88 protein-coding genes (1 of these 88 running past the window's edge) are annotated in these 115,343 nt (G+C 72.1%); 36 read left to right on the forward strand and 52 right to left on the reverse strand.

Annotation, left to right across the window (positions count from 1 at the left end; translation table 11 throughout):
• Positions 1–8 precede the first annotated feature (8 nt).
• Positions 9–1,496 (forward strand): cation acetate symporter, encoded by a 1,488-nt coding sequence (locus AB0H84_RS26120; protein WP_357609193.1) that lies wholly within the window; start codon positions 9–11, stop codon positions 1,494–1,496.
• An 11-nt stretch (positions 1,497–1,507) separates the two neighbouring features.
• On the opposite strand, the gene AB0H84_RS26125 is transcribed toward AB0H84_RS26120, so the two are convergent.
• The 5 genes from AB0H84_RS26125 to AB0H84_RS26145 all read right to left on the reverse strand — a co-directional run bounded on the left by AB0H84_RS26125 (position 1,508) and on the right by AB0H84_RS26145 (position 3,943).
• Positions 1,508–1,939 carry a protease inhibitor I42 family protein gene (locus AB0H84_RS26125; protein WP_357609195.1) on the reverse strand — a complete coding sequence of 144 codons (432 nt, stop codon included), beginning with the start codon at positions 1,937–1,939 and terminating at the stop codon, positions 1,508–1,510.
• Between the two features lie 32 nt (positions 1,940–1,971).
• Entirely contained in the window at positions 1,972–2,559 is a 588-nt protein-coding gene (locus AB0H84_RS26130) for a DUF3618 domain-containing protein (RefSeq protein ID WP_357609198.1), read from the reverse strand.
• Positions 2,556–2,936: a phage holin family protein gene (locus AB0H84_RS26135; protein ID WP_357609201.1), complete on the reverse strand. Its 381-nt coding sequence runs from the start codon at positions 2,934–2,936 to the stop codon at positions 2,556–2,558. Before AB0H84_RS26135 ends, AB0H84_RS26130 begins: the two co-directional genes overlap by 4 nt.
• Before the next feature lie 63 nt (positions 2,937–2,999).
• Complete coding sequence (locus tag AB0H84_RS26140) at positions 3,000–3,164, reverse strand: hypothetical protein (RefSeq protein ID WP_344993334.1); 165 nt, start codon at positions 3,162–3,164, stop codon at positions 3,000–3,002.
• Between the two features lie 17 nt (positions 3,165–3,181).
• Positions 3,182–3,943: a methyltransferase domain-containing protein gene (locus AB0H84_RS26145; protein ID WP_357609203.1), complete on the reverse strand. Its 762-nt coding sequence runs from the start codon at positions 3,941–3,943 to the stop codon at positions 3,182–3,184.
• A gap of 88 nt (positions 3,944–4,031) precedes the next feature.
• On the opposite strand from AB0H84_RS26145, the gene AB0H84_RS26150 reads away from it, so the two are divergent.
• Together AB0H84_RS26150 and AB0H84_RS26155 are read left to right on the forward strand one after the other, a co-directional pair.
• Positions 4,032–7,025 (forward strand): DEAD/DEAH box helicase, encoded by a 2,994-nt coding sequence (locus tag AB0H84_RS26150; RefSeq protein WP_357609206.1) that lies wholly within the window; start codon positions 4,032–4,034, stop codon positions 7,023–7,025.
• Between the two features lie 2 nt (positions 7,026–7,027).
• Entirely contained in the window at positions 7,028–7,804 is a 777-nt protein-coding gene (locus AB0H84_RS26155) for an SWIM zinc finger family protein (protein WP_357609209.1), read from the forward strand.
• A gap of 19 nt (positions 7,805–7,823) precedes the next feature.
• Here AB0H84_RS26155 and AB0H84_RS26160 read toward each other — a convergent pair whose 3' ends face one another.
• The 8 genes from AB0H84_RS26160 to ctaD form a co-directional block, all read right to left on the reverse strand.
• Entirely contained in the window at positions 7,824–8,762 is a 939-nt protein-coding gene (locus AB0H84_RS26160) for a diacylglycerol kinase family protein (RefSeq protein WP_357609213.1), read from the reverse strand.
• Positions 8,763–8,813: 51 nt separating this feature from the next.
• On the reverse strand, positions 8,814–11,570 hold the full coding sequence (locus AB0H84_RS26165; RefSeq protein WP_357609216.1) for an immune inhibitor A domain-containing protein: 2,757 nt from the start codon (positions 11,568–11,570) through the stop codon (positions 8,814–8,816).
• Positions 11,571–11,715: 145 nt separating this feature from the next.
• Positions 11,716–12,057, reverse strand: coding sequence for a fumarate reductase subunit FrdD (gene frdD / locus AB0H84_RS26170; RefSeq protein WP_357609218.1), 342 nt, complete (start codon positions 12,055–12,057; stop codon positions 11,716–11,718).
• Positions 12,054–12,437, reverse strand: a complete 384-nt coding sequence (locus tag AB0H84_RS26175; protein ID WP_357609221.1) for a hypothetical protein — start codon at positions 12,435–12,437, stop codon at positions 12,054–12,056. Before AB0H84_RS26175 ends, frdD begins: the two co-directional genes overlap by 4 nt.
• On the reverse strand, positions 12,434–13,180 hold the full coding sequence (gene sdhB / locus AB0H84_RS26180; protein ID WP_357609224.1) for a succinate dehydrogenase iron-sulfur subunit: 747 nt from the start codon (positions 13,178–13,180) through the stop codon (positions 12,434–12,436). Before sdhB ends, AB0H84_RS26175 begins: the two co-directional genes overlap by 4 nt.
• On the reverse strand, positions 13,173–14,918 hold the full coding sequence (frdA, locus tag AB0H84_RS26185) for a fumarate reductase (quinol) flavoprotein subunit (RefSeq protein ID WP_357609226.1): 1,746 nt from the start codon (positions 14,916–14,918) through the stop codon (positions 13,173–13,175). Before frdA ends, sdhB begins: the two co-directional genes overlap by 8 nt.
• A 5-nt stretch (positions 14,919–14,923) precedes the next feature.
• Complete coding sequence (locus AB0H84_RS26190) at positions 14,924–15,157, reverse strand: hypothetical protein (protein WP_357609229.1); 234 nt, start codon at positions 15,155–15,157, stop codon at positions 14,924–14,926.
• A gap of 32 nt (positions 15,158–15,189) precedes the next feature.
• The gene (gene ctaD / locus AB0H84_RS26195; RefSeq protein ID WP_357609232.1) at positions 15,190–16,902 is read right to left on the reverse strand and encodes a cytochrome c oxidase subunit I; all 1,713 of its coding nucleotides are present in this window, start codon (positions 16,900–16,902) and stop codon (positions 15,190–15,192) included.
• Positions 16,903–17,150: 248 nt separating this feature from the next.
• On the opposite strand from ctaD, the gene AB0H84_RS26200 reads away from it, so the two are divergent.
• Positions 17,151–18,356: an aminotransferase class I/II-fold pyridoxal phosphate-dependent enzyme gene (locus AB0H84_RS26200; protein ID WP_357609235.1), complete on the forward strand. Its 1,206-nt coding sequence runs from the start codon at positions 17,151–17,153 to the stop codon at positions 18,354–18,356.
• Here AB0H84_RS26200 and AB0H84_RS26205 read toward each other — a convergent pair whose 3' ends face one another.
• On the reverse strand, positions 18,357–18,911 hold the full coding sequence (locus tag AB0H84_RS26205; protein WP_357609238.1) for a hypothetical protein: 555 nt from the start codon (positions 18,909–18,911) through the stop codon (positions 18,357–18,359).
• Between the two features lie 108 nt (positions 18,912–19,019).
• On the opposite strand from AB0H84_RS26205, the gene AB0H84_RS26210 reads away from it, so the two are divergent.
• The 11 genes from AB0H84_RS26210 (at position 19,020) to AB0H84_RS26260 (ending at position 33,292) form a co-directional block, all read left to right on the forward strand.
• A complete protein-coding gene (locus AB0H84_RS26210; RefSeq protein ID WP_357609241.1) occupies positions 19,020–20,414 on the forward strand; it encodes an FAD-linked oxidase C-terminal domain-containing protein in 1,395 nt (464 codons plus the stop codon).
• A gap of 160 nt (positions 20,415–20,574) precedes the next feature.
• Positions 20,575–22,950 (forward strand): protein kinase, encoded by a 2,376-nt coding sequence (locus tag AB0H84_RS26215; protein WP_357609244.1) that lies wholly within the window; start codon positions 20,575–20,577, stop codon positions 22,948–22,950.
• Positions 22,951–23,079: 129 nt separating this feature from the next.
• Positions 23,080–24,612 (forward strand): carboxyl transferase domain-containing protein, encoded by a 1,533-nt coding sequence (locus AB0H84_RS26220; protein ID WP_357609595.1) that lies wholly within the window; start codon positions 23,080–23,082, stop codon positions 24,610–24,612.
• Positions 24,609–26,525 (forward strand): biotin carboxylase N-terminal domain-containing protein, encoded by a 1,917-nt coding sequence (locus AB0H84_RS26225; RefSeq protein ID WP_357609247.1) that lies wholly within the window; start codon positions 24,609–24,611, stop codon positions 26,523–26,525. Before AB0H84_RS26220 ends, AB0H84_RS26225 begins: the two co-directional genes overlap by 4 nt.
• The gene (locus AB0H84_RS26230; protein ID WP_357609250.1) at positions 26,522–27,280 is read left to right on the forward strand and encodes an enoyl-CoA hydratase-related protein; all 759 of its coding nucleotides are present in this window, start codon (positions 26,522–26,524) and stop codon (positions 27,278–27,280) included. Before AB0H84_RS26225 ends, AB0H84_RS26230 begins: the two co-directional genes overlap by 4 nt.
• Positions 27,280–28,992: an acyclic terpene utilization AtuA family protein gene (locus AB0H84_RS26235; RefSeq protein WP_357609253.1), complete on the forward strand. Its 1,713-nt coding sequence runs from the start codon at positions 27,280–27,282 to the stop codon at positions 28,990–28,992. Before AB0H84_RS26230 ends, AB0H84_RS26235 begins: the two co-directional genes overlap by 1 nt.
• A 323-nt stretch (positions 28,993–29,315) precedes the next feature.
• A complete protein-coding gene (locus tag AB0H84_RS26240) occupies positions 29,316–30,422 on the forward strand; it encodes an RNA-guided endonuclease TnpB family protein (RefSeq protein ID WP_357609255.1) in 1,107 nt (368 codons plus the stop codon).
• A gap of 272 nt (positions 30,423–30,694) precedes the next feature.
• Positions 30,695–31,708, forward strand: coding sequence for a phosphotransferase family protein (locus AB0H84_RS26245; RefSeq protein ID WP_357609258.1), 1,014 nt, complete (start codon positions 30,695–30,697; stop codon positions 31,706–31,708).
• Positions 31,709–31,787: 79 nt separating this feature from the next.
• The gene (locus AB0H84_RS26250; protein WP_357609260.1) at positions 31,788–32,048 is read left to right on the forward strand and encodes a hypothetical protein; all 261 of its coding nucleotides are present in this window, start codon (positions 31,788–31,790) and stop codon (positions 32,046–32,048) included.
• A gap of 57 nt (positions 32,049–32,105) precedes the next feature.
• Positions 32,106–32,957 (forward strand): helix-turn-helix transcriptional regulator, encoded by an 852-nt coding sequence (locus AB0H84_RS26255; RefSeq protein ID WP_357609263.1) that lies wholly within the window; start codon positions 32,106–32,108, stop codon positions 32,955–32,957.
• Between the two features lie 68 nt (positions 32,958–33,025).
• Complete coding sequence (locus AB0H84_RS26260; RefSeq protein ID WP_357609265.1) at positions 33,026–33,292, forward strand: hypothetical protein; 267 nt, start codon at positions 33,026–33,028, stop codon at positions 33,290–33,292.
• A gap of 40 nt (positions 33,293–33,332) precedes the next feature.
• On the opposite strand, the gene AB0H84_RS26265 is transcribed toward AB0H84_RS26260, so the two are convergent.
• Genes AB0H84_RS26265 through AB0H84_RS26280 form a run of 4 tightly spaced genes read right to left on the reverse strand, consistent with a single transcriptional unit; the run spans position 33,333 to position 38,475 of the window.
• On the reverse strand, positions 33,333–34,307 hold the full coding sequence (locus AB0H84_RS26265) for an ABC transporter substrate-binding protein (RefSeq protein ID WP_357609268.1): 975 nt from the start codon (positions 34,305–34,307) through the stop codon (positions 33,333–33,335).
• Between the two features lie 14 nt (positions 34,308–34,321).
• Complete coding sequence (locus tag AB0H84_RS26270; RefSeq protein ID WP_357609270.1) at positions 34,322–35,269, reverse strand: ABC transporter permease; 948 nt, start codon at positions 35,267–35,269, stop codon at positions 34,322–34,324.
• Positions 35,266–36,063, reverse strand: a complete 798-nt coding sequence (locus tag AB0H84_RS26275) for an ATP-binding cassette domain-containing protein (RefSeq protein ID WP_357609273.1) — start codon at positions 36,061–36,063, stop codon at positions 35,266–35,268. The genes AB0H84_RS26270 and AB0H84_RS26275 overlap by 4 nt, the downstream gene beginning before the upstream one ends.
• Before the next feature lie 45 nt (positions 36,064–36,108).
• Entirely contained in the window at positions 36,109–38,475 is a 2,367-nt protein-coding gene (locus tag AB0H84_RS26280) for a GMC oxidoreductase (protein WP_357609275.1), read from the reverse strand.
• Between the two features lie 133 nt (positions 38,476–38,608).
• Between AB0H84_RS26280 and AB0H84_RS26285 the strand changes: the two genes are divergently transcribed.
• From AB0H84_RS26285 to AB0H84_RS26295, 3 genes are read left to right on the forward strand one after another with little or no spacing between them, the layout of a single operon-like run.
• On the forward strand, positions 38,609–39,673 hold the full coding sequence (locus AB0H84_RS26285) for a hypothetical protein (protein WP_357609277.1): 1,065 nt from the start codon (positions 38,609–38,611) through the stop codon (positions 39,671–39,673).
• Positions 39,670–40,581 carry an acetoacetate decarboxylase family protein gene (locus tag AB0H84_RS26290; RefSeq protein ID WP_357609279.1) on the forward strand — a complete coding sequence of 304 codons (912 nt, stop codon included), beginning with the start codon at positions 39,670–39,672 and terminating at the stop codon, positions 40,579–40,581. Before AB0H84_RS26285 ends, AB0H84_RS26290 begins: the two co-directional genes overlap by 4 nt.
• A gap of 23 nt (positions 40,582–40,604) precedes the next feature.
• Complete coding sequence (locus tag AB0H84_RS26295; protein WP_357609282.1) at positions 40,605–42,527, forward strand: peroxidase family protein; 1,923 nt, start codon at positions 40,605–40,607, stop codon at positions 42,525–42,527.
• A 41-nt stretch (positions 42,528–42,568) separates the two neighbouring features.
• Here AB0H84_RS26295 and AB0H84_RS26300 read toward each other — a convergent pair whose 3' ends face one another.
• From AB0H84_RS26300 to AB0H84_RS26320, 5 genes are all read right to left on the reverse strand, one after another.
• Positions 42,569–44,581, reverse strand: a complete 2,013-nt coding sequence (locus tag AB0H84_RS26300) for a glycosyltransferase family 39 protein (protein ID WP_357609285.1) — start codon at positions 44,579–44,581, stop codon at positions 42,569–42,571.
• Positions 44,578–45,750 (reverse strand): bifunctional glycosyltransferase family 2/GtrA family protein, encoded by a 1,173-nt coding sequence (locus AB0H84_RS26305; protein WP_357609288.1) that lies wholly within the window; start codon positions 45,748–45,750, stop codon positions 44,578–44,580. The genes AB0H84_RS26300 and AB0H84_RS26305 overlap by 4 nt, the downstream gene beginning before the upstream one ends.
• Before the next feature lie 25 nt (positions 45,751–45,775).
• Entirely contained in the window at positions 45,776–47,137 is a 1,362-nt protein-coding gene (locus AB0H84_RS26310) for a HAMP domain-containing sensor histidine kinase (RefSeq protein WP_357609290.1), read from the reverse strand.
• Entirely contained in the window at positions 47,134–47,835 is a 702-nt protein-coding gene (locus AB0H84_RS26315; protein WP_357609292.1) for a response regulator transcription factor, read from the reverse strand. The genes AB0H84_RS26310 and AB0H84_RS26315 overlap by 4 nt, the downstream gene beginning before the upstream one ends.
• A 64-nt stretch (positions 47,836–47,899) precedes the next feature.
• On the reverse strand, positions 47,900–49,102 hold the full coding sequence (locus AB0H84_RS26320; protein ID WP_357609294.1) for a cytochrome P450: 1,203 nt from the start codon (positions 49,100–49,102) through the stop codon (positions 47,900–47,902).
• An 87-nt stretch (positions 49,103–49,189) separates the two neighbouring features.
• Between AB0H84_RS26320 and AB0H84_RS26325 the strand changes: the two genes are divergently transcribed.
• Positions 49,190–49,747 carry a helix-turn-helix domain-containing protein gene (locus tag AB0H84_RS26325; RefSeq protein WP_357609296.1) on the forward strand — a complete coding sequence of 186 codons (558 nt, stop codon included), beginning with the start codon at positions 49,190–49,192 and terminating at the stop codon, positions 49,745–49,747.
• Between the two features lie 12 nt (positions 49,748–49,759).
• Here the strand turns inward: AB0H84_RS26325 and AB0H84_RS26330 are convergent, their stop codons facing one another.
• Positions 49,760–51,268: an NAD(P)/FAD-dependent oxidoreductase gene (locus AB0H84_RS26330; RefSeq protein ID WP_357609298.1), complete on the reverse strand. Its 1,509-nt coding sequence runs from the start codon at positions 51,266–51,268 to the stop codon at positions 49,760–49,762.
• 310 nt (positions 51,269–51,578) lie between these two features.
• Here AB0H84_RS26330 and AB0H84_RS26335 point away from each other — a divergent pair, with 310 nt between their 5' ends.
• The 3 genes from AB0H84_RS26335 (at position 51,579) to AB0H84_RS26345 (ending at position 56,097) form a co-directional block, all read left to right on the forward strand.
• Positions 51,579–52,505: a pseudouridine-5'-phosphate glycosidase gene (locus AB0H84_RS26335; protein ID WP_357609300.1), complete on the forward strand. Its 927-nt coding sequence runs from the start codon at positions 51,579–51,581 to the stop codon at positions 52,503–52,505.
• Positions 52,502–53,431: a PfkB family carbohydrate kinase gene (locus tag AB0H84_RS26340; RefSeq protein WP_357609302.1), complete on the forward strand. Its 930-nt coding sequence runs from the start codon at positions 52,502–52,504 to the stop codon at positions 53,429–53,431. The genes AB0H84_RS26335 and AB0H84_RS26340 overlap by 4 nt, the downstream gene beginning before the upstream one ends.
• An 83-nt stretch (positions 53,432–53,514) precedes the next feature.
• A complete protein-coding gene (locus AB0H84_RS26345) occupies positions 53,515–56,097 on the forward strand; it encodes a hypothetical protein (protein WP_357609305.1) in 2,583 nt (860 codons plus the stop codon).
• 420 nt (positions 56,098–56,517) lie between these two features.
• Here AB0H84_RS26345 and AB0H84_RS26350 read toward each other — a convergent pair whose 3' ends face one another.
• The 6 genes from AB0H84_RS26350 to AB0H84_RS26375 all read right to left on the reverse strand — a co-directional run bounded on the left by AB0H84_RS26350 (position 56,518) and on the right by AB0H84_RS26375 (position 65,922).
• On the reverse strand, positions 56,518–59,649 hold the full coding sequence (locus tag AB0H84_RS26350; RefSeq protein ID WP_357609308.1) for an AAA family ATPase: 3,132 nt from the start codon (positions 59,647–59,649) through the stop codon (positions 56,518–56,520).
• A 94-nt stretch (positions 59,650–59,743) separates the two neighbouring features.
• Positions 59,744–60,178, reverse strand: a complete 435-nt coding sequence (locus AB0H84_RS26355) for a GNAT family N-acetyltransferase (RefSeq protein ID WP_357609311.1) — start codon at positions 60,176–60,178, stop codon at positions 59,744–59,746.
• A gap of 78 nt (positions 60,179–60,256) precedes the next feature.
• Positions 60,257–61,393: an acyl-CoA dehydrogenase family protein gene (locus tag AB0H84_RS26360; RefSeq protein WP_357609313.1), complete on the reverse strand. Its 1,137-nt coding sequence runs from the start codon at positions 61,391–61,393 to the stop codon at positions 60,257–60,259.
• Positions 61,394–61,395: 2 nt separating this feature from the next.
• Entirely contained in the window at positions 61,396–62,301 is a 906-nt protein-coding gene (locus tag AB0H84_RS26365) for a hydroxymethylglutaryl-CoA lyase (RefSeq protein WP_357609315.1), read from the reverse strand.
• Positions 62,301–64,349 (reverse strand): biotin carboxylase N-terminal domain-containing protein, encoded by a 2,049-nt coding sequence (locus AB0H84_RS26370; RefSeq protein WP_357609317.1) that lies wholly within the window; start codon positions 64,347–64,349, stop codon positions 62,301–62,303. The genes AB0H84_RS26365 and AB0H84_RS26370 overlap by 1 nt, the downstream gene beginning before the upstream one ends.
• Positions 64,350–64,353: 4 nt before the next feature.
• The gene (locus AB0H84_RS26375; RefSeq protein WP_357609319.1) at positions 64,354–65,922 is read right to left on the reverse strand and encodes a carboxyl transferase domain-containing protein; all 1,569 of its coding nucleotides are present in this window, start codon (positions 65,920–65,922) and stop codon (positions 64,354–64,356) included.
• Between the two features lie 62 nt (positions 65,923–65,984).
• Here AB0H84_RS26375 and AB0H84_RS26380 point away from each other — a divergent pair, with 62 nt between their 5' ends.
• The 4 genes from AB0H84_RS26380 to AB0H84_RS26395 all read left to right on the forward strand — a co-directional run bounded on the left by AB0H84_RS26380 (position 65,985) and on the right by AB0H84_RS26395 (position 69,097).
• Positions 65,985–66,578, forward strand: coding sequence for a helix-turn-helix domain-containing protein (locus tag AB0H84_RS26380; protein ID WP_357609322.1), 594 nt, complete (start codon positions 65,985–65,987; stop codon positions 66,576–66,578).
• Between the two features lie 84 nt (positions 66,579–66,662).
• On the forward strand, positions 66,663–67,262 hold the full coding sequence (locus AB0H84_RS26385; RefSeq protein ID WP_357609325.1) for a PadR family transcriptional regulator: 600 nt from the start codon (positions 66,663–66,665) through the stop codon (positions 67,260–67,262).
• A complete protein-coding gene (locus AB0H84_RS26390) occupies positions 67,263–68,240 on the forward strand; it encodes an ATP-binding cassette domain-containing protein (protein WP_357609327.1) in 978 nt (325 codons plus the stop codon).
• A complete protein-coding gene (locus AB0H84_RS26395; RefSeq protein ID WP_357609329.1) occupies positions 68,213–69,097 on the forward strand; it encodes an ABC transporter permease in 885 nt (294 codons plus the stop codon). The genes AB0H84_RS26390 and AB0H84_RS26395 overlap by 28 nt, the downstream gene beginning before the upstream one ends.
• A 59-nt stretch (positions 69,098–69,156) precedes the next feature.
• On the opposite strand, the gene AB0H84_RS26400 is transcribed toward AB0H84_RS26395, so the two are convergent.
• The gene (locus AB0H84_RS26400; RefSeq protein WP_357609332.1) at positions 69,157–70,500 is read right to left on the reverse strand and encodes a hypothetical protein; all 1,344 of its coding nucleotides are present in this window, start codon (positions 70,498–70,500) and stop codon (positions 69,157–69,159) included.
• A 196-nt stretch (positions 70,501–70,696) separates the two neighbouring features.
• Here AB0H84_RS26400 and AB0H84_RS26405 point away from each other — a divergent pair, with 196 nt between their 5' ends.
• On the forward strand, positions 70,697–72,919 hold the full coding sequence (locus AB0H84_RS26405; protein ID WP_357609335.1) for a thiamine pyrophosphate-dependent enzyme: 2,223 nt from the start codon (positions 70,697–70,699) through the stop codon (positions 72,917–72,919).
• Here AB0H84_RS26405 and AB0H84_RS26410 read toward each other — a convergent pair.
• Together AB0H84_RS26410 and AB0H84_RS26415 are read right to left on the reverse strand one after the other, a co-directional pair.
• Positions 72,908–74,614 (reverse strand): serine/threonine-protein kinase, encoded by a 1,707-nt coding sequence (locus tag AB0H84_RS26410; RefSeq protein ID WP_357609337.1) that lies wholly within the window; start codon positions 74,612–74,614, stop codon positions 72,908–72,910. The genes AB0H84_RS26405 and AB0H84_RS26410 overlap by 12 nt on opposite strands.
• A 45-nt stretch (positions 74,615–74,659) precedes the next feature.
• Positions 74,660–75,358, reverse strand: a complete 699-nt coding sequence (locus AB0H84_RS26415; RefSeq protein WP_357609340.1) for a M50 family metallopeptidase — start codon at positions 75,356–75,358, stop codon at positions 74,660–74,662.
• Positions 75,359–75,559: 201 nt separating this feature from the next.
• Here AB0H84_RS26415 and AB0H84_RS26420 point away from each other — a divergent pair, with 201 nt between their 5' ends.
• Together AB0H84_RS26420 and AB0H84_RS26425 are read left to right on the forward strand one after the other, a co-directional pair.
• Positions 75,560–76,027, forward strand: a complete 468-nt coding sequence (locus AB0H84_RS26420) for a nuclear transport factor 2 family protein (RefSeq protein ID WP_357609343.1) — start codon at positions 75,560–75,562, stop codon at positions 76,025–76,027.
• A 16-nt stretch (positions 76,028–76,043) separates the two neighbouring features.
• Positions 76,044–77,162: a magnesium and cobalt transport protein CorA gene (locus AB0H84_RS26425; RefSeq protein ID WP_357609345.1), complete on the forward strand. Its 1,119-nt coding sequence runs from the start codon at positions 76,044–76,046 to the stop codon at positions 77,160–77,162.
• A 99-nt stretch (positions 77,163–77,261) separates the two neighbouring features.
• On the opposite strand, the gene AB0H84_RS26430 is transcribed toward AB0H84_RS26425, so the two are convergent.
• The 9 genes from AB0H84_RS26430 to AB0H84_RS26470 form a co-directional block, all read right to left on the reverse strand.
• Complete coding sequence (locus AB0H84_RS26430; protein ID WP_357609348.1) at positions 77,262–78,011, reverse strand: Clp protease N-terminal domain-containing protein; 750 nt, start codon at positions 78,009–78,011, stop codon at positions 77,262–77,264.
• A gap of 29 nt (positions 78,012–78,040) precedes the next feature.
• Positions 78,041–79,594 carry a heparinase II/III family protein gene (locus tag AB0H84_RS26435; RefSeq protein ID WP_357609350.1) on the reverse strand — a complete coding sequence of 518 codons (1,554 nt, stop codon included), beginning with the start codon at positions 79,592–79,594 and terminating at the stop codon, positions 78,041–78,043.
• 75 nt (positions 79,595–79,669) lie between these two features.
• A complete protein-coding gene (locus AB0H84_RS26440; protein ID WP_357609353.1) occupies positions 79,670–80,440 on the reverse strand; it encodes a hypothetical protein in 771 nt (256 codons plus the stop codon).
• On the reverse strand, positions 80,433–81,005 hold the full coding sequence (locus AB0H84_RS26445; protein ID WP_357609356.1) for an RNA polymerase sigma factor: 573 nt from the start codon (positions 81,003–81,005) through the stop codon (positions 80,433–80,435). The genes AB0H84_RS26440 and AB0H84_RS26445 overlap by 8 nt, the downstream gene beginning before the upstream one ends.
• A 69-nt stretch (positions 81,006–81,074) precedes the next feature.
• On the reverse strand, positions 81,075–82,022 hold the full coding sequence (locus AB0H84_RS26450; RefSeq protein ID WP_357609358.1) for a winged helix DNA-binding domain-containing protein: 948 nt from the start codon (positions 82,020–82,022) through the stop codon (positions 81,075–81,077).
• 7 nt (positions 82,023–82,029) lie between these two features.
• A complete protein-coding gene (locus AB0H84_RS26455) occupies positions 82,030–84,219 on the reverse strand; it encodes a DUF3488 and transglutaminase-like domain-containing protein (protein ID WP_357609360.1) in 2,190 nt (729 codons plus the stop codon).
• Positions 84,220–84,446: 227 nt separating this feature from the next.
• The gene (locus tag AB0H84_RS26460; RefSeq protein WP_357609363.1) at positions 84,447–85,562 is read right to left on the reverse strand and encodes a DUF58 domain-containing protein; all 1,116 of its coding nucleotides are present in this window, start codon (positions 85,560–85,562) and stop codon (positions 84,447–84,449) included.
• The gene (locus tag AB0H84_RS26465; protein WP_357609366.1) at positions 85,562–86,662 is read right to left on the reverse strand and encodes a MoxR family ATPase; all 1,101 of its coding nucleotides are present in this window, start codon (positions 86,660–86,662) and stop codon (positions 85,562–85,564) included. Before AB0H84_RS26465 ends, AB0H84_RS26460 begins: the two co-directional genes overlap by 1 nt.
• A 13-nt stretch (positions 86,663–86,675) precedes the next feature.
• Entirely contained in the window at positions 86,676–88,805 is a 2,130-nt protein-coding gene (locus AB0H84_RS26470; RefSeq protein ID WP_357609369.1) for a hypothetical protein, read from the reverse strand.
• 164 nt (positions 88,806–88,969) lie between these two features.
• On the opposite strand from AB0H84_RS26470, the gene AB0H84_RS26475 reads away from it, so the two are divergent.
• The 3 genes from AB0H84_RS26475 (at position 88,970) to AB0H84_RS26485 (ending at position 95,610) form a co-directional block, all read left to right on the forward strand.
• A complete protein-coding gene (locus AB0H84_RS26475) occupies positions 88,970–90,166 on the forward strand; it encodes a hypothetical protein (RefSeq protein ID WP_357609372.1) in 1,197 nt (398 codons plus the stop codon).
• Positions 90,166–91,983, forward strand: a complete 1,818-nt coding sequence (locus AB0H84_RS26480) for a hypothetical protein (RefSeq protein WP_357609375.1) — start codon at positions 90,166–90,168, stop codon at positions 91,981–91,983. The genes AB0H84_RS26475 and AB0H84_RS26480 overlap by 1 nt, the downstream gene beginning before the upstream one ends.
• A gap of 69 nt (positions 91,984–92,052) precedes the next feature.
• The gene (locus AB0H84_RS26485) at positions 92,053–95,610 is read left to right on the forward strand and encodes a chromosome partitioning protein ParA (protein ID WP_357609378.1); all 3,558 of its coding nucleotides are present in this window, start codon (positions 92,053–92,055) and stop codon (positions 95,608–95,610) included.
• A gap of 66 nt (positions 95,611–95,676) precedes the next feature.
• Here AB0H84_RS26485 and AB0H84_RS26490 read toward each other — a convergent pair whose 3' ends face one another.
• Positions 95,677–96,534, reverse strand: coding sequence for an alpha/beta hydrolase (locus AB0H84_RS26490; RefSeq protein ID WP_357609381.1), 858 nt, complete (start codon positions 96,532–96,534; stop codon positions 95,677–95,679).
• Positions 96,535–96,610: 76 nt separating this feature from the next.
• On the opposite strand from AB0H84_RS26490, the gene AB0H84_RS26495 reads away from it, so the two are divergent.
• On the forward strand, positions 96,611–97,504 hold the full coding sequence (locus tag AB0H84_RS26495) for a helix-turn-helix domain-containing protein (RefSeq protein ID WP_357609384.1): 894 nt from the start codon (positions 96,611–96,613) through the stop codon (positions 97,502–97,504).
• Between the two features lie 60 nt (positions 97,505–97,564).
• Here AB0H84_RS26495 and AB0H84_RS26500 read toward each other — a convergent pair whose 3' ends face one another.
• Positions 97,565–98,797, reverse strand: coding sequence for a citrate synthase (locus tag AB0H84_RS26500; protein ID WP_357609387.1), 1,233 nt, complete (start codon positions 98,795–98,797; stop codon positions 97,565–97,567).
• Positions 98,798–98,850: 53 nt separating this feature from the next.
• On the opposite strand from AB0H84_RS26500, the gene AB0H84_RS26505 reads away from it, so the two are divergent.
• Entirely contained in the window at positions 98,851–100,071 is a 1,221-nt protein-coding gene (locus tag AB0H84_RS26505) for a hypothetical protein (RefSeq protein WP_357609390.1), read from the forward strand.
• On the opposite strand, the gene AB0H84_RS26510 is transcribed toward AB0H84_RS26505, so the two are convergent.
• Positions 100,068–101,354 (reverse strand): MFS transporter, encoded by a 1,287-nt coding sequence (locus tag AB0H84_RS26510; RefSeq protein WP_357609393.1) that lies wholly within the window; start codon positions 101,352–101,354, stop codon positions 100,068–100,070. The genes AB0H84_RS26505 and AB0H84_RS26510 overlap by 4 nt on opposite strands.
• Positions 101,355–101,440: 86 nt before the next feature.
• Between AB0H84_RS26510 and AB0H84_RS26515 the strand changes: the two genes are divergently transcribed.
• Positions 101,441–102,079 (forward strand): HAD family hydrolase, encoded by a 639-nt coding sequence (locus AB0H84_RS26515; protein WP_357609396.1) that lies wholly within the window; start codon positions 101,441–101,443, stop codon positions 102,077–102,079.
• Here AB0H84_RS26515 and AB0H84_RS26520 read toward each other — a convergent pair whose 3' ends face one another.
• The 3 genes from AB0H84_RS26520 to AB0H84_RS26530 all read right to left on the reverse strand — a co-directional run bounded on the left by AB0H84_RS26520 (position 102,080) and on the right by AB0H84_RS26530 (position 108,442).
• Positions 102,080–102,967, reverse strand: coding sequence for an NAD(P)-dependent oxidoreductase (locus tag AB0H84_RS26520; RefSeq protein ID WP_357609399.1), 888 nt, complete (start codon positions 102,965–102,967; stop codon positions 102,080–102,082).
• A gap of 72 nt (positions 102,968–103,039) precedes the next feature.
• Positions 103,040–107,329, reverse strand: coding sequence for an SMC family ATPase (locus AB0H84_RS26525; protein ID WP_357609402.1), 4,290 nt, complete (start codon positions 107,327–107,329; stop codon positions 103,040–103,042).
• A complete protein-coding gene (locus AB0H84_RS26530; protein ID WP_357609405.1) occupies positions 107,330–108,442 on the reverse strand; it encodes an exonuclease SbcCD subunit D in 1,113 nt (370 codons plus the stop codon).
• A 107-nt stretch (positions 108,443–108,549) separates the two neighbouring features.
• Here AB0H84_RS26530 and AB0H84_RS26535 point away from each other — a divergent pair, with 107 nt between their 5' ends.
• The gene (locus tag AB0H84_RS26535) at positions 108,550–110,043 is read left to right on the forward strand and encodes a prolyl oligopeptidase family serine peptidase (protein ID WP_357609407.1); all 1,494 of its coding nucleotides are present in this window, start codon (positions 108,550–108,552) and stop codon (positions 110,041–110,043) included.
• A gap of 68 nt (positions 110,044–110,111) precedes the next feature.
• Here the strand turns inward: AB0H84_RS26535 and AB0H84_RS26540 are convergent, their stop codons facing one another.
• The 4 genes from AB0H84_RS26540 to AB0H84_RS26555 form a co-directional block, all read right to left on the reverse strand.
• Positions 110,112–112,094, reverse strand: a complete 1,983-nt coding sequence (locus tag AB0H84_RS26540; protein ID WP_357609410.1) for a protein kinase — start codon at positions 112,092–112,094, stop codon at positions 110,112–110,114.
• A gap of 22 nt (positions 112,095–112,116) precedes the next feature.
• Positions 112,117–113,187, reverse strand: coding sequence for a hypothetical protein (locus AB0H84_RS26545; RefSeq protein WP_357609413.1), 1,071 nt, complete (start codon positions 113,185–113,187; stop codon positions 112,117–112,119).
• A 66-nt stretch (positions 113,188–113,253) separates the two neighbouring features.
• Complete coding sequence (locus AB0H84_RS26550; RefSeq protein WP_357609416.1) at positions 113,254–113,760, reverse strand: hypothetical protein; 507 nt, start codon at positions 113,758–113,760, stop codon at positions 113,254–113,256.
• A gap of 129 nt (positions 113,761–113,889) precedes the next feature.
• Positions 113,890–115,343, reverse strand: the 3' portion of a protein-coding gene (locus tag AB0H84_RS26555) for a BTAD domain-containing putative transcriptional regulator (protein ID WP_357609419.1). It continues 1,177 nt past the right edge of the window; the window shows 1,454 of its 2,631 coding nt (coding positions 1,178–2,631); the start codon falls outside the window, past its right edge; it ends in the stop codon at positions 113,890–113,892.

Consider the following 115,343-nt stretch of genomic DNA (forward strand, 5'->3'; position numbering starts at 1 on the left):
CCGGTCGCATGAGCCTCACAGCGGTTCTCGTGGTGATGGTGGCGGCCGTGCTCATCGGGGCGTTCGGGATCAGGTTCTCCCGTACCACCTCGGACTTCTACGTCGCCTCCCGCACGGTCAGCCCGCTCTGGAACGCCTCGGCCATCGGCGGCGAGTATCTGTCGGCCGCCTCGTTCCTGGGGATCGCCGGGCTCATCCTGTCGTTCGGCGTGGACATGCTCTGGCTGCCCGTCGGCTGGACCGGGGGGTACCTCGTGCTGCTGGTGCTGGTGTCGGCGCCGCTGCGGCGCTCCGGGGCGTACACGCTGCCGGACTTCGCCGAGGCCCGGCTCGAGTCGATGGCCGTGCGCCGCACCGCGAGCGTGCTCGTCGTGCTGATCGGCTGGCTCTACCTGATGCCGCAGTTCCAGAGCGCGGGCCTGGTGCTGCGTACGATCACCGGCGCGCCCGTGTGGGTCGGCGGGCTCCTGGTCGCGGTCGTCGTGGCGGTGAACGTGCTGTCCGGCGGCATGCGGTCGATCACGTTCGTGCAGGCGTTCCAGTACTGGCTCAAGCTGACGGCGCTGGCCGTGCCGCTGGTGTTCCTGATGATGGCGTGGAAGGCGGACGGGGCGCCCCCGGTGAGCGTCCAGGACGCGGCCACCTGGCAGGTGCCGCTGTCGGGCGGCAAGGAGTACGGGCTGTACTCGACGTACTCGCTGATCCTGGCCACGTTCCTGGGCACCATGGGTCTGCCGCACGTGCTGGTGCGGTTCTACACCAACCCGGACGGCCGGGCCGCGCGCCGCACCACGCTGGTCGTGCTCTCCCTGCTCGGGGCCTTCTACCTGCTGCCCGCCGTCTACGGCTGGCTCGGCCGGCTCTACGCGCCCGACGTGGCCGGCGCCGACACGGTGGTGCTGACGCTGCCCGCACGGATGGTCGGCGGCACGCTGGGCGACGTGCTGACGGCGCTGGTCACGGCGGGGGCGTTCGCCGCGTTCCTGTCCACCTCGTCGGGGCTGACCGTGTCCGTGGCGGGCGTGATCGCGCAGGACCTGCTCAAGGGCGGGGTGCGCTCGTTCAGGATCGCCACGCTGATGGCGGTGGCGGTGCCGCTGGCCCTGGCGCTGTGGGCGCGGGCCCTGCCGGTGGCGGACGTGGTGGGACTGGCGTTCGCGGTGGCGGCCTCGTCGTTCTGCCCGCTGCTCGTGCTGGGCATCTGGTGGCGTCGCCTCTCGACCACGGGGGCGCTGGCCGGGCTGTTCGTGGGCGGGGGGCTGGCGTGCGCGGCGGTGCTCGTCACGATCGTCGCCGGTCCCCACGCCGGGCCCGCGGGTGCCCTGCTCGCGCAGCCGGCGGCGTGGACGGTGCCGATCGCGTTCGCGGTGATGGTGTCGGTGTCGTTCCTGACGCCGCACCGGGTGCCGGCCGGGGTCGCCAGGACCATGGTCCGGTTGCACGCGCCGGAGAACCTCGACCTGGACCGCGGCGACTGGCGGCCCCGCTCGTCCTAGCGGGTGAGCGGCTACTTCACCGTGAGGTCGAAGACGGCCTCGCCCGACTGCCGCCTGCTCTCCTCGTCGGGCGGCGTCGTGGACCGGCCGCAGCGCCAGCAGTCGCGCAGCCTGATCTGCGTCGTGCCCGGGCGCTTGCTGTTGAACACGAAGTACGTCGTGCCGGCGGCTCCGACCCCCTCGCCCTTGCGCTCGCGCTCCTCGCTGATGAACGAGGCCACCTTCGGGTCAGGGACCGCGACCAGGTCCCAGTTGTCGCCCACCGACGGGTTGTCGGCGACGGCCAGCGAGAAGCGCTGCCCGGAGCGCAGCTCGACGCGTACGGTCGAGCCCTTGGCACCCTTGACGACGGTGCCGAGGTTGCTCACCGCTGAACCTCCGCCGCACCCCGCCACCAGCAGGGCGGCCAGCATGATGGCGGGGGCGCCCGTTCGACGAATCATTCCGGCAGGCTATCGGCCCGCGCCGGAGCCTCTTACCGGAACCTGCGGCGGCGGTCGCGCATCATGCTCCGGACGGCGAAGGCCACCGCGGCGCCTCCGGCGGCGATGAGCAGCACGGGCCGCTTCCTCGCCGCCTGTGCCGCCTCTCTGACCTGGTGCGGCGTGCTCTCGCGGACCTTGCCCGTCACCTTGCCCCTGACGGAACCGGCCGCCTGGCTCGCGCGGGCCTTCACGTCGGCCTTGGCGGCCAGCGCGCTGACGGTGTCGCCCAGCTCCCGCCGGGTCTCCTCGATGTCCTTGCGCAGGTCACGCTCCTGGTGGCGCACCCCGTGGAGCGGGGACGACTGGTCGTGGAGCGACCCGCGTGGCGTGGGGACCGATTCCTCCTCGGCCCGCTGGTTCTCGGCGGCCTCCTCCCGCTCGTCGCGGACGGGGGGTTCGGGAATGAATGTCTCGTGTTCCGTACGGGCCTCCTCCGCGTGCCGGGCGTTCTCCGCCGCGCCCGGCCTGGTCGGAGGCACGTTGATGGACTCGCGTTCGGTCGGTGTGCCCACGGTCGCCCTGCGGGCGCCGACGTTGCCTGCGTGTTGCTCGCTGTATCCGGGGTCGGTCTCGCTCATCGCCGTGCCCTCTCCTTGACCATGTCGATGTCGGCCTTGACGCTCGCGAGAGTCTCTGATGGGACGGGTGGGCCGACTCGTTTCACCTGGGTGCGGCCGGTCAGGCCGAGCATCGCGGCGATGAGGAACAGCGCTCCCGCCACGATGGCGGCGGCCGCCCAGCCGGGCAGCACCAGGGCGAGGAGCAGGATGACGGCGGTAACGAGCGCGGCACCGCCGAAGAACGCGGCCATCCCAGCCGCGCCGAACAGACCCGCACCGAACCCCGCGCGCTTGCCTTTTTCCGCCAGCTCCATCCTCGCCAGGCGGAATTCGTCTCTCACGAGCCTTGAGACCTGCTCGGAGAGGTCGTTGACCAGCTTGTGGGTGTCGTTCACGACGTTCGCCTCCTCCGTGAGGAAGGCGACTACCCAGCCAAGCGGCCTTCTATCACCTGGCCGTTACCGCTTGGCGACCTTGAGCAGGAACCCCAGCGCCGACAGCACGGGGTCTTTCTGCACCTCGCACCAGTTGTCGGGCTGCTTCGGCCTGCTCCACGGGGACGGGAGCTCGCAGGAGGGAGCCTGCGGCTTGGGCCTCTCGCACCACGATCCGGGAGGGTTCATACCAACATTCTACAACTTCAGGTATGGCTTATATAAGCCATCCCGCAGATGAGGTGGGTCAGCGCGGCCACGCCTCGGTAAGGGTCGGTCCGGCCCGCCCGATCCTCCGCCGCCAGCAGGTCGTCGATGTCGTCCGGGACGGGCGTGTCGTCGGGGACGGCGTCGCAGAACACCCGCACGCCGTACCACTCGCGTACCTCGAGTCCGTGTCCGGCCAGTCGCCGCATGAGATCGCCGAGCCGGTCGGCCCTGGCGGCGACGCCGAGCCTGTTGACGTAGCCGGTGCCCTCGAACGCCCGCAGCGCCCCCGTCCAGTCACCCATGAGCCCCGGCCGCATGGCGAGGCCGTCGCCGTTCCGTACGAGGAGCGAGAGGATGCCTCCGGGGGCGAGAAGGCGGGCCAGGTCGGCGAGGAGCGGGTCGGGGTCGTCGAAGTACATCAGCACGCCGTGGCAGAGGACGGCGTCGAAGCTGCCCGGCTCGAACAGCTCCCCCAGCCGCTCGGCCTCCGCCTGCACCGTGCGGACCGCCATGCCCGGCTGGATCCCGGCCTCCAGGAGGCGGAGGAGGTCACGGGAGGCGTCGAGCGCGACGACGTGATGGCCCCTCGCGGCCATCCTGAGCGCCTGCGTGCCCTGGCCCGACCCGACGTCGAGGACGTGGCAGGGGGCCTTGGGCAGGTGCTCGGCGAGCTGGCGGGTGACGAGGTCCTGCCTGATGACGTCGCGCAGCGTGCCCAGCTTCGCGCGCCACTTGTCCTCCGCTCCCGAAAACCTCATGGCAGGATCCTAAGCGGGCCCGATCTTCCTCCAGGCGACGCCGGGCGCACGGGATTCGATCTTCCGTTCCCGGCGGTAATCTGCCGAGGTGCTGGTACACGGGGTCTGGTCGGCCGAAGGGCTCGCCTTCTGGGCGGAGAGCGCCGACGCCGTGCCCGCAGCGAGCCGGCGGCGTCCCGCGCAGGCCGAGAGCGTCCCCCATCCCTTCGCCGCCGCCGCGGAGGGCGTCGCCGCCGTGCTGGGCCTCGACGAGCCGCCGTCGCGGACGCTGGAGCTGCTTCTGCCCGGCTCGGCCAGGGAGCCGCTGCCCTCGCCGGAGACCGGGCGGCTGGCCGAGGTGGCGCGCCCGCGGCTGCGCCTCTGGCAGGTTCCCGCCGTCGTCCCGCCGCTCTCGCAGGCGCTGCACGTCCTGGACGGGCACACCGGCACCGCGACCATGCGCCACTGGGCCGCCGTCGCCGCCTTCGCCCGCGACCTGGTACGCCGGGGCCGCGTCATCCCGCAGCTCATCCCCGGCGCGACGGCCCCCGAGCGGGAGCCCGAGCCGGAGCCCGGCGATTCCATGACCATGTGGGCGGTGCCGCGGGCCGGCGCGCGGGCCGGCTGGATGCCCGTGGTGACCGGGGCCGACGCCGGATACTTCCGGGAGCTGGCGCTGGCCATGCCGCCAGCCTGCCGTACCTCCCGCGTCGAACGGCCGTCCGCGGACGTCCTGCGGGAGGCGCTCGAGGCGATCACCGACACGCTCGTCCGGCAGGCGCTCACCGAGCCCCTGGTCGTCACGGCCAGAACGCCTCACGAGCGCTGGCTGGCCGCCCTGACCGGCGACGCGCCGGACTGCCCCGACGTCCCGGAGCTCCGCCGGGAGCTGGAGAAGTGGCGTGATTCGGTCGAGTCGGCCGAGGGCGCGACCAGGGTCTGCTTCCGCCTGCTGGAGCCCGCCGACGCCGACGACTGGCGGGTCGAGCTGGCGTTGCAGGCGGCCGACGACCCCAGCCTCTACGTGCCCGCCGCGCGCGTGTGGAGCGGCGAGAAGGCGACCGGGCTGCCGGGCGTTCCCGAGAGGGAGCTGCTCGCCGGGCTGGGCCGGGCCGTCCGGCTCTATCCCGAGCTCGACCGTGCCCTGCGCGGGCCCGCGCCGAGCCAGCTGGCGCTGGACACGGCGGGGGCGTTCGGGTTCCTGAGGCAGGCGGCGCCGCTGCTGCAGGCGGCCGGGTTCGGGGTGCAGCTGCCGCGCTGGGCCGGGCGGACGAAGCTGGGGCTGAAGCTCACCACCAGGACCAAGGCGCAGACGGCGGCCACCGGCCAGGGGTTCGGGATGCGGGAGCTGGTCGACTTCCGCGTCGAGCTGGCGGTGGGCGGCGAGACGATCAGCGAGGCGGAGCTGGCCGAGCTGGCCCGGCTGAAGGTGCCGCTGGTCAGGGTGCGCGGCCAGTGGGTGGAGCTGGACGACCGGCAGCTCAAGGCCGCGCTCAGGGCCGTGGCGGGCACCCGTACGGGCGAGGCGACCGCCTCCGACATGCTGCGCCACATCGTCGGCTCCGATCTCTGGGGCGACCTCCTGGGCGGCGACGAGCTGCCGCTGGTGGAGGTCGACGCCGACGGCGTGCTCGGCGACCTGCTGTCCGGCCAGGCCGAACGGCGGCTCGTGCCCATCAGCACCCCGGCCGGGCTGGACGCCACGCTCAGGCCCTACCAGGAGCGCGGCCTGGCGTGGCTGAGCTTCCTGTCGGAGCTGGGCCTGGGCGGGGTGCTGGCCGACGACATGGGGCTGGGCAAGACGGTCACCACGCTGGCCCTGCTCGTCCACGAGCGGGCCGACGCCCCCACGCTGCTCGTCTGCCCCATGTCCCTCGTCGGCAACTGGCAGCGGGAGGCCGCCAGGTTCGCCCCCGGCCTGCGCGTGTACGTGCACCACGGCAGCGGGCGCGACGCCGCCCTGATCCCGCGGGCCGATCTGGTGATCACCACGTACGGCACCGCCCACCGCGACCTGGACTCGCTCAAGCAGCACGAGTGGCGCAGGGTCGTGTGCGACGAGGCCCAGGCGATCAAGAACAGCGGCACGCTGCAGGCCCAGGCCGTACGGTCCATCCCGACCGGCACGAGGCTCGCCCTGACGGGCACCCCGGTCGAGAACCACCTGGCCGAGCTCTGGTCGATCATGGAGTTCGCGAACCCGGGGCTGCTGGGGCCGCGCTCCCGGTTCAGGACCCGCTTCCAGGAGCCGATCGAGGCCCGCCAGGACGAGCAGGCCGCTCAGGCGCTCAAGCGGGCGACGGGGCCGTTCATCCTCCGGCGCGTCAAGACTGACAAATCGATTATTTCTGATCTGCCGGAGAAGATGGAGGTCAAGGAGTGGTGCCCGCTCACCACCGAGCAGGCCACCCTCTACCAGGCGGTCGTGGACGACATGCTCTCCAAGATCGAGGGGAGCGAGGGCATCGAGCGGCGCGGGCTGGTGCTGGCGACCATGGCCAAGCTCAAGCAGGTCTGCAACCACCCGGCCCACCTGCTCAAGGACGGCTCCCGCCTGTCAGGCAGGTCCGGCAAGCTCACCCGCTTGGAGCAGCTGTCGGAAGAAATCCTGGCCGAAGGCGAAAAGGCTCTGCTTTTCACGCAATATGCCGAGTTCGGGAGCATGCTCCAGCCGTACCTCGCCCAGCGGCTCGACACCACCGTGCTCTGGCTGCACGGCGGCCTGCCCAAGAAGACCCGTGACCGCCTGGTCGACCGGTTCCAGCACGACGACGAGCCGATGCTGTTCGTGCTGTCGCTCAAGGCGGCCGGGGTCGGGCTCAACCTGACGGCCGCCAACCACGTCATCCACGTGGACCGCTGGTGGAACCCGGCCGTCGAGGACCAGGCCACCGACCGGGCGTTCCGCATCGGGCAGCGCAAGAACGTGCAGGTACGCAAGCTCATCTGCGCGGGCACCCTCGAGGAACGCGTCGACCAGATGATCGAGCGCAAGAAGGCCCTGGCCGAGCGGGTGGTCGGCACCGGCGAGGACTGGCTGACGGACCTGTCGACCGACGAGCTGCGCGAGGTGTTCAGGCTCACGGCGGAGGGGGTGAGCTGACGATGCCCGACAACAAGCGCGCCTGGTTCGAGGACGCCGGGCCGATCAGGGTCGAGGGCGGCATCAGGGCCCGCAGCCGGCGGGGCAGCATCGGCTCCACCTGGTGGTCCAGGCGCTTCATCGACATCCTGGAGCGCATCTGCGACAAGGGCCGCCTCACGCGTGGCCGCGCGTACGCCCGCCAGGGCCAGGTCCTGTCGATCGACCTGTCCCCCGGCGAGGTCAGGGCCGCCGTCCAGGGCTCGCGGCCCCGTCCGTACGAGGTCGTGATCAGGATCGAGGCGTACGGCGAGCAGCGCTGGGCCGCCATCGAGGAGTCGATCGCCGAGCAGGCCGTCTACCGGGCCAAGCTGCTGGCGGGAGAGATGCCGACGGAGATCGAGGAGTTGTTCGCCGCGATGGGGATCGACCTGTTCCCCCGCGACCTCGACATGGACTGCTCGTGCCCCGACTGGGGCTTCCCGTGCAAGCACCTGTCGGCGGTGCTCTACCTGCTGGCCGAGTCGTTCGACGACGACCCGTTCCTGGTGCTGGCCTGGCGTGGCCGCACCCGGGAGCAGCTGCTCGGGTCGCTGGCGGAGGAGGCGGCCGGGGTGGAGGTGGAGGACGTGCCGTTCGCCGACCGGCTGGCCGACTTCTACGCGCCGGGCGCCACGGCGCACCGGCCCGAACGCCGCCCCACGACGGCCGCCCCGGACCTGCTCCTGCGCGTCTTCCCGCCCCCTGCCGACCTGGCCGGCACCCTCACCCCGGCCTACCAGGCACTCGCCGGCTCCTGACCCTGGGTGTGGGGTGTGCTCAGCGGTCCTCGAAGGAGTCGGGCACCATCACGCGCACGCCGTTGGGCACCACCCGGAGCCGGATCGGCGTGCGCAGCCGTACCTCGCCGTCCACGTCGGCCGCCATCGGCGGGTCGGTCTCCAGCAGCATCTCGCGTCCCACCACGAACGGCCCCCCGGCGAGGCTGCGCCACCGCCCGGTCGTCGCCCTGATCAGGGTCTCCCCGAGCAGCCGCAGCTTCTTGCCCGAGCCGAGCTGGTAGGCGACCAGCTGGCCGTTGTCGATGCTGATGTCCCTGGCCACCTGCCAGCCGCCGTGGAAGCGGCCGTTGGCGATGTTGAGCTGGTGGGTGAGCAGCTCGTGGCGCTGACCCTCCACGGTGATGTACGCGCGGAACGGCGTGTGCCCCGGCAGGATGGTCAGCGCGGTCAGCGGGTAGGCGGGACGCCCCACGATGCGCTTGAGCCACGGCTTGACCCGGCCCGCCACCTCGACGGAGACGCCGAAGCTGGCGAGGTTGGCGAACGGCCGGTCGTCGGCCATGCCGAGGTCGATGTCGGCAACCTTGCCGGTGGCGAACACCCTGATCGCCCCGGCCAGGTCGAGCGGGAGCCCGAGGCTCCTGGCGAAGTTGTTGGTGGTGCCGAGCGGCAGCACGCCGAGCGCCACGTCGCGGTGTGCCACGTGGCGCACCGCCGAGGAGAGGGTGCCGTCGCCGCCGCCCACGATGAGCAGGTCGGGCTTGGTGGCCAGGGCCGTGTCGAGCAGCTCGCGCAGCCGCTTGGGGTTGTAGACCGACAGCTCGACCAGCGGCTCGAACCCGAGGTTGTGGATCTGCTCGATGACCTCGAAGTAGTGGCGGCGGCCCCGGCGCGAGCGAGTGTTGACCACCACTGCCACCTTGCGATCCCGCCGGATCGCCTCAGTGTGCTCGTCCTTGGTGCGCAATTCGCTCATGGACACCAATGGTATGGGCCGCCGGGAGGTCCCGGCGGCCCATGATCACTACTACTTCTTCGGCGGGACGACCTGGACGATGGCGCCCAGGTTGCCCGGCAGCGGGCTCACCAGCTTGAACTGCACGCCCAGCGCCTTGCCCTCGTCACCGGGGTTGCCGGTGCCGAGCTTGGAGCCGGCGACCACCTGGCCGTACAGCTCCGGGGCGGGGGTGCCGTCCTGGTGCACCACGCGGGTGGTGTACGCCTGGTCGCCCTTCGACGGCACGACCACCGAGGCGTCGAAGTCGCGGTAGTAGAGACTGCCGTTGATGACCTCGAGGCCCGGGTACCAGGTCTTGGCGTCGGTGAAGGCCGGGACGCCCTTCTGCGCCGGCAGGTCCGTGCAGTAGGCGCTGAACGGCTCGTCCGCCGCCTCGATGCACTCCTTGAACGGGTACGTCTTGCCGAACCCGAACGCGGCGTTGGACGACTGGACGCGCCCCTGCAGGTTCTTCTGCAGCGTCGGGTCCTTCTCGGCCGCGGTCCCGGTGCGGCGCAGCGGGTCGAAGTGCGAGTCCACGACCAGCAGGCTGCCCTTGGGGCCGAGGCTCGGCGGGAGCCGCAGCGTGCTGCTGAGATTGTTGTTGATGAACGTCGAGTCGCGGTACCACACCAGCAGGCCCGGCGCGTTGTAGGCCAGCTTCTGCACCTTCCACGCCCCGTCGCGGGAGTAGTCGGTGTCGTAGGTGTACTTCAGGCCGTTGTCGAAGCCGTCGAAGTTGCGCCACTCGGCCAGGTAGAACCGGGAGATCTCACGCTCGCCGTTGTTGCGGGTCCAGCCCTGGCCGCTGGTGTTGGTGAACGTGCCGCCGGTGGCCTTCCAGCCGTTGTCGCCGCCCTCGACGTCGTCGCTCCACACGGCCGTACCGCCGTTGGTGAGCTGGAAGTCGTCGGCGTGCCAGCCGCGCTCCTGGAAGGCCGCGTCGGTGTTGTACGTCAGCCGCAGCTTGACCGTCTTCCCGGCGAACGGCGTCAGGTTGACGTAGTCGTGCCGCCAGCCGCCGCTGTCACCGGTCAGGCCGTACTTCTTGTTGCCGAAGGTCTTGAGGTTCTTGTTCGGGTCCGGGTAGTCGTCAGGGGTGCTGACCTCGTTCCCGGCCTCGTCGAAGACCTTCTGCTGGGCCCAGGTCTGGCCGCCGTCGGTCGAGACCTCGACGAAGCCGAAGTCCCAGTCCTGCTCGATCACGTAGTTGTTCCACATCCACAACCTGAGATCGGTGCCGGCGGGGACGGCCACGTCGCGCGTCAGCGTGAGGTTGGCCCATTCCTGGTCCAGGCCGCTCCACCAGGCGTTCGAGCCGCTGTGGACGTCGATCATCTTCACCGGCGTGGAGGCCAGGTTCACCCGGACGCCGTCCTCGGTGAGCTTGGGCGTGCGCGAGGACTGGCCGACCGTGACGAGCTTGGCGGCGTCGCCGGGGTTGAACGTCTTCGGGTTCGCCCAGCCGAGCACCCACTTGTCCCACAGGCCCATGTGGGCCGGCATCGACTGGAAGATGGGGCCGGAGTGCGAGCCGCTGGACATGAGGTCCCAGAAGTCCACGGCGGAGCTGGCCTGGCCCGAGGTGTCGTACAGGTCGGGCAGGCCCAGGTCGTGGCCGTACTCGTGGGCGAAGACGCCGACGCCGGAGTCCTCGGGCTGCACGATGTAGTTGGAGATCTTCTTGTCGCTGCCGGGGATCTTGTAGCCGCCGGCGACCGCGCTGGAGTGGGCCCAGATCGCGTACGTGCCCTGGGCGCCGCCGTCAGAGGACTTGTCCTTGCCGGCGTGGACCAGCACCAGGTGGTCGATCACGCCGTCGGGCTCGTTGAAGTTGCCGTCGCCGTCGGCGTCGGAGGTGTCCTCGAGGTCGTAGTCGGCCCACGGGAAGTTCGGCTGGGCCTTGGCCAGCGATTGCACCACGTCGATGGGCAGCTGCTGGGCGCCGAGCGGGTTGTCCGGGTGGCCGGACATGTCCTGGGGAGCGCCGCCGCACTTCGCCGCGCCGTACCAGGCCTCGGAGTGCGGGACCTTGATCCAGCCGACCGCCGAGCCGGTGACGGAGTAGGCGCCCTTGGACATCTCCTCGTACATCTTCTTCATCGTGTAGCCGGAGATGTCGATGCCGGGCTTGCCGTCGCGCGGGTCCTTCAGGTCCGGGCGCACGCGCTCGGTGATGCCCTTGTCGGTGTAGAGCATCTTGTTGAAGTGCTCGGTGCTGAAGTCCTTGACCCAGAAGGAGTTGTTGTCCTTGTGCGGCAGCGTGGCCGGGTCGGGGATGTTGTTGTGCAGGGGGCCGTTCTGGAGCGTGCCGGCCGGCTCGACCACGCAGTCGTCGGGGTTGCTGTTGACGGTGCGCAGCCGGTTGAAGCCGGAGAAGTCGTCGTTGGCCTGGTCGTTGAACTCGACGAGGATCGTCAGGAGTTTGGCCGTGCGGGTCTGCTTGGAGTTCTTGAAAATCCATTCAGCGGGGTTGCGGCCCGTCCTGATGGCCTGGTTCTCGCGGGCGGCGAGAATGCGGCCGGCTGCCGGATTTCCGCTGGTGAACTTCCTGTCGAACTTCTGCGCCGGGGTCAGTGAGCGCTGCTTGCCGTCGTTGACCGAGGGCTCCTGCGGGTCCTTCTCAACCGCGGGCGGAGCGTAATTGATGTAGTAGTCCGCTGCCGTGGGCTCGTAGTTCGCGGCACCAGTGAGTGATGTGGCCGCTTGAGCCGTGGGCACGGACAGGGCGGCGCCGAGAAGGGCGACCGCCGGGAAAGCTGCTAATAAGCGCTTCGTGCTGGGCACCAGTTACCCTCTCTGCCCGGGGTCACCGGGCGCATGGCCATAGGGTGTGCAATGCCGGACGCTAGAGGGTCAGTCAACGAAACGTAAAGTACGTCGTTGAAATGTGATCAAAGGGGGACATTTGGCGCATGGTTCGCGCCGCGCCTCAGAGCAGTATTAGCCCGGCCGTTATCGCACCCACGACCGCGCCCCCGTAGCAGATCACCGCTATGACCAGGTCGAACCTGGCGATGCCGAGCAGTTCCTCGCTGGTGAACCGGATGCGGTGCGCGGCGTGGAAAAGGCAGAGCACGACGACCGCCAGGAGCGCGAGCCGTACCAGCGGGTTCTCCGCCAGCGCGCGGAGGTGCCCGGCCGTCGGCCAGTCCACCACGCCGAGCGGCATGAGCACCCCGAAGAGCAGCACGAGCACCGGCAGCAGGAGCGCCGCCACCACTCCCCCGCCGCTGAAGAGCAGCCACAGGTACGGCTCCAGGGTGCGTCTCATGGCGACCTCAGGACGAAGTAGGCGATCAACACGGAGATCACCACCCAGGCCGAGTGGTTGCCGCCCTGGATCATCCAGGCGGGCACCCGCCAGCCGTCCAGCCGGACGACGGTGGCCTTGGGGGCGAGATTGAGGAAGGTGATCGTGTGGAAGGCGGTCGCGGCCAGGGCGAGCACGTTGATCGCGATCATCCACGGCCGGCCGGCCAGCGCGGCGAACTCCTGGAGGCCGCCGGTGCGCACGGCGTCCACGAACATCAGCAGGAAGACGATCGACCAGGCCACGAAGACGCTGGTCAGCTCGCGCAGCACGAAGAAGGCGCAGTGGCGGGAGCGGGCGAACCACAGGTTGTCGCGCGGCGGCCGGTACGCGGTCGTCATCGCCTGCTCCACGGCAGCACGGAGCGCAGGGCGGCGGTCAGCTTGTAGCGCTGGATGGCCTCGGCCGGGTCCACGTGCTTGGGGCAGACCCGCGTGCACTCGCCGACGAACGTGCACCCCCACACGGCGTCCTCCTGGTTCAGCACGTCGAACCGGTCGCCCATGTCGCGCGAGTCCAGGTTGTAGCGCTGGGCGAGCGCGATGGCGGCCGGCCCGAGGAAGTCGGGGTCGAGCACGTAGACGGGGCAGGCCGAGTAGCAGAGCAGGCAGTTGATGCACATGCTGTACTGCTTGTACGCATCCAGCTGCTCGGGCGTCTGGGCGTACTCGGTGCTCAGCGGCAGCTCCTCGCCCTCTCTGACCAGCCACGGCCGCGTGGACGACAGCTTGGCGAGGAACCCGTCGATGTCCACGACCAGGTCCCTGATCACCGGGAAGCCTTTCAGCGGCTCGATCCTGATCGGGCCGTCGCCGTACTCGGTGAGGAAGGTGCCGCAGGTCAGCCTGGGCTCGCCGTTGACGGTCATGCCGCAGGAGCCGCAGACGCCCATCCGGCACGACCAGCGGTACGACAGGCTGCCGTCGAGCTGGTCCTTGATGTGGTTGAGCCCGTCGAGCACCGCCCAGTCGGCCGTGAGCGGCACGTCGTACCCCTGGAACACCGGCTCGTCGTCCTCGCCGGGCCGGTAGCGGGCGACCTCCATCCTGATCGTCCGCGTCGCCGTTTCCTTGATCTCAGTCACGGCCGTACACCCTTTCTCCCGGAGGCCAGCGGGTGATCGTCACGGGCAGCAGCCCGACGGACGGGGTGCCGTCGGGCGCGCGGTGCACCAGCGAGTGCGCGAGGTAGGCGTCGTCGTCCCTGGCGGGGAAGTCGGTGCGCTGGTGCGCGCCGCGCGACTCCTGCCTGTTCAGCGCGCAGGCCACGATCGTCTGCGCGACCTCCAGCATCGTGTGCAGCTCCTGCAGGTTGATCAGCTCGGTGTTGAAGGCGGTGCTCGTGTCGTCGATCCGCACCTCCTCGGCGCGCTCGCGCAGCTCCGCGAGCGTGTCGACGGCCTTGGTGAGCACGTCGCCCGTGCGGTAGATGCCGGCCGCCCCCTCGAGCGTGTGCTGCATCTCCTCGCGCAGGTCGGCGATCCGCTCACCGGTGCTGCTGCCCTCCCGCGCGCGTTCCAACCGCCGCCGCTCGTCCTCCCCCTGGGTCCGTACGGCCGCCGCCTCGCCGTCCCGGTGGGACCGGGCGAACCCGGCGGCCGCGATGCCCGCGCGGCGGCCGAAGACCAGGCACTCCGGCAGGGAGTTGGAGCCGAGCCGGTTGGCGCCGTTGATGCTCACGCAGGCGGTCTCCCCCGCCGCGAACAGCCCGGCGATCGGGGTGGCGCCGTCGATGTCGGTGTGGACGCCGCCCATCATGTAGTGCACGACCGGGCGTACCGGGATGAGGTCGGTGGCCGGGTCGAGGTTCTGGTAGCTCCTGCAGAGCTCGCGCACGAACGGGATGCGGGCGTCGATCTTCTCCTCGCCCAGGTGGCGCAGGTCGAGGTAGACGACCGGCCCGTACGGCGTGTCCACCGTGCGGCCCAGCTGCTGCTCGTGCACGAACGCCTGGGAGAGCCGGTCGCGCGGGCCCAGCTCCATGCTGCGTAGCTTCGGCGTGGGCGTCGGCTTGCCGAGGTCGTAGTCCTGCAGGTAGCGGTAGCCGTCCTTGTTGATCAGCCAGCCGCCCTCCGCCCTGGCCGCCTCGGTGATGAGGATGCCGGTGAACGGCAGGCCGGTCGGGTGGTACTGGACGAACTCCATGTCCTTGAGCGGCGCTCCCGCCCGGTAGGCCAGGGCCATGCCGTCGCCGGTCTTGATGGCGGCGTTCGTGGTGAAGGGGAAGACGCGCCCGCAGCCGCCGGTGGCCAGGATGACGGTCCTGGCCGCGATGGTCTCGATGCGGCCGGTCCTGATCTCGACGGCCACGACGCCGTGGACGCGGCCGTCGTCGACGACGAGCTTGGTGACGTACCACTCGTCGTACCTGATGACGTCCTGATATTTCAGGGATGTCTGGAACAAGGTGTGCAGGAGATGGAAGCCCGTCTTGTCGGCGGCGTACCAGGTGCGCATCTTCTTCATGCCGCCGAACGGGCGGACCGCCACGCGGCCGTCGCGCTCCCGGCTCCAGGGGCAGCCCCAGTGCTCGAGCTGGATCAGCTCCTGGGGCGCCTCGGCCACGAACGCCTCGACCGCGTCCTGGTCGCAGAGCCAGTCGCCGCCGGAGATCGTGTCGTAGCAGTGCTCGTCGAGCGTGTCGCCGATGCCGATCACCCCGGCGGCGCCGCCTTCGGCGGAGACCGTGTGGCTGCGCATCGGGTAGACCTTCGAGACGACCGCCACTGTGAGCGGAGGGCCCCCGGCTTTGACAGCCTCGGCGACCGCGATGGCCGCCCGCAGGCCCGCTCCGCCTCCTCCGACGATGAGCACGTCGATCATTTACGTCACTTCCCGTGGTCCGGTTGCACCGGGTCCTTCACCCGCTTGCCGTCGTGCCGGATGGCGGACAGGTGGATGCTGCCGTCGTGGTACTCGTGCCGGATCCTCCGGCAGCCGCAGTCGAAGAGCTGGTCGCGGATCACCAGGCCGTAGCCGTCGTCGTCGACGAGGCGCTCCCCGCCGGACGTCTTCCCGCAGGGGGCCGGCTCGGGGGTGAAGGGGATTTTCCTGCCTGTCATCGCCGATCTCCCTAGATAGGCGAATTTCATGATCAGTCGGGGTCTTCCTCGGCGGTCCTGCCCGGCTCGACCTCGGGGGCCTCCTCCCGCTCCACGACGGGTGGCCGCTCGGCCTGCTCACGGGGGTAGTGCAGGTCGAAGGCGGGTCGCTCGGAGCGGATCGGCGGCATGCTGGTGAAGTTGTGGCGCGGCGGCGGGCACGAGGTGGCCCACTCGAGCGAGTTGCAGTAGCCCCAGGGGTCGTCGAGCGTGACCTTGGGGGCGTGTCTGGCCGTCTTCCAGACGTTGTAGAGGAACGGCAGCGTCGAGGCCCCGAGGAGGAAGGCCCCGGCGGAGGAGATCTCGTTGAGCGCGGTGAATCCGTCGTTCACGCCGTAGTCGGCGTACCGCCTGGGCATGCCCAGCTGGCCGAGCCAGTGCTGCACCAGGAACGTGGTGTGGAAGCCGATGAACAGCGTCCAGAAGTGCACCTTGCCGAGGCGGTCGTCGAGCATCCTGCCGGTCATCTTCGGCCACCAGAAGTAGAAGCCGGAGAACATGGCGAACACGACCGTGCCGAAGACGACGTAGTGGAAGTGGGCGACCACGAAATACGTGTCGCTGATGTGGAAGTCGAGCGGCGGCGAGGCCAGGATGATCCCGGTGAGCCCGCCGAGCAGGAACGTCACCAGGAACCCGACCGCGAAGAGCATCGGCGTCTGGAAGCTCAGATGGCCCCGCCACATGGTGCCGATCCAGTTGAAGAACTTCACCCCGGTCGGCACCGCGATGAGGAACGTCATGAACGAGAAGAACGGCAGCAGCACCTGGCCCGTCGCGAACATGTGGTGCGCCCACACGGTCATCGACAGCCCGGCGATGGCGATGGTCGCGCCCACCAGCCCCAGGTAGCCGAAGAGCGGCTTGCGGCTGAACACCGGGACCACCTCGGAGATGATCCCGAAGAACGGCAGCGCGATGATGTAGACCTCGGGATGGCCGAAGAACCAGAACAGGTGCTGCCAGAGCATCGGGCCCCCGTTGACCGAGTCGAAGACCTGGGTGCCGAGCTTGCGGTCCGACTCCAGCACGAGCAGCGCCGCCGCGAGCACGGGGAACGCCATCAGCACGAGCATGCTGGTCAGCAGCACGTTCCAGGTGAACAGCGGCAGCCTGAACATCGTCATGCCGGGGGCCCGCATGCCGATGATCGTGGTGATGAAGTTGACCGCGCCGAGGATCGTACCCAGACCCGACAGGGCCAGACCCATGATCCACAGATCTCCGCCGATCTGCGGCGAGTACATGGCCGTCGACAGCGGCGTGTAGGCGAACCAGCCGAAGTCGGCCGCCCCGCCCGGCGTGAGGAACCCCGCGACCACCATCAGCCCGCCGAACAGGAACAGCCAGTACGCCACCGCGTTCAGCCGCGGGAAGGCGACGTCCGGCGCACCGATCTGCAGCGGCATGACCACGTTGGCGAACCCCGCGAACAGCGGCGTGGCGAACAGCAGCAGCATCACCGTGCCGTGGATGGTGAACAGCTGGTTGTACTGCTGCTGGCTGACCAGCTGCATGCCGGGGGCGACGAGTTCGGCCCTGATGAACATGGCCATGGCGCCCGCCACCAGGAAGAACCCGAACGAGGTGATCAGGTAGAGGTAGCCGATGACCTTGTGGTCGGTCGTCGACATCCAGGAGGCGATGACGGTCCCGGTGCGGCGGCGCCTGACCTGTTCGAACGAGGTCTCCCGAACAGTCGTCACGGCTGCTCCCTCCTGCGCGGAGTGCTACCTGCGACGGACCGCCGGAGGCGGCCCGGACTGCCCCGATCTACCCATTGCACGCCAACCAGCGCCGCTCGGGAAGACGTTATTTACCATTCCGCCCGGAAGCTTTGACGAGCCCGCTCAACTTGCGGCTCAGAACCGGCATCCCACATTGCGGATATTTACCGGCTCATCTGGTGGCTTCTTCTATCCTTCGTAGCCGGACCGACTACGGAGGAGATCTCGTGACCGCTCAGGCTGACTACTCCGCCCTCGTCCAGCGAGGGCTCTCGCTCGACCTCACCCGGGGCAAGCCGTCGCCGCGGCAGCTCGATCTCTCCAACGACCTGCTCAGGCTGCCCACGTCGTACCGGGCGGCCGACGGCACCGACGGCCGCAACTACGGCAACCTGCAGGGCCTGGCCGAGCTGCGCGAGCTGTTCGCGCCGCTGGTGCAGGTGCCCGCCGACCGGCTCGTCGTCGGAGGCAACTCCAGCCTGGCCCTGATGCACGACACGATCGTGCACGCGCTGCTCACCCCGGTGCCGGGCGCCGCGCGGCGGTGGGTGGAGGAGCCGGAGATCACGTTCCTCTGCCCCGTGCCCGGATATGACCGGCATTTCACGATCACCGAGCGGTTCGGGATCAAGATGGTGCCCGTCCCGATGAACGCCGACGGCCCCGACATGGACGTGGTCGAGCGCCTGGTGGCCGCCGACGCGAGCGTCAAGGGCATCTGGTGCGTGCCGAAGTACAGCAACCCGTCCGGCGTCACCTACAGCGACGAGACGGTGCGCAGGCTGGCCGCCATGCCGACCGCAGCCCCCGATTTCCGGATTTTCTGGGACAACGCCTACGCGGTGCACCACCTGACGGACACCCCGGACGAGCTGGCCGACCTGTCGGCGCTCGCCGCCGAGCACGGCAACGCCGACCGCGTGTTCGTCTACGCCTCCACCTCCAAGGTGACGCTGGCGGGCTCCGGCGTGTCGTTCTTCGGCTCCTCGGCCGCCAACGTCGAGTGGTTCCTGCACAACACCTCCAAGCAGTCCATCGGCCCGGACAAGATCAACCAGCTCCGGCACGTCGAGTTCCTGCGTGACCCGGCGGGCGTGGCCGCCCACATGAAGCGGCACGCGGAGCTGATCGGGCCGAAGTTCGAGCTGGTCGACAAGGTGCTGACCGAGCGGCTCGGCGACCTCGGCACCTGGACGAGCCCCAAGGGCGGCTACTTCGTCAGCCTGGAGGTGCCGCACGCCGCCGAGGTGGTGGCCAAGGCCAAGGCCGCGGGCATCGCGCTGACGCCCGCGGGCGCGACGCACCCGTACGGCAAGGACCCCGACAACCGCACGATCAGGCTCGCGCCGACCTTCCCCGAGCTGGACGAGCTGGAGCAGGCCATCGAGGGCCTGACCGTCTGCGTCCGCCTGGTGGCGGAGGAGCTGGGCTGATCAGCGGCCGTTGCCCCTGAAGCCGAAGATGTACTCGCGCGTCTCGCTCGGATGGAACGAGACGCCGACCCCCGGCTCGAACACGACGTTGTCGCGGGCGCAGTAACGCAGGCGCTCCCAGACGGCCAGGGCCTGCTCCCTGGCCGGGGCCTCGAGGTTGTCGCGCTTGCGGGCGGCGTACGAGCCGAGCACGTTCAGCAGCCCGAACCCCCAGAACAGGCCCGTCAGGCAGAACGGGGCGAGCAGCACCTCGCCCCACTTGGGGTCCTGGCCCATCGCGATGACCAGCGACACGACCAGGTGCACCAGGGCCGCCACGCCCAGCATGATGTAGCCCTGGTTCCTGGCCCAAGGGGTGTAGTGGCGGCTGGGGAACGACAACCAGACCGCGAGCTGCGTACGGCTCATGACGTGCTTCGACGCGCCGAGAGCCGCCCTGGCGGGCAGATCGGCGACCTCGCGGGCGCCTGGCAACCTGACCCTGCCGATCTTGTACGTGGTCCCCGCGGCGACCGCTCCGGGGACTGCGACGACCTGGTCAGTTTCCGAACACACCGGGCACCTGACTTCCACCCGGGCAGTCTGGCCTTAAGTCACGACCTGCGCAAACTGTCGGGCGCGCCACCCCGTGGATCCGGGCGATTTACACCTAAAGTGCATGGTGTGAGATCGATTGACGCATTGGTGAGCTCCCTGCCCGAAGCCCGCGTCGTGACCGACCCGGACGTGATCGACTCCTACGCCCGCGACCGTACGTTCGTGGAGCCCGGCAAGCCGCTCGGCGTGGTGCTGGCCACCTCCCGCGACGACGTGGTGACGACGATGAAGTGGGCCACCGAGCACCGGGTGCCGGTCGTGCCGCGCGGCGGGGGCACCGGCCTGGCGGGCGCGTCCGTCGCCGGTGACGGCTCCGTCATCCTCTCGCTGGCCAGGATGAACGCGATCAGGGAGCTCTCCCCCGCCGACGAGATCGCCGTCGTCGAGCCGGGCGTCATCACCGCCGACCTGGACAAGGCCGCCAGGGCGCACGGGCTCATGTACGCGCCCGACCCGTCGTCGTACGAGATCTCCACGATCGGCGGCAACCTGGCCACGAACGCGGGCGGGCTGCGATGCGTGAAGTACGGCGTGACCAGGGACTCGGCGCTGGGCCTCGAGGTCGTGCTGGCCGACGGCCGCGTCATGGACACCGGCCGGCGCACGATGAAGGGCGTCACCGGCTACGACCTGACCGGGCTCTTCGTCGGCTCCGAAGGCACGCTGGGCGTCATCACGGCGGCCACCGTGCGCCTGCGCCGGGCGCCCGCCGCGCCGCCTGCCACGTTCGCCGCCGAGTTCGGCTCGCTCAGGGACGCGGGTGCCGCCGTCTCGGCGATCATGGCGGCGGGCTGCCAGCCCTCGCTCATGGAGCTGCTCGACCGGGCCACCCTTGAGGCCTTCGACGACTGGCGCAACATCGGGCTGGAGCCCGCCACGCAGGCCATGCTGATCGGCCAGTCCGACGCCACCGACAGCCAGGCCGCGGTCGAGCGCATGGAGCGGCTCTGCATGGAGAACGGCGCCTCGTTCGTGGCGGTCTCCTCCAGCCCGCAGGAGGCCGAGGAGCTGATCGCGCTGCGCCGGCTGGCGTACCAGGCCAAGGAGCGGCTCGGGGCCTGCCTGGTGGAGGACGTGTGCGTCCCGCGCTCCGTACTGCCCGACATGATCACCGCCATCGAGGCGACGGCCGCCCGGCACGACGTGAAGATCTGCACGGTCGCGCACGCCGGGGACGGGAACCTGCACCCCGTCTTCATCTTCGACCGCGGGACGGCGGAGCCGCCCGCGGAGGTGTGGGCGGCGGCGGACGAGATCTTCACGCACGCGCTGGAGCTCGGCGGCACGCTGACCGGGGAGCACGGCGTGGGCCTGCTCAAACGGCGCTGGCTGGCGCTGGAGTCCGGCCCGGTGGTCACGGAGATCCAGCAGGGCATCAAGGCGGTCTTCGACCCGCTGGGCATCCTCAATCCCGGCAAGGCGATCTGGCCGGACACCTCAGGCACCTTGACCAACCCGTGACTTTGGGGGTGGATGCGCACACGTACCTGCGGTGAAGGATGAACCACTGCCTGACATTCTGCGTCAAAACATGAAACTTCTGGCAGGTCCGGCAGACGCCCCAACCTTCACGCTGGTAGCGTCTTGCCTCATCGATTTGGGGTTTGTAATGGGGGTCGACGTGAATCAGTCCCAGCCGTTGGCGGCGGACGATCCGCGGCGGCTGGGGACGTATGACATCGTCGCCCGGCTCGGCGAGGGCGGTCAGGGCGTTGTCTACCTGGGCAAAGGCGAGTCCGGAGACCAGGTGGCGGTCAAGCTGCTGCACCAGTCCCTCGTGGCCGACGCCGACGCCAGGACGCGGTTCCTGCGCGAGGTGGCGGTGGCGCAGCGGGTGGCCAGGTTCTGCACCGCTCCGGTGCTCCACGCCGACCTGGAGGGCAGCAAGCCCTACATCGTGAGCGAGTACGTCCCGGGACCGTCGCTGCGTGAGCTGGTCATCAACGAGGGGCCCCGGCGCGGCGCCGCGCTCGAACGGCTCGCGATCAGCACCGCCACGGCGCTCGCGGCCATCCACCGCGCCGGGATCCTGCACCGGGACTTCAAGCCCGCCAACGTGCTCATGGGTCCCGAGGGTCCCGTCGTGATCGACTTCGGCATCGCCCGCGCCCTGGACTCCCCTGGCGCGACGGCCACGGGAATGGCCATGGGCACGCCCTCGTACCTGGCGCCCGAGCAGCTCAGCGGGGGCGCGGTGTCCGAGGCGGCCGACGTGTTCGCGTGGGGCGTCACGATGGTGTTCGCGGCGACGGGCAAGCCCGCCTTCGGCGCCGACTCCATCCCCGTGGTGATGAACCGGATCCTGAACGAGGAGCCGGAGCTCGGGGCGATGGAGGGCGTGCTGGCCGAGCTGGTGGCCCTCTGCCTGTCGAAGGACCCGACGCTGCGGCCCAGCGCGGACGACCTCATCGTCCGCCTCACCGGCCAGCCGGCCCCGAAGTCGGCCATCGAGCCGGTGACGGGCCAGCAGCTCACCTCCGCCGCCCCCGGTGGACAGGCGGGCGGGCAGGCGGGTCCGGAGAGCGGCAAGCCCGGACAGGGTGGGGACCTCTATCCCGGTCCCTGGACCCAGCCGGTCCCCTCCGCGAGCGGCCCCCTCCAGGCCGGCTCCGAGGCCGTGCCTCAGACGGGCGCATTCGCCCACCACGTGGCAGCCGCCCAGGCCGGTCCCGCACAGGGAGGCCCCGCACAAGGCGGACCCGCGCAGGGCGCTCCCGTCCAGGGCGGGGCTGCACAGGGCGGCCCTGCGCAGGCGGCATCGGCCATGGGCGGTGGGCCGGCCGGCGGGCCACAGGCAGGCGGACCGCAGGCGGGGATGCCCGGCAACGCCAGCCCTCAGCCCGCCATGCCGGGCACGCCGCCCGGCAACGGCCCTCAGGCGCAGACGGGACCCGCCGCGCCCCACGGAGCCGGAGCCCCGCAGACGCCTCACGGTGGCGCCCCGCAGGCTCCTCACGGAGCTCCTCAGACGCCTCAAGGCGGTCACCTCGGGGCGGCGGCCGCTTCGGGCATGCCCCCTCACGGCCCGGGCGGCATGCCCCAGGGCCAGGCCCCCTTCAAGGGGCAGGGAGGCACCCCGAACGGACCGAGCAGGCCCGGCGGCCCCACTGGCCCGACCCGCCCCGCCGAGGGCGCGCCCGCGAAGCAGCGCCGCACTCTGATGCTCTCCCTGTCCGGAGCCGCGGCCGCCGCCCTCCTCGTGGTCGTCGGCGCCGTGGTGGTCCAGGCGAACAGCAGGGAGGTCCCGGTGGTGGCCGTGGGCAACTCCGCCAACCAGTCCAACGGCGACGGATCGGGCGCGGGCCAGCCCGTCGACCCCCCGTCCACGGACCAGACCCTGCCCCCGTCGGTCCCCACCGACACGGCGGCCCCGGTGCCCACCTTGGACGTGGACCAGCCCTCCAAGGACCCCAAGACCACCAAGCCGAAGCAGCACACCCAGGAGCCCGTCTCCCAGGTCCCGAACCCGGTCACGCAGCCTCCCACCTCCCACCCCACGACGTCCCGGCCGGAGCCCAAGAAGAGCCCGAGCAAGAAGAGCACGAAGACGCCGACCATGGTCGATCCTGAGAACGTGGATGAGGCGGGGCAGCCCAACGGACAGCCGAGCTCCGGCCCCACGTCGACCGTCCGTCCCAGCGCGACCAGCAAGCCGTATGTCCCGCGCAAGGCCAACACGTCCAGCCCGACCGGCCTGTGCGGCTCCGGCTACAAGGTCGTCGACTCGCACGCCCTGGGCACCAATGCCACGATCTACCTCCTGTACAACGCCGGAGCGGGCAAGAACTGCGTGGTCACACTGTCGCGCATGATCTTTCCCGAGAAGGTGCAGATGAACGCGATCCTCCAGGTGAAGGGCGGTTCCAGCGCTAGCGCGCCGGGCAGGTTCACCGCCAACGCCGGGCCGATCCGCCTGCCCGCGAAGCAGAAGTGCGTGATCTGGGGCGGCGCCTGGGCCGAGATGTCCTGGAAGTCCGGCTGGAGCCACTGCAGCTGACCGACGACATACGCGATATGCGCGAAAGGGCCCCTCCTGTGGGGCCCTTTCGTGCGTTAGCGTGTTGGCGTGATCGTCAGGTCCAGGCTCGACCTCGAGAGCGCCGACTACCGCAGTCGCCGCGCATCCATGCTCGCCAAGCTGAGCGAGCTCGACGCCGAGCATGCCAAGGCCGTGGCCGGGGGTGGTGAGAGGTACGTCGAGCGGCATCGCAGGCGCGGCAAGCTGCTGGCCCGTGAGCGCATCGAGCTGCTGGTCGATCCCGACTCCCCGTTCCTGGAGCTGTCGCCGCTGGCCGCCTGGGGCAGTGAGTTCCCCGTGGGGGCCGGCATGGTGTCGGGGATCGGGGTGGTCGAGGGCGTCGAGTGTGTGATCACCGCCAACGACCCCACCGTCCGCGGCGGCGCCTCCAATCCGTGGACGTTGCAGAAGTCGCTGCGGGCGGCCGACATCGCGCTGCGGAACAGGCTGCCGTACGTGAACCTGGTGGAGAGCGGCGGCGCGGATCTGCCGACGCAGAAGGAGATCTTCATCCCGGGTGGGCGGATATTTCGGGACCTGACCCGGTTGTCGGCTGCGGGCGTTCCGACCGTCGCGCTCGTGTTCGGGAACTCCACGGCAGGCGGCGCGTACGTGCCCGGGATGAGCGACTACGTGGTGATGGTGCGGGAACGAGCGAAGGTGTTCCTGGGCGGCCCGCCCCTGGTGAAGATGGCCACCGGCGAGGAGTCGGACGACGAGTCGCTGGGCGGCGCCGAGATGCACGCCAGGATCAGCGGCCTGGCCGACCATCTGGCCGAGGACGAGCACGACGCGCTGCGGATCGGGCGGCAGATCGTGCGTTCCCTCAACTGGCGCAAGCAGGGCGTCAGGCCGCGGGCGGCGCGGGAGCCGAGGTACCCGGTGGACGAGCTGCTTGGGATCGTCCCCGAAGACCTGAAGGTGCCGTTCGACCCTCGCGAGGTGATCGCGCGGGTGGTGGACGGGAGCGAGTTCGAGGAGTTCAAGCCGCTGTACGGCGCCTCGCTGGTGACCGGCTGGGCGCGCGTCCACGGCTACCCGGTGGGCGTGCTGGCCAACGCGCGCGGCGTGCTGTTCAGCGAGGAGTCGCAGAAGGCCACCCAGTTCATCCAGCTCGCGAACCAGTCGCGCACTCCGCTCCTGTTCCTCCAGAACACGACCGGTTACATGGTCGGCAAGGAGTACGAGCAGGGCGGCATCATTAAGCACGGCGCCATGATGATCAACGCCGTCTCCAACTCGACCGTGCCCCACCTCACCATCGTCATGGGCGCCTCGTACGGCGCCGGAAACTACGGCATGTGCGGGCGCGCGTACGAGCCCCGCTTCCTGTTCAGCTGGCCGAGCGCCAAGTCGGCGGTGATGGGGCCCGCGCAGCTCGCCGGGGTGCTGTCGATCGTGGGCAGGGCGTCGGCGCAGGCCAAGGGGCAGGCGTACGACGAGGAGGCGGACGCGGCGATGCGCGCGATGGTGGAGGCCCAGATCGAGGCGGAGTCGCTGCCGTTCTTCCTGTCGGGCCGCCTGTACGACGACGGGGTCATCGACCCGCGCGACACGCGTACCGTGCTGGGCATGTGCCTGTCCGCGATCAACAGCGCGCCGGTGCCCGAGCCGGCGGGGTTCGGGGTGTTCCGGCCTTGATCACCCGTCTGCTGGTCGCGAACCGGGGCGAGATCGCCCGCCGCGTCTTCCGCACCTGCGCGTCGCTCGGCATCTCCACGGTCGCCGTCTTCTCCGACCCCGACGCGGACGCGCCGCACGTGGCCGAGGCCGATCTGGCGGTACGGCTGCCCGGCGCCCGCCCGTCCGATACGTACCTGGACATCGGGCGCATCGTGGACGCCTGCCGGGCCACCGGCGCGGACGCCGTCCATCCCGGATATGGCTTCCTGTCCGAGAACGCGGAGTTCGCACGGGCGGTGCTGGCGGCCGGGCTGGTCTGGGTCGGCCCGCCACCGGAGGCCATCGCCGCCATGGGGTCCAAGGTCGAGGCGAAGCGGCTGATGGCGGAGGCGGGGGTGCCCGTGCTGCCGTCGCTCGATCCGGCGGCGCCCGGCGAGTTCCCGGTGCTGGTGAAGGCGTCCGCGGGTGGGGGCGGGCGCGGCATGCGGATCGTGCGTGAGCCCGGGGAGCTGGCCCTGGAGGTCGAGTCGGCGCGCAGGGAGTCGGCGGCGGCGTTCAGGGACGGGACCGTGTTCGTGGAGCCGCTGCTGGAGGGGGCCCGGCACGTCGAGGTGCAGGTGCTGGCCGACCGGCACGGGACCGTGTGGGCGCTGGGCGAGCGGGAGTGCAGCGTGCAGCGGCGGCACCAGAAGGTCGTCGAGGAGTGCCCATCCCCCGGGATCACGGCCGAGCTGCGCGAACGGCTCTGCGAGGCGGCGGTCAGGGCCGCACGGAAGATCGGCTACGTGGGGGCCGGGACGGTGGAGTTCCTGGTCAAGGGGGATCGGGTGGCGTTCCTGGAGATGAACACCCGGCTCCAGGTCGAGCACCCGGTCACCGAGCTGGTCCACGGAGTCGATCTCGTACGGCTGCAGCTCGAGGTGGCCGAAGGGACCCCGCTCCCGGCGGAGCCGCCCGCGCCGGCCGGGCATGCGGTGGAGGTGCGGCTCTATGCGGAGGACGAGGACTATCTGCCGCAGAGCGGGGTGCTCCGGCGGTTCGAGGTCTCCGGGGACGTGCGGGTGGATTCGGGGGTCGAGTCAGGGTCGGTGATCTCGCCGTACTACGACCCGATGCTGGCGAAAATCATCGGGTACGGGTCGTCGCGGGCCGAGGCGGTGCGGAAGCTGGTCACGGCGCTGCGGCGGGCGAGGCTCCATGGAGTCACCACCAATCGCGATTTATTGGTGAAAATCCTGACAAATCCGGCGTTTGTGGCGGGCGATACCCACACCGGCTTCCTCGCCCCGGACGGCCCGCTCCAAGGCGCGGCGGCGCGAGAAGAGCAGCCGGGCGAGCAACCCGGCGAGCTCCCCGCCCCCGCCGCCGTCCTCGCCGCCGCCCTCGCCGCCGCCCTCGCCATGGCCGCCGCGAACCGCCGCCGGGCCAAGGTGCTGCCGGGCCTTCCGAGCGGCTGGCGCAACGTACGCTCCCAGCCCCGCCGCGCCCGCTTCGAGGAGGCCGAGGTCGTCTACGACCCGCTGCCCGACGGCGTCACGGTGATCAGCGCGGAGCCGTACGAGGTGGTGCTGGAGCACGACGGCGTCCGGCAGACCTTCCAGGTGGCCCAGTACGACGAGGACGGCAGGATCTACGTGGACCACGCCGGCGGCTGCGCCGAGCTGACCCCGCTCCCCCGTCTCCCCGAGCCGGTCGAGCACGTCGCCCCCGGATCGCTGCTCGCCCCCATGCCGGGCAGCGTGCTGCGGGTCGAGGTGGAGGCCGGCGAGCGGGTGGTGAAGGGGCAGGTGGTGCTGGTGCTCGAGGCGATGAAGATGGAGCATCGGATCGTGGCGCCTTCCGACGGGGTGGTGTCCGGCGTACACGTCGAAAAGGGCCGGCAGGTCGACGCGGGCGCGGTGCTGGCGATCATCCAGGAGGGGACCTCATGACGAGCCTGGTGCACAAGGACCTGGCGGGCGGCGTCGCGACCATCACGCTGGACTCGCCGCCCAACCGCAACGCCCTGTCCGTACGGCTCCTCGCCGACCTGGCGGAGCGGCTGCACTGGGCGCTGGCCGAGCCGGAGGCCAGGGTGATCGTGCTGACCGGCACGGGGAGCGTGTTCTGCTCGGGCGCGGACATCAAGGAGCAGAAGGCCTCCGGCGCGCCGGTGACGGCGTCGTTCCCTGAGATCCTCGCCTTGATCTGGGAGAGCCCGAAGCCGGTCGTCTGCCGGCTCAACGGCACCGCGCGGGCGGGCGGACTGGGGCTGGTGGCGGCGTGCGACTTCGCGATCGCGCCGCTGACGGCGTCGTTCGCGTTCTCGGAGGTGCGGCTCGGGGTCGTGCCCGCCATGATCTCGGTGCCCGTGCTGCGCCGGGTCGAGCCGAGGGCGGCGGCCGAGTACTTCCTGACCGGCGAGGTGTTCGACGCCGCTCGCGCGGCGGAGATCGGGCTGCTCTCGCGGGCCGTGCCCGAGGAGGAACTGGACGCGACGGTCGCCCATTACGCGGAGCTGCTGACCAAGGGCGGCCCCGAGGCGCTGGCCATCACCAAGCGGCTGGTCAGGGAGGTGCCGGGGATGTCGTTCGAGGAGGGGCTGCGGCGGATGACCGAGCTGTCCGCCGAGCGCTTCACGTCGGAGGAGGGGCAGGAGGGCATCGCGGCGTTCCGGGAGAAGCGCCCGCCCAAGTGGGCCGTGTGATGACGCTGCGGATCGCGAACTGCAGCGGCTTCTACGGCGACCGCCTCTCGGCCGCCCGCGAGATGGTCGAGGGCGGCCCCATCGACGTGCTGACCGGCGACTGGCTGGCCGAGCTGACCATGCTCATCCTGGCCGGCAACCGCCTCAAGGGCCGTCCGGGGTACGCGCCGACGTTCCTGCGGCAGTTGGAGGACGTGCTCGGCCCTTGCCTCGATAAATCCATAAAAATCGTGGCAAATGCCGGCGGATTGGACCCCGCCGGCTGCGCCGAGGCCGTCCACGACCTGGCCACCCGCCTCGGTCTCTCCCCCACGATCGCCCACATCACGGGCGACGACCTCACCGGCCACCCCCTGGACCTGACCAACGCGGACACGGGCGAGCGCCTGGCCGCCACCCCGCTGACCGCGAACGCCTACCTCGGCGGCCGCCCGATCGCCGCCGCCCTGTCGGCGGGCGCGGACGTGGTCGTGACCGGCCGCGTCACGGACGCCGCCCTGGTGACGGGTCCGGGCATCTGGCGGTACGGATGGGGGCCCGACGATCTCGACCCGCTGGCGGGCTCGGTGGTCGCGGGGCACATCATCGAATGCGGCTGCCAGGCCACGGGCGGTAATTACGCGTTCTTCCAGGACGTACCGGACCTGGCGCACTGCGGCTTCCCGCTCGCTGAGCTGCGCGCGGACGGCTCCGCCGTGATCACCAAGCACCCGGGCACCGGCGGGCTGGTCTCGGTCGGCACGGTGACGGCGCAGCTCGTGTACGAACTGGGGAGCCCGCGCTACCTCGGCCCTGACGTGGTCGCCCGCTTCGACACGATCAGGTTGTCGTCCGACGGCCCCGACCGCGTCCTGGTCTCGGGCGTCCGCGGCGAGCCGCCGCCTGACACGTTGAAGGTGGCGGTCAACTACCTGGCGGGCTACCGGAACACGATGACCCTCGTCCTGACCGGCCTGGACGTGGAGGCCAAGGCCCGGGCGGCGGAGGAGGCCCTCTGGGCCCGCATCCCCCGGGAGTCGTTCGACGAGGTGGACGTCACGCTGACGGACTCGGGCCTGCTGCGGATCACGGTCATGGACGCCGACCCGCACCGGGCGGGCCGGGCCTTCTCCTCCGCCGTGGTGGAGACGGGCCTGGCCAGCTACCCGGGCTTCTACGCCCTCACGCCGCCCGGCAGCGCCTCGCCGTACGGGGTGTACTGGCCCGTGCTCGTGCCTGCTTCGGAGGTCCGCCCGCGCGTCTTCATCAACGGCAAGGAACTGCCCCCATCCGCCGTCGAGGCGCACGCCGCCCATGCGTCCGGCGGGACGGGCACGGTGGAGACGCCGGACCCGACCAGGGCGCCGAGCCCGCCGGGCACGACACCTGACACGCGCAGCACCGTGCGGGTGCCGTTGGGGCGGGTCGCCGGGGCACGATCGGGCGACAAGGGCGGGAACGCCAACCTGGGCGTTTGGACCGACACGCAGGAGAGGTACGACTGGCTGGCGGCGTACCTGACGCCGGAGGCTCTCAGAAGCCTCCTCCCGGCTCTCGCGCCCCACCGCATCGACCGCTACGAGCTCCCCAACCTCAAAGCGCTCAACTTCGTGATCCACGGCCTGCTCGGCAGGGGCGTGGCGGCGAGCCCGAGGATGGACCCCCAGGCGAAGGCCCTCGGCGAGGAGTTGCGGGCGCGGGAGGTCGACCTCCCCCCGCACCTACGCGGCTGATTGCCAGGGCGAGCGCGTCCACGGCCGACGACCAGACCTCCGCCGCCCGCGCCTCCAGGGTCGGTGGGCGGCCGACCACCGCGTCAGCAACCCGTGGCGGGTCTCGAAGATGGTGTGCGGGGGCGACCTGCCGGGTGACCGCGCCTGCCAGTTCCTGCCGTTCATCAGGTGCCTCCGAGGAACCTGCCGCCTTCAGGGGGCGAAGAATTGGATTCCTGCGGAGCAGGGCAAGGGTAGGCGATTTGCCGTAACTAAGCGTAAGCCGAATCGCTGTATCGAACAAGAGCACGATTTTTAGCCGGTCGGGCGGTAGAACGTGAGGCGTGGCGCAGACCGTGAAGCGGACCTACAAGTACCGCTTCTACCCGACCTCCGAGCAAGCCTCCGAGCTCGCCCGGACGTTCGGCTGCGTCCGCCTGGTCTACAACAGGGCCCTCGAAGAACGCACCCGCGCCTACGCCCAGCAGGGCCGCCGTATCTCCTACGTGGAGTCCTCGGCACGGCTGACGGAGTGGAAACGCAGCGGTGAGTACGACTTCCTGTCGGAGGTGTCGTCCGTGCCGCTGCAGCAGGCACTGCGCCACCTGCAGGCCGCATTCGCGAACTTCTTCGCCAAGCGGGCCAGATACCCGACGTTCAAGAGCAGGAAGAAGTCGCGGGCGTCGGCGGAGTACACCCGCTCGGCCTTCCGGTGGCGGGACGGCCGGTTGACGCTGGCGAAGATGGATGCGCCGCTGGACATCGTGTGGTCGCGCCCGTTGCCGGAGGGGGCGGTCCCGTCCACGGTGACCGTGTCGAGGGACGCGGCAGGGCGCTGGTTCGTGTCCCTGCTGGTCGAGGAGAAGATCAGCCCGCTCCCGCCCGTCGGGCAGAGCGTGGGTGTGGACGCGGGCATCACCGCCCTGGCGACGCTGTCCACCGGAGAGAAGATCGTCAACCCGCGTCACGAGCGGGCCGACCGCAAGAGGCTGGCCAAGGCGCAGCGGGCGCTCGCCCGTAAGGAGAAAGGTTCGAACAACCGGGACAAGGCCCGGCGCAGGGTGGCACGGGTGTATGCCCGCATCGCTGATCGCAGGAGGGATCACCTGCACAAGGTCACGACACGGCTTGTTCGCGAGAATCAAGTGATCGCCGTGGAAGACCTGACCGTGCGGAACATGGTGCAGAACCGCTCGCTGGCGCGCGCCATTTCCGATGCCTCGTGGCGGGAGTTGCGGGGCATGCTGGAGTACAAGGCGGCCTGGTACGGGCGGGAACTGGTGGCGGTGGATCGCTGGTTTCCCTCCTCCAGGCTGTGCTCGGCGTGCGGGGCCTTGCGAGACAAGATGCCGCTGAACGTCCGCGAGTGGACCTGTGCTTGCGGCGCGGTCCATGACCGGGACGTGAACGCGGCCAAGAACGTGCTCGCCGCCGGGCTGGCGGAGAGCTGAAACGCCTGTGGAGCTGGTGTAAGACCTCAACGAGAATCCTCTCGGGCGGGCAACCGGCGGTGAAACAGGAACCCTCACGGGCGACCGTGGGACTCCCCCTCGTGCACGCGGGGGAGCATGCCAAGCAGGCCCTCGGCTGAGGGCGGGCGGGGGCGCGCACCGAGGGGCGGTACGGCCGCTGGGTGCACGGCGGTGGGCAGTGGGTTGACCGGGGATGCGGGGCTCTCGTAGGGTCGGCAAACCCCGAACATGGTTCTGTCGAAGGGCGGGTCATGACCACCACCCACATCGACGTCAGCGCCATCGACTTCGCCGCGCTAGGCACGTGGATGGACGCCCAGAGACTCCCCCAGGGCCCGATCACGGGCGAGGCTCCGGTCCTGGGCGGCACGCAGAACGTCATGGTCCGCTTCGAGCGCGGCGGCCGCCCGTACATCCTGCGCAGACCTCCCCTGCACGCCCGGGCCAGGAGCAACGAGGTGCTGCGCCGCGAGGCGCGGGTGCTGGCGGCGCTGCGCGACACGTCCGTCCCCGCGCCCAGGCTGGTGGCCGCGCAGACCGAGCGGGAACCGGTGTTCTACCTGATGGAGCCGGTCGACGGGTTCAACCCCTCGACCGGGCTGCCGGAGCCGCACGCCTCGGACCCGGCGATCAGGCACCGCATGGGGCTGGAGGCCGCCGCTGCGCTGGCCGAGCTGGGGCGGGTCGATCCGGGGGTGCTGCCGGGGTTCGGCCGGCCGGAGGGGTTCCTGGAGCGGCAGGTGCCGCGCTGGCTCAAGGAGCTCGACTCGTACGGCGAGCTCGACGGCTATCCCGGCCCGGACATCCCCGGTCTGCAGGAGACGGCCGACTGGCTCACGCGGCATCTCCCCCGTACGTTCACCCCGGGGATCATGCACGGCGACTACCACTTCGCGAACCTGATGTTCGCCTGCGACGGCCCCCGCGTCGCCGCGATCGTGGACTGGGAGATGTGCACGATCGGCGACCCGCTGATCGACCTCGGCTGGCTGCTGGCCACCTGGCCGAGCAGCAACGGCCACGTCCCGGGGCTGCCGGAGCCGCGGGAGCTGATCGCGTACTACGCGGCGCTGTCCGAGCGCGACCTGTCGGCCGTCGACTGGTACGCGGTCATGGCCTGCTTCAAGCTCGGCATCGTCCTCGAGGGCACGCACGCGCGGGCCTGCGCGGGGAAGGCGCCCCAGGACATAGGGGACGCGCTCCACGCGACCACCCTGGAGCTGTTCGACCGGGCACGGGACTTCCGGGACGGGATTCTCAGCTGATTTCCGGAAAAACGATCACATGAGTGCCCCGAGCCCTACAATTGCGCGCAATTGCATCGTTGATCGGGGAAGGATCGTCATGCGCATGCGGTTCCTCGGCTCCACCTCGGAGGCGGGCGCCTGCCCCACCCTGTACGAGACCGACCGCGGCACCATCGTCGTCCAAGGTCTGCAGGTCACCGACGCGGAGGCGCTCGCAGACCTCCGGGACGTGCTCGAGGGCGAGGTCGCGGTCGAGGTTCCCCGCGAGCTCATCACCGAGATCGCCCGCCGGGTCCTGCCTGACCATACGGCAAACGCTTTCCCGACCAGCGGGGCAACACCCTCGGCCACCGCTTGATCACATTTCCCTGGGACCCTGGCATGATCGGCACGGACCGGGCTAGCCTCTTGCGGCGTGACGTCGTTTCAGCAGGCGCGTGTCGACCTCGGCAGTCAATTACGCCAGCTGCGCGAGGCCGCACAGCTGTCCGGCAAGGAGCTGGCCGAGCGGCTGCGCTGGCAGCCGTCCAAGGTCTCCCGCCTGGAGAACGCCCGCCAGACCGCCACCGAGGATGACGTGGTCGTGTGGGCGCAGGCCGTACGCGCTTCGCCCGACACGACGGACGAGCTGATCAGGCAGGCCATCGCGCTGCTGGAGCGGCACGACGACTGGAAGCAGCGCCACCGCGGCGGCCTGGCCGCCCTCCAGGAGGACATCCGCGACCTGGAGGCGCGCACCAAGCTGTTCAGGGTGTTCGAGCCGGGCATCGTCGTAGGCCTGCTGCAGACGTCGGAGTACGCCAGGCACGTCTTCCGCAAGGTCAGGCGCCTCTACAGCGCCGCCGACCAGATCGACGCCGCGGTGCGGGTACGGATGCAGCGCCAGGAGATCCTCTACGACCGGACGCGGACGTTCAGGTTCGTGGTGACCGAGGCTGCGCTCCGCACCGCCCTCGCGCCGCCCGAGGTGATGCGCGGCCAGCTGGACCGATTACTCGCCGTCAGCACGCTGCCGAACGTGGAGTTCGGCGTGATCCCCTTCGACTGCGAGCTGCCGTCCAGCCCGATCAACGGCTTCTGGATCTACAACGAGGCCATGGTCTCGGTGGCCACCATGACGAAGGACCTGGTCCTCCGCGACCCGGACGACATCGCCTTCTACGTCCGGGCCTTCGACGACTACGCGAAGGTGGCGCAGCTCGACGAGGCCGGCCGGGACATCATCGTCAGCATTCTTCACGGTTACCGCAAACAAACGTCACATTAACCGCTGCAATTGCTTGCCTCCCACCCAAGATCGTGCAATTCTGTCGCGAGACGTTGCGGAGGTGACGCATGATGCTTGATACCGCGCTCTGCCTCGAGCGGTTCGCCTGGCACGCGGGTCGTCACGCTGACCTGTCGGTCCAGAGCCTCGCCCTGTCGAGCGACCCGGCGTACGTGTCGGTGCGCAACCGCTTCTCGGCCACCCTCGCGGAGACGGTGACGTGCTCGGACGAGGGCGCGTACATCACCTCGTGGGGCTACCGCCTCGGCACCACGGAGGACGTCGAGTCCGCCGCCGCCCGCCTCGCCTTCCTCCTCGCCGCCCTGCCCGCCTGACCTGCCCGCCTGACCTGCCCGCGAGCCGGGCGGCCGTGGGTCAGCAACCCGCCTTGTAGAGCACCTTCTGCACGTCCGGCTGGTCCACGTTCTGGGCCGTGACGATGGTGGCGTCCGTGGGGATCGACGGCGTGACCTGCTGCCCCTTGACGGCGGCGACCGCCTGCTCCACGCCCTTGGCGCCGATGTCACCGGGCAATTGCGCGATGAGCGCCTGCACGACCCCGTCCTTCAGCTGCTTGACCTGAGCCGGACCGGCGTCGAACCCCACCATCTTGACCTGTCCGAGCTTGCCGGCCTGCTGGAGGGCGGAGCCTGCGCCGGTGGCCGAGTTGAGGTTCGCGGCGAACACCCCGGCCAGGTCGGGATCCTTCGCCAGCGCCGCGTTGACGATCTTGGAGGCCTCGCCGACGTCGTTGTGCGAATACTGCACGCCGAGGTACGTCATCCCGGGATGCGACGCCTTGACCTCCTCCTCGAATCCCTTGATCCGGGCGTCCACGGTGCTGACACCCGGGTCCGTGGAGATCACCAGCACCTTGCCCTTGTCGCCGACCTGGTCCGCCAGCGCCTTGGCCGCCGCCGCCCCGCCCTTGACGTTGTCCGTGCTGATCCTGGACAGGCCGATGCTCTGGTCCTCCACCACCGTGTCCACCAGGACGATCTTGATGCCCTGCTGCTTGGCCTGCGTCAGAGGCGCGATCATGGCCTTGACGTCGGTGGGCGCGATGAGCATGGCGTCCGGCTTGGAGGCGACGACGGAGTTCACGATCGGCGTCTGCAACGTCGGGTCGAACTTCTGCGGCCCCTGGACGTCCAGCGCCACGCCCAGCTCCTTGGCCTTGGCCTTCGCGCCGCAGGCCATGGTCTCGTAGAACTCCTCCCCCGCCAGCCCCTGCACGAGCGTCACCCTGATCTGCCCGTTCCCACCGCCCTGCCCGCCCTGTTGCCCGCCCTGTCCGCCGCAGGCGGCGATCGTCAGCAGCGCTCCCAGAGCTGCCACAGCCTTGCGCATCGTGGTGCCTCCTCCTACTGGTCCCGGGCCCTGCGCCGCCACTGGTCGACGTAGACGGCCGCCACGAGCACGGCGCCGACCACCACCTGCTGCCAGAACGGCCGCACGCCCAGGATCTGGAAGCCGTTCTGCAGCACGACCGGGATGAACACCCCGATGACCGTCCCGGCCACCGTCCCCACGCCGCCGAAGAGGGACGTTCCGCCGATCACCACGGCCGCGATGGCCTGCAGGTTGTCGGTGGAGTGCGCGGACACGCCGGTGATGCCGTACTTGGCCAGCGACAGCTGCCCGGCCAGCCCGGCCAGCAGCCCCGCCAGGCCGTACACCCTGATCAGGTGCCCGCGCACGGCCACGCCGCCGCGCCTGGCGGCCTCGGCGTTGGACCCGATCGCGTACGTGTGCCGCCCGAACCGCGTGTACGCGAGCATGAGCGCGAGGGCGGCCGTGATGGCGGCGCAGATCCACACGATCAGCGGCACGCCGAGCCAGCGCGCCAGGCCGAGACCGAGGTTCAGGTCCGTCGGGGCACGCAGATCGACGCCGCCGGTGAGCAGCAGCGCCCCGCCGAGCGACATGCCGAGCGTCCCGAGCGTCACGATGAGCGCGGGGATGCGGCCAAGGGCGATCAGCACGCCGTTCAGGACGCCCCACGCCAGCCCCGTGACCAGCGCGGCCAGGGTGCCGAGGAGCAGCGAGCCGGTCGCGTCCATGACCTCGGCGGCCGCCACGGCCGAGAACACCAGCACTCCGCCCACCGACAGGTCGATCCCCGCGGTGATGATGACGTACGTCATGCCGGTGGCGAGCAGCAGCAGGATGGCGGCGTCGCTGACCAGGTTGAGCAGGTTGAACGCGGTCGGGAACGTGCGCGGCGCCAGGGCCGAGAACGCCGCCAGCAGCGCGAGCAGCACCAGGCCGATCCACACGACCTGCGACCGGCCCAGCCGCACGCCCTTCATGCGCCGCTCCCCCGCCCGCTGTCCCCAGGCCCGCCGTCATCCTGGCTGCCGAGCGCGCCGGTCATGGCGCCGACCAGCTCCTCCATCGAGACGTTCGCGGTGTCGAAGCGGGCCACCCTGCGCCCCAGCCGCAGCACCTCGACCCGGTCGGACACGGCCTTCACGTCCTGCATGTTGTGGCTGATCAGCACGACCGACACGCCCGAGTCGCGTACGCTCCGGATCAGGTCGAGCACCAGCCGGGTCTGCACGACGCCGAGCGCGGCGGTGGGCTCGTCCATGAACACCGCCCGGCGCGCCCACGTCACCGCCCTGGCCACCGCGACCCCCTGCCGCTGCCCGCCGGAGAGCGCGGAGACGGGCGCGGTCTGGGACGCGAGCCGCACGCCGAGCCGTTCGCAGGCCTCCTGCGCGGCGCGGCGCATGGCGGCGTTGTCCAGCACGCCGAGCAGGCCCAGCAGGCCGGGCTTGAGGCGTTCCCTGCCGAGGAAGAAGTTGGCGGCGGGGCTGAGGTCGGCGCAGAGCGCGAGGTCCTGGTAGACGGTCTCGATGCCGGCGCTCCTGGCCTCCTCGACCGACCCGAACGCCACCGGCTCGCCGTCGATCTCGACCGTCCCCTCGTCCGGGCGTTCGACGCCTGAGAGGATCTTCGCCAGCGTGGACTTGCCCGCGCCGTTGTCGCCGATCAGCGCGACCACCTCGCCGGGGCGCAGGGTGAAGTCGGCGCCGCGTAACGCCTCGACGTGGCCGTAGCTCTTCACGATCTCGCGGGCGGCGATCAACGGTACGGCCATAAGAACATCAATAATGCGATTGACATCGTTGTCAAGGCTCACCTTTCACGGCACCCGCGGCGCCGCCGCGAGATCGCGGTAGGCGTCCCACAGCTCGCCCAGGAAGAGCCGGCCGAACCTCACCAGCGCCGCCGGCCCCTCCGGCCCCCAGGTGCGGAACGTCGTCAGCTGGTGCATGAAGTCCGGCAGGTGGATCCTGATGACGCCCGCGGCGACCACCTCGGCCTCCGCGTCGCCCGCCGGGGCGGTGTGCCCGCGCAGGATCCGGACGTACAGGGTGGAGGTGTCGCGCCACACGTCGGCCCCGGGGTCGTCGTGGACGTCCTTGTGCCCGGTGAGCGTCAGCGCGGCGCCGCCGTCGCCGGTGAAGTGCAGGCGGTAGAGCATGCGCCGGCGCGACGGGTTCTCGCCCGCCACGAAGAGGTTGAACCAGCCGGCCCGCACCGGCAGGCGGCCGCCGCCGAGCATGGGGCAGCTCACCCATCCGGCCGCGGAGGCCTCGTGCCCGGGGTCCGCCACGAACCGCTCGACGTCGTCGGCGGTGATGGTCAGGTGGACCGCCAGCCGGTGCTCGTTCGCGCGCCCGAGCCGCTCGCCCTCGTCCGGGTCGGCCGAGCCGGGCATGATGTGGCCGCGCATCTCCTCGGTGAAGCTCAGCCCTGTCGTCTCCCGGCGGGCCCCGGCCGCCACGAGCGCCGGCGAGGTCTCCAGTGCGCGCTCGCAGGCCCGGTCCGAGAGCGCGGCGATGGTCAGGGCGGGATTGACGCCGACCGGGCCGGGCATGGACGCGCCGTCGAGGACGTACAGGCCCGGATGGCCGAACACCTCGCCGTACTCGTCCACGACGCCCTCGCCCGGGTGCCGTCCCATCGGGGCGCCGCCGAGCGGATGCACCGTGATCACCTTGCGGGCGAGCCAGAGCGGGCTGTCGTGGTAGCCGGCCCTCAGCACCCCGGCCATGTCCCGCATGACCGAGCGCATCGCGGTGAAGTACGGCATGGACGTGCTCGTGGTCCAGTCGACGTCGAGGTAGCCACGGCGCAGGCGCATGACGCCGTCGGGGACGTCGCGGCCCATGCCGAGCAGGCCCAGCGACCCGTCGGACAGGTGCCCGCTGCCGAGCAGCGCGGCCAGTTCGGCGTTGATCCGGGTCCGCGGCGAGCGGCTCAGCAGGGCCGCGATCCGGCCCAGCGCGAACTTGCCGGCTCTCCTGACCACGCCGCGCATCCCGGCGAGCTCCGCCAGCCATTCGACGAAGGGCGGGTAGCCCGCGTCCTCGACCAGGAACCCCCGGCGGTCGCCGGCCCCTGAGTCGGCCGCGTCCGGCACCCGGACGGCGCTGGTGATCACCGGCCCGCGGCTGCCCTCCAGCGAGCGGTGGCGGCCCGCGCCGTCGCGGGCGCGCGTGACCATGGTGAGCAGGTCGCCGTTGCCGCTGAAGCGGGTGCCGAGCATGGGGCTCAGCCCTGGGAACTCCGCTCTGCAGGTCAGCAGCAGGTACGTCGTCCCGAGCGCGCCCGCGGCCAGGACGAGCCGGTCACAGGTGATCGTGCGCCGCGGCAGCCGCCGGGTGCGGACCCGCCGCCGCTCCTCCCGTGGCTCGTGCACCACGTAGCTCACGGTGTAGCCGCCGCCCGGCCTGGGGGCCAGCCACCGGACCTCGTGCAGGGTGCGGAGGTCGGCGCCGGCGTGCCGGGCCGCCGACAGGTAGGTGTGGTCGAGGGAGTTCTTCGCGCCGTCGTTGCAGCCGAGGTCGCACTCGCCGCGCAGCCGGCACGTCGTACGCGGCAGGCCGTGCAGGTTGCCGTACGCGGGGTCCGGGATGGGCAGGCCGGGAGCGGGACGGCCCCCGGGCTGCGGGGCGAACGCGACCGCCAGCGGCGGCAGCTCCCACTCCAGGCCGAGCCGCGCGGCCGCCTCCCGCATCGCGAGGGTCTTGGCCGTCGTGTCGTACGGCGGCACGTCCAGCGGGTAGCGCTGGGGCCGGAGCATCCGCTCCACCGCGTCGTAGTGCGGGTCGAGGTCGGCCCGCGTCACGGGCCAGTGCTCGTGGCCGCCGCCGGGCAGCGGGCTCTCCCGGACGAACCACCGTTCCGGCTTGCGCAGCAGCACGTTGGCGTAGATGAGGGAGCCGCCGCCGAGCCCGCTGGAGACGGCCGCGCCGAGCCCGCGGAAGCTCCACAGGTCGAACAGGCCGTACATGCCCTCGCTCGGGTCCCACAGGTTACGCGCCATCGCGGCGGGCGCGCGGGGGAACGAGCCCGGTGGATACGGCCGGCCGCGCTCCAGCACGACCACCCGCAGCCCCGCCTCCGCGAACCGGTAGGCCGCCACGGCACCGCCGAACCCCGAGCCCACGACGACGACGTCCGCGTGCTCGTCGGCCGGGCGTCTTGCCTGGTGATGGCGCATCTCGTCCCTCTCGCCGATCCTGGCAGGAAAAGCGGGGGGAGGTAGAATCAAAGCGTAACCGACCGGTGCGCTGAGCACCCAGACCCAGGGCCTTGGCCCCGTGGACGGCCGGCCGGGCCCGGATCGTGGCGACATGCACGGACGACCCGCGACAAGCGAACGCCTCATACCCTTCACCGCCGGTGACGGCAAGCCGCTGAGCCTCGTCAACGTGCGCGGGTCGGCACCGCCGACCAGAGCGCCGGTCCTGCTCGTGCACGGTGCGGGGGTCCGGTCCGGGGTCTTCCGCGCGCCGGTGCCCGCCAACGTGGTGGACGCGCTCGTCGCGCGGGGGCACGACGTCTGGCTGGAGGACTGGCGGGCGAGCATCGAGGTGCCGCCCAACCCGTGGACCCTGGACCAGGCGGCGCGGTACGACCATCCCGCCGCCGTGCGCAAGGTCGTCGAGGAGACCGGCGCGGACCGCCTCAAGGCGATCATCCACTGCCAGGGCTCCACCTCGTTCATGATGTCCGCCTGCGCGGGCCTGGTCCCGCAGGTCGACACGATCATCACGAACGCCGTGTCGCTGCACCCGGTCGTCCCGCCCTGGTCGCGGGCCAAGCTCCGCTACGCCGTGCCGGTCACCTCCCGGTTCCTGTCCTACCTCGACCCCTCCTGGGGCGACCACCCGCCGCCGGGCGCGGCCACGATGATCACCCGGCTGGTGAAGGCCACGCACACCGAGTGCCGGAGCACGGTCTGCAAGCTGGTCAGCTTCACGTACGGGAGCGGGTGCCCCGCGCTGTGGCGGCACGAGAACCTTGGCCGCGACACGCACGACACCTGGATCCCGCGCGAGTTCGGCCCGGTGCCGCTGACCTTCTTCCGCCAGATGGACCGGTGCGTGCGCAGCGGCCGCCTGGTCGCCTTCGAGCACCTCGACGGCCTGCCGGACGACTACACGGCGCAGGAGCCGCGTACCGACGCCCGGGTCGTTTTCCTCGCGGGCGAGCTGAACCGCTGCTTCCTCCCGGAGAGCCAGCGCCTGTCCTACGAGTTCTTCTCCCGCTTCGGCCGCCACCGCCACGCCCTGCACGTCCTTCCCGGATACAGCCATCTGGACGTGTTCTTCGGCGAGCGCGCCCACCTCGACGTCTTTCCGCTGATCATCGAGGAGCTGGCCGGCGCGCCGGCCCGGCACAGGGGGGACCGATGACCTTCGCCGCAGGGCGCCGGCGCACGGCCGGCCGCTACGCCAACGTGGACGGCATCCCGTTCCGGATGCCGGTGGGGACGCCGGGCAGCCCGGCGCTCCTCGCCGCCTATCCGATCGACCCGCGCGGCGCGCGCGAGGTGCTGCCGCAGGAGTTGCGCCCGTACCGGATCCGCGGCGAGGGGGTGCTGCTGATCGCGGTCGTGGACTACCGGGACACCCCGATCGGCAGCTACGTGGAGCTCTGCGCCGGGATCCTGTGCACGCGGGGCGGCCTGCCCACGCCGCCGCCCCTGCTGTCGCTGCTGGTCGGCTCGGCCTTCGGCACCGGCGTCTACATCTGCGACATGCCGGTGAGCACCGAGATCTCGGTCAAGGGCGGGCTCGGCATCTGGGGCATGCCCAAACGGCGCGCCTCCCTCGACTTCGTGGCCGGCGAGTCCACGGTCAGCAGCCAGTACGACCTCGACGGGCGGATGGTCCTGCGCGTGGACGTCCCGCGCCCGGCGCGGGCGCGGCTGCCGCTGCGCCTCACCGGCACCGGCTACGCGTCCTTCCGCGGGATGCTCGTGAAGTCGTCCGTCACGCTCCGCGGCTGGATGGGCGTCACCCCCGGAGGGGGCCCGGGCAGCCGGCTCCTCATCGGCGACCACGAGCGGGCGGCGTGGCTGAAGCGGCTGGACGTACGCGACCGGCCGCTCGTGACCGCCTTCGTCCCCGCCCTGAGCGGGGTTCTCGACGACCACGTGGAGAGCTGGTTCCTCACCTCGGCCGCGCCGCCGCCGGCGCCCGGGGACGGCCTGCGCTCCGTGGTCGATCTGGGGCTCGGGCAGGACCGGCTGCCGCCTCCCGACCGCGCCGGGAGCGACCGTCTCCTGGAGCCGCGCGAGCACGTCACGCAGATGCCGTAGCCGACCATTCACCGGGAGATCCGATGAGACACCGCCAGATCCTCCGTACCGCCGCCCGCGTCACGCCCGCCACCTCGCCCGCGCCCGCCCCCGAAACCACCCGTGCCGCCGTGCCGCCGGCGGGCCGCGCCGGGCGGGAGCGGCCGGTCGCCGGAGCGGGCTACCGCCGCTCGTGGTTCTGGACGGCCTACGACGCGCTCGCCGAGCTGCTCGACCACCGGTTCGGCTGGGATCGGCTGCCCACCCCGCTCGGCCTGGCGGTCCTGGTGGGGATCCGCAACCGGCTGCGCAAGCGGAACCTGTACGACCCCGGCCGCCTGCCCGCCATCGGCCCGCCGCCGCCCGCCCCGGACCCGGCCGGCCACGACGTACGCCGGACCGCGAACGGCTCGTACAACGATGTGGATCGTCCGGCCATGGGCATGGCCGGGACCCGGTTCGGGCGGAACGTCCCGCTCGACCACGCGTACGCAGAGCCGCCCGAGCGCGTCATGACACCGAACCCGCGCCTGGTCAGCCGGCGGCTCATGACCCGCACCCGGTTCCAGCCCGCCCGCACGCTCAACGTCCTCGCCGCGGCCTGGCTGCAGTTCATGATCAGGGACTGGTTCAGCCACGGGAGCAGCCCGTCGGAGGACCCGTGGACCATCCCGCTGGAGCCGGGCGACGACTGGCCGGAACCGCTGCTGACGATCCCGCGAGTCCCTCCGGACCCGACGCGCCCGCCCGGCTACGACGGTCCCGCGACCTCGCTCAACACCCTCACCCACTGGTGGGACCTGTCGCTGGTCTACGGCACCAGTGACGAGGAGCAGCGCGCCATCCGCACCGGGAGCGCCGGCAAGATCCGGCCGCGGCCGTCCGGAGTCCGGGCGATGACCGGGCCGGGGTCCGACCCGGCCCGCGAACCGGGCTTCTGGCTCGGCCTGGTGATGCTGCAGGGGCTGTTCGAGCGCGAGCACAACGCCATCTGCGACCGGCTCCACGCCGACTTCCCCGCCTGGGGCGATGACGAGCTGTTCGAGCGCGCCAGGCTGATCAACGCCGCGCTGGTCGCCAAGATCCACACCGTGGAGTGGACACCCGCGATCATCAGCCATCCCACGGCGGTGGTGGGCCTGCGGGCCAACTGGTGGGGCCTGGCCTCGGAGCGGCTCCGCAAGGCGGTGGGCAGGATCAGCAGAAGTGAGGCGATCAGCGGCATCCCCGGCTCGCCCACCGACCACTTCGGGGTGCCGTACAGCCTCACGGAGGAGTTCACGGCCGTCTACCGGATGCATCCACTGATCCCCGACGACTACAGCCTGCGGTCCCTGCGCGACGACTCCGCCATCCAGCAGTACTCGCTGCGCGAGCTCTCCGGGCCGGCGGCGCTGACGATCGCCGTCCCCGCCGCCGACCTGCTGTACTCCTTCGGGACCGAGCACCCGGGCGCGATCGTCCTGCACAACTTCCCGCGCCTGCTGCAGGAGTTCGTCCGCCCCGACGGCCGCGTGATGGACCTGGCCGCGACCGACCTGATCCGCTGCCGCGAACTGGGCGTGCCGCGCTACAACGAGTTCCGCCGGCTGCTGCACCTGCCGCCGGCGTGCGGATTCGACTCGCTCACGGACGATCCGGCGCTCGCGGCGGAGCTGCGCGAGGTGTACGCGGACCGGCTGGAGGACGTCGACCTGATCACCGGCATGTTCGCCGAGCGGCGCCCGCAGGGGTTCGCCTTCAGCGACACGGCCTTCCGGGTGTTCGTCCTGATGGCCTCCAGGAGGCTCAACAGCGACCGGTTCTTCACCACCGACTACGCCGAGCGCGTCTACACCGGGGTCGGGCTGGACTGGATCGCGGAGAGCAGCCTGGCCTCCGTGATCCTGCGCCACCACCCGGAGCTCCGCCCGGCGCTGCACCGCGTGGCGAACGCCTTCGCCCCATGGCGCCGCGCCGCTGCCTGACCTCGACGGGCGGGGCGCCCTCAAGGCGCCCCGCCCCCCGGTCACGCGGCGCAGTCGTAGAGGCCGTCCTGGCCGTCCACGGCCTTGCAGTTCTCCTGTACGTACGTGCTCACCCCGGTGTTGCCCCGGTCCGGGCCGCCGCGGTCGCCGCCCGACATGACGTAGCGGAGCTGTCCGGAGGAGACGAGCTCCTTGAGGCGGTCCACGGTCATGGCGGGGTCGCTGCCGGTGAAGCCGCCCATGGCGAGCACGGGCTTGCCGGTGGACAGGATGACCGGCGACGCCTGCATGGCGCTGTTCACCGCGACCAGCCAGGTGGCCTTGCCCTGGTTCGCCAGGAGGTACGTGACCATGGAGTCGCTGATCCCGCCGCCCATGAAGCCCGCCCGGCCGCTCCGTTCCGTCCTTGTGCCCGCGTTCTGGCCGGGTGGCTGCCCCTGCCCGCCCGGGAACTGGCCGCCGGAGCCGCCGGGGAACTCGCCGCCAGGACCTCCGGGGAACCGGCCACCGGGGAACTGGCCGCCCATCCGGCCGAAGCCCATCCCTCCCGCGTTCGGCCCGGCGGTCGGGTTGGATCCGTTCACCTGCGACCGCAGCGGCGTGACGGCGAACGCGGCGGGACCGGCCAGCCCCGCCACCACCGCGGCGGCCAGCGCGACGGCCGCGATCCTGACCGTCACCTGGGCCCGTACCCTGGCCAGCGCGAGCACCGCCACGGCCACCAGGGTCGCCCCGAGCACGACCCAGGCCAGCCACGGCGCCCAGTCGGGCGTGCGGCGCAGCACCACGAACGACCAGACGCCCGTCACGGCCACGGCCAGCGGCAGCGCCCAGGCCCACGCCGCCGACCGCCGGTACGCCTGCCACATGACCACCCCGCCCATCCCGCACAGAGCGGCCACGGCAGGAGCCATCGCGGTCGTGTAGTACGGGTGGAAGGTGCCGCTGGAGAAGCTGAACACCACGTAGTGGACGGCCAGCCAGCCGCCCCACAGCAGCCAGGCGGCGCCGGACGGGCCGTCCGGGAGCCGTCGCACCCGCATGACCACGGCGAACGCCAGCGCCACCCCGCAGAACGGCAGCAGCCAGGAGATCTGCCCCGCCACGATGTCGTTGAAGAGCCGCCCGGCCCCGGCCGCACCGCCGAAACCGGCGCCCCCACCGCCGCCGCCCCGGCCCTGCCCTTCGCCGAAGACGCGGCCCAGGCCGTTGTAGCCGATCACCAGGTCCCACACGGAGTTGTCCGTCGAGCCGCCGACGTAGGGGCGCGAGCCGGCGGGCATGAGGTCGACGATCACCATCCACCAGGCGCTGGACACCGCCATGACGGCGCCGGCCGCGAGCAGGTGCCCCACGCGCTTGGCCCAGGAGAGGCGGGCGCACACCAGGTACGCCGGCGCGAACGCCGGCACCACGAGGTAGGCCTGCAGCATCTTCGTGTTGAAGGCCAGCCCCACGAAGAGCGCGCACACCAGCAGCGACCGCAGCCGCCCGGTACGCAGCGACTCCAGGCAGAACCAGGCCGCCAGCACCAGCAGCAGCACGAGGACCGTGTCGGGGTTGTTGTCCCGGTTGATCGCCACGGTGATCGGGGTGAGCGTCATGACCACGGCCGCGACGAGCGCGGCGGCGTGCGCGTACCGACCCCCGGCGAAGGAGCGGCGTACGGCGGAGAAGACCAGGCCGACGGCGGCCACCCCGGCCAGCGCCTGCGGGAGCAGCATGCTCCACGTGCTGTACCCGAAGATCCGCGCGGACAGGCCCATCACCCACAGCGCCAGCGGCGGCTTGTCCACGGTGATGAACGATCCGGCGTCCAGAGCGCCGAAGAAGAACGCCTTCCAGCTCTGGGTGCCGGACAGTACGGCGGCGGCGTAGTACTGGTTGGCGTCGCCGCTCAGCCCCCACGTGTAGAGGACGAACGCGACCGCGAGCACCCCCCAGAGCGCGGGCCGCGACCAGCGCGGGTCCGCCGCGGCGCCGAGGAGGACGCGGGCGGCCGGGCCGCGCTCCGCGGGGATCCGGTGCGCGGGACGTTCGGCGGTGGCGGTCATCGGGCGGTCCTCCTGGGGTTGAAGACCCAGACACGCAGCAGCAGGAAGCGGACGAGCGTGGCGGCGGCGTTCGCGACGATGACCGCGACCAGCTCGACGCCGTGGGAGACCCCGGCAGGCAGGAGCGACAGGGTCCCCGAGGTGAGGACCAGGCCGACGAGGAAGGCGATCAGGCCCTCGAACTGGTGGCGCAGCGCGCCTCCCGAGCCCTTGACGCCGAATGTGAAGCGGCGGTTCGCGGCGGTGTTGGCCACGGCCGTCACCAGCAGCGCGACCGCGTTGGCCGCCAGCGGCGGGACGATCTGCCGCAGCAGCGAGTAGAGCACGAGGTAGGCCGCCGTGCTCACCACGCCCACGATCGCGAACCTGGGCAGCTGCCTGGCCATCCCCTTCGGCAGCTCGGCCCGCTCGACCCGGGCGGGCACGGGGACGCGGGCCGCTCCCCACAGCGTCCTGCGCGCCACCCTGGCCAGGCCGCGCAGGTCGTCGAGCGCGGTCTGCACGATGTCGACCCGGCTGTCCGGATCGTCCACCCAGTCCACGGGCACCTCGTGGATGCGCAGCCCGTGCCGCTCGGCGAGCAGCAGCAGCTCGGTGTCGAAGAACCACTGCTCGTCCTCCACGCCGGGCAGCAGCGCCTGCGCGATCTCCGTACGCACGGCCTTGAACCCGCACTGCGCGTCGGAGAAGCCGGCGCCCATCACGGAGCGGAGCAGCAGGTTGTACGAGCGGGAGACGAACTCGCGCTTCGGCCCCCGCTCCACCCTCGACGCCCTGGCCAGGCGGGTGCCGATGGCGAGGTCGCTGTGGCCGGAGAGCAGGGGCGCGACCAGCGGCAGGAACGCGTCCAGGTCGGTGGACAGGTCCACGTCCATGTAGCTGACGACGTCCGCCTCGCTCCGCGACCAGACCGTGCGCAGCGCCCGGCCGCGGCCCTTCTCGTCGAGGTGCACGGCCCGTACGTGGGCGAGCTCCTTCGCGAGCTCGGTGGCGATCTGCCAGGTGCCGTCGGTGCTGGCGTTGTCGGCGATCGTGATGCGGAAGCCGTACGGGAAGTTCCCGGTGAGGTAGGTCTGCAGCCGGGTGATGCTCGCGCGGAGCGCCCGCTGCTCGTTGTAGACCGGGACGACCACCTCGACCAGGCGCGTCCTTACTGCTGTTGTCTCCATGCCCCCTAGCTCAAGGGGCGGTCATTTAATGGGACTTATCCGTTTCTGAGCTGCGCATGAGAGTTCCCGGCAGCTCCATGGTCGCGATGGCCCCGCCGCCTGGCGCGTTCGCGAGACGGACCTCTCCTCCCGCCTCCGCGACGGCCTGCGCCACGATCGCCAGCCCCAGCCCGGACCCTGGCAGGCCGCGGGCGGACGGCGAGCGCCAGAACCGCTCGAAGACGTGCGGCAGCTCCTCTTCGGGCAGCCCAGGGCCGTGGTCGCGCACGGTCAGCCGGCCGCCGCGCAGCCGCACCTCGACCTGGCCGCCGGGGCTGAACTTGGCGGCGTTGTCGATGAGGTTCAGCACGGCGCGTTCGAGCGAGGCGGCGCTGCCGACGACGTACCAGGGGCTGAGGTCCGTGACCACCTCGGCGCCGCGCAGCCGGGCCCGCTCGACGGCGGCCGTCACGACCTCGTGGAAGCCCAGCTCGACGTGCGGCTCGTGCTCGGTGTCGCCGCGCGCGAGCTGGAGGAGGTCGGCGACCAGCGTGGACAGCTCGGCGAACTGCGCCTTGACGTTGACCAGCAGGCGCTCCTTGGCCTTGGGTTCGAGGCTGCGGCCTGTCTGCTCGCTGCGGAGGAGGAGGTCGATGTTGGTGCGGAGGGTGGTCAGGGGTGTGCGCAGCTCGTGGCCGGCGTCGGCGACGAGCTGCTTCTGGCGGTCGCGGGAGCCGGCCAGGGCGGCGGTCATGGCGTTGAAGGAGGAGGACAGGCGGGCGATCTCGTCGTCGCCCTCGACGGGGATGCGGGTGCCGAGGTCCTCCGTCTGGGCGATGTGCTCGACCGCCCTGGTGAGGCGGCCCACGGGGCGCAGGGCCGTACGGGCGATGAGCAGGCCCGCGGTGCCCGCGCCGATCACGCCGAGGGCGGAGACCACGCCGAGCAGCAGCGCCACGTTGCGCAGCGTGTTCTGCAGGCGGCCGATCGGGCGGGCGTCCATGACGGCCATCCCCGGGCCGACCTGGGCGGTGACGATGCGCATGGGCGAGCCGTCCTCGGCCAGGCCGTTGTGCGGGTGCGGCCGGCCGCCCTCGGACGCGACCTGCAGGTCGTCCTCCGTGATCTTCAGCGCGGAGCCGTAGTAGCAGGTGGGGCGGCCGTCACTGTAGATGATCTGCGTCGCCTGCACCGGGCCCCAGGGACCGGGAGGCTCGGGTGTGGGCCGGCAGTGCTCGACGAGCCAGGGCAGGCTGCTGTCGCCGCGCGGCTTCAGCTCCCAGTCCACCTGGTCGTAGAGCTGCTTGCGCACGATCATGAAGCACGCGCCCGCGCTGACCGCGATGGCGAGCGCGACCGCCGCCGCGACCAGGAGCGTGAGGCGGGTGCGGAGGCTGCGCCAGATCACGGCGCGGCCCGCAGCACGTACCCCACCCCGCGCACCGTGTGGATCACGCGGGGCTCGCCCCCGGCCTCGGTCTTGCGCCGCAGGTACATCACGTAGACGTCGAGCGAGTTGGACGTCGGCTCGAAGTCGAAGCCCCACACCTCGCTGAGGATCTGGTCCCTGGTCAGCACCTGGCGCGGATGCGACAGGAACAGCTCCATCAGCAGGTACTCGGTCCTCGTCAGGTCGAGCCTGCGCTCGCCCCGCGTGACCTCCCTGGTGGCCAGGTCCATGCGCAGGTCGCCGTACGAGAGGGCGTCGCCGCCGTCGGGGGTGGGCGCTCTCAGCGCGCCCCGCCGCAGCAGCGCGCGGACGCGGGCCAGCAGCTCGTCCAGCTCGAACGGCTTGACCAGGTAGTCGTCGGCCCCCGCGTCGAGCCCCGACACCCGGTCCCCCACGGCGTCGCGGGCGGTGAGCATGAGGACCGGGATGTGGTTGCCGGACGCCCGCAGCCGGCGGCACGCGGTCAGACCGTCGAGCCTGGGCATCATGACGTCGAGCAGCACCGCGTCGTAGGGCTCCTGCGCCAGCGCCTCCAGTGCCGCCAGCCCGTCGTTGGCCGTGACGACCTTGTAGCCCTCGAACTCCAGGCTCGACTGCAACGCCTCGCGCAACGCGGGCTCGTCATCCACCACCAGCAACCGTGCGGGCTCGCTCATGGGACAAACGCTAGAGGCTCATCATGAGAACCTGATAAACGCACTCATCCGCGTTTCATGAGGATCACCAGGCGACGGGCAACGCTTTGAGCCCGAAGATCGGGCCGTCGCCCTTCATGGGCAGTTCCTCGTCGGGCACCGTGACCCGCAGGCCGGGGAGGCGCTCGAACAGCGTGCGCAGCGCGATCTCCATCTCGGCCCTGGCCAGGTTCTGGCCCAGGCACTGGTGCACACCGTAACCGAACGCGACGTGGTGGCGGGCCCCGCGCTCGACGTCGAACTCGTCCGGCCGCTCGAACGCCCGCTCGTCCCTGTTGGCGGAGGCGCCGAGCACGAAGATGCCCTCCCCCTTCCTGACGAGCTGCCCGCCGATCTCCTGGTCCTCGGTGGCCACCCGGTCGAACGCCACCCAGTCCACCACGGAGTGGTAGCGCAGCAGCTCGTCCACCGCCATGGGCCACTTGTCCGGGTCCGCGCGCAGCATGGCGAGCTGGTCCGGGTGGCGCATGAGGGTGAGGGCGGCGAGCGGGACCATGTTGGCGGTGGTCTCGTGGCCGGCGACGAGCAGCAGGAAGGTCACGCCCACGAGCTCGTCGTGGGTGAGCTGCCCGCTCTGGATCAGCCGCCCGAGCAGGTCGTCCCCGGGCTGCCGCTCGGCCTTGGTGACCAGGCCGTCGAGGAAGTCCCTGATCTCCATCATCGCGGCGCGGCTCACCTCCAGGTCGTCGAAGTTGGAGACCGCCTGCCGGGTGCGCGACTGGAAGAACTCTCGGTCCTCGTACGGGACGCCGAGCAGCTGGCAGATGACCAGCGACGGCAGCGCCAGCCCGAACGCCTCGACCAGCTCCGCCTCGTCGCCCTTGGCCAGCATGTCGTCGATGAGCTCGTCGGTGACGCGCTGGATGCCGGGCCGCAGCTCCCTGATGCGCCTGACGGTGAACTCGGGGATGAGCAGCCGCCGGAACCTGCCGTGCTCCGGCGGGTCGAGGTCGATGAACTGGCCGATCCCGAAGTCCCGCATCGCGGCCCGCTCCTCCTGCGTCGGCGGCTCCGGTCTGAGCGCCCAGGCGGGGTGGCCGGGGGTCTCCGGGTTGGTGCTGATGCCCGTGCCCGACAGGACCTGCTTGGCCTCGGCGAGCCTCGTGACCAGCCACACCTCGCCGCCGGGGAGTGCGGCCCGGACGAGCGGGGCCTCCTCGCGCATCCGCTCGTACTCGGGCGGGGGCGCGAAGGGGCAGGTGCGCTGGACGGGGAAGGTCTGAGCCATAGTCTTGCTCCCTACAAGCCGGATCGCATTGCTTACTTACGCGAAAGTAAGTGATCGCGGGCCCGGCCGTCAAGTGATGGGAGTGGCATGGCAGGGCGGCGGACGGACACCAAGGAGCGGATCCAGCAGGTGGCGCTGGAGCTGTTCGCCGAGCGGGGATACGAGCAGACCACGCTGCAGGAGGTGGCGGAGCGGCTGGAGATCACCAGGCCGGCGCTCTACTACCATTTCCGCACCAAGGAGGCGATCCTGGCGAGCGTCGTGGAGGGGCTGCTCTCATCGGTCGAGGAGCTGGTGGAGTGGGGCCGTGCGCAGCCCAGGACCCCCGAGGCCAGGCGGGAGATCCTGCAGCGGATCGGCGGGCTGCTCCAGGACCAGTGGCAGCCTCTGGTCAAGTTCGCGCAGGTGAATCAGGGCGTGATGCAGGAGGTGCCGACCGGCGAGCGGATGCGGGACGAGATGCTCAAGATGGTCTCGCTGCTGGAGGAGCCGGGCGCGAGTCCGGTACGGCGGTTCCAGGCGCGGCTGGCGGTTGTCGCGGTGATCATGGGGAGCGTGGCGTTCCCCATCGACATGGACGTGCCGGAGTCGGAGCGGTCGGCCGTGGCCATGGAGGTGGCCATGAAGCTGATCTCGGAGGAGTGACGCTCCGGCGGATCAGCGCTCGAGCACCGACATGGCCGCGTTGTGCCCGGCGATTCCACTCACGCCGCCACCCCGGCGGGCGCTCGCACCGCACATCAGGATGCGCTCATGCTCCGTCTCCACGCCCCATCTCTCGCCTTCTTCCGCGTACGGCCAGCTCAGGTCGGTGTGGAAAATGTGGCCGCCCGGAAGCCCGGCCTCCCTTTCGAGGTCCACAGGGGTTCTGACCTCGACGCACGGGGTGCCGTCGGGGGCTTTGAGCAGGCATTCCTCGATGGGCTCCGCCAGGACGGAGTTGATGGACGCGAAGGTGGCCGCCAGCGCCGCTTTCCTGGCTTCTTCTGGATTTTTCCGGAAAAGTCGGGCTGGCATGTGGAGGCCGAAGAGCGTCATCGTCTCGGCCCTGCCTCTGAGCTCGGGGCCGAGAATGGACGGGTCGGTCAGCGAATGGCAATAGACCTCGGCCGGGGGCAATTCCGGAATTTGCCCTCTTACTGCCTGTTGATATGCCGTGTCGAGCTGGTCGCGCCCCTCGTTGATGTGGAACGTACCGCTGAAGGCCGCCCGGGGATCCACGGACGCGTCCTTCAGCCTGGGCAGCCTCGTCAGCACCATGTTGACCTTGAGCTGCGCGCCCTCGGGCACCGTCACGGGACGCCGCAGCACTCGGTCGAGTACGGCGGGCGGCAGGTTGACCAGCACGTGCCCGCCGTTCACCGTGTGCTCGCCGTCTCCCGCCGCGAACGTGACCTCGCCGGACGGCGAGATCCCGACGATCTCGGCCCCGGTCCTGATCTCGGCGCCCGCCTGCCTGGCCGCCGCCTCGAGCGCCCCCGAGACGGCGCCCATGCCGCCGACGGGGACGTTCCACTCGCCGGTGCCGTCGCCCATCACGTGGTAGAGGAAGCACCGGTTCGCCAGCAGGTCGGTGGCGGGGTCGGCGAACGTGCCGATCAGCGCGTCGGTGAGCACGACGCCGCGCACGGTGTCGTCGCCGAACCGCTCGGCCACGGTCCGGCCGATCGGCCGCCGGAACAGGTCACGCCACGCCTCGGGCCCGACGAGCCGCTCGACCTCGGAGGCGGTGGGGAGGGGTTCGAGCAGCGTGGGGGCGAGGGCCTGCGCCACGCGGGCGGTCAGGTCATAGAAGTCCTGCCACGCCTTGTGGTCGGCCTCGCCGCCGGTGACGCGCGCGAACGAGGCCGCCGTCGCCCGCGCGTCCTCGTTGTCGACGAGCAGCCCGGTGTCGCCTTTGGGGGTGTACGAGGCGTAGCGGCGGCGGCGCAGCTCCAGATCGAGCCCGAGATCACGGACGATCCTGGAGGGGAGGAGGCTGACCAGGTAGGAGTAGCGCGACAGCCGTACGTCGACGCCCGGGAAGGCCCGCGCGGAGATCGCCAGGCCGCCCACGTGGTCCTGACGCTCCAGCACCAGCACGCTGCGCCCGGCCCGAGCCAGATAGGCGGCCGCCACCAGCCCGTTGTGCCCGCCTCCGGCCACGACCACGTCATACGAACCCATTCCCGCACCCTACGACCGACCCCGCACCACCCGTCAACGCCCACATTTGGACATTTCACCCGGCGCCAGGATGCCGGTCATCTCCTCCCCTCCATCGCCCGCACCACAGCTCCGGAGCCCCCGGCCGTCGGGGGCCAATCGCCTCGCCCCCAGGCGCAGGCGGGTCGCTGGCGTGGGTGACGCCGATCGTGTGATCCTCAAGTGGACGACCGTCCGACCAGCGCCGCGACGTGCCGCGCTCGGAACAAATCGCGTAAAATTCGCCGTTCGCCCTAACCGGCCAGGACCTCTCAAGGAGCACAAAACACACATGCGCAGCACTCCCGACTCCATTCTCCAGCCGTCCGACGAGGTCGCCGAGGCCCTGGCGAATGGCGCGCCCGTCGTGGCCCTGGAGTCCACGATCATTTCCCACGGGCTGCCCCAGCCGCGCAACCTCGAGGTGGCGCGCGAGCTGGAGGGCGTCGTACGGGCCGCGGGCGCCGTGCCGGCCACGATCGCCGTGCTGGACGGCGTGCCCCGCATCGGCCTGAACGAGGTGGAGCTGGAGCGCATCGCCGGTGAGCCCGGCCTGCGCAAGCTGGGACAGCGGGACCTGCCCGTGGCCGCGGCGCTCAAGGCCAGCGGCGCGACGACCGTCTCCGCCACGTCGTTCCTGGCGGCCCGCGCCGGCATCCGGATCTTCGCCACCGGCGGGCTCGGCGGCGTGCACCGCGGATGGACCGAGGACCAGGACGAGTCGGCCGACCTCGACACGCTCGCGCGTACCCGCATCACGGTGGTCTGCGCCGGCGTCAAGTCGATCCTCGACGTGCCCGCGACGCTCCAGCGCCTCGAGACGCGCGGCGTGACCGTGGCGGGATACCGTACGGACACCTTCCCCGGCTTCTACCTGCACACCTCCGGCCTGCCGATCGACTGGCGGATCGAGTCGCCCGACGAGGCGGCGGCGATCATGCGCGGTCAGGACGCGCTCGGCGGCCAGGAGACGGCGCTGATCGTCGCCAACCCGGTCCCCGAGGAGCAGCAGCTCGACCCGGAGCTCCATGACCGCGTGCTGGCCGAGGCGCTGGCCGCCGCGGAGCGCGAGGGCGTCAAGGGGCAGGCGATCACGCCGTTCCTGCTCTCGTACCTGGTCGAGGGCACGGCCGGCGCCTCCCTGGAGGCCAACCTGGCCGCCGTGCGCGGCAACACCGCCCTGGCCGCCCAGATCGCCCTGTCCTGGGCACGATCGTGACGGGCGGCGCCCTCCTGGTCGTCGGTGACGTGGTCACCGACGTGGTGGCGTTGCACGGTTCGCCGGTCACGTCGGGCACCGACACGGCCGCCGACATCGTCCTGCGCCCCGGCGGCTCCGGCGCGAACACCGCCGCCTGGGCCGCCCGCCTGGGCGCCGACGTGCGCCTGCTGGCCAGGCTCGGCTACGACAGCAGCGAGTGGCACACCGCCGAACTGGCCAGGACGGGCGTGCGCACGCACGTCACCGTCGATCCCGACCGCCCGACCGCGGTCGTGATCGCGATGGTGGACCGGACCGGCGAGCGTACGATGCTCACCAACCGCGGCGCCGGCGGCCTCATCTCCGAGGCCGACTGGGACCCCGCCCTGCTCGACGGTGTGACGCGGCTCCACCTGTCCGGCTACGTGATGTTCGCCGACGCCGGGCTACGACTGGCCAGGCGGGCGATGGCCGAGGCGGCGGCCGCCGGGATCGCGATCAGCATCGACCCGGCCTCCACCGGCCCGCTGCGCGACTTCGGCGTCGAGCGTTTCCTCCGCGAGTCCGCCCCCGCCGGGCTGATCCTGCCGAACCTCGACGAGGCCCTCCTGCTGACCGGCGCCGCCACCGCGGAGCGCGCCGCCGTACTTTTGAGTGAGACTTACGGCACAGCGGTCGTGAAGCTCGGAGCGCAGGGCGCGCTGGCCGCCGTGGACGGCGAGATCGTCGCGACGGCCGCGGGGGTGTCCGCCGAGGTCGTGGACTCGACCGGGGCGGGTGACGCGTTCGCCGCCGGGTTCCTCACAGGCACTTTGCAGGGTGTCAGCGAAGAGGCGGCTTTGGAGGCAGGTTGCCGTGCTGGTGCCGAATGTGTGGCCCAGGTGGGCGGTCGGCCACGGTACGGTTTGGATCTGAACCGTCTTTACCCTATTCACACTGATTGATAGCTTGCCGCGTAAGCTGCACCATTAGCCACACGCGTTACGGCCAGCACCACGCGGCCCACTGGGGAGGATAAGGTCCGCCGATGGAAGTCGAGTCATCGATCTGCCTGAGCGACCTGGTCCCTGCGCTGCGCTGGAGCCGCCCACAGCAGGTGGCCGAGGCGCTGGGCGATCCGCGTCTTCCGGCGGGGTGGTGGTCCTCGCTCGCGCTCTCGAGGGCGCTCGGCACGGCGGGGCTCGACTGGATCTGCGAACGTCTGGCGCGGCTGGCCTCCTCTCGCTGGGACCATCTGCCGCTGTCCGATCTGCTGCCGGCGCTGACCGTTCATCACGTCGATCCGGCGCTGCCGGGCTGGCCCGAGTCCACCCGTACGGCGATCACGGGGCTCGGCGGCTGGCAGCGGCTGCGCCGCCTGTCCCCCAGCGACCTGGGCACGCCCTCGGCGACGCCGGAGGCGGTGATCGGCTCGGTCTTCCGCGAGATCCTCGGCCGCATCCCGGCCCAGCGGCAGGCCCCGGCCGCGGCCGAACATCCTGAGGTCACCCGGCCGCTCATCGTCTCGCCCAGGAGCACGGGCTCCTTCCCGGTCCAGCCGGACGGGGGGCCGCAGACCGGCTCCTTCGCCGCCCTGAGCGGCTCCACGGCCGAGGAGGCCGGGCAGCGGCAGGGCACCACCGGGCCGTCCGCGAACCAGGGCCAGGCCGCCTCCCTGTCCCCGGACGGCGCCCCGCAGCGCCAGACGGGCTCGTTCCCGGCCCTGCCACTCTCGGGGCCGGCCTCGAGCGTCCAGACCGGATCCTTCACCTCCCAGCCCGCGGACCCTTCCCAACAGCGCCAGCCCGGCGTCTCCCCTGCGCAGCGGCCGGCGGATCGCCAGACCGGCTCCTTCCCAGCGCCGCAGGGCGACCCCCTTCCCGGGCAACAGCCGCCCGCTGACCGCCAGAGCGGCCCTTTCCCTGCACAGCAGCCGCCCTCTGACCGCCAGAGCGGACCTTTCCCGGCGCAGCAGCCCGCGGACAGCGGGCCGCAGCGGCAGACGGGGGCGTTCCCCGCGCAGAACGGCTCCTTCCCGGCGGAACCCCAGGGCGGCGGCCCGCGCCAGGGCTTGGCGGGCGAGGGCCTGCCGCAGCGCCCGGCCCCCGGCCAGCCCGAACGCCTCCCGCAACGCCCGACAGGCCCGCAGCCCGGACGCCCGGACGCCGGCCCGATGTCCGGCGGACCCTCGACCGGGTCGATGCCCGCCGTCCCCGGCGGACCCTCCACCGGCTCGACGCCCGCAGTCCCAGGCAGCGGCCCTGGCACCGGCTCGATGCCTGCCGTCCCAGGCGGCGGCCCTGGCACCGGCTCGATGCCTGCCGTCCCAGGCGGCGGCCCCTCCACCGGCTCCATGCCCGCCATCCCCGGCGGACCCTCCACCGGCTCGACGCCCGCAGTCCCAGGCAGCGGCCCTGGCACCGGCTCGATGCCTGCCGTCCCAGGCGGCGGACCCTCCACCGGCTCGATGCCCGCCGTTCCCGGCACGGGAGAGAACTCCAAGGCCGGCGGCCCTTCGCGTTATCCGGCGCCCGCACCCGGCGCGTCTTCCGGCGGTTCTGTGCCCTCCGACACCGACCACGCGATGGTCCGGGTCGTGGACAGCCTGTTCCGCAGCCTGGACAAGCTGGAGCTGGCCGTGGCCGTGCACCGGCTGTTCGCAGAGGATCCGGTGAGCCTGCGCACGCTGGCCCACAAGATGCTGGTGGAGCGGGACGCACTCTCCCAGGCGCAGCGCACCGCAGAGGAGCGCGTGCTGAACTGGCTGCGCTCCTCGGAGTCCGCGCCGGTCACGGGGCACATGTTCCGCCTGACCGAGTGGCTCGGCGCGGCCGCCACCGAGGACCAGCTCATCGGCGCCGACCCGGCCCACCCCGTGATGGTGCCCTCGCTGCGTACCCCGCTCTGGCGCGTGCTGGTGACGCTCATGCCCGACCGCCGCCTCCAGGACGGCTGGTTGGTCGTGGGCGACATGTACGGCCTGCAGGCACGTACGAGGCAGCTGCTGGCCGCCAGCCCGCCCGACGCGGACGTCGTGGAGCTGATGGCCGAGCTGGGCATCCGCGCCCACTCCGCCAAGGCCTGGCTCGACGCCCTGCCCCCGGAGACCGGCCCCGACACCGCCGCCTCGGCCCCGACACCCGCCCAGCCCCTCCCCCGCCGCACGCCCGGGGCCAACGGCCACCACCACCGGGGCGGCCAGCCCATCCCGGCGGCGTCGGCCAACTCGATCGACCCCTCTGCCGCGCTGGCCACGCTGTCGGCGCTGTCCGGCGGCCGCTCGCCGATGCTCCCGGGCGCCCTGGCGGGCACCCCTTCCACGCCGCCTCCGCCGCTGCCCAGCCCGTCCTCGGACCCACGCCGCTGGCAGCGCATCGAGGTGACCCCGGAACACCTCCGGGGCGGCCCCGTGCCGGTGCCGGAGGGGTACGCGGCCCAGCTCGGCATGCGCCCCGGCACGCTGCTGTCGGTGACGGGCCCCGGCGACAACGCCATCGTCCTGGTCTGGCAGGGCCACCAGCCGGTCTTCGACTCCCTCCAGCCGGTGCTGATGCGCTTGAACGCCCGGCCTGGAGACCAGGTGTACGTCACGGTGGACGGCTACCGCCTGGAGGCCCAGCTCACCGGCTGACCACCCCGGACCCTCAACACCCCTCCGCCGCACCCTCCCGACGGCCCCTCCGCCGTGATCGGACGGGCCGCACCGCTCCGCCACGCCCACGCACCCAGGACGCGCATGACCGGCCCGTCGCCGTAGCCGCACCGTCCCATGGAAGGGGAGGCGGCGGTCCGGCCCCCACAGCCGCACAGGCCGCCCCGTCGCGCCCCATGCGCCGCCCCCTGGTGACGCACCACGCCACCGCTACGACGCGCGCCGGAACGGGCGCTCAGCAGCCCGGCCCGAAGCGGCGGGGCACGGACTTGTCCCGGCGTGCAGGCCGGCATCGGGACGCCCCCGGCTGCCGGAGAGCGGCGGCGCCGCGTGGCTGGTGACGACGTACGCGGAGCAGCGGGCTGTCACCCGGCAGCCGGGGACCGCCGCACCGTGTCGTCACAGCGACGCGTCGAACAGGTGGAGGCGGTGGGCGGTGGCGGCGGCCTCGCCCCGGGTGGCGACGCCCAGCTTGGCCAGGATGTTGGAGACGTGCACGCTCACCGTCTTCACCGAGATGAACAGCGCCTCGGCGATCTCCCGGTTGCTCCGCCCGTTCGTCACCTCCCGCAGCACCTCCAGCTCCCGGGCCGTCAGCCCCAGCGGGTGCCCGTCAGCCGCCTCCTCCGAACCTCCGATCCGGGCCCGCCGCGCGAAGACGTCGAGCTGCTCCAGAAGCGGCGCCGCGCCCAGCCGGCCGGCGAGCTCCCGCGCGCGTCCCAGCCGTGCCGCGGCCTCCTGCCGGTCCCCGGACGCCAGCGCCGCCGAAGCCGCGCCTACCAGGCTCTGAGCCTCCGTGTACGGCTGCCGCAGCGCCGCCCACGCGCCGACTGCCAGGTCCCATGCCTTCAACTGCCATGCGGCCGTGTCAGCGGCGTCTTCGCCCAGCGGCGGCTCGGGACCCATCAGCGCCGTGAACGTGAGGCGGTACGCCTGCTGAAGCTCGCCCTCCGTCTCGAGCTCCTGCCCCAACGTCCGGAGCAGGGCCAGGAGCGACGCACCGGACTCCGACGGCGGCACGGGTGACTCACCCGACCCCACGACGCCCGCCGCGCCCGAGTCCGGAAGCCCCGGCGCACCCGCCGCGCCCGAGCCCAGAAGCCCCGGCGCACCTGACGCACCCGAGCCCAGAACCCCCGACGCACCCGACGCGCCCCAGCGCACGGCCCGCAACGCGTCCGAGCCGGTCCGGGCAGGCGGTGCGGCGCGCTCGGACTGCGGCACCACGGAGGTGAGCAGGGAGGCGACGGTCACCAGCACGGGCCAGGAGTAGCGCGGACTCGCCAGCAGGTCGCGCTCCCTCATGCCCCGGGCGGCCGCCTCCACGGCCGCCTCCACCTGCCCGCGCGCCCACAGCAGCTGCACCTCCCTGCGCAGATGCGGCAGGACCGTCTGATCGCGGAAGGTGCCGCGCGACAGCACGCTCCGCGACGAATCCAGCAGCCTCTCCGCCCGGTCGAGCTCCCCACGGGCGAGCGCGATGTCGGTGGCGAACCCCTGCAGGCTGGCCCGGTAGGGGGCGGGCGGCGCGAGGTCGAGCGCGTGCTCGATCACCTCCAGCGCCTCCTCCCATCTCCCGAGGGACACCAGCGGCTCGGCCAGGTTGATCGACAGGAACGTGCCGGACGTGCGCGCCAGGCCGTAGCGCCCCGCCTCCTCGACCCCGTCGCGGGCGACCTGCGCGGCCCGCTCGTGCCACCCCGCTCCCTCCAGCGCGTCGGACTCGGAGATCGCGCAGCGCATCAACGCGTTGTACGCCTCGTCGCGGTGAGCGATCCTGCGTGCCTCCGTGAACGCCTCCAGCTGGGCCTCGATCTCGGAGTAGCCGAAACGCGCCCAGGTGAGATTGATCAGCGAGTGGGCCTCCACGTTGGCGTCGCGCACCTCGTGGCCGATCTCCATCGCGAGCCGCGCCGTGGCCAGCTTCTCCGACCAGACCTCGGGCCCGTGGAGCATGCGGGACAGGCTCTCCAGGACCTGGCCGCGCAGTTTGTTGGGCTGGTCGGAGGGGACGAGCGCCGCCGCGTCGCGCAGGTCGTCGACGTAGCCGGGGCGGCCCAGGTCGTAGCGGGTCAGGCCGCGCTGACGCAGCAGCTTGGCCGACCTGATCGGGTCGGCGTCGCGGTCGACCTCGGCGAGGGCGGCGCTGGCCAGGGCGATGGAGCGCTCGTACTCCCCGGCGAGGTGAGCGACCGTGGCCGTCTGCGCGAGCACGTCGAGCCGGTCGCGCCCGATGCGCTCGGCGGCGTCGGGCACCTGGTCCCACAGCTCGAGGACCCTGGAGAGCATGCCGAGCTGCTCGTCGTACGCGGTGGACTTGCGGGCGGCGGCGGCCGCGTGCCAGGCGCTGACCAGCGCCCAGGTGGAGTCGTGGGCGGAGTGCCAGTGGTGGGCCAGCTCGATCGCGCCGCGCGGCGCGGGCAGGATCGACAGGTCGCGCTCCAGCGCCTCGGCGAAGCGGGTGTGCAGGCGGGTGTGCTCGCCGGGCAGCAGGTCGTCGTGGAGGGCCTCGCGGATGAGCGCGTGCCGGAAGCAGTAGCCCTCGCCGTCGACGGCCAGCACGTTGCCCGCCACCGCGGGCCGCAGCGCGCGGGAGAGCGCGCTCTCGTCAAGCCCGGCGACGGCGGAGAGCAGGTCGTGCTCGATGCGCTGCCCGCCGGCGCTGGCCACGCGCAGCAGCTCCTGCGTCTCGTCGGGCAGCCGCTCGACGCCGGCCAGCAGCAGGTCGCGCAGCGACTCCGGCAGCGCGTCACCGCCGCTACCCTCGCTGAGCAGCGCCTCCACGAACAGCGGGTTTCCCTCGCTGCGCGCGTATATCTGATCCATGACGGCGGGGGACGGCTCCCGCTCCAGGATGCTGGCCGCCTGCGCGACGGCCTCCCTGCGGGTCAGCCTGCGCAGCTCGACCCTCCGCACCCACTCGACCCGGCCCAGCTCGGCGAGGAGCGGCCGCAGCGGGTGGGTGCGGTGCAGCTCGTCGGTGCGGTATGTCACCACGATCAGCAGGCCCGCCGCGCTGGGCTGGTAGCGGACCAGGAACGACAGCAGGTCGCGGGTGGAGCGGTCGGCCCAGTGCGCGTCCTCGACGATCAGCAGCGCGGGGCGCTCCTCGGCCAGCCGCTCCAGCAGCCCGAGCACCTGCTCGAACAGCCGCGCCCGCGCCTCGGGCCCGTCCTTGTCGGGCTCCCCGAACTCGGGCAGCAGCCGCGCCAGCCCCCGCGTGGTGCCACCGGGAACGAGCGCCGCGACGCCGTCGCGCCCCAGCTCGCGGACGAGCCCGCGCAGCACGGCGGTGAACGGCGCGAACGGCAGGCCCTCCGTGCCCAGCTCCAGACAGCCGCCGACGAGCACCAGAACGTCGTCGGCCCGGTCGGTGAACTCCCTGATCAGCCGCGTCTTGCCGACCCCCGCCTCGCCGCCGACGAGCACGGTGGAGGACGCGCCGGCGCGCGCCCTGGCCAGCGCATCACCCAGAACGGCGAGCTCCCGGGCTCGCCCGACGAACCGAGGGCTGATGGCGTGGATACTCACGCCCTAAGGATGCCATCCGGAGACGACAGAATCCCCCGCCGGTCACCCGGTCACGCGGCACCTCACCGGCGAGTGGGGTGGGGTGGCGTGGCGGCTAGCGGAGGACCTTGCGGAAGAACGTGGCGGAGGCCTCGTAACCCAGCGCGTGGTAGAACTCCGGGGCCCGTCGCGTGGCCATCGCCACGTATCCGGCCTCCCGCGACCGCGCCCAGTGCTCGAACTCCTCCAGGAGAGCCCGCCCGATCCCCTGCCGCCGCGACCCCGACCCGACCATGGCCTCCTCGACCCAGGCCACCGGCCCGTTCGCGAACAGCGTCAGGTGGACGAAGCCCAGCAGGTAGCCGTGGACGCGCCCGCCGACGACGGCTGCGAGCAGCAGGGCGTCCTTGTTCGCCAGCAGCTCGGGCAGGGCGGCGTCGAAGGCCTCGCGCTCGGGCCTGAACGTCAGCCCGAACTCGCGGGCCAGCGCGAACACCTCGTCCGCGTCCGACTTCTCCGCCCTCCTGATGAGAAGATCTTCAGCCGTCATGGAAGATGACACTAGATCTTTCAACCTTCCTCACGCAAACTCCTGGAGGCGCGGCTCGCGCGGCAACGCGAATGACGCTCAGAGGTCGCCCAGGCCGAGCTGGCGGGCGATGAGCATGCGCTGCACCTCGCTCGTGCCCTCCCCGATCTCCAGCACCTTGGCGTCCCGGTAGAAGCGCGCCACGGGGAACTCGTTCATGAACCCGTACCCGCCGAACACCTGTGTGGCGTCCCGCGAGTTGTCCATCGCCGCGTTCGACGAGACCAGCTTGGCGATCGCGGCCTCCTTCTTGAACGGCGCCCCGGCCAGCATCTTCTCGGCCGCGTGGTAGTAGGCCAGGCGGGCGGTGTGCGCGCGGGCCTCCATGTCGGCGATCTTGAACTGGATGGCCTGGTAGTGGCCGATCGGGTGGCCGAAGGCCTTCCGGTCCCTGACGTACTTGAGGCATTCGTCCACGCAGCCCTGCGCCAGCCCGACGCTGAGCGCCGCGATGGCGATGCGCCCCTCGTCGAGGGTCTGCAGGAACTGCGCGTAGCCGCGGCCGCGCTCGCCCAGGAGGTTCGCGGCGGGGACGCGGCAGTCGGTGAACGAGAGCTCGCGGGTGTCGGAGGCGTTCCAGCCGACCTTGGAGTACTTCTTCGACACCTGGAACCCGGGCGTGCCGCTCGGCACGAGGATCGTGGAGATCTCCCGCTCGCCGGTGAGCGCGGCCACGCCGACGACGGCCGTGATGTCGGTGCCGGAATTCGTGATGAACGACTTCGTCCCGTTGATCACCCATTCGGCCCCGTCGAGCACGGCCGTGGTACGCATGCCGCCCGGCACGTCGGACCCGCCGCCCGGCTCGGTCAGCCCGAACGCGCCCAGCGCCGAGCCCGAGGTCAGCTTGGGGAGCCAGTGTCCACGCTGCTCGCCGGTGCCGAACCGGTAGATCGGCATCGCGCCCAGCGACACCGCGGCCTCGAGCGTGATCGCCACGCTGGAGTCGACGCGGGCCAGTTCCTCCAGCGCCACGCAGAGCGCGAAGTAGTCGCCGCCCATGCCGCCGTACTCCTCGGGGAAGGGCAGCCCGAACAGCCCCATGGCGCCCATCTGCCGCACGATGTCGTACGGGAACTCCTCGCGCTCGTAGTAATCGCCGATCACCGGCGCGACCACCTCGCGGGCGAACGACTCGACGGTCTTGCGCAGCTCTTCGTACTCGTCCTTGAGCATGATCAGCCTTTCGACAGCGCCTGCACGACGCGGGACGGGCTGGGCCGGCCGAGCAATCCGGCCAGCCAGATGCTGGTGGCCACGAGCTTGCCCAGGTCGAGCCCGGTCTCGATGCCGAGCCCCCGCAACATCCAGACCAGGTCCTCGGTGGCGAGGTTGCCGGTGGCGGACTCGGCGTAGGGGCAGCCCCCGATGCCGCCCGTGGAGGCGTCGACCGTGGTCACGCCCGCTCTCAACGCGGCCAGGGTGTTGCCGAGCGCCTGGCCGTAGGTGTCGTGGAAGTGCACGGCGAGCCGCTCAGGCCGGCGGAACGCCTCGATCAGCGCGGTCACGTGCCCCGGCGTGCCGACCCCGATCGTGTCGCCCAGCGACAGCTCGTAGCAGCCGAGCCCGAGCAGCCGCTCGCCGACCGAGACGACCTGCGCGATCGGCGTCGGCCCCTCCCACGGGTCGCCGAAGCACATCGACACGTACGCGCGCACCCGCACGCCGCTGTCCAGCGCCCTGGCCACGACCGGCTCGAACATGTCGAACTGGCTCTCCAGGCTCCGGTTCAGGTTCTTGGCGGCGAACGTCTCCGTGGCGCTGGCGAAGATCGCGATCTCGTCCACGCCGCGTTCGAGCGCCCGGTCGAGGCCGCGCTCGTTGGGGACCAGCACCGGGTAGCGCACGCCGGGCTTCCTGTGCAGCCGGCCGAGCAGCTCGTCGGCGTCGGCGAGCTGCGGCACCCACTTCGGGTGCACGAAGCTGGTCGCCTCGATCACCTTGTGGCCGGCGTCCGCGAGCCGGTCGATGAACTCGGCCTTCACCTCGACGGGCACGACCGCGGACTCGTTCTGCAGCCCGTCGCGCGGGCCGACCTCGTAGACCGTGACCTGCTGCGGCAGACCTTCCATGTGGTACGCCATCACCCCTCCGCCCTGCCCACGGCCTCACTCCGTGAGGCGGGTTCGGTCGCCCCCGATGCCGTCGCCTTCCCCCGCTCTGGTCGCTGCGCTCCCGCCGCTCCTCCAGGCGCCGGCGCTCCCTCACCGGTGACCACGGCGAGCACGGCGTCCATGTCGACCGGCTGGCCGGCTTGGACGGGCAGCTCGGAGAGCACGCCGTCGCGCGGGGCGGTGACCGTGTGCTCCATCTTCATGGCCTCCACGATGACCAGCGGCTGCCCCTCGCTCACCCGCTCGCCCGCCTGGGCCTTGACCACCAGGACCGTGCCGGGCATGGGGCTCCGGACCACGCCGTCGCCCATGGCCGCCGCGCCGGGCCGGTCGCCGGGGTCGCCGATGAGGTGCCGGGTGAGCGCCCACGCCTCGCCGTCCCTGCCGAGCCAGAGCGTGTCGCCGTGGCGTACGTGGAGGTAGCGGTCGGTACGGCCGCCGACCGTGACCGTCAGCTCCGCGCCGCTGCGCCGGAGACGGGCGGGGGCGGTCTCGTCGTTCATGCGGACCTCGGCCGCCTCCTCGGGCAGGCCGCGGACCTCGACCGCGTGCACGCCGTCCCTGGACTCCAGCCGCCACGTCGTCCAGGCCGGCTCGCCGATCCGCCACCCGTCCGTGACCTCCCACGGGTCGTCGCCCTGGGGCAGGGCGTGGAAGGCGAGCGCCGCCGCCGCGAGCACCTCGCCGGGCGCCTCCACGGACGGGAGCAGCTCTGGGAGCACCCGCTCGACCAGCCCGGTGTCCAGCTCGCCCGCTCTGACGGCCGGGTGTGCGGCGAGGGCCCGCAGGAACGGGACGTTGGTGACCACCCCGAGCACGGCCGTGCGGGCCAGGCCGCGGTCGAGCGTCCTGAGCGCCGACTCCCGGTCCGGCGCCCACGCGACGACCTTGGAGAGCATCGGGTCGAACTCGCTCCCCACGACCCCGCCTTCGACCAGGCCGGAGTCCACCCGCACGCCGTCACCGGGTTCGCGGAGCACGAGCACGCGGCCGCCGGTGGGCAGGAAGCCGCGTGCCGGGTCCTCGGCGTAGACGCGGGCCTCGACGGCGTGCCCGTCGAGGCGCACGTCCTCCTGCCCGAACGGCAGCCGCTCCCCCGCCGCCACCCGCAGCTGCAGCTCCACCAGGTCGAGCCCGGTCACGAGCTCGGTGACGGGGTGCTCGACCTGCAGCCGCGTGTTCATCTCCATGAAGTGGTGGGCCCCGGTGGTCCCGTCCACGATGAACTCGACCGTGCCCGCCCCCACGTACCCCACGGCACGCGCGGCCTCCACCGCCGCCGCGCCCATGCGGGCGCGCGTCTCGGGGCTCACGAAGGGCGAGGGCGCCTCCTCGATGATCTTCTGGTGCCTGCGCTGCAGACTGCACTCGCGCTCGCCCAGGTGGACGACGTTGCCGTGGCCGTCGGCCAGGACCTGGATCTCGATGTGGCGCGGGCTCTCGACGTACCGCTCGATCAGCAGCGTCCCGTCGCCGAACGCCGCCCGCGCCGTACGGCGGGCCGACTCCAGCGCCTCGGGCAGCTCGGCGGCCGACCGCACCAGCACCATGCCCTTGCCCCCACCGCCCGCGGAGGGCTTGATCAGCGCGGGGAAGTCGCGCCAGGACTCCAGCGAGTCGCCGGGCTCGGCCCCGCCGGGCACCACGGGCACGCCCGCCGCGGACACGGTGGCCTTCGCGCGGATCTTGTCGCCCATCGCCTCGATGGCCGCCGCGGGCGGGCCGACGAACACCAGCCCGGCCTCGGCGCACCGCCGCGCGAAGGCGGCGTTCTCGGAGAGGAAGCCGTACCCGGGATGTACGGCCTGAGCGCCCGCGGCATGAGCCGCCCCGATAATCGCCTCGATATCCAGATATTTCGGCACCTGGAGGGCGAGGTCGGCCTCCAGCACGTGACGCGCCCCGGCGTCCGACGGCGTGTGCACGGCCACCGACGTGATGCCGAGCCGGCGCAGCGTGCGGATGACGCGTACGGCGATCTCGCCCCTGTTGGCGATCAGAACACGGTCGAACAGCATCGCGTCACATCCGGAAGACGCCGTAACCGGCGGGCTCGAGCGGGGCGTTGGCCGCCGCGGACAGCGCCAGGCCGAGGACGGTGCGGGTGTCGACCGGGTCGATCACGCCGTCGTCCCACAGCCTGGCCGTGGAGTAGTAGGGGTTGCCCTGGTGCTCGTACTGGGCCCTGATCGCGTCGGCGTCGGCGGTGCCGACGGTGGTGAGCACGTTGGCGGCCTGCTCGCCGCCCATGACCGAGATGCGGGCGTTCGGCCACATCCACAGGAACCTGGGCGAGTACGCCCGCCCCGCCATCGCGTAGTTCCCCGCGCCGAAGGAGCCCCCGATGACCACGGTGAACTTGGGCACCCTGGCGCACGAGACGGCGGTGACCATCTTGGCCCCGTGCTTGGCGATGCCGCCCGCCTCGTACGCCTTGCCGACCATGAATCCGCTGATGTTCTGCAGGAAGACCAGAGGGATCCGGCGCTGGTCGCACAGCTCGATGAAGTGCGCGCCCTTCATGGCGGACTCGCTGAACAGGATGCCGTTGTTCGCCACGATCCCCACCGGGTGGCCGTGCAGGTGGGCGAACCCGGTCACGAGCGTCGAACCGTACTCGGCCTTGAACTCCAGGAAGCGCGACCCGTCCACGATCCTGGCGATCACCTCGTGCACGTCGTACGGCTGGCGCGTGTCGGCGGGCACGATCCCGTACAGGTCGCGCGGGTCGTGGCGGGGCGGCTCGGGCGCGACCGTGTCCCACGGGCGCGGGGCGCGCGGGGCGAGCGTGGAGACGATGTCGCGGACGATGGCCAGTGCGTGCGCGTCGTCCTCGGCGAGGTGGTCGGTGACGCCGCTGACCCGCGCGTGCAGGTCGCCGCCGCCCAGCTCCTCGGCGGTGACCTCCTCGCCGGTGGCCGCCTTCACCAGGGGCGGGCCGCCCAGGAAGATCGTGCCCTGGCCGCGCACGATGACGGCCTCGTCGCTCATCGCGGGCACGTACGCGCCACCCGCCGTGCACGAGCCGAGCACGGCGGCGATCTGCGGGATGCCGCGGGCCGACATGGTGGCCTGGTTGTAGAAGATGCGCCCGAAGTGCTCGCGGTCGGGGAACACCTCGTCCTGCTTGGGCAGGAAGGCCCCGCCGGAGTCCACGAGGTAGACGCACGGCAGGTGGTTGTGCAGGGCCACCTCCTGCGCGCGCAGGTGCTTCTTGACCGTCATCGGATAGTACGTTCCGCCCTTGACGGTGGCGTCGTTGGCGACGATCACGCACTCGCGGCCCGAGACCCGGCCGACGCCCGTGATGATCCCGGCGGCGGGCGCCTGGTCGTCGTAGAGCCCGGTCGCGGCCAGCGGCGACAGCTCCAGGAAGCGCGAGCCGGGGTCGAGCAGGCCGTCCACGCGGTCGCGCGGCAGCAGCTTGCCGCGCTCGACGTGCCGCTTGCGCGAGCGCTCGGGGCCGCCCCGCGCGGCGGCGACCAGGCGTTCGAGCAGCTCGGCGGCGAGCCGCTCGTTGAGCTCGGCGTTGCGTTTGTATGCCTCGCCGCCGGGATCGGCGGCCGACTTCAGCACCGGCCAGTCGCTCATGACTCCCCTCTCATAGCACGAGATGTTAGTCACCATTAACGTAGTCGTCTAGCATGTGAGACGTGACCACCACCGCCCCTACCCGGAATCGGCGCAACAGGCGCGGGGAGATCCTCGAGGCGGCGGCCCGGCTGTTCGCCGCGCGCGGCTTCCACGGGGTCTCGATCGAGGACATCGGCGGCGCGGTCGGCGTCTCGGGCCCCGCGCTCTACCGGCACTTCAGCGGCAAGGACGCGCTGCTGTCGGAGATGCTGCTCGACGTCAGCTCGCGGCTGCGCGCATCGGCCGTCGCGGCGGTCACCTCGTGCCGGGATCCGCAGGAGACCCTGGACGCGCTGCTCAACGTGCAGATCACGTTCGCGATCGAGCAGCCGGCGCTGATCACGGTGCACGACAGGGAGCTGGGCAACGTGCCGGAGCCCGAGCGCCGCCAGATCAGGCGGCTGCAGCGGCTCTACGTCGAGGAGTGGGTGACCGTGCTGGCCGAGCTGCACCCCTCGTGCCCGGCCGCGCGGCTGCGGGCCGCGACGCACGCCGTGTTCGGGCTGCTCAACTCCACGCCGCACAGCGCGGGCGAGCTGCCCGCACAGGACATGCGGCCGCTGCTGCACGCCATGGCGCGGGCGGCGATCGACGCCTCCGTTAACGGTCACTAACTTTCAGGGCCATGCCCGATGTGTCCTTGCTCATGCCAACTATCTAGATATATCGTCAAGATATCTCGATAGTTGGAGGCAATCATGCGCGATCCTGACTTCTGGGATGCTCCACCGCCCCCTCCCGTCCCGCCTCCGGGGCCGGGCACGTTCGGCGCGCCCCCGTTCGCGCCGCCCCCTCCGCCCCCTCCGCCCCCGCACGGTCCCGGGTTCGGCCCGGTCGCGCACTGGGAGACGCCCGCTCCGCGGGTCCGCCGCGGCGACGTCAGGGCGGCACTGCTGGCGCTGCTCCTGGAGGGGCCGCAGAACGGCTACCAGATGATCCAGGACATCGAGGAGCGCAGCCGCGGCGTGTGGCGGCCCAGCCCCGGCTCGGTGTACCCGGCGCTCCAGCAACTGGAGGACGAGGGCCTGGTGACCGGCGGCGAATCCGGCGGGAGCCGTACGTACAGCCTGACGGAGGAGGGTCGCCGGCAGGCGGCCGGGCACGCCGGCGAGGCGCCGTGGGACGAGGTCGCCCGCTCGGTGCCGCAGGACCACCACGAGCTGCGCCTGCTCTGGGGCCAGCTCAACGAGGCCTTCTCCCACCTGGTCCGCACTGCCAGCGACAGCCAGCTGGCGCGGACCAAGGAACTGATCAAGAAGACCCGCAGATCGATGTTCCAGATCCTGGCGGAGGACTGAATGACCGTGGACGCGGCGATAGTCGTTCATCGGCTGCAGAAGACGTACGGGAAGGTCGAGGCCGTCAAGGGCGTCGACTTCGAGGTGCGGCCCGGCGAGGTCTTCGGCTTCCTCGGCCCGAACGGCGCCGGCAAGACCACCACCATCAGCATGCTCTGCACGCTGGTGAACCCCACCGGCGGCAGCGCCACCGTGGCGGGCCACGACGTGGTGCGGGAGCGCGACGAGGTGCGCAGGAACATCGGCCTGGTCTTCCAGGACCCCACCCTCGACGGCTACCTGAGCGCCGAGCAGAACCTGCGCTTCCACGCCGAGCTGTACGGCGTGCCCAAGAGCATGGTCGACGACCGGATCCACCAGGTCATGGAGATGGTCGCGCTGTGGGACCGCAAGGACGCCAAGGTGATGACGTTCTCCGGCGGCATGAAGCGGCGCCTGGAGATCGCGCGCGGCCTGCTGCACTCGCCGCGCGTGCTCTTCCTGGACGAGCCGACCGTGGGGCTCGACCCGCAGACCCGCTCGGCCATCTGGGGCTACATCAACCAGCTGCGGCGGCTCGAGGACATCACGATCTTCATGACCACCCACTACATGGACGAGGCCGAGTACTGCGACCGGATCGCGATCATCGACCACGGCGAGATCGTCGTCATCGACTCGCCCGAGGCGCTGAAGGCGAGCATCGGCGAGGACCGGGTGCAGATCCAGACCGACGACGACACGGAGGCGATCAAGGCGCTGCGGGAGCGGTTCGGGCTGGAGGCGGCCGTGCGCGAGGGCGCGGTGACGTTCGCGGTGGCCTCGGGCGAGGAGTTCGTGCCCAGGCTCTTCGCCGAGCTCGGCCTGCCGATCAAGTCGGTGAGCGTCTCGCGGCCGTCCCTGGATGACGTGTTCATGTCGTACACCGGCTCCACGATCCGCGACGCCGAGGCCGGCGCCGACAACATGACGTGGATGAGAGCGATGGCGAGGCGATGACCATGGCGACAGAGGCCGTCAGCGTCCGCGTGCCGGTGCGCAGCGCCGGGCACGACCTGCGGGCGATCAAGATCGTGCTCCACCGGGAGATGCTGCGCTTCCTCAACGACCGCATCCGCATGCTGTCGATGCTGGTGCAGCCGGTGCTGTGGCTGTTCGTCATGGGCACGGGACTGGGGTCGCTGGTACGGGGGTCGATCCCGGGGATCGACTACCGCACGTTCATGTATCCCGGCATGATCTCCATGACCGTGATCATGACCGCGATGTTCTCGGCCGGGTCCATCGTGTGGGACCGCGAGTTCGGCTTCCTCAGGGAGATGCTGGTCGCGCCCGTCTCCCGGGGGGCGATCGTGGTCGGCAAGTGCCTGGGCGGCGCCATCGTGGCCACCGGCCAGGGCGTCGTCATCCTGGCCCTGGCCGGGCTGGTGGGGGTGCCCTACTCGCCCCCGCTCTTCGTGACGCTGCTGGCGGAGATGTTCCTCGCGGCGTTCACGATCACGGCCTTCGGGGTGATGCTGGCCGCCCGGATGAAGAACATGCAGACCTTCTTCGGGCTGATGCAGATGGCGATCATGCCCATGATGTTCCTGTCGGGCGCGATGTTCCCGCTGGCCAACCTGCCCTCGTGGCTGCACGTGCTGACCGTGGTCAACCCGATGACGTACGCGGTGGACCCGCTGCGGCAGGCGGTCTTCTCGTATCTGGACGTGCCCGCGCAGGTGAACGCGGTGCTGAACCCGGGCGTCCGCTGGTTCGACTTCCACGTGCCGGTGGCGCTGGAGATCGGCGTCGTGGCCGCGCTCGGGCTGGCGCTGCTGGGGGTCGGGATCGCGGAGTTCAGGCGGGCGGAGTAGCCGCCGTACGAGCCGAGGCCCGGGGTGGCGTCCCCGGGCCTCGGTCGTCGATCAGGCGGTCAGCGCTTCACGCGGACGTAGTCCGAGCCGCTGCTGTCGCCCTTGGCGTCATCGTCGCCGGCGAACACGAAACGCCACCAGCCCGAGTTCCACGCCTTGGCCTTGGTGTAGAGGCGGCCGCTGGAGTTCGACCAGGTCGTCTTCACGTACTGCCACTTGTGGGAGCCGGCACGCTTGAAATACAGCGCCACCTTGCCGCGGTAGCCCTCCCAGGTGCCCTCGTCGTCGATCTGCAGCTTGCCGGTGACCTTCACGTACTTGCCGCGCTTGACCGGCTCGGGGTACGCGTTGAACTTGATCAGCCGGCTGTCCGCCTTCTCCGGCGCCGGGGCGGGCTGGTCGACCCGGACCCAGTCGGCGCCGCTGACCGAGCCGCGCACGCCGCGGGTGCCCGCGTACTCGGCGCGCCACCAGCCCGAGGTCTGCGCGGTGGCGGAGGCCCAGAAGCGGCCGTCGCGGCCGGTCACGTCGCTGGTGACGTACTCCCACCGGTGTGAGCCGGCGGCCCGGAAGGAGATCGACACGCGCTCGCCGGGCACGCCGTCGCGCCCCTCGACCTGCAGGGCGCCGCCGAACGTGAGCCGGTCGCCCTTGTCCACGGGCTCCGGCCGGGCGTCGAAGCCGACGATCCGGCTGTCGACGTCGCCACGCCTGACGTCGACCCGGTCGGTGTCGCTGACCGAGTCCTTGGCCGCCGACGTGGCCGCGAACTCGGCCCGCCACCAGCCCGTCTCATCCGCCCGTACGGCGGCGCTGAACGAGCCGTCGGCGCGGCTCGTCACCTTGGTGACGTGACGGTAGGCGTCGGTGCCGCGCTCGCGGAAGGTGATCGTGACGGTCTGCCCGCCGTACCCCTTGCCGTCGGCCAGGAGCCGGCCCGAGACCTTGACCAGGTCGCCCTTGTCCACGACGTCGGGACTGGCGCCGAAGTCGACGATCTTGGTGTCGAGCACCTTCTTGAAGACGACCTCGAACGTGCCGCCGCGGGAGGAGCCGCCGGCGATGGCGAGCCAGCTCCACTTGCCGGCGCTCGTCGAGTCGAAGGACCTGGTGCCGGTCCACCTGGTCCAGTCGCCGTCCTTGGTGGGCGTCAGGTCGACGGGCTTGCCGACGCTGATCTCGCCCGGAGGCTTGAGCTGGAGCTCGGCCTTGTCCGTCCCCTTGGTGGCGAAGCGGAACGTGGCCGTGACCGCGCCGTTCGTGACGTCGATCGGGGGACCGGGGTTGATCCCCACTCGGGTGACGACGGGATCCGCGGCCGCCGTCGCGGCGGTGGGTGCGAGGACGAGAGCCCCGGCGCCCAGCGTGACGGCGAGGGCCGCCACGCGAATGCGTTGCAACATGCGGGTTCCTTTCTGGATACCCCAGGGGTTCAACGCGGCATTGAGGGTGCCACGTATGTCATGGGAGTAGACGTCCGCATCTGCTTAAAAGTTGTGAAATCTGACAAAAAGTTATGAGTAGGGGCAATCGGGCTGGTCAAAAGATGTGGGCGGCGTCCAGCAGACGGCGGCGCCGAACACAGACATAATCGGTGGTGTGGCGCGGGACACAGTTGAGACTCATTTCACCCAAGCGGTTGCGGCGCTGACGACGGGCCCCGCACGAGATCCGGGGCGGCCGGTCCACGAGGGCACGTCCCTGACCGGCGAGCAGTGCCTGAAGCTCTTCCACCGCCAGGTCGACAGCCGCCTGCTGGACATCGCGGCCCGCTGGCTGCGCGAGCGGGACGAGGGCTTCTACACGATCGGCTCGGCCGGCCACGAGGGCAACGCGGCCGTCGCCGCCGCCCTGCGGCCCACCGACCCCGCGCTGCTCCACTACCGCTCGGGCGCCTTCTACCTGACCAGGTCGGAGCAGGCGGGCAGGCTGCCCGAGGAGGGCATCCGCGACGTGCTCATGGGCCTGACCGCGGCGGCCGGCGAGCCGATCGCGGGCGGCAGGCACAAGGTGTTCGGCCATCCCGAGCTGGCCGTCATCCCCCAGACCTCGACGATCGCCAGCCACCTGCCCAGGGCGGTGGGCGTGGCGTTCGCCATCGAGCGGGCCAGGGCGCTCGGCGCGCCCTGCCACTGGCAGCCGGCCGACGCCGTCACGGTGTGCAGCTTCGGCGACGCCTCGATCAACCACGCGAGCGCCCTGAGCGGCTTCAACACCGCCTCCTACGCCACCTACCAGGGGCAGCCGCTGCCGATCCTGTTCGTGTGCGAGGACAACGGCATCGGCATCAGCGTCCGCACGCCCAAGGGCTGGGTGGAGGCGGCCGCGCGGCGTCCCGGCATCGCATACTTCGCCGCCGACGGCTGCGACCTGGCCGAGGCGTACGACGCCGCCGTCCGCGCGGTCCGGCACGTACGCGAGCACCGCTCCCCCGCGTTCCTCCACCTGTCCGCCGTGCGGCTCATGGGGCACGCCGGGTCCGACGTCGAGCAGGCCTACCGCACCCAGCGGGAGCTGCGGGCCGACCTCGAGCGCGACCCGCTGGTGCGCACGGCGGCGCTGCTCGTGGAGGCCGGGCTGAGCACGCCGGAAGAGCTGCTCAAGACGTACGAGTCGCAGCGCGAGCACGTGCTGCGGATCGCGCTCGAGACGACGCGCAGCCCGCGGCTCGGCTCCGCCAAGGAGATCATGGAGCCGCTCGCGCCGCGCCGGCCCGAGCTGATCGCGAAGATCAGCCCGATGGCGGCCATGCCGGCGGCCAGGGAGAAGGCCTTCGCCGGGCAGCTGCCCGAGCACGACAAGCCGATGACGCTCTCGCAGGCCATCAACCGCACGCTCGCCGACGCGCTGGCCGTCTACCCCGAGATGACCGTGTTCGGCGAGGACGTCGCCAAGAAGGGCGGCGTCTACGGCGTGACCAGGGGGCTGCAGAAGAGGTTCGGCGCGGGGCAGGTGTTCGACACGTTGCTCGACGAGCAGGCGATCCTGGGGCTGGCGCTCGGCTCGGGCGTGTCGGGGCTGCTCCCCGTGCCGGAGATCCAGTATCTGGCCTACCTGCACAACGCGCTCGACCAGATCCGCGGGGAGGCGGCCACGCTGTCGTACTTCTCGCGCGGCTCGTACACCAACCCGATGGTGGTGCGGGTGGCCGCGTACGCCTACCAGAAGGGGTTCGGCGGGCACTTCCACAACGACAACTCGGTGGCCGCGCTGCGCGACATCCCCGGCCTGGTCATCGCCTCGCCCGCGCGGCCCGACGACGCGGCGGCCATGCTCCGCACCTGCCTGGCGGCGGCCCGTACGTGCGGCTCGGTCTGCGTGTTCCTGGAGCCGATCGCCCTCTACCACACACGCGACCTGTTCGAGGAGGGCGACGGCGGCTGGCTCGCGCCCTACCCGCCCCCCGGGCGCTGGGCGGAGACGCACGTGCCCATCGGGCGGGCGCGCTCCTACGGCGACGGCCGCGACCTGACGATCGTGACGTTCGGCAACGGCGTGCGGATGAGCCTGCGGGCCGCCGTGCGGCTGACCCAGGAGAACGTCGGGTGCCGCGTCCTGGACCTGCGCTGGCTGGCGCCGCTGCCGAAGGAGGACCTGCTGCGCGCGGCCGAGCTGACCGGCAACGTGCTGATCGCCGACGAGACCCGGCACACCGGCAGCGTCTCCGAGGCGATCGCGGCGGAGCTGCTCGACGCCGGGTTCACCGGGAGGATCGGCCGGGTGACCTCGGCCGACAGCTTCATCCCCCTCGGCAGGGCGGCCGACCACGTGCTGCTGTCGGAGGACGAGATCGAGCAGGCCGCGCGCAAGCTACTCGGGTGAGCGGACCACGGCTCCGCGGACGCACACCGGCTTGGACCACGCGACCGTGGAGTTCTTCGAGATCTGGAGCGGCACGCCCACCAGGAAGCAGTAGCCCTTGCCCGGGTCGAGGCCCGCGACCCGGGTCTCGGTGGCGCCCTGCCCGAGGGCGGTCAGGGGCTGCTCGCCCTTCTTGACCGGGGAACGCTGGAGGACCACGGGATAGCGGCGGGCGCCGGCCGGAAGCTTCCACGTCAGCTCGACCATGGTGCCTCCGTCCTTGGCCTTGAGGCCGCGCGGCCTGAGCGCGGCTATGGAGCGCTTGTCGATGGTGGTGGCGGTGTCCTGGATGGCGGGCTCGGACGTCTTCGGCTGTGCGGCCGAGGGTGTGTCGGTCTTCCTGAGTGAGACGTAGAGCGCCGCCCCCGTGCCGCCGAGCACGACGGCCGCCACCGCCGCACCGACCACGAGACTCCGCCGCAGGCGCCCCTCGCCGGGAAGCTCTGTCTCCCCGCCCGGTACGGGCGGATTGGTGGCGCCGGGCTGCGGCCCGGACGCCATGGGGTCCTGACCCGTCCCCTGGAGCCCGTGCCGCCCCGTCCCCTGGGGTGCGCGCTGCCCCGTCAAGTGGGGTGCGCGCTGCCCCGTCACGTGCCCGCCGCCGCCGTCCGGGCCACCGCCGTCCGGGCCACCAGCGGCTGGGCCACCGCCGGCCGGCGGCCGGGTGCCCGGGTACGCGGCCGGCGCCGGGTGGGCGGCAGCGGGCAGGTGGTTGCCGGTGGCCGGAAAGCGGGAGGAGGCGGTGGGCGGGTGCTCCGCGCGGGTGCGGGGAACGGTGGAGACCGACGGACCGGGGCCGGGGTCCTGGCCCACCAGGTCCGTCACCGGCAGGCCCAGCTCGGCCTGGACCTCCTGCAGCCGCCGGGCCAGTTCGCGGGCGGAGCCGTACCGGTGCTCCGGCTGCTTGGACATCGCCCGCAGGATCGTCTGGAGGACCGGCGGCGGCACGTCGGAGCGGTTGATCGGGGGCGGCTCGATGGCGAGCACCCGGTACATGAGGGGCGCGATCGACGGGTCCGTCGGGTTGTGGAAGGCGGGCTGGCCGGCCAGCAGGTGGTAGAGGGTCGAGCCGAGCGAGTAGATGTCGGTCGAGGCGGAGTGGGGCTGCCCGGTGAGCACCTCGGGGGCGGCGTGCAGCGGGGTGAACGCCTGCGACGTGGCGGAGACCTCCGAGGAGTCGACGACCCTGGCCACGCCGAAGTCGGCGATGGCGAGCTCGCCGTACCGGGAGATGAGGATGTTCTGCGGCTTGATGTCGCCGTGCAGGACCCCGGCCTCGTGCACGGCGGCCAGCGCCCCCGCGAGCTTCACCCCGGCCCGCAGCACGTCGGGCACCGGCAGCGGCCCCTCCTTGCGGATCTTGTCGCGCAGCGAGCCGTTCTCGAAGAAGTCCATCGCGATGTACGGCTTGCCCGAGCGGGTGACGCCGGTGTCGAAGACGGTCACGACGTTCGGGTGGCCGGTGAGGCGGCCCGTGAGCTGCAGCTCGCGCTGGAACCTGCGCATCGTCCGCTGGTCGACCCGGTCGACGGACAGCACCTTGAGCGCCACGACCCGGTCGAGGCGCTCCTGATAGGCGCGGTACACGACGGCGAATCCGCCCTGACCCGCCTGATCGAGTACCCGGTAGCCGGGCGCGTCCTCGACTGGCAGCACGGCACTCCCCCCTGTTACGGGCGAGTTTAGTGCGAATTTTCGAGATTAGAGGGGATTCATGAGGTACGCCCCGAAGGCCGCGGACACGACCGATACCAGCAGGAAGAAGAAGACATAGAACCCGCCAGGCAGGAACGTCAGCCTGGCCAGTTGGTCGGCGTCGGAGTCTCTCGCCTGCCGCCTGCGCCGCTTGCGCTGTAACTCGATGATCGGTCTGATCCCGCCGAACAGCAGGAACCAGACCGCGACGAGCGCGACGACCTGCTGGACCTCGGCCGGCGCGTACATGATCAGGGCGAAGACGGCGCCGCCGGTGGCCAGCAGGATCAGCGCGCCGTACAGGTTGCGGATCAGCAGCAGCATGCAGACCAGGAAGAGCAGCACGCCCCAGATCAGCAGCGTGATGTGCCCCTTCTCGGTCAGCCAGGCGGCGGCCAGCCCGAGCAGCGGCGGCGCGAGATAGCCCGCGAGTGCGGTCAGCACCATGCCGGGCCCGGTGGGCCTGCCCCTGGTCAGGGTCACGCCGGACGTGTCGGAGTGGAGGCGGATGCCTTCGAGCTTGCGCCGGGTGACCAGCGCCATCAGCGCGTGGCCGCCCTCGTGGGCGATCGTGATCAGGCCCCTGGACACCTGCCAGGGCATGCGGAAGCCGACGAGCACGAACGCGGCCAGAGCCGAGACCCCCACGACCCACGGGTCGGGGTCAGGCTGAACCTTGATCAGGTGGGCCCAGAGCTGTTCCATCGAGGAGAAACCCTATCCAGCCGGAGTCTCGTCCGTGGCCACACCCACTGAAGAAGATTCTGACGCGCGGGTGCCGCACGTGTACGTCGTCTTTTCCGGGAAAGTGGTGCTTGGCACCGACTTCCCGACAATTCCGTACCCCCGTCCCCCATCTCTCAGGCAGTCTGCTGGACAACGGCGCGGCCGTGGTCTGATAGGAAGGTGAACGATCAGCACGTGGCGCTCATCCGCGCTTTCTTCGACGCTCTGGGCCGCGCGGACCTCGCGGCCATGGAGCGCTGCTATCACCCTGAGGTCAGCTTCGGCGATCCGATCTTCCAGGAGGTCGAGGGGCGCGCCAACGTGATGAGGATGTGGCGGCTGCAGCTCGGCGTGCGCGACGGGCTGAAGTCCGCATATCGTGACGTAACGGCCGACGATTACACCGGGAGCGCGCACTGGACGTCGCGGTACACCTTCGCCAGCACAGGGCGCGAGGTCGTGAACGAGATCGACGCGCTGTTCAGGTTCGAGGACGATCTGATCGTCCGCCATCACGACGAATTCGACTTCAAGCGCTGGTCGAAGATGGCGCTCGGGCGGCCGCACGGGCTGCTGTTCGGGTGGACGCCGATGTGGCGCAAGACCATCAGGGACCGCGCCGCACAACGACTCGACGAGCTCTCGTAGTTCCAGGGAGTGGACCATGGCCAGGGTGAAGGGCTTCAGGCGCAGCGGTGAGGTACGCGAGGAGGCGCCTGAGCACTCGATGGACCCGCGCGCCGCAGAGGAGCGGCCGTACCGGCCGACCGTCATCGACAACGCGATCTACCGCAGCGGCGAGCGCGTCGACAACCCCGGCTCGCTCGCCGACGCCTTCGAGCGGCTCAAGGAGATGCCGGAGAGCATGGCCTGGATCGGCCTCTACCGGCCGAAGGAGTGGGAGCTGGTCAAGCTCGGCGAGGAGTTCGAGCTGCACGAGCTGGCGCTGGAGGACGCCATCGTCGGCTCCCAGCGGCCCAAGGCCGACCGCTACGGCGACACCCTCTTCGTGGTGCTGCGCGCCGCCCGCTACCTGGACGACGTGGAGGAGGTCGCGTTCGGGGAGGTCCACGTCTTCGTCGGGCCCAACTTCGTGATCACCGTACGCCATGCGGAGGCCCCTGACCTGCAGTCCGTCCGCAAGCGCATGGAGTCGGACCCCGATCTGCTCCGGCAGGGCCCGCAGGCGGTGCTCTACGCCATCCTCGACGCGGTGGTCGACGGCTACGCGCCGGTGGTCGCCGGCCTGCAGAAGGACATCGAGGAGATCGAGGTCCAGGTCTTCGGCGGCGACCCCTCGGTGTCGCGGCGCGTCTACGAGCTGTCCGGCGAGGTGATCGAGTTCCAGCGGGCCACGGCGCCGCTGGTGGGCATGTTGCACGGGCTCATCGCGGGGGCGGCCAAGTATGGAGTCAACGACGAACTGCAGAGCTATCTGCGTGACGTGGCCGACCACGCGATCACCGTGGCGGAGCGGATCTCGTCCTTCCGCACGACGCTGCAGAACATCCTGGTCGTCAACTCGACGCTGGTGACGCAGGCGCAGAACGCGGAGATGGCCCGGATGACGGAGGCGAGCATCCAGCAGGGCGAGGAGGTCAAGAAGATCTCCGCCTGGGCCGCCATTCTCTTCGCCCCGACCCTGGTGGGGACCATTTACGGGATGAACTTCGACTTCATGCCCGAAACGCACTGGGTGTTCGGGTATCCGTTCGCGATCGTGCTGATGGCGGCCGTCTGCTTGACGCTCTACTTGGTCTTCAAGAGGCGGAACTGGCTCTGACGCCGGACAGGGGGTCACAGAGCCGCGATCACGAGGCCCACCACGATCAGCGCCGCGAGCGCGAGGCGAAGGGCCGCGGAGGTCTTCACCGAGCTGCCCTCAGGCGTCGAGGCCGACGTGGCGTTCCAGGCGTTCCAGGCGCTGCGCGATCGACCGCAGCTCGTTCTTGACCACGGTGGCCAGCGCCGCGAGCTGATCCCCACCCTGGGCGCCGGACTCGGCGTGCTGGGTCTGGGCGCGTAGGTGGACGTAGCCGGCCAGGGCCGCGGTCACGGCGCGCCGGGTGAGCCTGGGGTCGGCGCCCAGCGCGCGCAGGACCTGGCCGGCGGTGCCGTCCGGCTCGGCGACCAGGCCCAGCAGGAGGTGCTCGCAACCGACGTAGTTGTGGCCCAGCGAGGTGGCCTCCGTGACGGCGAACTCGAGCGCGTTGGCCGCCGGGCCGCTGAAGCTCCGCGGCGCCTCCGTGCCCGACGCGGGCTGGTGGCGCTGGGCGAGGTCGCGTCTGACCTGTTCGGGCTGGATGTCCATGGCGTGCAGAACACGTAGCGCCAGGTTGGTGCCCTCGCTCAGCATGCCGCCGAGCAGGTGCTCGGTCCCGACGCCGGCCGCTCCCTCGGCGCGGGCCTGTTCGGCGGCGAGCTTGAGCACCGTACGCGCCCGCCCCGTCAGGTGGGTCAGCGCACCCGTCGGCTCCTCCAGGTCGAGATCCGCGAGGACGGTCTCCCTGATGGCGGTCACCCTGCGCACCGCCTGCTCCAGTGCTCGCTGGCAGACGGCCGACACCGGCACGCCGGCCTGCTTGACGGCCTCCGCCAGCTCATCCGGCAGGTACACGTTGATCTTCGGCATGACCCCACAATAACCCCATAGGGGGTACATCACAACAGGTACGGCCGATGAAGCGTGACGGGGCCGCCCGGGGTGTGGACGGTCAGTGTGTCGTCCGAGACCGACACGCGGGGGTCGGCGGCACCGGGCACGATCACAGTGAGGACGCCTGCCGCGGGAGGCGACAGCACGGTCACCACCTCGGCGGTACGCAGGTAGCCCGTCGAGATCAGCCCCGGGCGCACCGCCATCCCCGGCCCGGGGAACTGCAGCAGCGTCACCCGCCAGTCCCCCGCGCCCAGCACCACGGCGCCGTCGCGGCGTGCGACCACCTCGAGCGCGGGGTCGAAGTGCCAGAGGCTGCGCAGGTTCCCATGGGCGACGGAGTCGTGCACGGCCATCAGGTCGGGCCCGTGGCCGACGAGGACACGCCGCGTCCTGGTCGGCCCGTAGGCGTCGTCGGCCAGCTCGAAGCACTGGCGCGACGGCCCGATGGAGGAGCCGACGAGCCGCGTGGGCGTGCCCGGGCGGAAGGCGCCCTCCGCGATCGGCACGTTGTGCGCCTCGGGCGAGCGGGTCCACTCCGCGTACCCCGTCCGCTCGTAGGAGTGGAACCCGGCCTCGACCAGGATCCGCCGGCCCTGGGCGCTGTAGGTGACGCCCAGGTGGTCCTCGTGCCCGTGCAGTCGCCGGCCGGGGCCGAACCTGATCGAGTAGAAGGCCGAGCCCGGGTCGTCCCAGGCGGTCCTGCCGAAGACGTATCCGCCGTCGAACACCCGCACCACCGGCCCCTCGTGGGGGAAGCCGTCCGCGCGGGCGTCGGCGGGACTGTCGCCGATGGGGGCGAGGCAGCCGTCGGGCTGGGTGGCGTGCGCCACGTACGCCTCCAGCGCCCTGCGCCGGGCGATCAACGCCTGAGGCGGCTCGGCTCCGCTCTCGCCGATCGCCCGCAGCGCCACGCCGAGCCGGCGGTGCACGTACAGGCCGTAGCGGGGGGCCTGCTCCTGGAGCACCCCCTGCTCGTCGATGGCCAGCTCGGCGGAGGCGGTCATCCTGCGGACGGCGAGGTCGCGCCAGCGCGCCCGGCCGAGCCGGCAGCCGACCACCAGCAGCGCGATGTCCTGGTCCAGGCCGTGGTTGTGGCCCGCGCGGTAGAGGGCGGGGTCGGCCAGGATCTCGCCGTGCTCGGCCAGGCTCTCCCAGAGCAGCCGGGTCCGCACGTGCTCGCTCAGGCACACGAGCGCCGGGGCGCGTAACGCGACCGCGTGCTCGGCCCACGCCCACGGGCTGACGTGGGGGCGGCCGCGCGGGTTCCCACGGATCCACTGCTCGGCCAGGTCGGAGGCGCGGTCGAGGTACGCCCGGCCGCCCGAGCGCTCGTACTCGGCGACCAGGCGGCCCATCCAGCGCAGCGCGTGCAGGTTCAGCGCCCAGGAGCGGTTGCCGTGCGGGTTCGCGGTCCAGTCGACCTCCGCCCCCAGCTCGACCGGCGGCTGTCCGGCGAACCTGACCGACCCTCGCATCACCTCCTCCACCTTGATCGCGGGAAACTGGTCGCTCAGGCAGATGGCCCTGCCTGAGGTCGTGCGGGCACGCCAGAACACGTCGTGGCTCCTGTTTCAGGGCGCGCGGAACCCACGCGCCGCCGCCGCCGTCGTCGTCGTCGTCGTCGGAAGGTTCTAGCGGGGGCCTCGGTCGGTCCAGCCCGCCTCGATGACGCGCTCGGTGCGCGGGGACGGCCTGCTGTCGGTGCAGGAGAGCACCTGCGAGGTCTCCGGGTCGATGACGAGCGTGCGCCGGACGCCGCTGGGCAGCTCGTACGAGAACGCCTCGCCGCGACCGCTCGCCCCCAGGTAGCTCACCTCGGGCAGGTCGGCCAGGACGCGGTAGGCGGCGGCGCGGACGGCGGGCGGGGACGGCTTGGTCCACAGCAGGCCGCTGAGCGCGTCGGCGAGCAGGCCCCGGGCGTCCGGCGGCAGCATCGCGGCCACCCGCTCCTTGAGCGCCGCCGGGTCCGCGGGAAGGCTCTGGATCTGCTCGATGGTCAGGTCGCGCCCCGCCATGCTGAACGGCGACCCGCTGGTGACCCGCGAGACCCGGCCCCCGTCCGACGTCCACGCCCGGCCGTCCCTGGCCGCCCAGAGCTCGGTCACCTTGGAGCCGTCCCGCACCTTCTTGATGTGCCAGTACGTCCCCTCGGAGGCGGGGCCGGAGGCCGCGCTCGTGGCCGCCGCCAGCAGCACGGAGCGCCCGGAGACGTGTGGTTCCTGAACGGGGGGCTGGTGCGGCACGAACGCCAGCGCGACGGCCGCCGCGGCGACCGGGACCATCAGCCACGGCAGCCGCCGGCGCCGCCGCCTGGCCGTCACGCTCCGCCACACCCTGGCCTGGGCGTCCGGGTCGGGCCGCGGGGTGCCGTACAGCTCCCTGACGCGCTCCAGGTCATCCATGGACGAGCACCTCCCCGAGCTGGGCACGCAGCTTCTTCCTCGCCCGGCTCAGGCGGGACCCGACGGTGCCGTACGGGATGCCGAGCGCGGTGGCGATCTCGTCGTGGCTCAGCCCGGCGAGCGCGACGAGCAGCAGGACGTCGCGGTCGCGGCGGTCCAGCTCGGCCAGGGCGGCGGCCAGCTCCGGGCGCAGGCTCTGGGCGCTGACGCGGACCGCGACCGACTCCTCGTGCCCGGGGGACTGGGGCTCGGGGCCGCAGCGTCCGAGCGCGCGCAGGGTGCGGGCCTCCAGGCGGCGGTGCTTGCCGATGAGGTTCGTGGCGATCCCGTACAGCCAGGCTCGCACGCTCGCACGGGACGGGTCGTAGTGCGCGCGTTTGCGGAACGCCGTCAGGAACGTCTCGGCGACGACGTCCTCGGCGTTGTCCGGGCCGAGCCGCTGGGCGACGTAGGCGTGGATCTCGCCGAAGTGGGCGTCGAACGCCTCGGCGAACCCCTCCTCGTCCAGGGCGCCCGGCGCGCGGGCCGCCCAGGGCACCTGCATCGCGATCGTCTCCCCCGTCATGTGCAACCTTCCGACATATCAGTGGTCATGGGTTATCACCCGATACGCCGGATCACTTTCACGCCGCGGTCATTCCAGGAAGCGGCGGACGTCGGCGATCTCGGTCTCAAGCAGATCGCCGGGAAGCTCGTCGAACGGCTCTACGCTCACCTGCGTCCCCTTCCGCCCCCACACGCCCCTGATCACGCCGCCCACCAGCACGACGGGCCGCAGTACGCCCCCGCCGGGGAACACCTTCCGCGCGTGCGCGGCCGCCAGGATCGGGTCACGGCTGCGCCAGCCCAGCAGGTACTCGTCGAAGGCGGGCGCCAGGCGTGCCACCGGCTCCTCCTCGGCGGGCGGCGGGCCGGCTGGGCCCAGGCTCCAGGCGGCGCGGGCCTCGCCCAGCGGCAGGCCCGACCAGGCGGCCAGGTCCTCGGGCCCGGCGGGGTGGTGGGCGCGGCGGTAGCGGGTGGCCAGCTCCTTGAGCGCGCGGTCGCGGTCGGGCTCTGGGACGATCGGGGCGCCCAGCCAGTCGGCGGCGTGCACGTACGTGGGCTTGCCCTGGCGGAGCGGGCCCAGGACGGCCAGGCCGTGGTAGGCGGCCAGCGCCACCAGGTGCACGACGCCCTGCCCGCGGGCCCGGCCGGCCAGGCGCTCCTCCAGCTCGGCCTTGGTGAGCGGGCCCTGTCCCTCGAGGGCGCGGCCGATGAGCGCGGGCAGGTCGTCGCCGGTGACGCCCTCCTCGCGGAGGCGGCGCAGGGTGTTCGTGGCGCGCCGGGTGAGGGTGTGCAGCCATGGGAGGTCGTCGGCGTGCACGAAGTGGAGCGTGCCGCGCGGGCCCCAGGTCCTGACGATCTCGCGCTCCCCGTGCCAGGCGGTCTCGACGTCCTGCCTGGTGAGGGTGGCGGAGCGGGCGCGGAAGGCGAGCAGGGCGGCGGGGACGTCCTGGGCCTGCATCGCCCCCAGCCGCCTGACGATCTCGCCCGCGGCCAGGCCCGGCGGGCGGTGCAGGAGCTGGGCCTCGACGCTTCTCATGCGCGCGTCATCGCAGGAGGAGGCGGTTGAGCAGGCGGGTGGTGAGGGGCGTCCTGGCGCGTACGGCCCTGCGGATGGCGTCGCTGCGCCGCCAGGCCGCGGTGGCGGCGTCCTCGGTGACGGCGTCGGGGGCGTACCTGACGAAGTTGGAAATTTCCGCCAACGGCAGGATGTGAGGCGATATTTCGGCTGATTGCCGGGCGACGACGTCCGCGGCGGTCAGGGCGTGCTCGCCCTTCAGACCCAGGTCGTCGCACGTCTGCCGCCACGCGCCGAGCACCCGCTGCTCGGGCCCCTCGGCCCGGCGGCGCCTGCGCCTGCGCCACCACGGCAGGGCCACCACCACGCCCGCGTACGCCGCCAGCAGTGCCCCGCCCGCCACCGACGCGACCACCCACATCGCCGGGCCGCTCGCGGGCTCCTCGCCGTTCCCCGTGGCCTGCGGCCGCGACGTCTTCGGCCGGTCGCTCCCGCCCTGCGTGAACTCGCCCTCCAGCTCCTCGCTCTCCTCGATGGCCGACGACACGACGTCGTGGTCGTCCTTGGCGCCGCTCCGGCCCGGCGTGGGGTAGAACGGCCGCCAGCCCAGCGTGTCGAACTTGATCTCCGCCCACGCCAGCACGTGGCCCGACTTGACGTGGTACATCCCGCCGGACGCCTCCCCCGGCCGGAACCCCACCACCACCCGCGAGGGCAGCCCGAGCGTCCTGGCCATGAGCGCGAACGCGCTCGCGAACTGCTCCGACGTGCCCCGATGCGTCGTCTGCAGGAAGAACTCCAGCCCCTTCAACGAGTGCCCGGGGGGCGCGGTGACGTCGTAGCTCGCGTTGGTGCGCAGGTACTTCTGCAGCCGGTACGCCCGCGTGATCGGCGTGGTCGCGCCCTTCGTGGCCTCCTGCGCGAGCCTGCCGAACAGCCGCTGCTGCGGCCCGGCGGGGAACGCGGTCAGGCTCGGGTCGTGCACGGGCGTGGCCGCGAGCAGGTCGTCCTTGGACGGCTTGGGGACGCGCGAGGTCACCTCGTACCCCGTCCCCTTGGCGGGTCTCCCGGCCGCCAGCAGCGCCCCGCTCTCGGGGTCCACTACCAGCCCGCGCACACCGCTGACCTGCTCGGGCCGCTCGGCCGCGGGCAGCCAGGTGCCCGGGAGGCCGACGAACGTCACCTTCTGGCGTACGACGTCCACCTCGCCCGTCCAGTCGCCTTCGGGCACCCGGCCGCCGGTGGGCTGGAAGCGGGCGCCGGTGGTCCACCGGACGCCGTCGTACCGGTCGAGCACGGCCAGCCGCCAGTTGAGGGGCTTGTCGGCCTTGACGGTGAACAGCTCCCTGTCGGGGATCTGCAGCCACGCCGAGACCCTGTCCAGCGGGCTGACGCTGTCGACGCGTACGGGCGGGGGGAGGTCGGCGTCGTCGCGGGGGTTGTACGGCCGCGCGGCGATCGGCAGCAGGGGGCCCACGACCAGCGCCAGCGCGGCCAGCGCGGCGGCGGCCGGCACCCCGGTGAGCAGCCAGACCGGGGAGCGCTCCGCGCGCAGGAGCGCCAGGGCCGCGATGAGCACGAACAGCGCGCCCGCCACCGGAAGGTTCGACCCCTCGCCGTCCACGCCCAGGAGCAGCGCCGCGCCGAGGACGAGGAGGGCGGGGACGGCGGCCGCGACCCTGGTGCGGGTCCTGACCATGGTCTCGGCGCCGATGGTGGCGGCCGCCCAGACCAGCGTGTGGACGAGGACGAGAAGGTGCGGCTCGGGCTGGGCGGGGAGGAGGGTGGTGAGCAGGGCGGGCCAGGCGTTCGCCACGTCGGCGAAGACCGTGGGCTGGAGGCCCTTGTAGAGAGGGATGGTGCCGGCGAGCCAGACAACCAGGTCGAGGGCCAGGGCCAGCCACAGGGGGCGGCTGCGGGCGAGCGCGGCGACCACGGCGGGGGCGGTGGCCGCCGGGACGACGGCGATCAGGAGCTCGGTGCCGGGGAAGACGCGATGGAACCCCCAACCTGCCGTGCCCGCGACGGCCGCCACCAACGCCAACCCGACCAGCCGCCGCCACAACACCACCTCATCCCGCCCCCGCGACGCCGCCGCCGCGTGCGCGCCCCGCACGGCCGCCCCCGCCGCGTGCGCGCCCCGCACGGCCGCCCCCGCCGCTTGCGCGCCCCGCACGGCCGGCCCCGCCGCGTACGCGCCCTGCCCTGCGTCCCTCAACGCATGCGTGCCCTGGCCGCTGCCGCCCTGCAGGTCCTCATGCGCTCGCTCCCGTGACGGTTCGCCGCCATGGCGCGGAGCCGGAGCACCCCCGGACACCGTCCCTCCGGATGCGCCCGCGTCCGTCGCGCGCCGGCGGCGGCCCCCCGGCGACGCCGACGGAGTCCCAAGCCACGGGGGCGACGGCGGCCCGCCGTGCGAGCCCGGCGGATCCGGTGTCTGGTGGGTCATCGGGACCCCCACATGAGCGGGAGCGCGTCCAGGGAGGAGACCGGGAGGACCCGGACCCCCGGGACCGCGACCGGGTCGCCGGGACCGACGTACACGCAGATCACCCGGTCGAAGCGCCGGCGCGCGCCCGCCGCGCGTCCGGCCTCCTCCGGGTCCGCCGTGACCAGCACCAGGGAGCCGCCCCCACGGGCCAGGCGTAACGGCTCGGTGACGCCTTCCGTGCCCGCCCGTACCAGGGCCAGGCGGTCCAGCACGCTCTCCGGGTCCTTGGTGTCCGGGAGCGGGCCGTCGCCGGTGAGCAGCCGTACCGGGAAACCGGCCCTGGCGGCGGCCAGCGCGACCGAGGCGGCGGCGTCCACGGCCGGCTCCGTGAGCTCCCGGGTGTCCAGGACCACCGTGGTGGTGGGCAGGCTGGCGTCGATGAGCTGGCGGACCATGAGCGTCCCCGTGCGGGCGCTGGAGCGCCAGTGGACGTGGCGCAGGTCGTCGCCGACCACGTACTCGCGCAGGGTGTGGAAGGTGACCGTGCCGCTCGGCGCGCTGTCGCTGGTGGGGCCCTCCAGGTGGTGGGCCTTGCCGGACGGGGGGACGGGCAGCGCGACCGTGCGGGGCCGTACCAGGAGGGTGACGGGCTCCCCGTACGACCTGACGCGGCGCGTGAGCCCGAACGGGTCGGCCCGGACCAGCAGCAGCGGCCCCACCGGGATCTCGCCGCGGACGTCCGTCGGCAGCGGGTACGACACCGTGCGGACCGCGCCCCCCTTCGGCAGTCTCGGCAGGTCCACGGTGTGCTCCGACGCGCCGATCCGGTCCTGGGCCCGCAGGCCGGACAGGCCCCGGCGGCCGAGGTTGGCGACGTTCAGGACGGCCACGGCGGCGTCCCCGCGCGGCACCTTCAGCGGCATGACCTCTCGCCGCACCTCCAGCCTGGGTCTGGGGGCGGTCCAGGCCAGGGCGGCGGCCAGCGCGAGCAGGCCGCCGGTGGCGAGCACGACGGGCTCGGGATAGCCGAGCGCGAACCCGGCCGCGTACAGCGCGACGGATCCGGCGAGCGTGCCCCAGCCCAGCGGGGTCAGCACCCCGGTGAGCCGGGCCGATGGCGAGGGCCGCACTACGCCGCCTGGGGCACCGGCATCCCGGCGAGGATCTCGCCGAGCGCGGCCGCGGCGGTGACCTCGCGCAGCTCCGCCTCGGGGGTGAGGATCAGGCGGTGCGCGAGCACGGGCGCGGCCAGCGCCTTGACGTCTTCCGGCACCACGTAGTGCCGCCCGGCGGCGGCTGCCTTGACCCTGGCCGCGCGGAGCAACGCCAGGCTCCCTCGTGGGCTGGCGCCGAGCCGCAGATGCGGGCTCGTACGGGTGGCCGCGCACAGCGCGACGATGTAGTCGTACACCGGGTCGGCCACGTGGATCCGCGAGGCGAAGTCGATCATCCCGGACACGTCCGACGCGCGCGCCACCACCGGCAGCCGCTCCACCTGGGGCCCCGTCGGCATGCCCTTGAGCACCTCCACCTCGGAGACGTGGTCCGGGTAGCCGACGGAGATCTTCATCAGGAACCGGTCGAGCTGGGCCTCGGGCAGCGGGTACGTGCCGTCCATGTCGACCGGGTTCTGCGTCGCCACCACCATGAACGGCCTGGGCACCGGGTGCGGCTCCGCGTCCACCGTGACCCGGCGCTCCTCCATGACCTCGAGCAGCGCCGCCTGGGTCTTCGGGGAGGCGCGGTTGATCTCGTCGGCGAGCACGATGTTCGCGAAGACGGGACCGTGGTGGAACTCGAACTTCTGGTGCGCCTGGTTGAAGATCGACACGCCGGTGATGTCACTGGGCAGCAGGTCGGGGGTGAACTGGATGCGCCGCCACTCGGCGTCCACGCTTGCCGCGAGGGAGCGGGCGAGCGTGGTCTTGCCGGTGCCGGGGACGTCCTCGACGAGCAGGTGGCCCTCGGCGAACAGGGAGATCAGGGCCAGCTCGATCGCCTCGTGCTTGCCGCGGATGATGCGCTCGATGTTGGTGGCGAGCAACTGGAAGCGCTGGGCGAACTGCCCGGCGAGCTGCGCGCTCTGCTGCGGCTGCTGGTAGGGCTGCTCGAGCTGCTGGTAGGGCTGCTCGAGCTGCTGCGGCGGCTGCTGCTGGTACGGCTGCTCGAACTGCTGCTGGTACGGCTGTGCGGTCTGCTCGAACTGGTCCTGGTAGTTGTACTGGCTCAACTGAGTCCCCTTCTCAGTCGGTGCACTCGAAGAGCGGCGCCTCGGGGAAGCCCCCGTCCGGAGTCGCCACCAGAGTGTCGTTCAGGTAGCCGTTGCCGTACTGGCTCTCGATCCGGTTCCAGATGTCGCTGGACTTGCCGGTGGACGTGTCGGTGTAGTTCTCGCCCTTGACCTGGCAGATCACCGTCAGGGTGATGTACACCTTCTGCGGGATCTTTCCGGCCTCCCCGGCTTTGGACGGCCCCGGACGGATGACCGTGTTGGTGTCCTCGTTGCTGGTGTTCTTGTACTGCTGCCGCGGATACGCCAGGTCCACCTCGGCGGTGGCGACGTCCGGGCTCTCCCCCGCCGCGTTCTTGGCCTTGAGCTTGAACGCGTGCTTCTGGTTGTTCTTCAGGCCCTCCACGGTGAACGACGTGCCCTTGATGCCGCTGTTGGTCGCGGCGCCGGTCAGCTCGTAGGTGACGCCGTCGTCGGCGTTCGCGGGGGCGTTCCAGCTGAGCTCGGCGCCCCGGTTCCTGGGCTTGGCCGCGAAGCCGGTGGGCGAGCCGGGCGCCACGCAGGGCTTGGCGCCGGCGCTCTCCTCCGACTCCACCTCGCCGCCCGACCAGTGCGCGACCACCACGAACGTGTACTCGTTCGCGCAGTCACCGCCCGTGAACTCGAACTGGAAGGGCCCGTTCGCGTCCACCGACTGCGGCACGGACCTGCCGCCGCCCGACGAGGTCTTCAGCGTGTAGCGCTGCACCTTTCCGCCGGCGGACGGGCTGAAGCTCACCGTCACCTTGCCCGGCCCGGACCTGGCGGTCACGGCGCCGGGCGCGGACGGCGCCCTGTCCGAGGGCGTCGGGGACGGCGTTCTGCTGGGCTCGCGGGACGGGGTGGGGGTGGGCGTCTCCTCGCGGGCCGGCTCGCTCTCGCGCGTCCGCGTGGGGCGCGGCTCCGTGTGCGTCGGAACGGGATCGGGCCGGGTGTCGGTCTTCGAGGGTTCCGGGCGCGGCGTCTGCTTGGGCTTGGGCGTGCTGGTCGGCCCCGGCACGTCGGAGTCGTCCTTGTCGATGTCGTGCTTGCGGCCCTCCGGGTCGATGACGACGGCCTTGTCGCCGTTCTCGTCGTTGGCCCAGAGCAGGCCGTCCTTGACGAACACGTCCACCGGTCCCGGCTCCTGGGACACCTGGAGGGTGCTCGGCCGGCCGCCTGCCGCGCTGTCCCAGATGATCACCGAGCCGCGGCCGCGGTCCGGCACGTACACCTTGGAGCCGAGCACCTGCGGCACCCCGAGCTTCGTGGGATCGTCCGACTCGAACTTGGTGCTGAGCACCGAGTTGGACGCGGTGTCGATCACCACGAGCAGCCCCGAGTCGCCCGGCGTCAGGATCGGGACCAGGGAGCCTTCCGTCGTGGCGGGGGTGAGCACGCCGCCCTTGGCGGCCTGGGCCACGCCCTTGGGCAGCGTGATCTCGCCGACGCCGCCGTCCGAGCCGATGATCGTGGCGGTGGCGGCCCGGCTGTTGACCACGACCGGCAGGCCGCCGGCGATCGTGATCGCCAGCTCCTCGCCCGGCTCGCCGACCTTGAGCGGGCTCGCCGCCACGCCCTTGGTCACCGGTACGACCTCGCCCTTCGCGGTCACCGGAACCCACAGCCGGCCGCCGCCGTCGATGCGGGCCGCGCCGAGCGGGCCGGGCAGCGTGATCGGGGCCCCGACGGTGTTGAGCGTGAGGGGGTCGATCTGCTGGATCTTGCCGGATGCCGGGTCGACGGCGTACCCGGCCGTGCCCGAGACCGCCACCTGCACCCCGGCCGCGCCGAAGTCGCGGGTCTGGGAGACGGTGAGCTGGCTGGGCTCGATGCGGCTGACGTAGCCCGTGCCGTCGTCGACGAGCAGGACGTTCCCGCCGTCCTGCACGACGCGCAGCCGCCTGCCGGCCTTGTCGTCGAGGTAGCCGTCGACCTCGCCGGACAGGCCGTTGACGTGCACGATCTTGCCCTTGGCCGAGGTCCAGAGCCACGCGCCCACGTCGGCCAGCTTCGGGTTGGCGCTGGACACGCCCACGCCGAACCACACCGCCGCGGCCACCAGGATCGTGGCCACCACGCCCGCGATCATCGCGGTGCGCCGGTCACCCCGGAGCATGCGCACCCGTAACTCACCCCGTATGTACGATTACACAGCGTTTGCCCCCGTATTACCGGGCATCACATTAGCGTTCAGCGGTACCTTGTGCGTACGTACTCACTGGTAGTTACGGCTGGGGTTGTCGTCGCGTGCCGAGACTGTCGGTGTGAAGCCGTACCTTAGTGCCCGTGTCCGAACAGCCCCTGACCCTCGACGCCGTCCTCACCGACGAGGCGGTCCTGTCGACCTATCGCCGCATGTTCGCCGCGCTGGCGCGCGACAGCGGCGCGGTGGTCGACGACCCGGCCCTGGTCGACATCGCCGAGACGCTGTTCTCGGCGTTCGCGGAGGCGGGCGAGGAGTGGCTGACGCACGAGCAGATGCGGTTCGTGTGCCGGGCCTATCCGACCGACCAGTTCGACAACCGGCTGCGAGTGCTCAAGGGGCTCGGGGCGATCCGCGAGGTGTTCCCCAAGCCCAACCAGTTGCGTTACCGGGCCTCGTTCACCAGTGTCGTCGGGCTGATGTTCATCAGGCGGATGATGTCCGACGGCGGGCAGTCGGAGATGCACCGGCTGCTGGCGCTCGAAGATCTCAACGTCGCCGATCCGCGTACGACGATGGAGGAGGCCAGGCAGAGCGCGGTCAACCTGGCGCGGGCGTTCCGGCTCTGGGCGCTGGAGCTGATCACGCTCACCACGGGCACGATCGAGGAGCTGCGCGAGCAGGCGCCCAAGCTGTGGGGCACCGAGGAGATCGCGCGGCGCGCCCAGGGGCTCCACGGCACCATCCTGACCCGGTGGCCGGAGCTCGATCGCGTCTGCACCGACCTGCGGGCGGCCATCTACTCCTACAGCGACGCCTCGCGCCGGGCCGCCGGCCGCCTGGCCGACTCGGCGGGCACCACGCGCAACCTGACGTTGCTGCCCACGGAGACGTGGCGCACGTTCGCGCAGACCTCGTCGCGGGAGCGGCTGGCGGCGGTGCTCGACGGGTTCGTGTTCGACGCGCCCGCGCCGTGGCACGACCCGGCCGCCATCGCCCGCGCCGTGGACGAGGCCCCGCGCCCCGCCCCCGCCCAGCCCACTCCCCCGCGCTCCCATCTCCCCGACGCCGGGCCCGGCTCCTCGCTCGACTCCTCGCCCAACGCGGCCATGGAGCGGCTGCGCGAGGTGGCGGAGTCGCTGCTCGGGGGTGCCTCCCGGGTGGCGCTGGCCGACGTCCTGGGCTCCGACTGGCCCTCGGCGCGGCGCGTGCTGGCCGACCTGACGACCGTGGACCTGCGGCCGGAGCTGCCTTACCGGCTGACGTGGTCCGACGGTCTCACCATCGACCCGGACCGCGAGCCGGCCTGGCTCTCGCACGGCTACCTGGAGCGCACCTGATGGCCAACACGGAACGTACCGAGCGGTCGAGGGGCATGGACGCGGCCGTGGCTCACGTGCGGGCGCGGTCGGGCGGGCCGTTGTGGCTGGACGCCGGGGTGCCTGCGCCGCCCGGGATGGTGCGGTTGACGCGTTCCGACTCCACGGGGCAGGCGCTGCCGGTGTGGCCCGACGGGGTGACGCCGTCGTTGCTGGAGGAGTACCAGGTGGCGCCGGTCGCGGTGGAGCGGTCCGGGGAGACCCGGCGGGTGCTGGCGGCCGTGCTCAAGTGCTGCTGGACGGACCTGTCCGTGGACCCGTGGCCGGGTGAGCCCGCGCCCGTGGAGCTGGTGCTCGACACGTACCGCGCGCTGATCGGCCGCACCGACGACCTCATGCGCAACTGGGCGATCGGGGCGCTGCGGCGGCTGCACGACTCGGCGTGGATCGTGATGGACGACGGCGTGGTCACGCTCGGCCCGCGCTGCGCCCTGTGGCCGGTCGAGTCGCACGCGCAGCTGCAGGAGCTGGTACGCCGCCTGCCCGACCCCGAACGCCCCGAGCTCACCGTGGTGGGCGACGCCGACATCGTGGCCGCCGCCGAGACGGCTCCCGAGGGCGCCGGCGGACGGGTCGAGGCCGCGTCGGCGGAGTTCGACGATGCGCTGGGGGCTTACGACGAGCGGCGGCGGGCGGAGCTGGTGGCGGCGTTCATGGCGGTGGAGTACGCGGCCGAGCCGGTGCAGGAGGCCCGCTTCGCCGCTCTGCGCGACCCGGCGCTCCGCCATACGCTGAGCGAGCTGCTGGCCAGGCGCGGCCGTACGCTGATCCAGCAGCGCGACCGCTGGACCTCCGGCTACGACGACACCAACGCAGCCGCGCTCACGACACTCGAGACCGAGCCCACACACGAGCCTCTTCCGGGGCACGGGCCGGCCCCATCGGGTGGCACCTCCGCGACGGGCGGCACCGGGAGCGGCACCGCAGCCGTCAAGGCAGCGGAGGCGGGCAACGAGGCGAACGCGATCAACGCCGCCGACGGGGGCGACATGGCCAACGCGGCCGAGGCCAGGGATTTGCCCGGGGTGGCCACGGCGGGCGACGCGCCGAAGACGGCCACAGCAGGCACGACCACGGCGAGCAACGCGCCGCGCGCCGCCACAGCAGGCGCAGGCACAGCAGGCACCGCCGCAGCAGGCGACGGACCGCGCGCGGCCGCGGCAGGCGATGCGGCCGGGGCAGCCGCCTCCGGCGACGTGTCCGGGCGCACAGCCACGGCGAGCGATGCGCCGGGAGCAGCCACAGCAGTGCCCGGAGCCGCACGGGCGGGCGATGTGCCCGGAGCAGGCGATGCCACGGCGGGTGGTCGTGGAGCGGGTGCGGTCGCCGGGGCCTCGCGCTCGGACCGTGCCTCGGTCTCCGCGCAAGCAGACCGGCCGTCAGGCCCGGGTGGCGGCGGCTCGGCGGGCGTGCGGCTGGGGGTGAGCGAGCGGGCCGTGCTGACGCTCGTACTGGTGCATTCGGTGGCGATCCCGAGGGCCGAGGGGTTGCTGCCCGAGGACTCCTGGCTGTCACCGCACCCCACACCGGTGGACGAGCTGCGCCGCCACACCCAGCTGCCCATCGGCGAGCTGGAGGCGGCGCTGCGGACGTTGCGGCACTCAGGGCTGTTGAACCAGGTCAAGGCCGGTGAGGAGGCGGGCGGTTACGTGCCGGGGCCGCAGTTCCACCGGCTCACGCCGGCCGCCCGGCGGCGCCTGCAGGAGGAGCTGATCCTCGCGGCCGGGCCGAACACGCCGCTGGCGGCGGCCGTACGAGCTCGAAGATCGGCGAAGTGACCGCAGCCGAGTGCGGCGGGTTCAGCGTCAGGACGAATGGAAGGACTACGGGGGTTTCAGGTGTCGCAGGTGGAGAACGTCGTCGGGGACCGGGTGCTGATCGCCGTGCAGGCGGTCAACATTTCGCGGCTCTCGACCCATCCGGTGCCCACCGTCCCCGGCACGCTCATCGTCGTGGCCGGCGCCGGGCCGAAGGACTCCAACGGCGCGGGTAAGTCGTCGTTCATCGCCTCGATCACGGCGCTGCTCGGGGACGAGCAGTGGCGCTTCGCCTCGGGCGCCAAGGCGGTGTCCGAGCTGCTCTTCAACGCCGAGCTGGCCAGCGGCGCCGGCGCCCGCCAATGGGCGAGCGCCGACCACGGCTACATCGTGGGCGTCTTCGCCCCGCCCGGCATGGACGGCTTCACCCCGCCCGGCTCGGACGGCTTCGCCCCGCCCGGCATGGACGGCTTCACCCCGCCCGGCTCGGACGGCTTCGCAACGACCGGCTCGGACGGCTTCACCTCGCCCGGCTTGGACGGATCACCGACGCCACCCGGGCTGGACGGTCCCGGCCGGCCTGGCGGAGGCGCGTCGGCCGGCCTTGCGAAACGAGACGGCGGGACGGCGGCCGGCACGTCGGCGAACGGCGCCGCACCGGACGGCGGGACGCCGGGCTCGGGGGACGGTGAGCTCCTTCTCGAGGATCATGCCGGGGGAAGTGAGCTGTTCGAGGTGCCCGACACCTCGGGCGGGGCGCTCACCGTGTGGCTCAAGGTCAACCAGGAGGCGCCGCACCTGGAGATCCGCTGGCGGGAAGGGGTGCACCTGGCGGCGTCCCCGTCCGAGGCCGAGCGGGTGGCGCGGGCCGACGAGATCTGGGCGTCCCTGCCCAAGTCGGCCGGTCGGCGGGACGTGGTGGCGCGCGACCTGACCAAGGTGCTCTACGGCGACCGGGTCAGGTGCGTGTCGTTCCTGTCCACGTCCGTCCGGAGCAAGGTCGCCACCAACCTGCTCTCCCAGCCGCTCAACGAGATCTCCCCCGAACGCGTCTTCGAGGCCATCGCCGCCCTCACCGGCCTCGACGCCGAGCTGGAGCAGGAACGTGAGGCCCGCCGCGACGAGCACGCCAAGCGCGTACGCGCGGCGCAGGCGGCCGAGCGGCTGGCCGAGTTCGAGGCGGAGTCGAAGGCGCTGCTGACCACGTTCGACCGGCGTGATCAGGCGAGAGTCCGGCTGGCGGACGCGTTGCGGTGCTGGCGGGGCCGGCAGGCGCGCAAGCTGGCGGACGCGGCGGCCAGGGACGAGTCGCTGGCCGCCGACCTGGAACGGCACCACGCGGCCGGTGAGGCGGCCGCCGAGGCGATCGCCATGGTCAAGGCGGAGATCGCCACGCTGCGGGAGGACACCCTCGACCGGCAGGTCTCACAGGCCCGCAAGGAGCTGGCGGCGCTCCAGGCGAGGGCGGCCAAGCTGGACGCCGACCGTGCGGTGGCCGAGAACTCCGCCGACGAGCTGCGCGGGCTGATCCCGGCGCTGGAGGAGACGCGCAGGTTCGCGGACGGGCGTGACGTGCCCACGGCCGAGCGGGAGCTCGGGGAGGTGCGGCTGCGGCTCAACGAGGCGCTCAAGGCGCTCGGGGTGGCGGACCAGGAGGTGGCCTCCGCTCAGGCGGCGCTGGACGACGCGGAGGGCGGTCCTGCGGCGGCGCAGCTCAACGCGCTGGCGGCGGCCGGCATCGGCGCGACCGGCCTGCTGGATGCCCTCGACGTGGCCGAGCAGGCCCGCGACGCCGCCCACACGCCTCCTTCCACCGGCCGCGCAGTTCGCGGGAACACCGCCGGCGTGGGTGTCGCCGCCGTTGCCGGTGCCGGCACCGACGGGGAACTCGCGCCTGGCGCCGGTGCGAGCGCCGAAGGGGAAGTCACGCCCGGTGTCGGAGGTGGCGGGGAGGCCACGCCCGGTGCCGGAGGTGGCGGCGAGGTCACGCCCGGTGCCAGAGGTGGCGAGGAGGCCATGCCCGGTGCCGGAGGTGGCGGGGCGCGTGATGTCGAGGCGTTGGGTGCTGCCCTTAAGGCCCGCTACGGGAAGGCGAACGACGCCGGCCTCAAGGCCGCCGGTGCCGGTGGTCTGGTGCTGGGTGAGTTGCGGGGGTGGCCCAACGAGCATGCGGTGATCGTGGACGCGGCGCAGCTCGATGCCGCCGCTGCCGCGCTGGCCGCGCTGCCGGGTTCCGTGCTGGTCAGCTCGGCCGGGGTGAGCGTCGTGGGGGCGTTCGACGGGGTGGCCACCGGGCGCGAGGCCCGGATCAAGGCCGCCGAGCAGCGGCTCAACCGGGCCAAGGACGTCCAGGAGACGGCGGCGCAGGCCGTACGCGATGGGGAGGAAGCCGTCGCCGAGGCGCAGCGGCGGCTCGAAGGGGCCAGGGCCGGGGTGCGCCTGGCCGAGCTGGAGGAGAAGCTGGCCGAGCGGCGGGCCAGGCTGGCCGAGCTGACCGCCGCGATCGAGGAGGTCGCGCCGAAGGTCGCCGAGGCCGAGCGGCAGGCGGGAGCACTGGACTTCCGGGCCAGAACCAGGGACATGGAGATCGAACGCCTGGAGGGCCGGCGCCACCGGCACGAGGCCGAGCGCGCGCAGGCCCGCGACCAGGAGGCCAAGGTCGTCTCCGAACGCGAGTCGCTCAAGCTCGACGCGCTGGCCGCCGACTGGGGCGGCACGGTCGAGACGGCACGCGAATGGCTGAACGCGCTGCCCGAGGAGGAGCGGCCGCGAGCGGCCGAGGAGTGGTGGCGGATCGCCGAGCGCCTCTTCGACCAGGCCCTGCGCGACACGTTCCCGGAGGAGGACGCGGAGATCCCGGAGGAGCTGCGGTTCCTGCTGAGCGAGCGGGGCGGGAGCGCGGCGCGGGAGCAGGCGACGTTCGCGGCGGTGTGCGGGGCGCTGGCCTCCTACCTGCGGGGCCAGGAGGAGTACGAACGGCACCAGCGGCGCCAGATCGAGGCCCAGGTCGTCACCAGGCAGCGCGACCTGGCGGCGGCGGCGCGCGGCGCCGAGGAGGCGGCGCAGTCGACGGCCGTCCACCGGGCGGCGTTGACGGCGGCGATCAAGGCGCGGCTCACTCGGGTGGCCGAGGAGTTCGAGAAGCTGGACACGTCTTACGGGGGTTACGGGGCGACGCTGGAGTTCCCCGTGCCGCCCGCGCCCGCCGACCCCGAGCAGCGCTGGCAGTGGCGGGTGACGCCGAAGTGGCGGCGCGGCGAGGGGCAGGGGTTCGTGCCGTACAACCGGCGGGCCAACACCGCGCTCATGGACGAGAAGGCCGTCAAGCTGGTGTGCGCGGCGGCCATCGCCTCGTCCGGGGGCGGGCATCTCTGCCTGGTGCTCGACGAGCTCGGCCGCAACCTGGGCAAGGAGCACCGCAGGGAGGCGGTGGCGCTGTTCAGGCGGATCGGGGAGACGTACGGGATCACGGTGATCGGGGCGCTGCAGGACGACATGGAGCCGTACGCGATCGACGCCTGTGGCCAGTACGTCAAGCTGCGGCGCTCGTCGGATGCGATGCCGTACAACGAGCCGCCGGTGATCGTCGGGCACGACCAGCACGCCGAACGGGTGCGGGCGCTGGCCGCGTATGTGGAACGGAGCTAGTGCGGCCGCAGCGGACGCGGTGTTGGTCGCGCCGGCGAGCCGGTGCCACCGACACCTCCGTCTCGTTCAGTCCACCCGCGCCCCGTGGATGGCCGTGAAGGCCAGGACAAGTGCGGCGGTTCCCGGCGGATCTTCCAGAATGGGCGAGTGTCCGACGCCGGGCAGCAACTCGACCGTCGCGCCCGGAACGGTGCGGTAGTCGGCGGCGGACGAGGATCGCCATCTCCGGTCCTCCTCGCCGAAGATCACCAGTAGCGGCTTGCCCAGGACCGCCAGCCGATCCGGGAGGGCCTGCCGCTCCAGGTAGGAGCCCGGCGCCTGCATGACCGCGGCGAACGCGTGGAAGCTCATACCGCGCACTTCGTCCACGAACTCCTGCGGCATCTGATACCCCGCTCGGCTGAATCCGGTGCTCGCCAGCCGGCGGATCTGCTCGTCGGTCGGCGGCCACTGCGCGGGCCCGATCGCCGCGGACTCCTGTGCGATGAGGGCGTCCATGCTCGGGCCGGTGTTGATGAGCGCGAGCGCGGTGACCAGGTCGGGTCGTTGCTCGGCGAGGGCGGTGGCGACCATGCCTCCACTGGAGTGGCCGACGGCTATGGCTTGCTTGACGCCGAGCCGGTCCAGTGCCTCGCCGACCCGGCGTGCCTGGTCCGGGATCGCGTAGCTGCCGTCGGCCGGCTCGGCTGACCGGCCGTGCCCGAGCAGGTCGACCCGGATGACGCGATGAGACTGCGTCAGCAGCGGAACCAGCGCGTACCACGAGTTGGCCGAGGCGGCGGTCCCGTGGATGAGCAGGAGCGCGGGGGCGTCGCGGGGGCCGTCCTGGCACACGTGGATGTCGCCGTCCTCCAGGGACAGGGTCGAACTCTCGGTGGCCTCGGCGTCGCGGTTCAGGGACGGTTGCCCGTCGGGAAGAGTCATGAGACCACTGTCGCCACCGAGGGGCGCCGGTGGATTGTACGAATGTTCCCTCGGCCGGCTCCCCTAGCATGGGGCGGTGCGGACGTTCGTGCACGGTGCGGCTGTGTGGGACGTCGCATGCCCGCAGCGGCCCAGCCTGGTGCCTGGTGTCACCATGGCCGGGTTCAGTGTCCGTGATCTGGACGCGCTCCGGATGGTCCCGCACCCGGCCGTGACGCTGCTTCTGGAGTTCGGCACCGGTTCGCCCGTCGTGGACTGTGCCGCCGGGCGGCAGCACCGGGGAAGTGTGGTCGCCGGGCCGGGGATCGGGTCCGGAGGGGCGGTCTGGGCGCGGGGCGAGAACGTCGAGTGCGTGCAGGTGCGCCTGTCCCCGGTGATCGCGCGCGCGGTTCTGGGCGCCTCCCCCGCCGACCTCGACGGCACGCTGGTGTCCCTCGACGACCTGTGGGGTCGGGAGGCGTCACGGATCCGTGAGCGGCTGGGCGAGGTCGCGTCGTGGCAGGATCGCTTCGCGTTGACGGACGCGCTGCTCGCCCGCCGGCATGCGGCGGGGGCGCCGGTGGACCCGGAGGTGGCCTGGGCCTGGGACTGGATCGTGGGCAGCCGCGGCCTGGTCCGGGTCGACCGGCTGGCGGCCGAGCTCGGTTGGAGCCGCAAGCGCCTGTGGTCCCGGTTCCGGTCGCAGCTCGGGCTGTCGCCCAAGCGCGCGGTGAAGCTGGTCCGATTCGACCATGCCGCCCACCGCCTGGTCGCGGGTGAGAGCGCGGCGCGGGTCGCGGCCGACGCCGGCTACGCCGACCAGTCACACCTGCATCGCGACGTCATGGCGTTCACCGGGGTGACCCCCGCGACCGTGGCCAGGGAGCCGTTTCTGGTGGTTGACGACATTGCCTGGCCCGACCAGGCGACACCCGCCGCCAGGCCGCACGTCTCCCGGGCTCCCGGGCCTTCCTCGACCGGCGACGCATAGCCCGGGGGCGAGTCCTTCGAGGGTCCTGGCCGGATGGTACGCCGGGGGGCGGGGCGACCGTCACGCGCCGCGAATCGGCGGGCCGGTGTAGGAGGCGCGGAGGCGGAGGAGGGTGCCCCGGCCGTACTCCTCCATCGCGTGCGCCAGCCAGCCCGCCACCCTGGCCACCGCGAAGACGGCCTCGCCCGCGCCGGTCACCATGCCGCTCACGGCGGCGAGGGTGGCGAGGGCGAAGTCCGTGTTCCGCTCCGGGAGGCGGCGCCGGCGCATCTCCTCCAGCACGGCCGCTCCGGCGGCGAGCCGATCGTGTCCCGGCGCGGCCTCCTTGATGAGGTCGAGCAGGAGGCCGCCGCGCCCGTCGCCGTTCCTGTAGATGCTGTGGCCGAAGCCGGGGATGCGCTCGCCGCGGCGTACCCGCTCGGCGATCACCCGTGTGGCCTGGTGCGGCTCGGCGACCTCGGCGAGCAGGCGTTCGGCGCCGTACGACGCGCCGCCGTGCAGCGGGCCGCCCAGCACGCCGAGGCCGGTCAGCACGACGGCGTACGGGTCGGCCTTGGCGGAGGCGGCGACCCTGGCGGCCAGGGTGGAGGCGGCGAGCTCATGGTCGGCGAGCAGCACCAGGGCGGCCTGGAGCACGCCGAGGAGGGCGGGGCTCGCGGGGTGCGGGCACAGGCGGGACCAGAGGCGCCCGGCGATCGACTCGCCTTGGGGCTCGCTGAGCTGTGGCAGGGCGTCGACGAGGCCCGCGATCATGCGGCGGCCCGTGGCGGCGACGGACACGGGGTCGAGCTGGTGGCGGAGGGAGTCGGAGGCGCCGAGGACCGTGGTGATCACCTGGAGGCGGTCGAGGGGCAGGAGGTCCTCCGGAAGCCCGCGCTGCGCGGCCACGGCGGCGGCCAGCGCGTCCGGCTCGCACCGCCACGGCCCCGGGGTCCGCGCCCCGCCGCCGCTCGCCGGGTCGGCGGTCCAGAGCAAGGTGGCGACCGTTTCGAAGTCGCTCGTCCGCGCCAGCTCCAGCGCGTCCAGCCCCCGGTAGTAGGGCCGGTCCACGCCGAGGGCCGTGATGGCCGACTCGATCACCAGCTCGGGCGGCTGGCTGCGGGGCCGCCCGCGCCGGGCGAGGCGCTCGATCTCCTCCGCCGAGAAGAGGCTGCGCCGACCGTCGTCGTCGTGCCGCCGCTGGAGCACCCCCCGGCTCACGTACGCGTAGAGCGTGGCTGGTTTGACGCCGAGGCGCTCGGCGGCGGTGGCCGCGTCGATCCACTCCACCCTGACAGGCCCTCTCCGATGCATGTTGATGAAAATCAATATTGATACATGTTGAAAGCACATGTCAACGTGAGGGCATGCCAAGAGTTCACTTTCTCGATGTCACCAACCGGGACGGCGTGCAGACCGCGCGCACCGGCCTGTCGAAGTTCGGCAAGACCATGGTCAACTTCTATCTGGCCAAGCTGGGGGTGGCGCAGTCCGAGATCGGTTTCCCGTTCCTGTTCCACGAGGTCCCGTACGTCAAGGCGCAGGTGGCGCTGGCCGAGGCGGGGGCGTTCGGCGGCCTGCGGCTCTCAGGATGGTGCCGCGGCGTGCCGCAGGACGTGGAGAAGGCCGCCCCGCTCGGGCTCAGGCACTACAACCTGTCCATCTCGACGTCCGACTACATGATCCAGAACAAGTTCCGGGGACGGCTGGACAGGGACGCGATCATCAGGGAGATGACGGCCGCCGTGCGCACGGCCAAGGCCGCGGGCGCGCAGACCGTGGGGGTGAACGCGGAGGACGGTTCGAGGACCGACGACGGCTTCCTGCTGGAGTTCGCGCTGGCGGCCAAGGAGGCGGGCGCCGACCGGGTGCGCTACTGCGACACGATCGGCGGCGACACGCCCGACAGGATCCGGGAGCGCTTCGCCAAGCTGGCCTCCGCCACCGCGCTGCCGGTCGAGACCCACTGCCACAACGACCTGGGCATGGCCGTGGCCAACTCCGTCTCTGGCGCCCTCGGTGACCTCGACGCGGGACAGGACGCGTGGATCAACACGTGCGTGAACGGCATCGGCGAGCGTTCGGGCAACGCCGACCTGCTCTCCACGATCCTGGCCTTCCAGCACGGATTCGGCCTCGACGCGGAGATCGGTGACGCGCTCGACCTGTCATGGGCCCGCAGGTTCGCGCTGTGGGCGAGTTACGCGTTCGGGCAGCCGCTGCCGTACAACCAGGTCGGGGTGGGGCGGAACGCGTTCGCCCACGAGAGCGGCATCCACGCCGACGGCGCGCTGAAGGACCACGGCAACTACGAGCTGTACGACGAGGCCACGCTGGGCCCGTTCCCCGAGGACTGGCACGCGCGGGACGGCCGGGTCGTGCTGACCGGCGAGTACGGCGGCAAGGCGGGCTTCCGGCACGTCATGGACGGGCTGGGGGTGGAGGTCCGCGAGGAGGACCTGGCGTTCCGGCTGGTGCAGCTCTGCAACGCCATGACCGGCCGCCCGCTCACCGACGACGAGCTCCGCCTGATCGCCGCATACCCGCGCGAGCTGTCCCTGCTGTTCCCCGGCCACGAGCGCCCTTAGAGGGTGTCGTCGCCCGTCTCGGGCAGCGCCAGCAGGCAGAGCAGGCTCAGCAGGGCCATCGCCGCGACATACACTCCTACGGCCATGACGCCCAGCCCGCCGGCCTGCATGCTGGTGGCGACCAGCGGCGGCACCGCGCCGCCGAGCACGCCGCCGAGGCTGTAGGCCACCGAGGCGCCGCTGTAGCGGAACTCGGTCCTGAAGAGCTCCGGCAGGTACGCGCCCATCGGCCCGAAGATCAGCCCCATGAGCCCGAGCGCCCCCGCCAGCGCCAGGCCGACCAGGAAGACGGCCCTGGTCTCCATCAGCGGGAACATCACCAGCCCCCACACGACGGCCGCACCCGTCCCGGCGATCAGGGTGCGGCGGCGGCCCAGGCGGTCGGAGACCATCGCGGAGACCACCGTGCCCGCGGCCATGAAGGCGACGCCGATCATGGTCAGGGCGAGCATGGTGGTCTTCGGGATCCGCAGCGTGGTGGTGCCGTACGCCAGGCAGTAGGTGGTGGCGGTGTAGAAGAGCGTGTAGGCGACGGTCATGGCGCCCGCGCCGAGGAGCACGCGCCGCCACTGGTGCCGCATGAGGCCCGCGAACGGCACCTTGGCGATCCGGTGCTGGTCCATGGCGGCCGTGAAGACCGGCGTCTCGGAGATCTTCAGCCGTACGTACAGGCCGACGATCACCAGCAGCAGGCTCGCCACGAACGGCAGCCGCCACCCCCACGCCCCGAAATCCCCGTCGCCGAGCGCCTCGCCCAGGACGAGGAAGAGCCCGTTGGCCAGGATGAAGCCGACGGACGGGCCGAGCTGCGGGAACATCGCGTAGAGCCCGCGCTTGCCGGGCGGCGCGTGCTCGGTGGCGAGCAGCGCCGCGCCGCCCCACTCGCCTCCGAGGCCGATGCCCTGCGTGAACCGCAGCAGCACGAGCAGCACCGGCGCCGTCACGCCGATGGCCGCGTAGCCGGGCAGCAGCCCGATCGCGACCGTCGAGAGCCCCATCACCAGCAGCGACACGACCAGCATCGACTTGCGGCCGACGCGGTCCCCCCAGTGCCCGAACACGGCCGAGCCGAGCGGGCGCGAGATGAACGCCACCGCGAACGACGCGAACGCGGCCAGACTGCCCGCCACCGGGTCCAATTTGGGGAAGAACGCGGTGTTGAGCACCAAAGCAGCAGCAGTGCCGTAAATGTAGAAGTCGTAGAACTCGATCGCGGTGCCGATGAGGCTGGCGGCCGCGATCCTCGACCGGGAGGGTGCCGCGATCTGGGGGGACGTTGTCATACTTGTCTCACTATGCGAAATAGCGTCTTGTCCATTGACACAGAGAAGCTACCACCTGCGAAATGTCACCTCTGAAGGGAACGGGTTTGGCTGTCGATCTGGTCATCTTCGACTGCGACGGGACGCTCGTGGACAGCGAGCCGATCTCCGTACGCGTGGGCACGGCGGCGCTGCGGCGCCTGGGCTGGTCGATCGATGAGGCGGAGTACGCCGAGCGCTTCGTGGGCTGCACGAACGAGTACTGGAACGAGCAGGTGGGCGAGACGCCGCCGGGCTGGCGCGAGCAGCTCCACGCCGACTACGCGGCCGCGGTCAAGGCCGAGCTCTGCGTGATCGAGGGCATCGAGGAGGCGCTCGACCAGCTCACCGTGCCGACCTGCGTGGCCTCGAACGGCCGGCACGCCACGATACGCCGCAGCCTGGAGCTGACCGGACTGGCCGAGCGGTTCCACGGCCGGGTGTTCAGCGCCGAGGACGTGGCCAGGGGCAAGCCGGCGCCGGACCTGTTCCTGCACGCGGCGGCCACGATGGGGGTGGCGCCGGAGCGGTGCGTGGTGGTGGAGGACAGCCCGTTCGGGGTGACGGCGGCCATGAACGCGGGCATGCGCTGCCTGGCCTTCGCCGGCGGCCTCACCCCCGCCGCCCGGCTCACCGGCCTGGGCGCCACCCTCTTCCACCACCCCACCGCGATCCCCGACCTGATCGGTTCGTTCGCAAGGGAATGATCAGCTCTTGTGCCGGGCGCGCCCCGTCTCGTCCAGATAGTCGCGCCAGGAACGCTTCGGGTTCCAGCCCAGCAGGCGGTGGGCCTTCTCACAGGAGATGCCCGAGGCGTCCACGCGGGCGAGCGGGCGCAGCTCGACGCGGTCGCCGTGGTGCTCGCGCAGGACGGCGGCGAAGTCGTGGCCGCCCGCGTTGTCCGGCGACGCGATGTAGAACACCTCGTGGCCGGGCAGGTCGGACTCCGTGGCCAGGACGATCGCGTCCGCGAGGTCGTACACGTCGATGTAGCTCAACAGGCCCGCGCCGATCTCGGACGCGTCGCGCACCTGCGGGCCGAGGTTGCGCTCGTAGTTGCCCTCGTGCTGCACCCAACTCGGCCGCAGCGAGATGCACCTGATGTCGGAGCGGCGCACCGCCGCGTCCATGAGCTGCTCGCCGAAGTGCTTGGCCAGCGCGTACGGGTCCTGCGGCCGGATCGGGTGCTCCTCGTCCACCGGCGCGTAGTCGGGCAGGAAGGGGCGCTCGGGGAAGAAGAAGCCGGGCACGGTCTCGCTGGAGATGTTCACGAAGCGCGAGACGCCGAAGCGGACCGCGGCCTCGATCATGTTGAACGTCGCCATCAGGTTGTTCTGGAAGACCACGTGCGGCGGGTTGGCGGTGGGGTCGGGGATGGCGGCGGCGTGCACGACGGCGTCCGCCCCGCGCACGACGGCGAACGCCTGCCCGGCGTCGGTCAGCTCGGCCTGCTGGTAGCGGGGCTGTCCGGGCTCGGACCGCTCGAAGACGGGGCGCGCGAGATCCACGCCGGTCACCTCGTGACCGGCCTCGGCCAGCGCCTTGACGGCCGCACGGCCTACCTTGCCGTGGGCTCCGGTGACGACGACGCGCATGAGGCTCTACTCCTTAACCAGGTTCGGTGCGAGCAATCTAACGCGAGATCATCCCGCCGTCGGGAGGGGCCCTCAGCCCACCCCGGCCAGGGCCAGGGTCGAGCCGGTGCGGGTCTTGGTGACCTTGAGCTGGGCGGTGATCCTCGACCGGAGCTCGGCGACGTGGCTGACGATGCCCACGGCCCGCCCTCCGTCGCGCAGCCCGTCGAGGATGTCCAGCACGCCGTCGAGGGTGTCCTCGTCCAGGGTGCCGAAGCCCTCGTCCACGAAGAGCGTGCCGAGCTCCGTGCCCCCGGCCTCGGCCGTGACGACGTCGGCCAGGCCCAGGGCCAGCGCCAGCGAGGTGATGAAGCTCTCGCCGCCGGACAGCGTGGCCGGGTCGCGGTCGACGCCGGTCCACCCGTCGGCCACCCGCAGCCCCAGCCCGCCGCCCGAACGCCCCCGGGAACCCGCCGTCTTCCGCAGATCGTGCCGCAGCAGGTAACGTCCCGCCGACATGTGGTCGAGCCGTTCGTTCGCGGCGTCCACCACCTGCCGCAGCCGCTCCCCCAGCACGAACGACGACAGGCTCATGCTCCACTGGTTGTCGCTGGACGTGCCGCTGGCCAGCGCCGCCATCCGCTCGGCGAGCCGGTGCCGTTCGGCCGCCGGACGCCACCGCTCGATGCGGTCGTTCAGCTCGCCGTACAGCTCCTCCAGCCGCTCCGCCCGGGCCACGGCGCGGTCGCGCTCGCTCGACAGCCTCGTGTACGCCTCCTCCAGCCGGTCCCGCTCGCCCTCGATCGCCGCCAGGTCGGGCGCGGGCTCGGCGGCGGCCGCGATCAGCTCGGGCTGGGCCAGGACGCTCGTGACGGCGGCGTGCTCGTCGTCCAGCCGCCGCAGCGCCTCGGCCTTGCGCTCCCTCTCCGCCGCGCTCCTGAACGCCGCCTCCGCCTCCGCCACGTCGGCGAACCCCGCCTCGACGGCCGCCTCGGACGCGGCCCGCCCGGCCCGGACCAGCTCGTCCTCGGCGGCCATCGCCGCCTGCGTGGCCTCCAGCGCCTCCCGCAGCAGCTCGGCCTCGTCGTTCAGTCTGGACAGGCGGGCCGTCAGGGTGGGGTCGTCGCCCCGTGCCGCGTCCAGCCGCGCGCTCAACCGCCCGGCGTCCCCGCTCAGCTCCTCATGCCTGGTACGGCCGGCCGCCAGCCGGGCGGCGACCCGCCGCGCGCGCTCCTCCAGCTCCAGCCGCTCCCGGCTGAGCGCGGCCGCCTCCCGCGCCAGCACCGGCTCCTTGCCGGCCGACGCGCGCAGCCTGCGCAGCTCACCCTCGGCCCGGGCCAGCACGGCGGGGCCGTCCAGGTCCGCCTGCCCGGAGCCCTCTCCGGCGAGCGCCTCACCCCGCGCCTCGCGCGCACCCACCGCCCCCGGCGCCACCGCGTCCGCGTCGGCGCGGCCGAACTGCCCGGACACCGCGTCGGCGCGGTCGAGCTGCCCGGACACCGCGTCGGCGCGGCCGAGCTGCCCGGACACCGCGTCGCCACGATCGGGCTGCCCGGACACCGCGTCGCCACGATCGGGCTGCCCGGACACCGCGTCGCCACGATCGGGCTGCCCGGACATCGCGTCGGTGCGGCCGAGCTCTCCGGGCGCTGCGTCGGCGCCCTCGAGCGAGCCGGGGTCGGCCTCTTCGGAAGCCCTAACGCGCCCCACCTCAGGAGCCGACTGTGTGGAGCCGTCACCCCGGGCGGCCTCTCCGAGGTCCTGGGCGGGTGCTTGAGTGAGGCGGGTCCGGAGCCGGGCGCGTTCGGACTCCAGGTGGGTGCGGTGGGCGCGATGGGCGGCGAGGGCCTCGGCGATCTCCCTGGCCTGGTCCCGGACCCGTTCGCGCTCGATCTCGATGCGGTCGAGGGCGGCGGCCAGGGAGGGCTCCCGGTCGGCCACCGCCTGGAGCCGCGCCAGCTCCTGCTCGGCCCCCAGAACGTGGGCCTCCGCCGTTTCGACGTCCAGGCCCCCGGTGGCCTCGACGGCGTCGGCGTGCCGGGACTCGAGGGAGGCGAGGGCGCGTTCGGCCGCCTCGCGGTCGGCCAGGGCGGCTTCGTGGGCGCTCTCGGCCGCGTGCTCGTCCTCGGCCGAAGGGGCGCTGGGAGCGGGAGCGGCGGGGGCGGGGTGATGGTCGGAGCCGCAGACCGCACAGGGCCGGCCCTCGGACAGGTCCCGGGCCAGCTCCGCCGCCATGCCGTCGATGCGGGCCTGGCGCAGGTCGAGCCAGCGTTCCCGCAGGGCCTGAGCGTGGTCCACGAGCGCCTGGTGGGCGCTGACGGCCGCCTCCAGCTCCACGGCCAGGGCCTCGCGGCGGTGCGTGGCCTCCAGAGCGGCCCTGGCGGCGTCGAGGCCGGCGGACGCCGCCGGGATGGCCGCCGCCTGCGCCTGCACCTCGGTCAGTGCCGCGCCGGCTTCGGCGATGCGTCCGGGCAGCTCGGCCTCGGCGGCCGACACCTCGGCCTCGCGCTGTGCCAGCACGTCCAGCTCCACGGCCAGCCTGGCCAGCTCGTCGTCGATCTCGATCAGGCGGGCGGCGGCATCCCGTACGGCCTGCGCGGCCGGGATCCTGGCGGCGTCCATCCGCGCCTCGGCCAGCCTGCCCTCGACCTGTTCGATGAGCCCGGGCAGGACGGCCAGCCGCGCCCCTACGGCCTCGTCGGCGCCGACCAGCTCAGCCAGTTCCTCCTCGACACGCAGCAGGTCGCGCCGGACCACCGACAGCCTGGCCTCTTCGGTGAGCAGCTCCGACAAGCGGGCGATCTCCGCCTGCCGCTCCCGCTCCAACGCGGCGAGCTCAACCGCCGTAGGACCGCCTGCCGAGGGGCCGGCCACCGCCCGGGCACCGGCGCCCGAGGAGTCACCCGCGGAAGGGCCGGTGTCACGGTCGGCCACCGCCTCGGAACCGCCCTCCCAGGGGCCGATGTCGCGCCCCGCCACCGCCCCGGAACCGCCCTTCCAGGGGCCGACGTCGCGCCCCGCCACCGCCCGGGAACCGCCCTCCGAGGGGCCGGTGGCGTCGGCGGCCTGTCGGGCCAAGAGGGGGCGCGCTCGGGCGAGGGCGTCGGCGGCGAGGGTGCGGGCCTTGGTGGCGGCCTCCGAGCGTTGCCTGGCCGCCGTGACCAGGGGTAGCACGCGGTCGGCCCTGGCGGCGTCGTCGAGGATCGCCTGCAGGTCGGCCCGCTCGTCCGCCCGCTCGTCGAGGGTACGGCGCAGGGTGAGCGCCTCGGCGTGACGGCGCTGCCGGTCGGCGAGGGCGGCGGCCTGCTCGAACCGCATCCGCGCCGAACGCAGCGCCCGCCCGGCCGTCTCCTGCTCCTCGCCCGCCCGCTGCACGACAGCCCGCGCCGCGTCGAGCAGCGCGCCCGCCCAGCGCAGGGGGTCCGCATCCGGGGCGGGCACGCCGACGTCGGCCACGCCCCGGGCCGGCTCGCCCGCGTCGGGCTTGTCGTGTGCCCTCCCGGGGGTGCGTGTGCCCGGAGTGTACGAGGCCGGGGACAGGTCGAAGAGGGCAGGGGCGACGGCGGACGGGTCGTCGACTGCCATCGCCGACGCGACGGCTGCGCGCAGATCGTCGTCGGCGGCCACCGGCGACGCGATGGGACCGTCGGCCGCCACCGGCGACGCGACAGGACCGTCGACCACCATCGGCGAGGCGATGGCCGCGTGCAGGTCGTCGCCCGCCGCTTCCTCCACCCGCTTGATGGCGAAGTCCACCTCCTGCCGCAGCTCCTGCGCCTCCCGCCACGCCAGTTTCCGGTGCTCGGCCAGCCACGACTCCGCCTGGGTGAAGACCTTCACCGTGAACAGCCGCTCGAGCAGCTTGGCCCGATCGTCCCCGTCCGCGCGCAGGAACTTGGCGAAGTCGCCCTGGGGCAGCATCGCCACCTGGCAGAACTGGTCGGCGTTCATGCCCAGCAGCCCGCCCACCAGGTCGCCCGCCTCGTCGAGCCGGGTCGTCAGCCCCTGCCAGTCGGACCCGTGCCACTCCGAGACGACGACCTTGGACTTCTCCTCCGTGAAACCGGTCCCGCGCAGCTTGGGCCGGTGCCAGGCCGGTGAGCGCTGGATGCGGAGTAAGCGGCCGCGGATGGACACCTCCAGCGTGACCGAGGGCCCGGCCGTGGGCGGGGCGTGGTCGCAGCGGAGGCTGCGGGCGCTGTTGCGCTGCCCGGGCACCTGGCCGTAGAGGGCGAAGCAGAGCGCGTCGAGGATCGTGGTCTTGCCCGCCCCCGTGGGCCCGTGGACCAGGAACAGGCCCGCCTCGGCCAGCGCGTCGAAGTCGACCGTCTCGGAGCCGGGAAAGGACCCGAACGCCGTCAGCGAGAGCCGGTGCGGCCGCATCTACGCCATCGTCTCCTTCACCCTCGACGCCTCGATGGCCTGTCTTAGCAGGTCTTCCTCCTCAGGTGCGGCAGGCTCGCCGCGTACTTCCCTGACGAAATCGAGGGCGACCTCCGCCTCGGGCCGCCCGCTGAGGCGTACGGGCTGGGCGGCCGGAGCCGCGCCGACCGGGTCGAAGGAGAGGGCGAGAGTGTGGGGGAAACGGGCGCGGAGTCGGTCCATGGCGGATTTGGGGCGGACGGCGTCGGTGAGGATCACCTGCAGCCAATGATCCTCGAAAGAGGCATATTTCGCATTTGTCAGCAGCTCCTCGAGCTCTCCGCGCAACCGCCCGACGGGACGTGGCACGGGAGCGGGCACGAACTCGGGCTCGGCGGAGCCGAGGGTCACCAGCCACGACCCCTTGACCTGCCCGACCTCCGAGAACGAGTAGGCCAGCGGCGAGCCCGAGTAACGCACGGTCTCCGACATCCGCTGCCGCCCGTGCAGGTGCCCCAGCGCGACGTACGACACCCCGTCGAAGACCGGCAGCGGAACGTGCGCCACCCCGCCCACGCTGATGTCGCGCTCGCTGTCGCTGGCCTGCCCGCCGGTGACGAAGCAGTGCGACAGCACCACCGAGGCGCGACGACGTACGGCGTCGGCCCTGACGCGGTCCATCGCGTACGTCAGCGCCGCCGTGTGGCTGCGATCGGGCAGCTCCCAGGCGGCGCGGACCAGCTCGGGCTCGAGGTAGGGGATGCCGTAGAAGGCCACGTCGTCCACCAGCACCGGCTCCCAGGCAAGGTCCGGCGAGGTGCGCACGTGCACCCCGGCGGCCTCGAACAGCGCCGAGCCGAAGCGCAGCCGCAGCGCCGAGTCGTGGTTGCCGCTGATCAGCACCACCCGCGCCCCGGCCGCGCGCAGCCGCGCGAGCGCCTCATCCAGCAGCGCCACCGCGTCGACCGGCGGCAGCGCCCGGTCGTAGACGTCGCCCGCGACCGCCACGACGTCGACCCGCTCGGACCGCACCGTCTCCACCAGGTGATCGACGAACGCCGCCTGCCCGGGCAGCAGGCTCTCGCGGTGGAACGAGCGCCCGAGGTGCCAGTCGGAGGTGTGCACGATCCGCATGTCGCAGGAAGCTAACAGGTCTCACCGACAAATAAGGCCTCACCTGTCTCAGAGGCCGGGAGTAGGCTAGAAGATCGGCGGGCAAACCAACGCACATGGGGAGGCCGATGCGCACTGGCCGTGGCACCTTGAGCGTCGCCGCCGGCCTGGTGTTGGTGGCTCTTGCGACGGTCGGATATGTCCTGCCACCCGCGTTCGATCCGCCGCCGCTCAAGGTGGACCCCACCTTCCGGTCCGTTCCGGCGCAGCCGCCCGGCGAGCTGCGGCCGGTGGTGGCAGTCGCTCCGATCCGCAGGGAGGAGATCTCCGTCGCGGCGGAGGGCCAGCGCCTGGAGGGCACGCTGCGGGTGCCGCTGACGCCGGGGCGCCATCCGGCGATGGTGTTCGTGTCGGGGTCGGGCAACGGGTCGCGTACGGAGTTCACGCCGCAGGCGGAGTTCCTGGCCAAGGCGGGCGTCGCGACGCTCGCGTTCGACAAGCGCACGATCGGCTACGACTTCCGCCACCGGGACTTCTCGCTGCTCGCCGACGACGCGCTGCGCATGGTGGAGCTCCTGCGCGCGCGTCCCGAGGTGGACCCGGCGCGGATCGGCCTGTGGGGCGTCAGCGAGGGCGGCTGGGTGGTGCCGGTCGCGGCGGCCAAGAGCACGGCAGTGGGGTTCGTGGTCCTGGTGTCGTCCCCCAACGTCTCCCCGCTCCGCCAGGTCGCCTGGGCCCTGAACGAGCAGCTGCTCAGGCTGCACGCCCCGATCGGCGCCCGCGACCTGCTGACCAGGGCGATGGGCGGAGTCGGCTTCAACTTCCTGAGGTACGACGCGCTGCCCGCATTAAGCGGGGTCAAGCAGCCGGTCCTGGCGTTCTACGGCACGATGGACCCCTCGATCCCCTTCGTCGAGTCCACCCAGGCCCTCCTCAAGGGGCTGAACAAGGCGGGCAACGACAACTACACGATCCGGTTCATGGCCAAGGGCGACCACGCCATGCGGGTGAACGGCGGCGACTTCACCAAGGGCTACCTCGAGACCCTCGCCAACTGGATCACCGGCCTGCCGGGCACGGCCAGGCCCGCGCTGCACATGGCGGGGGCAACGCCGGTGCAGCGGTTCGAGGCCAGCGACGTGCCGGCCGCCCCCTGGTACGCGGGCGGCACGATGCTCGGGCTGACGATCTGCCTGGCCGCCGTCGGATACGTGGCGGGGCCGGTCGCGGCCATGGTCGTCCGCCTGCGCGGCCGCGACCAGGTCCGCGCCGAGATCAACGCCACGCTGTGGCCGCCGATCAGGCGCAGGCTGCGCCGGATGGCCTGGACCGGCCTGGGCCTGCTGGCGTCGGTGGTGGCGTTCATCACCCTGCTGGTGCTGTTCTCGGTCAACCAGGCGGGCGCGTGGCCGGCCGTGCTGGCGGGCTGGCTGGTCGTGCGGCTGCTGGCCGTGCTGATGCTGATCCAGGAGGTCACGGCGGTGGCGGCGTTCGTGTCGGCGCTGCGTGAGGGCATGCGGCCCAGCCGCTGGCAGCACGTGACCGTGGCGGGCGTGCTGGGCGGCACCGGGCTCCTGCTGGTGGCGGCGGCCTACTACGGGCTCTTCTCCTTCCCCTGGTAGACGTAGGGAGGACCGCCGCCCGCGACATCCTGCTCGGCTGGTCACGTTTCAGCAGGTCACCAGGTACGTCACCCCGGTGTTGCGGTCAGGGCGAGGTCGTCCACGGTCACCGTGACGGGGGCGTCGGTGGCCCAACGGGACAAGTAGGTCATGACGCCGGTCCCGCCCGGGACCTGGAGTACGGAGGTCGCGTCCGTGACGGAGAGCAGCCAGTCCGGCTCGGCCGCGCCGGTGGCCCAGACCTTGCCGCGGATCGTGGTCGGCGACGTGCCGGCCACCTGGACGCGTACCCGCATCGGGATGCCCGCGCCCGCTGTCAGCCCGGGGACCCGCAGTGGCTGTGCGAGGTCGATCTCACTGCGGCCCGCCTCGAAGCGGATCAGCTGGAACAGGACCTTGCCGTTGGGCCGCAGGCTCACGTGCGCCCGGTAACCCCCCACTGTCGGGATCCTGCGTCCCACGGCGGACACGTAGATCCCGCCGCCGATGGGGGGCTTGTCGGCGGCGAAAGTGAAGCTGAGGTCGGTGCTGGTCGCCTTCACCCCGTCCAGGTACGCGCTGGAGGCGACCCCGGAGGGCGTCGTGATCCGGCCCTTGTCGCCGTCCACCGAGTAGCCGCTCGCCGGAACGCCGACCGACCAGTGACGCTCCCCGTCGTCCGTCATACCGAATCCGGTGCTGACCGTGCGCCCGAACGTGTCGGACACCCGCAGGCCCCCGCTCGGGACCGCCGACGCGCCCGGACTCGCCGGCCCGCTGGACGAGACCTCCCGTGAGCCCGACGGTGCGGCCGATGGTGCGGCCGATGGTGCGGCCGATGGGGGCTCGGCGGAGGTGCCGGGGGAAGTGCCGGGACGTGAGGCGGCCGAGGAGCCCGGCTCACCGGTGCCTGAAGACGCCTGGGACCCCGTCCCGCCGAACGGCCGCAACCAGGCGACCGCCCCCACCACGACCGCGACCAGCGCCGCCGCCACGGCGAGTGCGGCGCGGCGGCCCCGCCCAGCGGTCCACCCGATGAGCACCGGGGCCCGTGAGGAGGGCGGGGCCGTCGGCTCCCCGGCCGGTCCCGCCGTGTCCCCACGACCGGCCGGTCCCGCCGTGTCCCCACGACCGGCCGGTCCCGCCGTGTCCCCACGACCGGCCGCCCCGGCAGGATCCCGGCCGCCGGCCGCGTCCGACGTTCCCCGATCGTCGGCCGGTTCGGCGGCGAGGCGGCTGCCCAGGCTGGTGAGCTCCACGATCGACCGGCCGCGGCCACCGGAGACCGGGTCGATCAGGCGGGACAGCAGCTCGCCCGCCGCCGGCCGGTGCGAAGGGTCCTTCTCCAAGGCGGCGGCGATCGAGTCGCGCAACGGCGGCGGGACCGCTGACAGATCCGGTTCATGGGTGACGATGCGGTTCAGCACGTCCGCGATGCCCGCGGCGGCGAACGGTGAGGTGCCGGTGGCGGCGAAGACCATGGTGCCCGCCCAGGCGAAGACGTCCGAGGCAGGTGAGGCGGGGGCGCCGCTCAGCTGTTCGGGCGCGAGGTAGGCAGGGGTGCCGATGAGTCCGCTGGTCATGGTCGTGACACCGTCCGGGCGGGCGATGCCGAAGTCGACGACCCGGGGACCGTCCGGGCCGAGCAGCACGTTGCTCGGTTTGAAGTCGCGGTGCACGACGCCGGCCGCGTGGATGGCGGCCAGGGCCGTCGTGGTGCCGACGGCCAGCCGTTCCAGCTCGCCGCCGTGCAGGGGGCCGTGCTCGTGCACCCGTTCCGCCAGCGTCGGCCCGTCCACGAACTCGCTCACCACGTACGGCCGCGGCGCGTCCGGCACGGCCGTGAGCACGCGGGCGGTGCAGAAGGGCGCCACGCTCTCCACCGCGGCCAGCTCGCGCGCCAGCCGGGCGCGGGCCTCGGCATCGGCCCTGATCAGCACCTTCACCGCCACCCGCTGCCCCACTGGATCGCGGGCCAGGTAGACGATCCCCTGGCCGCCCTCACCGAGCCGGCCCAGCAGCTCGAACTCACCCAGACGCGGAGGATCCTCAGCGGCAAGAGGGGCAACCATGCTCCATACGGTACTGATCCACTCATTCAAGTGTGAGACGTCCAGGCCGTGCTCCTGCGTCCAAGGTGACGAGCTCGCCCTTCCTCACGAACGCGGCGGCCACCACCCCGCCGAACCGTGATGTCGTACGTCCCCGCGCATCGACGATCTCCGCCGTCCCATCGTGAACCAGCGCGAACCGGCGACCGTCCGGATCGGCGGCGACCGTCACCTCAGTGGCGAACTCCCTGGCCCAGATCTGACGCCCGTCCACACCGACACCCCGGACGGCCGTGTGCCGCACGCCCCGCTCGTCCACCCAGCGGTCCAGCACGACCGCGCTGTCCCGGCCCGCCGCGCACTCGGCGGCGACCCTCAGGTCGGTCCGGAGCGGCACTGTGCGGCCGTTCACCACCATCCCTGCGCTGGGGCCGGTGAGCACGGTCAGGTCGCCGCCGTCCGATAGGCAGGCCCCCCACACGCCCGCCGCGGGCGCCGTGCGTCCAGTCGGCCGCCAGCCGTGCCGGTCGCGCCGGAACCAGCGGATGTCGGCCCCCGCGACGTCCGGGTCGTCGTACGCGATGAGGGCGGCCGACCGCGCCGGGTCCTCCACCCAGAGGAGCCCCGCCACGCTGGAGATCGGGACCCGCGTTCGTTTCACGCCGTTCCTGAGCAGGGTGAGCCAACCGCGCTTCCCCGGCGCGCTTTCGGCCAGCACGGCGTCCGACGGCCCCCGTACGCTGAGCACCCGCTTCCCCGCACCGCCCACCAGCGCGGCGCGCCCCATCGGCCGCTGCCAGGTCGGCACGTCGCCCGCGGGCGCGGACAGCACGGCGTCAGGGCAGCGCGCCGCGCAGACGGCCTCCGCGTCCTGGCGGTACGCTTCCCGGTCCGTCCAGCGCAGCTCCCCGCGCGAGGAGTAGCCCCGGTACGATCCGCTGCCGGGATCCGCCACCACCACACCATCGGACGAGACCGCGACGATCACCGGGTCGGTCCCGTACGGGGCAGGCGACGGCTGAGCGGACGGACGGGCCGGCTCCACGGCGGCACAGCCACCGGCGAGAATCGCCGCGACCATGAGACCGGCGAGCGCCACCCGACGACGACTCATGAGAACCTCCCTCGACCGGCCGGGGCCGCGCCCTGGAGGACACGGCCCCTGCCTCAGCGAACGGGCTCAGACGTTGCGCGTGTGACCGGCGCAGCGCGGGTCGGTGCCCCTCTTGTCGAAGACGGCCTTGAACTCCACGTACGCCGCCTTGTTCTTCGGCACCCTGATGCCGCTCCTCGGGACCGGGTTCCCGCCGTTGCTCGTGCCGGAGTTGACCTCGGAGTACCCCTTGCGGATGTTGTCCGGGGACTTCCAGGTCCAGTAGATCGGGTCATGGCCGAGGCGGTTGTCGTGCTTCACCCGGAACTCGACGTTGTTCTTGTTGCGCACACCGCTGCCGGCGATCGTCCAGGAGAACTTGGTGAAGACGTGGTACCGGCTGCTGTTGTGGTAGTGCGCGGCGAAGTTGATGTACGCGCCGCCCTTGCTGCAGGAGCCGGAGGCGGTGGCCATCGCGGACGCCGAGGTCGCCTCCGAAGCAGCCGCGACGGCAGGCAGGGCGGCGAGACCGGTTGTTGCGGCCCCGGCGACAGCGAGGGCGGCGATCGAGGTGCGGAAGGTGATGAACGCCATCGTGATCTTCCTCTCTCATGGGTCCATTGGACTGATGAGAGGAAGCTAGTGCGGGTGTTGTTGAGGCCGTGTTGAGGCGGTGTTGAGCCGTCAGAGCAGGCCGTCACACCAGGGCATCACACCAGGGCGTCACATCAGGGCGGCGAGTAGGTCCAGCGCGGTCGCCCTGCCGGGTTCGTCGGCGATGCCGTCGAAGATCTTGAACGCGTCCTCGGCCAGCTTGCGCGCCGCGTCGCGGTCGCCCTCAGCCCGGTTGACCCGGGCCAGCGCCAGCAGCGCGTGCGCGTCCAGCAGCCGGTCGCCGAGCCGTACGGCGATGGACCTGGCCCGCTGCGCGCAGTCCCTGGCGTCGGGCACCCGCCGTTGCGCCAGCCGTGCCGCGGCCAGCTCCAGCAGGGTGTCGGCGTGCCGGTGCCGGTCGCCCACAGCGTCGAAGAAGCCCGCGGCGGCGGCGAGCCGGTCGGCCGCCTCGTCGGGGCGGTCGGCCCGCCGCAGCACCGCGCCAAGCGCCTGCTGCGCCTCGGCGCGGGCCCTCCCGCCGCTGAAGACATGCAGAGAGGAGGTCAGCTGGCGTTCTGCCTCGTCCAGACGGCCCTGTTCCAGGTACGCCTGGCCGATCCTGCGCCGGACCTGCGCGGCCTCCTTGCCGCTGAACGTACCGAGGCTCGTGAACGTCCCGAGCGCCCGGGTGAGCAGATCCAGCGCCTCCGCCCACCGGCCCTCGGCCCGGCACAGGTCGCCCTGGTCGCGCAGGAGCAGGGCCTCGGCGCGAGCGTCACCCGTGCGCCGCGCCGCCGCGAGGCCGGTCTCGGCGACCGACCGCCAGTCGTCCAGGAAGCGCCGTCGTTCCAGGAACGGGCCCAGCAGATGCGCGAGCCGCCACGCGCCCTCGTCGAGCCCGGCCCCGTACAGGTCGCCGACCAGGGCGGCGAGGAACCCGCGCTCGGCGACGAGCCACTCGACCGACTCCTTGATGTCCCTGGTCACGAAGGTGCGCATGGTCGGCTCACCGGAGACCAGTGGGAACCGGGACGCCTGCACCCGGGCGATCACGACGGCCTGGAGCCGCGCGAGCGCGTCCCGTACCGCATGCACGCCCTCCTCCTCCACCAGCCGCTCGCGGGCGTAGAGCCGAGTCAGGTCGTGCATGCGGTGGCGGACCTGGCCTGCCGCATCCACGGTGTGCGCCTCCAGCAGGCCGGCGTCCACGAGCACGTCGGCCTGGTCACCGAAGACCTGGGCGGCCCAGTCGGCGACGTCGGGGGCCGACAGCGCGCCCAGCAGCCGCACCATGCGGCGCGCCGGCGTGGGCAGGCCCTCGTAGCCCGCCGCGTACACGCTGCGGATCGTCTGGTCGCCCGAGTGAAGGCGGTCCAGCCGCCCGCGCTCGTCCTCCAGCAGGCCCGCGAAGTAGCCAGGGGTCCAGCCTGGTCTGGTGGCCAGGCGGGATCCGGCGATGCGCAGCGCGATGGGCAGCCCGCCGCAGAACCGCACCAGCTCCCGCACCCCGCCGTCGTCCGCCCGTTCCTCGCCGATGAGCTTGACGAGCAGGTCACGGGCCTCGTCGTCGTCCAGGACGCCCA

This window comes from Nonomuraea sp. NPDC050786, from assembly GCF_040654115.1.
GTDB lineage: Bacteria > Actinomycetota > Actinomycetes > Streptosporangiales > Streptosporangiaceae > Nonomuraea.

Coding starts and splice junctions, on each gene's coding strand:
- AB0H84_RS26120 (WP_357609193.1), top strand. CDS start 9: ATGAGCCTCACAGCGGTTCTCGTGGTGATGGTGGCGGCCGTGCTCATC.
- AB0H84_RS26125 (WP_357609195.1), bottom strand. CDS start 1,939: ATGATTCGTCGAACGGGCGCCCCCGCCATCATGCTGGCCGCCCTGCTG.
- AB0H84_RS26130 (WP_357609198.1), bottom strand. CDS start 2,559: ATGAGCGAGACCGACCCCGGATACAGCGAGCAACACGCAGGCAACGTC.
- AB0H84_RS26140 (WP_344993334.1), bottom strand. CDS start 3,164: ATGAACCCTCCCGGATCGTGGTGCGAGAGGCCCAAGCCGCAGGCTCCC.
- AB0H84_RS26145 (WP_357609203.1), bottom strand. CDS start 3,943: ATGAGGTTTTCGGGAGCGGAGGACAAGTGGCGCGCGAAGCTGGGCACG.
- AB0H84_RS26155 (WP_357609209.1), top strand. CDS start 7,028: ATGCCCGACAACAAGCGCGCCTGGTTCGAGGACGCCGGGCCGATCAGG.
- AB0H84_RS26160 (WP_357609213.1), bottom strand. CDS start 8,762: ATGAGCGAATTGCGCACCAAGGACGAGCACACTGAGGCGATCCGGCGG.
- frdD (WP_357609218.1), bottom strand. CDS start 12,057: ATGAGACGCACCCTGGAGCCGTACCTGTGGCTGCTCTTCAGCGGCGGG.
- AB0H84_RS26175 (WP_357609221.1), bottom strand. CDS start 12,437: ATGACGACCGCGTACCGGCCGCCGCGCGACAACCTGTGGTTCGCCCGC.
- frdA (WP_357609226.1), bottom strand. CDS start 14,918: ATGATCGACGTGCTCATCGTCGGAGGAGGCGGAGCGGGCCTGCGGGCG.
- AB0H84_RS26190 (WP_357609229.1), bottom strand. CDS start 15,157: ATGACAGGCAGGAAAATCCCCTTCACCCCCGAGCCGGCCCCCTGCGGG.
- AB0H84_RS26220 (WP_357609595.1), top strand. CDS start 23,080: ATGCTCGCCAAGCTGAGCGAGCTCGACGCCGAGCATGCCAAGGCCGTG.
- AB0H84_RS26230 (WP_357609250.1), top strand. CDS start 26,522: ATGACGAGCCTGGTGCACAAGGACCTGGCGGGCGGCGTCGCGACCATC.
- AB0H84_RS26235 (WP_357609253.1), top strand. CDS start 27,280: ATGACGCTGCGGATCGCGAACTGCAGCGGCTTCTACGGCGACCGCCTC.
- AB0H84_RS26245 (WP_357609258.1), top strand. CDS start 30,695: ATGACCACCACCCACATCGACGTCAGCGCCATCGACTTCGCCGCGCTA.
- AB0H84_RS26250 (WP_357609260.1), top strand. CDS start 31,788: ATGCGCATGCGGTTCCTCGGCTCCACCTCGGAGGCGGGCGCCTGCCCC.
- AB0H84_RS26260 (WP_357609265.1), top strand. CDS start 33,026: ATGATGCTTGATACCGCGCTCTGCCTCGAGCGGTTCGCCTGGCACGCG.
- AB0H84_RS26265 (WP_357609268.1), bottom strand. CDS start 34,307: ATGCGCAAGGCTGTGGCAGCTCTGGGAGCGCTGCTGACGATCGCCGCC.
- AB0H84_RS26270 (WP_357609270.1), bottom strand. CDS start 35,269: ATGAAGGGCGTGCGGCTGGGCCGGTCGCAGGTCGTGTGGATCGGCCTG.
- AB0H84_RS26275 (WP_357609273.1), bottom strand. CDS start 36,063: ATGGCCGTACCGTTGATCGCCGCCCGCGAGATCGTGAAGAGCTACGGC.
- AB0H84_RS26280 (WP_357609275.1), bottom strand. CDS start 38,475: ATGCGCCATCACCAGGCAAGACGCCCGGCCGACGAGCACGCGGACGTC.
- AB0H84_RS26285 (WP_357609277.1), top strand. CDS start 38,609: ATGCACGGACGACCCGCGACAAGCGAACGCCTCATACCCTTCACCGCC.
- AB0H84_RS26290 (WP_357609279.1), top strand. CDS start 39,670: ATGACCTTCGCCGCAGGGCGCCGGCGCACGGCCGGCCGCTACGCCAAC.
- AB0H84_RS26295 (WP_357609282.1), top strand. CDS start 40,605: ATGAGACACCGCCAGATCCTCCGTACCGCCGCCCGCGTCACGCCCGCC.
- AB0H84_RS26300 (WP_357609285.1), bottom strand. CDS start 44,581: ATGACCGCCACCGCCGAACGTCCCGCGCACCGGATCCCCGCGGAGCGC.
- AB0H84_RS26305 (WP_357609288.1), bottom strand. CDS start 45,750: ATGGAGACAACAGCAGTAAGGACGCGCCTGGTCGAGGTGGTCGTCCCG.
- AB0H84_RS26315 (WP_357609292.1), bottom strand. CDS start 47,835: ATGAGCGAGCCCGCACGGTTGCTGGTGGTGGATGACGAGCCCGCGTTG.
- AB0H84_RS26320 (WP_357609294.1), bottom strand. CDS start 49,102: ATGGCTCAGACCTTCCCCGTCCAGCGCACCTGCCCCTTCGCGCCCCCG.
- AB0H84_RS26325 (WP_357609296.1), top strand. CDS start 49,190: ATGGCAGGGCGGCGGACGGACACCAAGGAGCGGATCCAGCAGGTGGCG.
- AB0H84_RS26330 (WP_357609298.1), bottom strand. CDS start 51,268: ATGGGTTCGTATGACGTGGTCGTGGCCGGAGGCGGGCACAACGGGCTG.
- AB0H84_RS26335 (WP_357609300.1), top strand. CDS start 51,579: ATGCGCAGCACTCCCGACTCCATTCTCCAGCCGTCCGACGAGGTCGCC.
- AB0H84_RS26345 (WP_357609305.1), top strand. CDS start 53,515: ATGGAAGTCGAGTCATCGATCTGCCTGAGCGACCTGGTCCCTGCGCTG.
- AB0H84_RS26355 (WP_357609311.1), bottom strand. CDS start 60,178: ATGACGGCTGAAGATCTTCTCATCAGGAGGGCGGAGAAGTCGGACGCG.
- AB0H84_RS26360 (WP_357609313.1), bottom strand. CDS start 61,393: ATGCTCAAGGACGAGTACGAAGAGCTGCGCAAGACCGTCGAGTCGTTC.
- AB0H84_RS26365 (WP_357609315.1), bottom strand. CDS start 62,301: ATGGCGTACCACATGGAAGGTCTGCCGCAGCAGGTCACGGTCTACGAG.
- AB0H84_RS26370 (WP_357609317.1), bottom strand. CDS start 64,349: ATGCTGTTCGACCGTGTTCTGATCGCCAACAGGGGCGAGATCGCCGTA.
- AB0H84_RS26375 (WP_357609319.1), bottom strand. CDS start 65,922: ATGAGCGACTGGCCGGTGCTGAAGTCGGCCGCCGATCCCGGCGGCGAG.
- AB0H84_RS26385 (WP_357609325.1), top strand. CDS start 66,663: ATGCGCGATCCTGACTTCTGGGATGCTCCACCGCCCCCTCCCGTCCCG.
- AB0H84_RS26390 (WP_357609327.1), top strand. CDS start 67,263: ATGACCGTGGACGCGGCGATAGTCGTTCATCGGCTGCAGAAGACGTAC.
- AB0H84_RS26400 (WP_357609332.1), bottom strand. CDS start 70,500: ATGTTGCAACGCATTCGCGTGGCGGCCCTCGCCGTCACGCTGGGCGCC.
- AB0H84_RS26415 (WP_357609340.1), bottom strand. CDS start 75,358: ATGGAACAGCTCTGGGCCCACCTGATCAAGGTTCAGCCTGACCCCGAC.
- AB0H84_RS26425 (WP_357609345.1), top strand. CDS start 76,044: ATGGCCAGGGTGAAGGGCTTCAGGCGCAGCGGTGAGGTACGCGAGGAG.
- AB0H84_RS26430 (WP_357609348.1), bottom strand. CDS start 78,011: ATGCCGAAGATCAACGTGTACCTGCCGGATGAGCTGGCGGAGGCCGTC.
- AB0H84_RS26440 (WP_357609353.1), bottom strand. CDS start 80,440: ATGGATGACCTGGAGCGCGTCAGGGAGCTGTACGGCACCCCGCGGCCC.
- AB0H84_RS26445 (WP_357609356.1), bottom strand. CDS start 81,005: ATGACGGGGGAGACGATCGCGATGCAGGTGCCCTGGGCGGCCCGCGCG.
- AB0H84_RS26450 (WP_357609358.1), bottom strand. CDS start 82,022: ATGAGAAGCGTCGAGGCCCAGCTCCTGCACCGCCCGCCGGGCCTGGCC.
- AB0H84_RS26480 (WP_357609375.1), top strand. CDS start 90,166: ATGGCCAACACGGAACGTACCGAGCGGTCGAGGGGCATGGACGCGGCC.
- AB0H84_RS26490 (WP_357609381.1), bottom strand. CDS start 96,534: ATGACTCTTCCCGACGGGCAACCGTCCCTGAACCGCGACGCCGAGGCC.
- AB0H84_RS26500 (WP_357609387.1), bottom strand. CDS start 98,797: ATGCATCGGAGAGGGCCTGTCAGGGTGGAGTGGATCGACGCGGCCACC.
- AB0H84_RS26505 (WP_357609390.1), top strand. CDS start 98,851: ATGCCAAGAGTTCACTTTCTCGATGTCACCAACCGGGACGGCGTGCAG.
- AB0H84_RS26510 (WP_357609393.1), bottom strand. CDS start 101,354: ATGACAACGTCCCCCCAGATCGCGGCACCCTCCCGGTCGAGGATCGCG.
- AB0H84_RS26520 (WP_357609399.1), bottom strand. CDS start 102,967: ATGCGCGTCGTCGTCACCGGAGCCCACGGCAAGGTAGGCCGTGCGGCC.
- AB0H84_RS26525 (WP_357609402.1), bottom strand. CDS start 107,329: ATGCGGCCGCACCGGCTCTCGCTGACGGCGTTCGGGTCCTTTCCCGGC.
- AB0H84_RS26530 (WP_357609405.1), bottom strand. CDS start 108,442: ATGCGGATCGTGCACACCTCCGACTGGCACCTCGGGCGCTCGTTCCAC.
- AB0H84_RS26535 (WP_357609407.1), top strand. CDS start 108,550: ATGCGCACTGGCCGTGGCACCTTGAGCGTCGCCGCCGGCCTGGTGTTG.
- AB0H84_RS26540 (WP_357609410.1), bottom strand. CDS start 112,094: ATGGTTGCCCCTCTTGCCGCTGAGGATCCTCCGCGTCTGGGTGAGTTC.
- AB0H84_RS26545 (WP_357609413.1), bottom strand. CDS start 113,187: ATGAGTCGTCGTCGGGTGGCGCTCGCCGGTCTCATGGTCGCGGCGATT.
- AB0H84_RS26550 (WP_357609416.1), bottom strand. CDS start 113,760: ATGGCGTTCATCACCTTCCGCACCTCGATCGCCGCCCTCGCTGTCGCC.